Annotated in this window: 102 protein-coding genes, 1 tRNA gene, 3 rRNA genes, 3 pseudogenes and 1 riboswitch (2 of these 110 only partly in view); of the genes and pseudogenes, 54 read left to right on the top strand and 55 right to left on the bottom strand. The window is 69.3% G+C overall.

Annotated features, from left to right (window positions below; translation table 11 throughout):
• The 7 genes and pseudogenes from AC5DRG_RS25165 to AC5DRG_RS25135 all read right to left on the bottom strand — a co-directional run.
• Positions 1–297, bottom strand: the 5' portion of a protein-coding gene (locus AC5DRG_RS25165; protein WP_491812895.1) for an STAS domain-containing protein. Its footprint begins 48 nt before the window's first position; the window shows 297 of its 345 coding nt (coding positions 1–297); it begins with the start codon at positions 295–297; its stop codon lies beyond the left edge, outside the window.
• Between the two features lie 50 nt (positions 298–347).
• Positions 348–773, bottom strand: a complete 426-nt coding sequence (locus AC5DRG_RS25160) for an ATP-binding protein (protein WP_491812894.1) — start codon at positions 771–773, stop codon at positions 348–350.
• Positions 773–1,180 carry a pyridoxamine 5'-phosphate oxidase family protein gene (locus AC5DRG_RS25155; RefSeq protein ID WP_491812893.1) on the bottom strand — a complete coding sequence of 136 codons (408 nt, stop codon included), beginning with the start codon at positions 1,178–1,180 and terminating at the stop codon, positions 773–775. Before AC5DRG_RS25155 ends, AC5DRG_RS25160 begins: the two co-directional genes overlap by 1 nt.
• Positions 1,177–2,910, bottom strand: a complete 1,734-nt coding sequence (locus AC5DRG_RS25150; protein ID WP_491812892.1) for a SulP family inorganic anion transporter — start codon at positions 2,908–2,910, stop codon at positions 1,177–1,179. Before AC5DRG_RS25150 ends, AC5DRG_RS25155 begins: the two co-directional genes overlap by 4 nt.
• Complete coding sequence (locus AC5DRG_RS25145; protein ID WP_491812891.1) at positions 2,907–3,248, bottom strand: ArsR/SmtB family transcription factor; 342 nt, start codon at positions 3,246–3,248, stop codon at positions 2,907–2,909. Before AC5DRG_RS25145 ends, AC5DRG_RS25150 begins: the two co-directional genes overlap by 4 nt.
• Before the next feature lie 153 nt (positions 3,249–3,401).
• Positions 3,402–3,761, bottom strand: a complete 360-nt coding sequence (locus AC5DRG_RS25140) for a zinc ribbon domain-containing protein YjdM (protein ID WP_491813147.1) — start codon at positions 3,759–3,761, stop codon at positions 3,402–3,404.
• 102 nt (positions 3,762–3,863) lie between these two features.
• Positions 3,864–4,025 (bottom strand): annotated as a pseudogene (locus tag AC5DRG_RS25135) (barstar family protein); the annotation flags it as partial.
• A 223-nt stretch (positions 4,026–4,248) separates the two neighbouring features.
• Here AC5DRG_RS25135 and AC5DRG_RS25130 point away from each other — a divergent pair.
• Positions 4,249–4,668: pseudogene (locus AC5DRG_RS25130) on the top strand (M55 family metallopeptidase); the annotation flags it as partial.
• Between the two features lie 13 nt (positions 4,669–4,681).
• On the opposite strand, the gene AC5DRG_RS25125 reads toward AC5DRG_RS25130, so the two are convergent.
• Entirely contained in the window at positions 4,682–5,323 is a 642-nt protein-coding gene (locus AC5DRG_RS25125; RefSeq protein WP_491812890.1) for a GTP cyclohydrolase II, read from the bottom strand.
• A gap of 106 nt (positions 5,324–5,429) precedes the next feature.
• Complete coding sequence (locus tag AC5DRG_RS25120) at positions 5,430–5,945, bottom strand: MarR family winged helix-turn-helix transcriptional regulator (RefSeq protein WP_491812889.1); 516 nt, start codon at positions 5,943–5,945, stop codon at positions 5,430–5,432.
• A gap of 93 nt (positions 5,946–6,038) precedes the next feature.
• Here AC5DRG_RS25120 and AC5DRG_RS25115 point away from each other — a divergent pair, with 93 nt between their 5' ends.
• The 5 genes and pseudogenes from AC5DRG_RS25115 (at position 6,039) to AC5DRG_RS25095 (ending at position 10,211) form a co-directional block, all read left to right on the top strand.
• Positions 6,039–7,169, top strand: coding sequence for a dihydrofolate reductase family protein (locus AC5DRG_RS25115; protein WP_491812888.1), 1,131 nt, complete (start codon positions 6,039–6,041; stop codon positions 7,167–7,169).
• Positions 7,170–7,187: 18 nt separating this feature from the next.
• Positions 7,188–7,442 (top strand): annotated as a pseudogene (locus tag AC5DRG_RS25110) (hypothetical protein); the annotation flags it as partial.
• Between the two features lie 72 nt (positions 7,443–7,514).
• Positions 7,515–7,588: transfer RNA gene (locus AC5DRG_RS25105), tRNA-Met, on the top strand.
• Between the two features lie 340 nt (positions 7,589–7,928).
• Positions 7,929–8,086: riboswitch (cyclic di-AMP (ydaO/yuaA leader) on the top strand.
• Positions 8,087–8,097: 11 nt separating this feature from the next.
• Entirely contained in the window at positions 8,098–9,129 is a 1,032-nt protein-coding gene (locus AC5DRG_RS25100) for a M23 family metallopeptidase (protein WP_491812887.1), read from the top strand.
• A gap of 134 nt (positions 9,130–9,263) precedes the next feature.
• Positions 9,264–10,211 (top strand): aldo/keto reductase, encoded by a 948-nt coding sequence (locus AC5DRG_RS25095; protein WP_491812886.1) that lies wholly within the window; start codon positions 9,264–9,266, stop codon positions 10,209–10,211.
• A 7-nt stretch (positions 10,212–10,218) separates the two neighbouring features.
• On the opposite strand, the gene AC5DRG_RS25090 is transcribed toward AC5DRG_RS25095, so the two are convergent.
• From AC5DRG_RS25090 to AC5DRG_RS25075, 4 genes are all read right to left on the bottom strand, one after another.
• Positions 10,219–11,598 (bottom strand): PrsW family intramembrane metalloprotease, encoded by a 1,380-nt coding sequence (locus tag AC5DRG_RS25090; RefSeq protein WP_491812885.1) that lies wholly within the window; start codon positions 11,596–11,598, stop codon positions 10,219–10,221.
• A gap of 49 nt (positions 11,599–11,647) precedes the next feature.
• Positions 11,648–12,484 carry a tRNA (guanosine(46)-N7)-methyltransferase TrmB gene (gene trmB, locus AC5DRG_RS25085; protein WP_491812884.1) on the bottom strand — a complete coding sequence of 279 codons (837 nt, stop codon included), beginning with the start codon at positions 12,482–12,484 and terminating at the stop codon, positions 11,648–11,650.
• 56 nt (positions 12,485–12,540) lie between these two features.
• Complete coding sequence (lhgO, locus tag AC5DRG_RS25080; RefSeq protein WP_491812883.1) at positions 12,541–13,749, bottom strand: L-2-hydroxyglutarate oxidase; 1,209 nt, start codon at positions 13,747–13,749, stop codon at positions 12,541–12,543.
• A gap of 113 nt (positions 13,750–13,862) precedes the next feature.
• On the bottom strand, positions 13,863–15,287 hold the full coding sequence (locus AC5DRG_RS25075; RefSeq protein ID WP_491812882.1) for an NsdA family TPR-like regulatory protein: 1,425 nt from the start codon (positions 15,285–15,287) through the stop codon (positions 13,863–13,865).
• A 718-nt stretch (positions 15,288–16,005) separates the two neighbouring features.
• On the opposite strand from AC5DRG_RS25075, the gene AC5DRG_RS25070 reads away from it, so the two are divergent.
• Positions 16,006–18,105 (top strand): asparagine synthase-related protein, encoded by a 2,100-nt coding sequence (locus AC5DRG_RS25070; protein ID WP_491812881.1) that lies wholly within the window; start codon positions 16,006–16,008, stop codon positions 18,103–18,105.
• Between the two features lie 320 nt (positions 18,106–18,425).
• Positions 18,426–21,755 (top strand): ATP-binding protein, encoded by a 3,330-nt coding sequence (locus AC5DRG_RS25065; RefSeq protein WP_491812880.1) that lies wholly within the window; start codon positions 18,426–18,428, stop codon positions 21,753–21,755.
• Between the two features lie 3 nt (positions 21,756–21,758).
• On the opposite strand, the gene AC5DRG_RS25060 is transcribed toward AC5DRG_RS25065, so the two are convergent.
• Both AC5DRG_RS25060 and AC5DRG_RS25055 read right to left on the bottom strand, forming a co-directional pair.
• A complete protein-coding gene (locus tag AC5DRG_RS25060) occupies positions 21,759–23,705 on the bottom strand; it encodes a sigma-70 family RNA polymerase sigma factor (protein WP_491812879.1) in 1,947 nt (648 codons plus the stop codon).
• Between the two features lie 304 nt (positions 23,706–24,009).
• Entirely contained in the window at positions 24,010–24,786 is a 777-nt protein-coding gene (locus tag AC5DRG_RS25055) for a TetR/AcrR family transcriptional regulator (protein ID WP_491812878.1), read from the bottom strand.
• A 382-nt stretch (positions 24,787–25,168) separates the two neighbouring features.
• Between AC5DRG_RS25055 and AC5DRG_RS25050 the strand changes: the two genes are divergently transcribed.
• The gene (locus AC5DRG_RS25050; RefSeq protein WP_491813146.1) at positions 25,169–26,548 is read left to right on the top strand and encodes an NAD(P)/FAD-dependent oxidoreductase; all 1,380 of its coding nucleotides are present in this window, start codon (positions 25,169–25,171) and stop codon (positions 26,546–26,548) included.
• A 131-nt stretch (positions 26,549–26,679) separates the two neighbouring features.
• Positions 26,680–28,329 carry an ATP-binding SpoIIE family protein phosphatase gene (locus tag AC5DRG_RS25045; protein ID WP_491812877.1) on the top strand — a complete coding sequence of 550 codons (1,650 nt, stop codon included), beginning with the start codon at positions 26,680–26,682 and terminating at the stop codon, positions 28,327–28,329.
• Between the two features lie 103 nt (positions 28,330–28,432).
• Here the strand turns inward: AC5DRG_RS25045 and AC5DRG_RS25040 are convergent, their stop codons facing one another.
• Positions 28,433–29,710 carry an MFS transporter gene (locus AC5DRG_RS25040; RefSeq protein ID WP_491813145.1) on the bottom strand — a complete coding sequence of 426 codons (1,278 nt, stop codon included), beginning with the start codon at positions 29,708–29,710 and terminating at the stop codon, positions 28,433–28,435.
• Between the two features lie 135 nt (positions 29,711–29,845).
• Here AC5DRG_RS25040 and AC5DRG_RS25035 point away from each other — a divergent pair, with 135 nt between their 5' ends.
• The 5 genes from AC5DRG_RS25035 to AC5DRG_RS25015 all read left to right on the top strand — a co-directional run bounded on the left by AC5DRG_RS25035 (position 29,846) and on the right by AC5DRG_RS25015 (position 36,839).
• Positions 29,846–30,400, top strand: coding sequence for a MarR family winged helix-turn-helix transcriptional regulator (locus AC5DRG_RS25035; protein WP_491812876.1), 555 nt, complete (start codon positions 29,846–29,848; stop codon positions 30,398–30,400).
• Between the two features lie 649 nt (positions 30,401–31,049).
• A 16S ribosomal RNA gene (locus AC5DRG_RS25030) occupies positions 31,050–32,577 on the top strand.
• Between the two features lie 317 nt (positions 32,578–32,894).
• Positions 32,895–36,015 (top strand): 23S ribosomal RNA (locus AC5DRG_RS25025).
• Positions 36,016–36,108: 93 nt separating this feature from the next.
• Positions 36,109–36,225 (top strand): 5S ribosomal RNA (gene rrf, locus AC5DRG_RS25020).
• The 16S, 23S and 5S rRNA genes sit together here, the layout of an rRNA operon.
• 71 nt (positions 36,226–36,296) lie before the next feature.
• Positions 36,297–36,839, top strand: coding sequence for a GNAT family N-acetyltransferase (locus tag AC5DRG_RS25015; protein ID WP_491812875.1), 543 nt, complete (start codon positions 36,297–36,299; stop codon positions 36,837–36,839).
• A gap of 9 nt (positions 36,840–36,848) precedes the next feature.
• Here AC5DRG_RS25015 and AC5DRG_RS25010 read toward each other — a convergent pair whose 3' ends face one another.
• The 9 genes from AC5DRG_RS25010 to AC5DRG_RS24970 all read right to left on the bottom strand — a co-directional run bounded on the left by AC5DRG_RS25010 (position 36,849) and on the right by AC5DRG_RS24970 (position 48,316).
• Entirely contained in the window at positions 36,849–38,414 is a 1,566-nt protein-coding gene (locus AC5DRG_RS25010; RefSeq protein ID WP_491813144.1) for a type IV secretory system conjugative DNA transfer family protein, read from the bottom strand.
• A 23-nt stretch (positions 38,415–38,437) separates the two neighbouring features.
• Positions 38,438–39,865, bottom strand: coding sequence for an ATP-binding protein (locus AC5DRG_RS25005; protein WP_491812874.1), 1,428 nt, complete (start codon positions 39,863–39,865; stop codon positions 38,438–38,440).
• A gap of 13 nt (positions 39,866–39,878) precedes the next feature.
• On the bottom strand, positions 39,879–41,438 hold the full coding sequence (locus tag AC5DRG_RS25000) for an SCO6880 family protein (RefSeq protein WP_491812873.1): 1,560 nt from the start codon (positions 41,436–41,438) through the stop codon (positions 39,879–39,881).
• Complete coding sequence (locus AC5DRG_RS24995; RefSeq protein ID WP_491812872.1) at positions 41,435–42,754, bottom strand: hypothetical protein; 1,320 nt, start codon at positions 42,752–42,754, stop codon at positions 41,435–41,437. Before AC5DRG_RS24995 ends, AC5DRG_RS25000 begins: the two co-directional genes overlap by 4 nt.
• Positions 42,744–43,577 carry a DUF8175 domain-containg protein gene (locus tag AC5DRG_RS24990; RefSeq protein ID WP_491812871.1) on the bottom strand — a complete coding sequence of 278 codons (834 nt, stop codon included), beginning with the start codon at positions 43,575–43,577 and terminating at the stop codon, positions 42,744–42,746. The genes AC5DRG_RS24995 and AC5DRG_RS24990 overlap by 11 nt, the downstream gene beginning before the upstream one ends.
• Positions 43,578–43,766: 189 nt before the next feature.
• Entirely contained in the window at positions 43,767–44,075 is a 309-nt protein-coding gene (locus tag AC5DRG_RS24985; RefSeq protein WP_491812870.1) for a DUF8827 family protein, read from the bottom strand.
• A gap of 357 nt (positions 44,076–44,432) precedes the next feature.
• Entirely contained in the window at positions 44,433–45,743 is a 1,311-nt protein-coding gene (locus tag AC5DRG_RS24980; RefSeq protein WP_491812869.1) for a S53 family peptidase, read from the bottom strand.
• A gap of 327 nt (positions 45,744–46,070) precedes the next feature.
• Positions 46,071–47,417, bottom strand: coding sequence for a S53 family peptidase (locus tag AC5DRG_RS24975; protein ID WP_491812868.1), 1,347 nt, complete (start codon positions 47,415–47,417; stop codon positions 46,071–46,073).
• Positions 47,418–47,704: 287 nt separating this feature from the next.
• Entirely contained in the window at positions 47,705–48,316 is a 612-nt protein-coding gene (locus AC5DRG_RS24970) for a TetR/AcrR family transcriptional regulator (RefSeq protein ID WP_491812867.1), read from the bottom strand.
• An 80-nt stretch (positions 48,317–48,396) separates the two neighbouring features.
• Between AC5DRG_RS24970 and AC5DRG_RS24965 the strand changes: the two genes are divergently transcribed.
• Together AC5DRG_RS24965 and AC5DRG_RS24960 are read left to right on the top strand one after the other, a co-directional pair.
• A complete protein-coding gene (locus tag AC5DRG_RS24965; RefSeq protein WP_491812866.1) occupies positions 48,397–49,314 on the top strand; it encodes an oxidoreductase in 918 nt (305 codons plus the stop codon).
• A 194-nt stretch (positions 49,315–49,508) separates the two neighbouring features.
• Complete coding sequence (locus AC5DRG_RS24960) at positions 49,509–50,273, top strand: SDR family oxidoreductase (protein WP_491812865.1); 765 nt, start codon at positions 49,509–49,511, stop codon at positions 50,271–50,273.
• Here the strand turns inward: AC5DRG_RS24960 and AC5DRG_RS24955 are convergent.
• From AC5DRG_RS24955 to AC5DRG_RS24940, 4 genes are read right to left on the bottom strand one after another with little or no spacing between them, the layout of a single operon-like run.
• Positions 50,224–50,787: a HEAT repeat domain-containing protein gene (locus AC5DRG_RS24955; protein WP_491812864.1), complete on the bottom strand. Its 564-nt coding sequence runs from the start codon at positions 50,785–50,787 to the stop codon at positions 50,224–50,226. The genes AC5DRG_RS24960 and AC5DRG_RS24955 overlap by 50 nt on opposite strands.
• A 41-nt stretch (positions 50,788–50,828) precedes the next feature.
• A complete protein-coding gene (locus tag AC5DRG_RS24950; protein ID WP_491812863.1) occupies positions 50,829–51,080 on the bottom strand; it encodes a DUF397 domain-containing protein in 252 nt (83 codons plus the stop codon).
• Entirely contained in the window at positions 51,073–51,252 is a 180-nt protein-coding gene (locus AC5DRG_RS24945; protein WP_491812862.1) for a DUF397 domain-containing protein, read from the bottom strand. Before AC5DRG_RS24945 ends, AC5DRG_RS24950 begins: the two co-directional genes overlap by 8 nt.
• Before the next feature lie 11 nt (positions 51,253–51,263).
• A complete protein-coding gene (locus AC5DRG_RS24940) occupies positions 51,264–52,118 on the bottom strand; it encodes a helix-turn-helix domain-containing protein (protein WP_491812861.1) in 855 nt (284 codons plus the stop codon).
• Positions 52,119–52,255: 137 nt separating this feature from the next.
• Here AC5DRG_RS24940 and AC5DRG_RS24935 point away from each other — a divergent pair, with 137 nt between their 5' ends.
• The 4 genes from AC5DRG_RS24935 (at position 52,256) to AC5DRG_RS24920 (ending at position 55,484) form a co-directional block, all read left to right on the top strand.
• Positions 52,256–52,675, top strand: coding sequence for an ATP-binding protein (locus AC5DRG_RS24935; RefSeq protein WP_491812860.1), 420 nt, complete (start codon positions 52,256–52,258; stop codon positions 52,673–52,675).
• A gap of 36 nt (positions 52,676–52,711) precedes the next feature.
• Positions 52,712–53,449, top strand: coding sequence for a trypsin-like serine peptidase (locus AC5DRG_RS24930; protein WP_491812859.1), 738 nt, complete (start codon positions 52,712–52,714; stop codon positions 53,447–53,449).
• Between the two features lie 145 nt (positions 53,450–53,594).
• Positions 53,595–54,539, top strand: a complete 945-nt coding sequence (locus AC5DRG_RS24925) for a C40 family peptidase (protein ID WP_491813143.1) — start codon at positions 53,595–53,597, stop codon at positions 54,537–54,539.
• 228 nt (positions 54,540–54,767) lie between these two features.
• Complete coding sequence (locus tag AC5DRG_RS24920; protein ID WP_491812858.1) at positions 54,768–55,484, top strand: phosphatase PAP2 family protein; 717 nt, start codon at positions 54,768–54,770, stop codon at positions 55,482–55,484.
• Positions 55,485–55,605: 121 nt separating this feature from the next.
• Here the strand turns inward: AC5DRG_RS24920 and AC5DRG_RS24915 are convergent, their stop codons facing one another.
• Entirely contained in the window at positions 55,606–57,174 is a 1,569-nt protein-coding gene (locus AC5DRG_RS24915; protein ID WP_491812857.1) for an FAD-binding oxidoreductase, read from the bottom strand.
• A 379-nt stretch (positions 57,175–57,553) separates the two neighbouring features.
• Between AC5DRG_RS24915 and AC5DRG_RS24910 the strand changes: the two genes are divergently transcribed.
• On the top strand, positions 57,554–58,396 hold the full coding sequence (locus tag AC5DRG_RS24910; protein ID WP_491812856.1) for an SCO4651 family lipoprotein: 843 nt from the start codon (positions 57,554–57,556) through the stop codon (positions 58,394–58,396).
• Positions 58,397–58,525: 129 nt separating this feature from the next.
• Positions 58,526–58,717, top strand: coding sequence for a hypothetical protein (locus tag AC5DRG_RS24905; RefSeq protein WP_491812855.1), 192 nt, complete (start codon positions 58,526–58,528; stop codon positions 58,715–58,717).
• A 4-nt stretch (positions 58,718–58,721) separates the two neighbouring features.
• Here the strand turns inward: AC5DRG_RS24905 and AC5DRG_RS24900 are convergent, their stop codons facing one another.
• Positions 58,722–59,063, bottom strand: coding sequence for a metal-sensitive transcriptional regulator (locus tag AC5DRG_RS24900; protein ID WP_491812854.1), 342 nt, complete (start codon positions 59,061–59,063; stop codon positions 58,722–58,724).
• A gap of 230 nt (positions 59,064–59,293) precedes the next feature.
• Between AC5DRG_RS24900 and AC5DRG_RS24895 the strand changes: the two genes are divergently transcribed.
• Together AC5DRG_RS24895 and AC5DRG_RS24890 are read left to right on the top strand one after the other, a co-directional pair.
• Complete coding sequence (locus AC5DRG_RS24895) at positions 59,294–59,914, top strand: DUF47 domain-containing protein (RefSeq protein WP_491812853.1); 621 nt, start codon at positions 59,294–59,296, stop codon at positions 59,912–59,914.
• 8 nt (positions 59,915–59,922) lie between these two features.
• Entirely contained in the window at positions 59,923–60,921 is a 999-nt protein-coding gene (locus AC5DRG_RS24890; protein ID WP_491812852.1) for an inorganic phosphate transporter, read from the top strand.
• Positions 60,922–61,292: 371 nt separating this feature from the next.
• On the opposite strand, the gene pstB is transcribed toward AC5DRG_RS24890, so the two are convergent.
• The 11 genes from pstB to AC5DRG_RS24835 all read right to left on the bottom strand — a co-directional run bounded on the left by pstB (position 61,293) and on the right by AC5DRG_RS24835 (position 72,936).
• A complete protein-coding gene (gene pstB / locus AC5DRG_RS24885; RefSeq protein WP_491812851.1) occupies positions 61,293–62,069 on the bottom strand; it encodes a phosphate ABC transporter ATP-binding protein PstB in 777 nt (258 codons plus the stop codon).
• 51 nt (positions 62,070–62,120) lie between these two features.
• Positions 62,121–63,179, bottom strand: a complete 1,059-nt coding sequence (pstA, locus tag AC5DRG_RS24880; protein ID WP_491812850.1) for a phosphate ABC transporter permease PstA — start codon at positions 63,177–63,179, stop codon at positions 62,121–62,123.
• The gene (gene pstC / locus AC5DRG_RS24875; RefSeq protein WP_491813142.1) at positions 63,176–64,183 is read right to left on the bottom strand and encodes a phosphate ABC transporter permease subunit PstC; all 1,008 of its coding nucleotides are present in this window, start codon (positions 64,181–64,183) and stop codon (positions 63,176–63,178) included. The genes pstA and pstC overlap by 4 nt, the downstream gene beginning before the upstream one ends.
• A gap of 104 nt (positions 64,184–64,287) precedes the next feature.
• On the bottom strand, positions 64,288–65,415 hold the full coding sequence (gene pstS / locus AC5DRG_RS24870; RefSeq protein WP_491812849.1) for a phosphate ABC transporter substrate-binding protein PstS: 1,128 nt from the start codon (positions 65,413–65,415) through the stop codon (positions 64,288–64,290).
• 242 nt (positions 65,416–65,657) lie between these two features.
• Positions 65,658–66,083 (bottom strand): NUDIX hydrolase, encoded by a 426-nt coding sequence (locus AC5DRG_RS24865; protein WP_491812848.1) that lies wholly within the window; start codon positions 66,081–66,083, stop codon positions 65,658–65,660.
• Positions 66,080–67,189, bottom strand: a complete 1,110-nt coding sequence (locus AC5DRG_RS24860; RefSeq protein ID WP_491812847.1) for a CHAD domain-containing protein — start codon at positions 67,187–67,189, stop codon at positions 66,080–66,082. The genes AC5DRG_RS24865 and AC5DRG_RS24860 overlap by 4 nt, the downstream gene beginning before the upstream one ends.
• On the bottom strand, positions 67,170–69,401 hold the full coding sequence (locus AC5DRG_RS24855; protein ID WP_491812846.1) for an RNA degradosome polyphosphate kinase: 2,232 nt from the start codon (positions 69,399–69,401) through the stop codon (positions 67,170–67,172). Before AC5DRG_RS24855 ends, AC5DRG_RS24860 begins: the two co-directional genes overlap by 20 nt.
• A 424-nt stretch (positions 69,402–69,825) precedes the next feature.
• Positions 69,826–70,644 carry an ABC-2 membrane transporter-related protein gene (locus AC5DRG_RS24850; protein WP_491812845.1) on the bottom strand — a complete coding sequence of 273 codons (819 nt, stop codon included), beginning with the start codon at positions 70,642–70,644 and terminating at the stop codon, positions 69,826–69,828.
• The gene (locus AC5DRG_RS24845) at positions 70,641–71,645 is read right to left on the bottom strand and encodes an ABC-2 membrane transporter-related protein (RefSeq protein ID WP_491812844.1); all 1,005 of its coding nucleotides are present in this window, start codon (positions 71,643–71,645) and stop codon (positions 70,641–70,643) included. The genes AC5DRG_RS24850 and AC5DRG_RS24845 overlap by 4 nt, the downstream gene beginning before the upstream one ends.
• Positions 71,642–72,535 (bottom strand): ABC transporter ATP-binding protein, encoded by an 894-nt coding sequence (locus AC5DRG_RS24840; protein WP_491812843.1) that lies wholly within the window; start codon positions 72,533–72,535, stop codon positions 71,642–71,644. The genes AC5DRG_RS24845 and AC5DRG_RS24840 overlap by 4 nt, the downstream gene beginning before the upstream one ends.
• Positions 72,532–72,936 (bottom strand): GntR family transcriptional regulator, encoded by a 405-nt coding sequence (locus tag AC5DRG_RS24835; RefSeq protein WP_491812842.1) that lies wholly within the window; start codon positions 72,934–72,936, stop codon positions 72,532–72,534. Before AC5DRG_RS24835 ends, AC5DRG_RS24840 begins: the two co-directional genes overlap by 4 nt.
• 123 nt (positions 72,937–73,059) lie before the next feature.
• Between AC5DRG_RS24835 and AC5DRG_RS24830 the strand changes: the two genes are divergently transcribed.
• From AC5DRG_RS24830 to AC5DRG_RS24810, 5 genes are read left to right on the top strand one after another with little or no spacing between them, the layout of a single operon-like run.
• On the top strand, positions 73,060–73,602 hold the full coding sequence (locus AC5DRG_RS24830; protein WP_491812841.1) for an RNA polymerase sigma factor: 543 nt from the start codon (positions 73,060–73,062) through the stop codon (positions 73,600–73,602).
• The gene (locus AC5DRG_RS24825; protein WP_491812840.1) at positions 73,599–74,426 is read left to right on the top strand and encodes a cupin domain-containing protein; all 828 of its coding nucleotides are present in this window, start codon (positions 73,599–73,601) and stop codon (positions 74,424–74,426) included. The genes AC5DRG_RS24830 and AC5DRG_RS24825 overlap by 4 nt, the downstream gene beginning before the upstream one ends.
• Positions 74,423–75,283 (top strand): ABC transporter ATP-binding protein, encoded by an 861-nt coding sequence (locus tag AC5DRG_RS24820; RefSeq protein ID WP_491812839.1) that lies wholly within the window; start codon positions 74,423–74,425, stop codon positions 75,281–75,283. Before AC5DRG_RS24825 ends, AC5DRG_RS24820 begins: the two co-directional genes overlap by 4 nt.
• A complete protein-coding gene (locus AC5DRG_RS24815; protein WP_491812838.1) occupies positions 75,280–76,815 on the top strand; it encodes an ABC transporter permease in 1,536 nt (511 codons plus the stop codon). Before AC5DRG_RS24820 ends, AC5DRG_RS24815 begins: the two co-directional genes overlap by 4 nt.
• Positions 76,803–77,453 (top strand): ABC transporter, encoded by a 651-nt coding sequence (locus AC5DRG_RS24810; RefSeq protein ID WP_491812837.1) that lies wholly within the window; start codon positions 76,803–76,805, stop codon positions 77,451–77,453. Before AC5DRG_RS24815 ends, AC5DRG_RS24810 begins: the two co-directional genes overlap by 13 nt.
• 170 nt (positions 77,454–77,623) lie before the next feature.
• On the opposite strand, the gene mshD is transcribed toward AC5DRG_RS24810, so the two are convergent.
• Positions 77,624–78,550, bottom strand: coding sequence for a mycothiol synthase (gene mshD / locus AC5DRG_RS24805; protein ID WP_491812836.1), 927 nt, complete (start codon positions 78,548–78,550; stop codon positions 77,624–77,626).
• Between the two features lie 145 nt (positions 78,551–78,695).
• Between mshD and AC5DRG_RS24800 the strand changes: the two genes are divergently transcribed.
• The gene (locus AC5DRG_RS24800) at positions 78,696–80,498 is read left to right on the top strand and encodes a bifunctional metallophosphatase/5'-nucleotidase (protein WP_491812835.1); all 1,803 of its coding nucleotides are present in this window, start codon (positions 78,696–78,698) and stop codon (positions 80,496–80,498) included.
• Positions 80,499–81,160: 662 nt separating this feature from the next.
• A complete protein-coding gene (locus tag AC5DRG_RS24795) occupies positions 81,161–82,990 on the top strand; it encodes an ABC transporter ATP-binding protein (RefSeq protein WP_491812834.1) in 1,830 nt (609 codons plus the stop codon).
• A gap of 1 nt (position 82,991) precedes the next feature.
• On the opposite strand, the gene AC5DRG_RS24790 is transcribed toward AC5DRG_RS24795, so the two are convergent.
• Complete coding sequence (locus AC5DRG_RS24790; RefSeq protein WP_491812833.1) at positions 82,992–83,702, bottom strand: response regulator transcription factor; 711 nt, start codon at positions 83,700–83,702, stop codon at positions 82,992–82,994.
• Between the two features lie 131 nt (positions 83,703–83,833).
• Between AC5DRG_RS24790 and AC5DRG_RS24785 the strand changes: the two genes are divergently transcribed.
• Positions 83,834–84,121, top strand: a complete 288-nt coding sequence (locus AC5DRG_RS24785; protein WP_491812832.1) for a hypothetical protein — start codon at positions 83,834–83,836, stop codon at positions 84,119–84,121.
• Positions 84,118–84,516: a PIN domain-containing protein gene (locus tag AC5DRG_RS24780; protein WP_491812831.1), complete on the top strand. Its 399-nt coding sequence runs from the start codon at positions 84,118–84,120 to the stop codon at positions 84,514–84,516. The genes AC5DRG_RS24785 and AC5DRG_RS24780 overlap by 4 nt, the downstream gene beginning before the upstream one ends.
• 54 nt (positions 84,517–84,570) lie before the next feature.
• On the opposite strand, the gene AC5DRG_RS24775 is transcribed toward AC5DRG_RS24780, so the two are convergent.
• The 7 genes from AC5DRG_RS24775 to AC5DRG_RS24745 all read right to left on the bottom strand — a co-directional run bounded on the left by AC5DRG_RS24775 (position 84,571) and on the right by AC5DRG_RS24745 (position 92,617).
• Positions 84,571–86,652, bottom strand: a complete 2,082-nt coding sequence (locus AC5DRG_RS24775) for a pectinesterase family protein (protein WP_491812830.1) — start codon at positions 86,650–86,652, stop codon at positions 84,571–84,573.
• Positions 86,653–86,871: 219 nt separating this feature from the next.
• On the bottom strand, positions 86,872–88,266 hold the full coding sequence (locus tag AC5DRG_RS24770) for a HAMP domain-containing sensor histidine kinase (protein WP_491813141.1): 1,395 nt from the start codon (positions 88,264–88,266) through the stop codon (positions 86,872–86,874).
• A 53-nt stretch (positions 88,267–88,319) separates the two neighbouring features.
• Positions 88,320–89,054, bottom strand: coding sequence for a response regulator transcription factor (locus AC5DRG_RS24765; protein WP_491812829.1), 735 nt, complete (start codon positions 89,052–89,054; stop codon positions 88,320–88,322).
• A gap of 113 nt (positions 89,055–89,167) precedes the next feature.
• Positions 89,168–89,356, bottom strand: a complete 189-nt coding sequence (locus AC5DRG_RS24760) for a hypothetical protein (protein WP_491812828.1) — start codon at positions 89,354–89,356, stop codon at positions 89,168–89,170.
• A 39-nt stretch (positions 89,357–89,395) separates the two neighbouring features.
• The gene (locus AC5DRG_RS24755; RefSeq protein WP_491812827.1) at positions 89,396–90,583 is read right to left on the bottom strand and encodes a S1C family serine protease; all 1,188 of its coding nucleotides are present in this window, start codon (positions 90,581–90,583) and stop codon (positions 89,396–89,398) included.
• Positions 90,584–90,728: 145 nt separating this feature from the next.
• Positions 90,729–91,751: a LacI family DNA-binding transcriptional regulator gene (locus AC5DRG_RS24750; RefSeq protein ID WP_491812826.1), complete on the bottom strand. Its 1,023-nt coding sequence runs from the start codon at positions 91,749–91,751 to the stop codon at positions 90,729–90,731.
• A gap of 86 nt (positions 91,752–91,837) precedes the next feature.
• Positions 91,838–92,617 (bottom strand): winged helix-turn-helix transcriptional regulator, encoded by a 780-nt coding sequence (locus AC5DRG_RS24745; RefSeq protein ID WP_491812825.1) that lies wholly within the window; start codon positions 92,615–92,617, stop codon positions 91,838–91,840.
• 193 nt (positions 92,618–92,810) lie between these two features.
• Here AC5DRG_RS24745 and AC5DRG_RS24740 point away from each other — a divergent pair, with 193 nt between their 5' ends.
• The 9 genes from AC5DRG_RS24740 (at position 92,811) to AC5DRG_RS24700 (ending at position 98,510) form a co-directional block, all read left to right on the top strand.
• Positions 92,811–93,674 (top strand): alpha/beta hydrolase family protein, encoded by an 864-nt coding sequence (locus AC5DRG_RS24740; protein WP_491812824.1) that lies wholly within the window; start codon positions 92,811–92,813, stop codon positions 93,672–93,674.
• Positions 93,675–93,726: 52 nt separating this feature from the next.
• Positions 93,727–93,981, top strand: a complete 255-nt coding sequence (locus AC5DRG_RS24735; protein ID WP_491812823.1) for a MoaD/ThiS family protein — start codon at positions 93,727–93,729, stop codon at positions 93,979–93,981.
• A gap of 8 nt (positions 93,982–93,989) precedes the next feature.
• A complete protein-coding gene (locus AC5DRG_RS24730; protein WP_491812822.1) occupies positions 93,990–95,156 on the top strand; it encodes a hypothetical protein in 1,167 nt (388 codons plus the stop codon).
• Between the two features lie 90 nt (positions 95,157–95,246).
• A complete protein-coding gene (locus AC5DRG_RS24725) occupies positions 95,247–95,981 on the top strand; it encodes an LmeA family phospholipid-binding protein (RefSeq protein ID WP_491812821.1) in 735 nt (244 codons plus the stop codon).
• A gap of 231 nt (positions 95,982–96,212) precedes the next feature.
• Positions 96,213–96,293: a putative leader peptide gene (locus AC5DRG_RS24720; RefSeq protein ID WP_355172694.1), complete on the top strand. Its 81-nt coding sequence runs from the start codon at positions 96,213–96,215 to the stop codon at positions 96,291–96,293.
• Between the two features lie 124 nt (positions 96,294–96,417).
• Positions 96,418–97,257 carry a sulfurtransferase gene (locus AC5DRG_RS24715; protein ID WP_491812820.1) on the top strand — a complete coding sequence of 280 codons (840 nt, stop codon included), beginning with the start codon at positions 96,418–96,420 and terminating at the stop codon, positions 97,255–97,257.
• Between the two features lie 60 nt (positions 97,258–97,317).
• A complete protein-coding gene (locus AC5DRG_RS24710; protein ID WP_491812819.1) occupies positions 97,318–97,605 on the top strand; it encodes a DUF1416 domain-containing protein in 288 nt (95 codons plus the stop codon).
• Between the two features lie 253 nt (positions 97,606–97,858).
• Positions 97,859–98,119, top strand: a complete 261-nt coding sequence (locus AC5DRG_RS24705) for a DUF3099 domain-containing protein (protein ID WP_491812818.1) — start codon at positions 97,859–97,861, stop codon at positions 98,117–98,119.
• Between the two features lie 10 nt (positions 98,120–98,129).
• Positions 98,130–98,510, top strand: a complete 381-nt coding sequence (locus tag AC5DRG_RS24700) for a VOC family protein (protein ID WP_491812817.1) — start codon at positions 98,130–98,132, stop codon at positions 98,508–98,510.
• On the opposite strand, the gene AC5DRG_RS24695 is transcribed toward AC5DRG_RS24700, so the two are convergent.
• Positions 98,504–98,866: a DsrE family protein gene (locus AC5DRG_RS24695; protein ID WP_491812816.1), complete on the bottom strand. Its 363-nt coding sequence runs from the start codon at positions 98,864–98,866 to the stop codon at positions 98,504–98,506. The two genes, AC5DRG_RS24700 and AC5DRG_RS24695, sit on opposite strands and share 7 nt — an antisense overlap.
• A gap of 267 nt (positions 98,867–99,133) precedes the next feature.
• Between AC5DRG_RS24695 and AC5DRG_RS24690 the strand changes: the two genes are divergently transcribed.
• The 7 genes from AC5DRG_RS24690 to AC5DRG_RS24660 all read left to right on the top strand — a co-directional run bounded on the left by AC5DRG_RS24690 (position 99,134) and on the right by AC5DRG_RS24660 (position 106,134).
• The gene (locus AC5DRG_RS24690; protein ID WP_491812815.1) at positions 99,134–99,898 is read left to right on the top strand and encodes a hypothetical protein; all 765 of its coding nucleotides are present in this window, start codon (positions 99,134–99,136) and stop codon (positions 99,896–99,898) included.
• Complete coding sequence (locus AC5DRG_RS24685; RefSeq protein WP_491812814.1) at positions 99,895–100,758, top strand: hypothetical protein; 864 nt, start codon at positions 99,895–99,897, stop codon at positions 100,756–100,758. Before AC5DRG_RS24690 ends, AC5DRG_RS24685 begins: the two co-directional genes overlap by 4 nt.
• Complete coding sequence (locus tag AC5DRG_RS24680; protein ID WP_491812813.1) at positions 100,755–101,654, top strand: hypothetical protein; 900 nt, start codon at positions 100,755–100,757, stop codon at positions 101,652–101,654. Before AC5DRG_RS24685 ends, AC5DRG_RS24680 begins: the two co-directional genes overlap by 4 nt.
• A gap of 426 nt (positions 101,655–102,080) precedes the next feature.
• Positions 102,081–102,656 carry a heme-binding beta-barrel domain-containing protein gene (locus tag AC5DRG_RS24675; protein ID WP_491812812.1) on the top strand — a complete coding sequence of 192 codons (576 nt, stop codon included), beginning with the start codon at positions 102,081–102,083 and terminating at the stop codon, positions 102,654–102,656.
• A gap of 36 nt (positions 102,657–102,692) precedes the next feature.
• Positions 102,693–103,139 (top strand): Fur family transcriptional regulator, encoded by a 447-nt coding sequence (locus AC5DRG_RS24670; protein ID WP_491812811.1) that lies wholly within the window; start codon positions 102,693–102,695, stop codon positions 103,137–103,139.
• Positions 103,140–103,149: 10 nt separating this feature from the next.
• Entirely contained in the window at positions 103,150–104,115 is a 966-nt protein-coding gene (gene ygfZ, locus AC5DRG_RS24665; RefSeq protein WP_491812810.1) for a CAF17-like 4Fe-4S cluster assembly/insertion protein YgfZ, read from the top strand.
• A 231-nt stretch (positions 104,116–104,346) separates the two neighbouring features.
• A complete protein-coding gene (locus AC5DRG_RS24660) occupies positions 104,347–106,134 on the top strand; it encodes a helix-turn-helix domain-containing protein (protein ID WP_491812809.1) in 1,788 nt (595 codons plus the stop codon).
• Here the strand turns inward: AC5DRG_RS24660 and dtd are convergent.
• Positions 106,112–106,537: a D-aminoacyl-tRNA deacylase gene (gene dtd / locus AC5DRG_RS24655; protein ID WP_491812808.1), complete on the bottom strand. Its 426-nt coding sequence runs from the start codon at positions 106,535–106,537 to the stop codon at positions 106,112–106,114. The genes AC5DRG_RS24660 and dtd overlap by 23 nt on opposite strands.
• A 159-nt stretch (positions 106,538–106,696) precedes the next feature.
• Here dtd and AC5DRG_RS24650 point away from each other — a divergent pair, with 159 nt between their 5' ends.
• Together AC5DRG_RS24650 and AC5DRG_RS24645 are read left to right on the top strand one after the other, a co-directional pair.
• On the top strand, positions 106,697–107,296 hold the full coding sequence (locus AC5DRG_RS24650) for an RsiG family protein (RefSeq protein ID WP_491812807.1): 600 nt from the start codon (positions 106,697–106,699) through the stop codon (positions 107,294–107,296).
• Positions 107,297–107,348: 52 nt separating this feature from the next.
• On the top strand, positions 107,349–108,602 hold the full coding sequence (locus tag AC5DRG_RS24645; protein ID WP_491812806.1) for a GNAT family N-acetyltransferase: 1,254 nt from the start codon (positions 107,349–107,351) through the stop codon (positions 108,600–108,602).
• 153 nt (positions 108,603–108,755) lie between these two features.
• Here the strand turns inward: AC5DRG_RS24645 and AC5DRG_RS24640 are convergent, their stop codons facing one another.
• Positions 108,756–108,941 (bottom strand): hypothetical protein, encoded by a 186-nt coding sequence (locus AC5DRG_RS24640; protein ID WP_491812804.1) that lies wholly within the window; start codon positions 108,939–108,941, stop codon positions 108,756–108,758.
• Positions 108,942–109,145: 204 nt separating this feature from the next.
• Here AC5DRG_RS24640 and AC5DRG_RS24635 point away from each other — a divergent pair, with 204 nt between their 5' ends.
• Positions 109,146–110,039 carry a winged helix-turn-helix domain-containing protein gene (locus AC5DRG_RS24635; RefSeq protein WP_491812803.1) on the top strand — a complete coding sequence of 298 codons (894 nt, stop codon included), beginning with the start codon at positions 109,146–109,148 and terminating at the stop codon, positions 110,037–110,039.
• A gap of 11 nt (positions 110,040–110,050) precedes the next feature.
• Here AC5DRG_RS24635 and AC5DRG_RS24630 read toward each other — a convergent pair whose 3' ends face one another.
• Positions 110,051–110,239, bottom strand: coding sequence for a hypothetical protein (locus AC5DRG_RS24630; RefSeq protein WP_491812802.1), 189 nt, complete (start codon positions 110,237–110,239; stop codon positions 110,051–110,053).
• Between the two features lie 186 nt (positions 110,240–110,425).
• On the opposite strand from AC5DRG_RS24630, the gene AC5DRG_RS24625 reads away from it, so the two are divergent.
• Positions 110,426–111,241, top strand: the 5' portion of a protein-coding gene (locus AC5DRG_RS24625; RefSeq protein WP_491813140.1) for a winged helix-turn-helix domain-containing protein. 45 nt of this gene lie beyond the right edge of the window; the window shows 816 of its 861 coding nt (coding positions 1–816); its start codon is at positions 110,426–110,428; its stop codon lies beyond the right edge, outside the window.

Raw genomic sequence — 111,241 nt, 5'->3', positions numbered from 1 at the left:
TACGGGGATGGGCGGGCAGTCCCCGTCGGGGACGAGGGAGCCGTCGGCGGGGATCGCGGCCAGTTCCAGGCCGCGGCCCGCTTCGGCGAGGCGGCGCGCGGCCTCGGTGATCGCCAGCTGTCCCTCGGCCGACCAGCCGCGCAGTTCGGACAGGTTGACGATGACCGGACCGCTCCCGCGTCCCACCACCCAGCCGACGGCACCCGAGAAGCGGCGGACGGCGTCGGGGCCCAGGTATCCGGAGACGGACAGGACGCCGAGGTCCTGCTCGACGGTGTAGCGCCATTCGATGGTCATGGGCGTCAACTTCCTTGCGCGGTCGGCCTGTTTGGTCGTAGGAGAAGGGCTCAGAGGGGGAGGGTGATCCAGATGCTCTTGCCCTTGCCGTCGGCGTCGGCCCGGACGACCGCGGTGCCGCTCAGGCCGAGGGTGAGTTCCATGACGGTGGCCAGGCCGCCCGTCCCGGTGCCGGTGACCGACGCGTGCAGGGGTGGCTGGTAGGGGTGGCGGTCGTGCACGGCGAAGGCCAGGCAGTCCGCGCCCGCCGCGTAGATGACGGTCACCTGCGGGGAGAGCACCGCGGCGTGCCGGATGCTGTTGGTGACCAGCTCGCTGAGGATCAACAGGGCCGGATCCACGGTGGGATGGCGCGGGTTTATCCCCCACTCGGCCAAGGACTGCTCGGCTGTCTCCCGGGCCAGCCGGACCGCGGACGGAACGGCGGGCAACGTGAGCACATGCCGGTTGGGCAGCGCTTCGAGCCGGGTGCTCATCACGCCTCCGCGCGGGCGAGGCGGAATCCGGTCACCGTCTTGGGGTGGAGGCGCAGCAGGGTGTCGTGCGGGCCGTGGGTCCAGCCGGCGAGGGTGCGTTGGTAGTGGGCGGCTTCGTCAGGGTCGGTGATCACGTCGACCCGTCCGGCGACGGTGACGGACCAGCCGGTGGCGGTCACCGCGCGGACCTCGTCCACGTGGTAGGTGGCGGTGGCGGGGATCGCGGCGGCCGGGGCGGGTGTGCGCATCACCAGGCGGCCGTACTCCCAGGTGTGCCGGGCGGGCCGGATGACGGTCAGGTCCCGCTGTGGATACACCAGCCGCCCCAGTGCGCTGCCCTCCAGCAGCCACAGGGCCTCGGCACCGGAGACCTCGACCATGCGCAGCGATGCGGGCGGTGTGCTCATCCGACGTTTTCCTCTGTTTCCTCGCTGATGGGCCGGGACTTCTGGGAAGGAAGCGGCGGCAGGACCCCGGCGTACTCCAGGTGGGCCCGGGCGCCCTGGATCGCCTCGGGCGTGGTGGCGTACTCGCGCCCCTCCCGGCGCAGCAGCTCCAGCGCCCCGACGGAATCGAGAACCTGGCGCTGGCCGGTGCGTATGCCGGAGGTCATGACGGCGATGCCGCGCCGGTTGAGCTTCTCGACCACGTCCTTGAGGACGAGGGCGCCGGTGGCGTCGACGGTCGTCACCCGGGACATGCGCAGGATGACGACGCGTACGTCGGCGACCTCGGCCAGTTCCAGCAGGAAGCGGTGGGCGGCGGCGAAGAACAGCGGGCCGTCGATGCGGTACGCCACGATGTGCTCGGCCAGCAGCGCGTGCTCCTCGGCGCTGTGGTCGCCGCGGTCGAGCGGGACCGGCTCCAGGCGGGCCTGCTTGGCCACCGCCCGCAGCGCGAGCGCACCCGCGACGATCAGGCCGATGATCACGGCGTACACGAGGTCGAGCGCGAGGGTCGCGACGGCGGTGAGGACGAGGATCAGCGCGTCCGAGCGGGTGGCCTTGGCCATGGCCCGCAGCGAGCCGACCTCGACCATGCGGATCGCGGTGGCCAGCAGCACGCCCGCGAGTGCGGCGAGCGGGATCTTGGAGACAAGGGGTGCGGCCGCGAAGACGATCACCGCGAGGATCGCGGCGTGCGTGAGCGCGGCCAGCCGGGAACTCGCGCCGGTGCGGACGTTGACCGCGGTGCGGGCGATCGCGCCGGTCGCCGGCACGCCGCCGAAGAGTGGGGCCGCGATGTTGGCCAGGCCCTGCCCGAACAACTCCCGGTCCGGGTCGTGCTTCTGACCCACCGTCATGCCGTCGGCGACCGAGGCCGACAGGAGGGACTCCAGCGCGGCGAGGGCGGCGACCGCCACGGCCGGGGCGAGCAGGGTGCCGAGCGAGCCGAGGTCGAGGAAGGCGAGCGAGGGCGCCGGAAGCCCGGAGGGCAGGTCACCGATCGGCTTGGCCGCGTCCAGTCCGGCGAGCTGGGCCACGATCGTCGCCGCGATCACGGCGAGGATGGAGAAGGGGATCGTGGGCCGCCAGCGGGCGCCGGTCAGCATGACGGCGGCGACCGCCACGGCGAGGGCGACGGCGGTCCAGTTCGGGTGCTCCGCGAACTCCTCCAGGGCACGCCAAGTCACCACGAGGACGCGGTCGCCCTCCGGCTTGGGCACCCCGAGCGCGTTCGGGATCTGCTGGAGACCGATCACGCAGGCGATACCGAGGGTGAAGCCCTCCACGACGGGGGCGGGCACGTACTGCATGTACTTCCCGGCCCTGAGCAGGGCGAGCGCGACGAGCATCACGCCCGCCATCAGCCCCACCGTGAGCACCCCGGACGTCCCGTACTGGGCGACGATCGGCACCAGCACCACGGTCATCGCACCCGTCGGCCCGGACACCTGCAGATTCGAACCGCCGAACACCGCGGCGAGCGCACCGGCGATGACCGCGGTCGCCAGCCCCGCCTCCGCACCCAGGCCGGAGGAGACGCCGAAGCCGAGTGCCAGCGGCAGCGCGACGATCGCCACCGTGAGGCCGGCCAGCAGATCCCGGCGTGGGTCGCGACGCGTCTCCGCCAGATCCGTACGGCCGGGCAGCAGCGCGGCGATCCGGCCCCTGAGCCGGGTGAAGGCGGACGTCATCGCGCGGTGACCTCGGCTTCCCGCAGCTCGGCGAGCAGTTCGTTCCGCCCGGACAGCATCTCGGTCAGGATCCGGCGCGCGGCCTTCATCAGGTCCGCGACGTCCCCGCCGGCCAGCTCGTAGACGACCGTCGACCCCTCCCGCGTCGCGGTGACGATCCCGGAGCGGCGCAACACGGCCAGCTGCTGGGACAGGCTGGAGGGCTCCACCTCGATGGCGGCCAGCAGCTCCCGCACCGGCATCGGCCCGTCCTGCAGCAGCTCCAGCACCCGTATCCGTACGGGATGGCCCAGCATCCGGAAGAACTCGGCCTTGGCCTGGTACAGCGGAACGGACACGGTCCCTCGGCTTCCGGCAGCGCCCCACCCGGGGCAGTGAAGGCTGCGCCCGCGGCTACCTGCGAACACAGCCAACACAGCATCTAACCAATTGCGAAATTTTGCAATTCAGCATCAGACTGCTGCCGGGCCGCCCCGGCGGAGGGGGGAGGGTCAGCCCTTCTTGACCACGCTCGACTTGAGCTGCATCGCCCCGAAACCGTCGATCTTGCAGTCGATGTCGTGGCCGTCGACTCCGTCGACCAGCCGGATGTTGCGCACCTTGGTCCCGGCCTTGATCCCCGAAGGGCTCCCCTTCACCTTGAGCGCCTTCACCACGACCACGGAATCGCCGTCCTGCAGCACATTGCCGACGGAGTCCTTGATGACGCGCTCGCCGACGGGGTCACCACCCTCGGCACCGCTCACGTCAGGAACCCATTCATGGCCGCACTCAGGGCACACCACAAGGGCGTTCATCTCGTAGGTGTACTCGCAGGAGCACTTCGGACAGGGAGGAAGATTCTCGATCATCCCGTCAGGGTATCCGGCCCCAACCTGCCCCTGACGGAGGCCGGGTACCCGTTGGATCCAGGGCAGGCCGGGGGCGATGGGGTCGTCGCCGGCGGCTTCGCCCAGGACGGCGAGGAGGATCGCCAGCGCGTTGGGCGGCTCGTCGGCGAGCAGTTCCCCGGCCTCGCGGAGGAGGACCACCACGTCGTCGTCGGCGTTGTCCACCGCCTCGCGCAGACAGTCGCGGAAGGCGTCCCAGTCGTGGCCGAAGTAGCCCGGGAAACCGAGCTCGGCCGCTCATGCGGTGAACAAGCTCTGGGTGGTGCGGCAGTGGGAGCCGCGCACCTGCCTCGGTGTCGGGATGCCGGCCGTCGCCTCGGTGAGCGGACGGATCCAGGTCGTCGTCGCGCGGCAGCAGGCCGGGGCTGCCCTTGCCGCCGGCGTCGATCCTGCCTCGCCCGACGCCGATCCGGTCGTCGAGACGATCACGGCGCACTTCGCGGGTGTGCTCGCGCAGGCCACCGCCACCGCGATCGGCGTGCCCGTGGTGGCGCTCACCGGCGACGACGCCGCCTGCGCGGAGGCCACGGAGTGGGACGCGTCGATCGCGACCGTCGCCGTGAAGTACGCCCATGACCGGTTCGCCGCCCAACTGCGGCCCGACACCGAGGCCCGCCAGGCCATCGAGGAGACCGTCACCGCCGCGATCGCCCACCGCCCCACGGCCACGGTCCCGTCCGGCCCCTCCACCCTCACCGTCCGCTGGCAGTCCGCCTCGGCACCGGCCACCCTCCTCGGCATCCCCGGCGTCACCGCCACCGACAGCCGTACCGTCCGGGCGGAGGGCGAACTCCCGTTCCTTTACCGGCTCTTCGGCGTGTGGATGCGAGTGGCGGCCTCGCTCACCAACCAGCCCCCGTACTGCTGAAAGCCAAAGCAGGTCAGCCCGCGTTCAGCTCTGTAAACGTCAACTCCCCCAGCGGCAGCGTGTGCTGGGTCTGGAGGACCTTCGCGCGGAGGTAGCGGACGTTGTGGGCGGTGGTGAACACCCCCGTGGGGACACGGTCGTTGACGTCGATGCCCAGCGCGCGGAGCTGGTCGGCCTTGTCGGGGTTGTTGGAGAGCAGGTCCAGCCGGTCGATGCCCAGGGCGCGCAGCATCTGGGCCGCCGCCGTGTAGTCGCGGGCGTCCTCGGGGAGGCCGAGGGCCGCGTTCGCCGCGTAGGTGTCGAGGCCCTGGTCCTGGAGGGCGTACGCGTCGAGCTTGTTGTAGAGGCCGATGCCGCGACCCTCCTGGCGGAGGTAGAGGAGCACGCCGCCGCGGTCGGCGATCCGCTCCACCGCCTCGCGCAGCTGCGGGCCGCAGTCGCAGCGGGCCGAGCCGAAGACGTCGCCTGTCAGGCACTCGGAGTGCAGCCGCACCAGCGGGACGGGGCCGGGGTCGCCGAGGACGACGGCCACGTGTTCCTGGCCGTCGGCCAGGCCGTGGAAGGTGACCAGCTCGGCGTCGACGGAGTAGCCGTCGCCGAAGCGAAGGGGCACTCGGACGCGGGAGCGCGGGGTGGCGGTAGGTGTGTCGGGCATGCGGGTCTCCGAGTTCCGTACCTGGTTCTATCGGTCTCTGCTTCAGATTTGAAGCAGATCCTCGGTTCGGAACCCTACCTCATGCTTGAAATTTGAAGCAACTAGATTACGAGCAGGAAGATGACGACCGCCGAAGCCACGGCACCCCCTCCGGTGCCAACCGTGGATCCTCCCCCTGGATTCCCTTCGCGACGCTCGTGCAGATCTCCTCCAGCTGTCCCACCTGCTCCTCGGTCAGATGGTCGAAGAGGGACGCGCGGACCGTCTCGACGTGGCCCGGTGCCGTGTGCTCCAGGACCGTCGTGCCCTCGTCGGTCAGTACGGCGACGCTGCCCCGCTTGTCCGACGGGCACCCCTCACGCCGTACCAGACCGTCCTTCTCCAGGCGCGCCACCGCGTACGTCAGCCGGCTGCGCGTGATCTTCAGCTTTTCGGCGAGATCGGTCATGCGCAGGCTGCGGTCGGGCACCTCGGAGAGGTAGGCCAGGATGGTGTAGTAGAGGTGCGGCATGCCGGCGTCCTGTTGGAGCTGCCGGTCGAGCGCGTCCTCAAGGAGAAGCGAGGCGGCGACGTACGCGCGCCACGCGCGCTGCTCCTCGGGGCTGAGCCAGCGGGTCGTCATGCACCCAGTGTAGGTTTGTTTCAAACTTGAACCAAGACCGCAAGCTCAAGACCTCAAGCTCAAGACCGCAGGTTGCCGACAGGGAGCGCGCCGATGCCCCACCCCCACGTCCTGCTCTCCGCCGCCGTCTCCCTCGACGGCTACCTGGACGACACCGGCCCCGAGCGCCTGCTCCTGTCCGGCCCGGCCGACTTCGACCGCGTCGACGAGGTACGGGCCTCCGTGGACGCGATCCTCGTCGGCGCCGGCACCATCCGAGCCGACAACCCCCGCCTCCTGGTCAACTCGCCCGAGCGCCGCGCCGCCCGCGTCGCCGAGGGGAAGCCCGAGTACCCGCTCAAGGTCACCGTCAGCGGCTCCGGCGACCTCGACCCGACCGCCAACTTCTGGCACACGGGCGGCGAGAAGATCGTCTATACGACCGACAAGGGCGCCGTCCGCGCACAGGCACTGGAGCTCGCCGCCGACGTCGTGCCGCTCGGCCCCGAGCTCGACTGGCACGCCCTCCTCGACCACCTGCACGACGTCCGCGGCGTCCGGCGTCTCATGGTCGAGGGCGGCGGGACCGTCCACACCCAGCTGCTTCAGCAAGGGCTCGCCGACGAGCTGCAACTCGTCGTCGCACCACTCTTCGTCGGCGACCCGGACGCCCCCCGGCTCTTCGGCCCCGGCCCCTACCAGGGCGGACGCCTGCGGCTCATGGAGACGCGGGCCATCGAGGACGTCGTACTCATGCGCTACGAGCCCACCGCGCCCGGCACCGGAGACGTACCGGCGTCCGCCGACGGGCACTGGCTGGCGCTGGCCTGCGAGCTGGCGGTGCTGTGTCCGCCCTCGGGGACCGCGTTCAGCGTGGGGGCGGTGGTGGTGGCCGCCGACGGGACCGAGCTGGCCCGCGGGTACTCGCGAGAGGGCGACGATCCCGTGGTGCACGCGGAGGAGGCCGCCCTCGCCAAGCTGGACCCGGCGGATCCGCGGCTCGCCGACGCGACTGTGTACAGCAGCCTGGAGCCCTGCGCACACCGTGCCTCGCGGCCCCGGCCGTGTGCGCGGATCATCCTCGACGCGGGCGTACGACGGGTGGTCACGGCGTGGCGCGAGCCGAACACGTTCGTCGAGGCGGCCGACGGGAGCGGGCTGCTGACCAGCCAGGGGGTCGACGTGGTCGTACTGCCGGAGTACGAGTGGGCGGCCATGGTGCCGAATCGGCATCTGCTGGGCTGAGTTGCCCGCGCACGGGTCGGCAACTGGGACCTCGCGATGGCCGACGCCGCGATCGGCATCGCCGTCTTCCTCGACGACCACCAGACCTTCGACCACGCCCTGAAGCGCTTCCGCGAGCGCGTGCCCGCCTACTTCTACTTGGAGAAGGACGGCAAGGTGCCGCTCAGCCCGGTCGGCTCGACCATCGACACCGAGGAGACCCGGCCCGCCGGCACCGACGACCTCTTCGTTTCCTGGGAGACCCTCACCCACGCCGGAAATCCTGCGACGTGAGGTGCCCTGAGCGCTTCAAATCAACGCGTGTGCATGTGGTCCTCCGGATGACGTACACTGGAGTCACAACGGCGCGGGGTGGAGCAGCTCGGTAGCTCGCTGGGCTCATAACCCAGAGGTCGCAGGTTCAAATCCTGTCCCCGCTACTCACGGCCGAAGGCCCGGATCTCTTGAGATCCGGGCCTTCGGTGTATTCCGGGCCGCCGATGCCGAGCGTCGAAACCTGGACGGGCGCGCCGCCACTGGTTCTTGATCGTTGTCACGGGGGGTGTTCGCATGATCCCGCTCCGCATAACGACTGACACACCGTCAGAATTGGTGTGACTCCTGAATCGCGGTCAACTCGCCCGTTTTCTACCGGTCATGACGGCTACGTCCTGCGGAAAATCGTTAATGATCAAGCCGAACGGCTTGGAATCCAGGGCCCGCGTCTATTAACGTTCGATAACGCAGCGCGGTCGTCCCAGCCGTCACAAGAGTCGGCTCCGTGCGCACGTGCCGAATCCCGCAAGGGAACCGGGGAACCACCAACTTGGGGTGAATCACGCGGATAACGCCGTGGCAGCACGGCAGTTATACGCGCGTAGGAGACCTTCCTGCTCCGAACCCGTCAGCTAACCCGGTAGGCGAGAAGGAAGGAAAGGAGCACGCCTACGTGGCGTCCAACCCGCCCGCCCCAGAAGCCCCGTTCGTGCCGGAACAGCGCAGCCCCGAGACCTTCGTCTACGGCGGCGCCCGCACCGACGAGGGCCCGAAGGAGGAGTGGAACCCCACCGCGGAGTCCATTCTTCCCGTACGAGGCCGGCACCGCGTCAGCAAGCAGCGCGGCGGGGGACTCGCCCGCAGCTCCACCGTCCTGGGCGTCGGTGTCATAGCCGCCGTCGGCGGGGCCGGTATGGCCAGCGCCAACACCGGCAAGCCGCCCGTCTCCATCTCCATGCCCGACCTGCCGTCCGTCGGCTCGCTCATCTCGGACGACGAAGGCCCCAAGGGTTCCGCCACCGCGCTCAGCAGCGTGGGTGTCACGTCCGAGGACACCGCCGAGGGCACCACCGACGCCGGCGAGGCACTGCGCGCCCGGATCATCCTCCAGGCCGAGCAGCAGCAGGACCAGGCCGACACCGCGGCGCAGGAGGCTGCCCAGGCCGCCATCGAGAAGAAGGCCGCGGACGCCGCCGCAGCGGCGGAGAAGGCGGCCGACGCCAAGGCCGCCGCCGCGAAGAAGAAGGCCGCCGAGGAAGCCGCCGCGAAGGCGGAGGCCGAGCGCCTGGCCGAGCTGGCCAAGCAGTACACGCTGCCGACCTCCTCGTACACGATCACCAGCACCTTCGGCCAGGCCGGCTCCCTGTGGTCCTCCGGCTACCACACGGGCCTCGACTTCGCCGCGCCCACGGGCACGCTCATCAAGGCCATCCACAGCGGCACCATCACCGAGGCCGGCTGGGACGGGTCGTACGGCTACAAGACGGTGCTCACGCTCGACGACGGCACCGAGCTCTGGTTCGCCCACCAGTCGTCCATCAGCGTCAGCGTCGGCCAGAAGGTCAACACCGGCGATGTCATCGGACGCGTCGGCTCCACGGGCAACGTGACCGGGGCGCACCTCCACCTGGAGGTCCACCCCGGTGGAGCGGACACCGGGATCGACCCGATGGCCTGGCTGCAGAGCAAGGGGCTCACCCCCTGAGGCTTGTTCCTCTCCGACTTCCGGCAGTCCTGGCGACACCCCCCCGACGCCAGGGCTGCCGGTCTTTTGGGGTTTACGGAACTTTGCCATTGCCTCCGGAACAGGGCGCTCCGGTGCGGGTGTTGCTGTAGAGCATGACTTCTCTTCGCAAGCTCGGCTCCTCCGACCTGGAGGTCTTCCCGCTCGTCCTCGGCGGCAACGTCTTCGGCTTCTCCGCCGACGAGGCGCAGTCCTTCGCCGTCCTCGACGCGTACGCGGCCGCGGGCGGCAACTTCCTCGACACCGCCGACTCCTACTCGGCCTGGGTCGAGGGCAACAAGGGCGGCGAGTCCGAGACCATCATCGGCAACTGGGTCAAGGCGCGCGGCAACCGTTCCGACGTGGTCATCGCGACCAAGGTCAGCCAGCACCCCGAGTTCCCGGGCCTCACGGCCGCCAACATCAGGGCCGCCGCCGACGCGTCCCTGCGCCGCCTGGGCACCGACCACATCGACCTCTACTACACCCACTTCGACAAGCCCGAGGTGCCGGTCGAGGAGATCATCGGCGCGCTCGACGAGCTGGTGAAGGCGGGCAAGGTACGGCACATCGCCGCCTCGAACATCTCGGCGGAGCGCCTCCAGGCATCCCTCGACTTCTCCGACCGCGAGGGTCTCGCGCGGTACGTCGCCCTCCAGCCCCACTACAACCTGGTCTCCCGCGACACCTACGAGGGCGAGCTCCAGGACCTCGCCGAGCGCACCGGCCTGGCCGCCCTCCCGTACTTCGGGCTCGCGTCCGGCTTCCTCACGGGCAAGTACCGCCCCGGCGTTACGGTCGACAGCCGGCGCGCCGCGATGGGCGCCGGCAAGCATCTCGACACCGAACGCGGCCGCAAGGTCCTCACGGCCCTCGACGAGATCGCCGCATCACGCGGGGCGGAGGTCGCCACGGTCGCCCTGGCCTGGCTCGCGTCCCAGCCGACGGTCGCGGCCCCGATCGCGTCGGCCCGTACGGTGGACCAGCTCCCGGCACTGGTCGCGGTGGCGGAGCTGGAGCTTACGGAGGCGGAGGTGGAGAGGCTTACGGAGGCTTCGGCGTAGGGGGTCTCTACGTCCGGTACGGGTTGTAGGCGGGGTAGGGATAGGCCGTGTGGGGCGCGGGGTAAGGCGCCGGCCCGTAGGCATGTCCGTACGCCTGCCCGTACGTCTGCTGTCCGTACGCCTGCTGTCCGTACGTCGGCCAGGGCGGTGGCACGATCACCGGTGCCGTCGCCCTCGCCGCGTACTCCAGGGCGGGGCGGGCGACATCCCGGCGGCTCCACAGCTCGTGCAGCAGTTCGCGTTCCCGTACGACGAAGTCGGTGCTCGCCCGTCCGCCGTGTCCCCGGTGTCGTAGGAACGCCAGTGAGGTCGCGTAGGCCTCGTACTGGGCCACCGCCCGCCCCGCGGGTTTCCCGAAGTGGCGCCTGGCGTATTCGCGGGCCAGCCGCCGGGCCCGCATCGAGCCGAGCGCGTACGGCTCGGCCGGTCCGAGCCAGCCGGTGGCGACGTAGGCGGGCAGTTCGGTGCGGACCGTCCGCAGCTCGCGCTGCCGGGTCCAGATGACCAGCCAGGTCAGCAGCCCGAACGCGGGCACCATGAACGTCCCGTACACGGCGAAGAAGCCGTACTCCCCGAGCGTCGACGAGCCGTTCCAGAACGCGTGCATCCCCATCGCGAGCAGCAGCCCGGCCGGCGGGAGCAGGAAGCGCCGCAGGTGCTGGCGGTCCCCGGCGAGTGCGGCGATGCCGAAGCCGATGCCGGTGAGGACGGTGAAGAGGGGGTGCGCGAACGGCGACATGATGACGCGGACGAAGAAGGTCGCCGCGGTGACGGAGGCGATGCCGCGGTCGCCGGTGATCTGGTCGGCGCCGAAGGCGGTGCCGAGGTAGAGGATGTTCTCGGTGAACGCGAAGCCGGTGGCGGTGACCCCGGCGATGACGACCCCGTCGACGATCCCGGTGAAGTCGCGCCGCCGGAAGAGGAAGACGAGGAGTACGGCGGCGGCCTTGGCCGACTCCTCGACGATGGGCGCTATGACGGTGGCCCCGAGGGTGTCCGCGCTGGTCGGGTCGGCGGTCGCGGTCGCTATCCACCTGGTCGCGAAGCTGTTGGCGACGATCGCTATCAGTGCCGCGGCGCAGGCGCCCCAGGAGAAGGCGAAGAGCAGATTGCGCCAGGGGCCGGGTTCTACGCGGTCCAGCCAGCGGAAGGCGGCTATGAGAAGGGGTACGGGCAGCACGGCGAGGCCGAGTCCGACCAGGAAGCCCTCCGTGCCGGTCTGTTCGCGGACCAGGGCGAGGATGACCAGCCCCGAGAGCGCGAGCAGGGTGATCAGCGCTCCGTAACGCACCCACTTCCGCTGCCACCAGTGCGCGTGCCGCAGCGCTCCGCCGGGGGGACCGGGAGGACCTGGGGGATGCGTGGGGTACGGGGTGCTGGTGGCCACGGCATTGACCCTAACGAGGGAAGTTCAGTGGGGGGTCGTCGCGTTCGTGTCAGTCGGTGGGCTGCTCGTCGCGCTGGTCGTCGTGGGGTACGCGACGGAAGAGCAGATCGTTCACGACATGTCCCTTGTCCAGTCCCTGGCCCTCGAAACGGGTCCGCGGCCGGAAGTCGGGACGCGGCGCAAAACCGCCGTCGGTCTGGGTGTTCTCGAAGTCGGCGTGCGCGGTCAGCACTTCGAGCATCTGTTCGGCGTACGGCTCCCAGTCGGTCGCACAGTGCACGATCGCCCCGGGCCGCAGACGGGTCGCGGCGAGATCGAGGAACTCCGGCTGGATCAGCCGCCGCTTGTGATGCCGCTTCTTGGGCCAGGGGTCGGGGAAGTAGACGCGCAGCCCGTCGAGGGAGTCGGGGGTGAGCATCTCGCGCAGCAGGATGATGGCGTCCCCGTTGGCGACGCGGATGTTGGACAGCCCGTATTGGTCGGCGAGGTTGAGCAGATTGCCCTGCCCAGGTGTGTGCACATCGACGGCGAGGATGTTGCGGTCAGGACTCTCGGCGGCCATCTGCGCGGTGGCCTCGCCCATCCCGAACCCGATCTCCAGTACGACGGGGTGCGAGTTCCCGAACAACTCGTTCAGGTCCACGACCCGCTGCCCATCGATATCCAGCCCCCACTTGGCCCACAGCCGCTGCAACGCGTCCGCCTGCCCAGCGGTCACCCGACTCCGCCGCGGCTGAAAACTCCGAATCCGCCGCTCGAAGTGAGACCCGGCGGGGTCGGCCTTGGGCCCGTCGGGGAAACGGGGCGCACCCTTGGGGCGCGTGTGGCGGGTGGAGTCGCCGGGGGTGGGCTGGGGGGCTTCGGGGGTGTTGGGGAAGTCAGACACAGTGGGGCCGATTTTACGGGAGGAGGACCTGGGGGCTGCGTCGGCACCGGGCGCCCTCAAACCCCGCCCAGCACAGCCAGCGCCCGGCGAGCCACCTCCCGCCCGATCGGCAGCGAAGCGGTCGCCGCAGGAGACGGCGCGTTCAGCACATGCACAGCCCGATCCCCCTCCCGTATCAAGAAGTCATCCACAAGCGTCCCGTCCCGCAACACCGCCTGCGCCCGCACCCCCGCCGAGGCCGGCACAAGATCCCCCTCGGAAACCGCCGGCACCAACCTCCGCACCGCCTCCGTGAACGCCCCCTTGGACACCGACCGCCGCACCTCCCCCACCCCGTACCGCCAATGCCGCCGAGCCATCCGCCACGCCCCCGGCCAGGCAAGCGTCGCCCCCAACTCGCGCCCCCGCACGGTCCCCCACCCGTATCCCTCCCGAGCCAACGCCGGCACAGCGTTGGGCCCGACATGCACATCCCCGTCGATCCCGCGCGTGAGATGCACCCCGAGAAACGGAAACGCCGGATCCGGCACCGGATACACCAGCGCCCGCACCAGCCCGTCCCGCACCAGCGTGTAGTACTCCCCCCGGAACGGCACGATCCGCATCCCGGGCTCGTCCCCGGTCAGCAGGGCGATCTCATCGCAGTACAGCCCGGCACAGTTGACGAGCACCCGCCCCCGCACGACGCCGCCGTCCCGCGTCCGCACGGCCACCCCGAGCTCCGCCCGCCGATCGATCCGTACGACCTCGACGCCGTACCGAATGTCCGCCCCGGACGCCTCGCCCAGCTGGCGCGCGACCCCCACGAAGTCGCACACCCCGGTCGTCCCGACGTGTATCGCGGCGAGCCCCCGCACCTCCGGCTCGTACTCCGCGATCTGGGCCGCCCCCAGCTCACGCACCGGAATGCCGTTCTCCCGGCCACGCTGCACGAGCGCGTGCAGTCGCGGCAGCTCTGCCCGCTGGGTCGCGACGATCAGCTTGCCGGTGACGGCGTGGGCGATGCCGTACTCCGCGCAGAACTTGACCATCTCGGTGGCGCCCCGCACCGCGTACTGCGCCTTCAGCGACCCGGGCCGGTAGTAGATCCCGCTGTGGATCACGCCGCTGTTGCGCCCCGTCTGGTGCAGGGCAGGCCCCCGCTCCTTCTCCAGCACCGTCACCCGGGTGCCCGGCGCGGCACGCGTGATCGCGTACGCCGTCGACAGACCGACGATCCCGCCGCCGATCACCAGCACGTCACAGTCGTAGGCAATCTCCCGCACCTGCACCACCTCCCGGCTTCGATAGTGCACTGCGCCACTGACAATGCCCTCAAACCCAGGATGCGCCCGGCAACCGCACGTGTTTCGTCAAGCTCCGGTAAGGCCGGAGCCCATCAGGCCGGGGCCATCAGCAGCGGGCGTGCGCGCTCCCGCAGCTCGACCACCCGCGGCTCGTCGCCGTAGGGCTCAAGACGGTGGAGAAGATCCTTCACGTACTCGGTGGTGCGCGCCGACGAAATGCGCCCCGCGACCTCCACCGCCCGCACGCCCTGCTCGCACGCCGCGTCGAGATTGCCCGATTCGAGCTCGGCGACCGCCGAGACGACGAGCCTGAGGCCGTGCGAGCGCACGAACTCCTCCGTCGGCTTCGACAGCGCCTGCTCCGTGAAGCGGCGGACCTGGCGCGGTGCCTTGAGATCGCGGTAGCACTCGGCGGCGTCGGCGGCGAAGCGGTCCTCGCCGTAGAAGCCGAGCCAGGACGGGTCGTTGTCGCCCTCGCGGGAGCGCTCCAGCCAGCCCTCGGCGGCCTTGAGCGCGGCGCCGGCCGCCTGGGCGTCACTGGCGCGCGCGTGTGCGCGTGCCTCGACGAGGCGGAAGAAGCTCATGGTGCGGGCCGTGGCCAGGCCGCGGTTGCGCTCCAGGGCGGCCTGCGCGAGGTCGACGCCCTCGTCGCCGAAGCCGCGGTAGGTCGCCTGCAACGACATGGAGGCGAGGACGTACCCGCCGAGGGGGACGTCGGCCGCCGCGCGAGCGAGACGCAGCGCCTGGATGTAGTAGCGCTGCGCGGCCTCCTGCTGGCCGGTGTCGAACGCCATCCAGCCCGCGAGGCGGGTGAGCTCGGCACTGGCGCCGAACAGGGCTCTGCCGACCTCGTCGGAGTACGAGCCGAGCAGCAGCGGGGCCGCCTCGACCCTTAAGCACTCGGGCACCATGGACGAACGCCAGTCGCCGCCGCCGTACTTGGAGTCCCAGCGCCTGGCGTCCTCGGCGGCCTCCCGCAGCTTCTGCACATCACTGTGGCCGACTTTCTGCGGTGCCCCGGAGCCCTCGGCGGGGTTCGCGTCGCGCGCCACCGAACTGTCGGCCGGGGTTATCAGCCACCGTGAGGCAGGCGTTGCGTATGCGCTTACTGCGAACGATCCGGCCAGCGACTGCCAGATGCCGCCGGAGCCGGCCCGGCGTCCGGCAAGATCGAGACGGTACAGCTCGGTCGCCGAGCGCACCGCCTGTCCTACGTCCCTGGGGAAGGCGAGGCCCACTTCGGGCGCGGGATCCGCGTCCGCCAGTCCGATCTCGTGGAGCGGCACCGGGCGGCCGAGCTTTTGGCCGATGGCAGCCGCGATGAGGTGCGGCGCGGCGCCCTGGGGCACCATGCCCTTCGACACCCAGCGCGCCACCGACGTCTTGTCGTAGCGAAGAGTCAACCCGCGTTGAGCGCCAAGATCGTTGACACGACGCGCGAGTCCTGCGTTGCTGATTCCCGCGAGGGCGAGAACGGTGCCGAGTTTTTCGTTCGGCCCGCGTTGCTCCCTGGACATGCGCCACCCCTCGACACAGACGGCTGCCGCGCTGGCATAACCACGCGGCATTCGTAAACCCAGCGTAGTTCGCCGCATCCCAAGCGTTAAGGGGCATTGTTCCGGATGGCGGGATTGTGGTCCGTACTGAAGTGCGGGTCGAGTACGGGCTGTCGTGATGTGCTCCCGCTGTGTGGCCGTGCGCCCGTGTGTGCGCTCTTCTCCGGCCATCGGGGGAGCGGTTCCATGGATCGTGCGTGGGTCGGCCCGCTGTACTGGATCCAGCGGGCTGGGGGAACCCCGCCGCCTCCATCCCCGCGGGCGGCGGAACCGGTCCGGGAGGCGAACTCCGCCTCCCGGACTGTGCGCCTGCTGTGCGGTGCGCAAGGCCTGTACGGAGCGTGCGCGAGCCTGTCCCCACGCCGCCGATTTGGCTGAAAACCGACCCCGCCTTTCGCGGGCGATTAGCCCTCCGACCACGGAACTTGAGGGCGCGAAGGGTGTTTTGGGGGAGCGTATCGGGGGCGCATTCGCGTCGCAGCCGTTTCCTCGCACCTACCTCGTCCGTACCCCGATCGCCTTGCCCCGAGCGGGTGTTCGCTTCGCCGCGGGCGTGTTCGCAACGGCGCATTTCGTGGATCTCAAGGGGCCCCACCAGGCCTACAGGCAGGGTTCTTCATGGCAGCATGGTGCCGAGTTCGTACGGTGCCCTGGTTGTCCACAGCCTGTGGAGGCGACGATGCGGTGGTTGGTGGGATGGAGCAGCACCACCGCGGGAGCGCCTGAGATCGGCTCCGCGGGAGCGACCGGAAGCGACGGCGAGACCGTGCACCCGGTGGGCTCCCAACTCCTGTGGGGCGACCCCGATCCGCTGTGGGCGGTCGGCGACTGGCGCCCCGACGAGGTGCGCGTCGTCAAGGCCGACGCGCAGAACCGGATCGCCGTCCTGGGCACGTGCGGGGCGAGCGACGAGCAGCTGCGGGTCGGACTGTTCGCCGCGCGCGGAGGGGCACTTCGGCATCTGACGGCCTGGCCGGGCAGTTACACGGCCGTCGTCCAGGTCGGCCGCAGAGTCATGGTCTGCGGTGATCTCGCGGGCGCGCGCCCGGTGTTCTACACCCCCTGGGCCGGCGGCACGGCGTACGCCACGGCCGCGCTGCCACTGGCCGACCTCATCGAGGCCAACCTGGACTTCGGTCACCTGGCCGCGCTGCTCGCCGCCCCCGACGTACCGGCCGCGCTGCTCGACTCCACCCCCTACGACGGCGTACGGCGCATTCCGCCGGGGCATGCGCTGATCCTGCGCGCCGGGGCGCGTGAGGTCGCCGGGTACGAGCCGGTCGCCTCCCTCGCGGTGGCGGCGCCCTCGGCCGACCCCGACAGCGCGGTCGACGCCGTGCGCGACGCGCTCGTCGAGGCGGTACGCGCGCGTCTCTCCGCTCCCCGGCACGTGCCCGGTGCCGACATCGACCCCGGCCCGGTGCCGGGGATGGGGCCCGCCGAACGGCGTGCCGCGCGCGGGATGCCGGTTCCCGGGATCGGGTCGGACCTGTCCGGGGGGCCCGCCTCGGGGACCCTGGCGCTCCTGGCGGCCGGGCTGCCCGGCATGCCGGGTACGGTCCTGGGCCACGGCACGGGCGCGGGGGAGCGGCTGCTGGCCGTCACCTTCAACGACCTGGCCGTCGGCGGCCGGGAGGCCGAGCTGGAGCGGGCGGGGACGCTGGCGGAGAACCCGCGCCTGCACCACGTGGTCGTGGCCGGCGGGGAGGAGGTCCTGCCCTACGCGGATCTGGAAGGCCCCCTGACGGACGAACCGGGCCCGTCGCTCGTGACCGCAGCCCGGCACCGGGCACGGCTCGCCTCCGGCAGCGCGGACCACTTCACCGGGTACGGCGCCCGGCAGGTACTGGACGCCCATCCGGCGCGTCTGGCGGACCTGTTGATGGACCGCAAGCGACGCCACCTGGTGCGTCCGGTGGCGGCCCTTGCGAAGGCGGACGGCGGCTCGGTGCTCATCCCCGCGCGCGTGTACGGCGCGGCACGGCGACTGGCCCGTACGCCGTACCGGACGGGCGTGGAGGTCCTCGCCGACCGGCTGCTGCACCGCCGCTTCGACGAACCCGGCGGCGCGGTGGGGGCGTCCCTCGCCGCGCTCACGTGGGCAAGACCGGGACCGGCCGCGCGATGGCTGACCGGGGAGGCGCTGGCTGAAGTATCGGTTCGCCTGCAGGGCGCGACCAACCGCTCGGGGGTGGGTCCGGGCCAGCGTCCCGGCGACTACCGCGCGCGTGCGGCACTGGCCCGGCACGCCTCAGACCTACGCGTCCTGGAGCAGGCCGCCGAGATCCGCTTCCAGCGCCTGCACGCCCCGTTCCTCGACAACCAGGTCGTCCGGGCCTGCCGCGCCCTCCCGGAAGCGCTGCGGGTACGCCCGGGCGCGCGAGCGGCGATCCTGCGTACGGTCCTGGAGGGCGCTGGCGTGGCCGACCTCCCGCCCGGCTGGGGCACCCCCTCACACGCGTCGTCGGCGGCGGCCGCCCGTACGGGGCTACGGGTGGGCGCGGACTCCTTGATGGCGCTGTTCGGCACCCCCCTGCTGGCGGAGGCGGGCCTGGTCGAGGCCCGAGTCGTCCGCAAGGCCCTCCGAGCGGCAGCAGAGGGCGAACCACTCCCGCTGGACGGCTTGGCGGACCTGGTGTCCTTGGAACTGTGGCTGCGCCGGTTGTTGGCGCGAAGGGGAACGTGCTGGACCGGCACACCTGCACGCGCGCGTGCGGTACCGGCGGGGATCACTCCACAGCGGGGGGCGCTGGGGGCGGGGGCTGCGCGGCAGGCTTGATGGTTCAGTGGACGCTGGCGAGTTCCCGTTGGTGGTGGGTCGGGGCCGTGGTGGAAGCGGCACGCTGCTGAGCGGGACTGGTGAACGCCGCTGTGGTGCAGCGCCGTCAGGGGCGCGGGGCTGTATCGATATGCGGCTCCGCCGCGTGGGCGCGACCAGCCCCCACCGGCCCGTGGTGAACGACCCGCCTACCCATCGGAGCGCTTGACGCCGGGCTGCACATCCCACCCATCGACCCCGTCACCGCCAACCCCGCGCACCTACCCGCCGCCGAACCGAAACCCCGTGCCCCACACAGCGCCCCCGGCGACAATGACCCGATGCGGTACAAGATCCTGGGCGTCACCCAGGCGGAGGACGACCAGGGGACCCTCGTACCCCTCGGCGGCCCCCGTCTGCGCGCCCTGCTCACGGCGCTCGCCCTGCGCGCGCAGCGCATCGTGTCCCCCGAGGCCCTGATCGACGAGGTCTGGGAGGACGATCCGCCCCAGGACGCCCCGGCCGCCCTCCAGGCACTGGTCGGCCGTCTCCGTCGTACCGTCGGCAAGGACGCCATTGTCTCCGAGGCCGGCGGCTACCGGCTGGCGGCGGCCCGGGACGACGTGGACCTCTTCGTCTTCGAGCGCCTGGTGCAGGACGGCAGGGCGGCCCTGGAACAGGGAGACGTGTCCTCCGCCGCCCGTGAACTCACCGCCGCCCTCGCTCTGTGGCGCGGCCCCGCCCTCGCCGACCTGCCGGACCGTTCCGCCGCGACCCGCCCGGAGGCCCTGCGGCTGGACGCGGCCCGTGCCCGGGCCGAGGCGAACCTGCGGCTCGGCCGTGCGCGGGACCTCGTACCGGAGTTGAAGGAGTTGACGGCGGCCCATCCCTACGACGAGCCGCTGCACGCCCTCCTCATCCGCGCCCTGCGCGACACGGGCCGCGGCGCCGACGCCCTCGCCGCGTACGACGCCGTGCGCCACGCCCTCGCCGAGAGGCTCGGTGCGGATCCGGGGGCGGAACTTCGAGCACTGCACACGGAGTTGCTCACGTCGGAAGCCGCTCCACCCACCCCGTCCGCGGCGGCTCGGCACCCCGAGCGGAACGGCAACCTCCGTCCGCGGCTTACCTCTTTCGTGGGGCGGGAACCCGAACTCGACGCCATCCGTTTCGAATTGCACAGGGCCCGTCTCGTCACGCTCACCGGACCGGGCGGCTCTGGAAAGACCCGCCTCGCCGAGGAAGCCGCCGCCGGGCTCCCGCAGGCATGGCTGGTCGAGCTCGCCCCGCTCGACCAACCGGAGGCGGTGCCAGGCGCCGTGGTCAGCACCCTCGGTCTGCGTGACGCGCTCGGTCTGCGCGAGAGCGTGCTGATGGCGGGCGACCTGGTGCCCACCCAGGACGACCCGGTCGCCCTGCTCGTCGAGTACTGCGCCCCGCGCAGCCAACTCCTGATCCTTGACAACTGCGAACATGTCATCGGTGCGGCCGCCGAGCTCGCCGAGACGCTGCTGACCCGCTGCCCAGGGCTCACGATCCTCGCCACCAGCCGTGAACCCCTGGGCGTCCCCGGCGAGTCCGTGCGCCCGGTCGAGCCCCTGCCGCCCGACTCGGCGCACCGCCTCTTCACGGAGCGCGCGGCCGCGGTCCGCCCCGACGCGGACTGGGTGCTCCGTGACACGGAGGCGGTGGCGGAGATCTGCCGGCGCCTCGACGGGCTGCCGCTCGCCATCGAGCTGGCCGCCGCCCGGCTGCGGCTGCTCACACCCCGGCAGATCGCCGACCGCCTCGACGACCGCTTCCGCCTGCTCACCTCCGGAAGCCGTACGGTCCTGCCCCGCCAGCAGACCCTGCGCGCAGTCGTCGACTGGTCCTGGGAGCTGCTCGACGAGCGGGAGCGGACCGTGCTGCGCGAGGTGTCCGTGTTCGCGGGCGGCTGGGACCTCGCCGCTGCAGAGGCCGTGTGCACCGGGCCCGTGGCGGATCTCATCGGCGCGCTCGTGGACAAGTCCCTGATCGTCGCCGACCACTGCGAGCGGACCGGCTCCGACGGCATGCGGTACCGCATGCTGGAGACGATCCACGAGTACGCCACCGAGCGCGCCGCCGAGATCCCCGGACTGCGCGCCGCCGCCGAGCGACGCCACCGCGCGTGGGTGCGCGCGCTCGTCGAGGAGGCCGAGCCGCTGCTGCGTTCCGCCGGGCAACTCCCGTGGATCGCCCGCCTGGAGACCGAGCTGGACAACATCCGCGCGGCCCTCGACCGGGCGCTCACGGCACGCGAAGAGGAGGAGGCCGGCCGGCTCGCCCTCGCCATCGGCTGGTTCTGGTGGCTGCGCAACTACCGCCGGGAGGGCGTGCAGTGGCTGGAGCGTGTCCTGCGCCTGGGAGTCGCCCTGGACATGGCCGCGCTCTCTCGGAGGGGGCACACGTCCGGCGGTCACGGCGACCCGTTCTTTCAGCTGGACACCATCGACCCGATGGACGACTTCCTCCGTACCCCGGACGGGGAGGCACACCATCCGCTGCACGCCCTGCGGATGGAGCTGCGGATGCTGCAGCTGTTCCTGACGGCCGAGTCCGAGCCGTTGGACAGAGTGCTGGACGAGCGGTTCGCGCAGTACGTCGGCAGGCTGCGGTCCGCCTTCGAGGGCGGCGGTCCGGCGGCGGCCCGGATGCCGGGGCTGACCTGGCCGTTCACCGCCCTCCACCTGCGCAGTTCGGAGGACATCCGGCCCCTCACGGACAAGGTGGTCGCCAACTGCCGTGCGTACGGCGGCGACTGGGAGATCGGCGTCGCCCTGATGTTCCGTACGCACATGGTCGTCGACTCGCCCGGCAACCTGCGGGGCGTGGACGACGACCTGGCGGAGTTGCAGGTGCTCAGCCGTCGGGCCGGCGACCGCTGGATGCGGGCCCAGGTGTGCAGCGCGGCAGGCGAGGCGGCCATGGCGCGCAGCCGGTTCGAAGAGGCCAAGGAGCAGTACGGGGAGGCGCTGCGGCTCGCCTACGAGGTGGGCGCGTATACCGAGGCACCCTTCCTCATCGCACGGCTCGCCGAGATCGCCTACCGCTCGGGCGACCGCGACGCGGCCGGGGCCGCGCTGGACGAGGCGGCTGCCGAGGCCGACCGGCACGGGGTGGCGGACGCCCGGGCGTTCATCCTGGTGTTGCGGACATACATCGCGCTGGACGACGCGGACGTTCCCCACGCGCGCGAGCTGTGCGAGAAGGCCCGCGCGGAGGCCGCGCGGGGCACGCCACCGCCGCAGTTCACGGCGATGCTGAACGCGGTCGACGCACTCGTCACGGCAGGTGAGTCGGGCCCGGAACACGCCCTGCCGAAGATGGCCGACGCACTGCGCGAGGCCGTGGAGAGGCGGTGCGCCGAGGCGGTCACAGCGGCGCTGGTGGACATGGCGGCGGACCTGCTGGCCCGACTCGGCGACCTGCCGCGCGCGGTCCGCCTGCTCGCCGTCGGCATGCGCTGGCGCGACGGGCACCCACGCCCCATGCCGGAGCGCACGCGAGCCGAGAGCATCGAGACGGAGGCCCGCACCGCCCTGCCTGCCGACCTCTACGAGTCCGAGCGCACCCGGGGCGCGACCTTCACCGCCGACGACGTCCTGCGCGAACTCGCCGGGGCGGTGCAGCACCACGCCGCCGCGTAGACCCTAGGAACAGGTGAACTTCGACTCCGCCCAGTCCGCGAGCGCCAGGGTGTCGAAGCTGCTGTGCGGATCCACCGCGAGCCGTACTGTCTTGCGGCCGGTGAGGTTGACATGGACGGGGACCGCCGCGTTCCCGCCCTCGATCATCCCGGACTTCCAGAGCTGGACGCCGTCGGCGTAGACGGAGAAGTAGAGCTTGCCGAGCCCCAGGTTGAGGTCGTCGACGCCGACCATCGCGTCGTAGGCGGAGCACTCGCGGTTGAGGTCGATGGTGACGGAGGACTGGCCGTGGACGGTCACTCCGTGCGCGTACTGCTTGCCGGCGATCGACACTCCGTACCGCTGCCACACCCAGCTGCTCTCGGCGAGCCGCATCTCGGGGCCCGTGCCGTCGCCGTTGACGTTGTAGACCAGCTCGCTCCACTGGTAGACGGCCGGGGCGGGCGGCGGCGTGGGGGTCGGTGTGGGAGTGGGTGTCGGCTTCGGTGTCGGCTTCGGCGTCGGTTTCGGGGTGGGGGAAGGCGTCGGAGTCGGGGTCGGGGTGGGCGTCGGCCGGGGTGTCGGAGTGTGGGTGGGCGTCGGCGTCGGGGTCGTCGCGGGTGCGATCACCGGCGGCTTCGGCTCGGGTTCCTTCTTCGGGGGCGCCGGCGTGGGCGATTGCGGCTCGACGGCCGGCGCGGACGCGGGCGGCTCGGCCACCGGATCCTTGGGTGAGTTGTCGTCGCCCATCAGCGCGAGGGCCACCGCCGCCGCGGCCGCCGCGGCGACCACACCGGCCGCGATGCCGGCCTTCACCGGCGCTCCCAGCCCCTCGGAGGCAGCCGCACCGCCTCCCGCGCCCGCCCCGCCGGACGAGCCGCCGCTCGCCGCGGCGGCCGCCCCCGCGGCGCCCGCCGCTCCGGCTCCGGTGCCTCCCGCGATGAATGCCGCCACCTTGGCGTACCCGGCGGCGCCGAACCAGCCGATGACCGCGATCGGTACGACGGCGGGGATGCCGCTGGCGACTTCCTTGATCTGCCCGGCGACCAGCCGGCACTTGGCGCACTCCTCCAGGTGCTTGCGCAGGCCCCGTTCGGCGCGGGTGCGCAGGCCGCCGCGGGCGTAGGCGCCGAGCCGGTCGGCGTAGCGGGCGCACTCCTCGTCGGTGGCGAGGGTGGCGCTGACATGGGCCTGGAGGTAGGCCTGCTTGAGGCCCTCGCGGGCGCGGCTGGCGAGCACGCGCGTGCCGTTGGCGTCGAGCCCGAAGAGCGTGGCGACCTCGCTCGGCGACTCGTCCTCGACCTCGGTGTGCCACAGCACGGCCTGCCACCGCTCCGGCAGCGACCGGAAGGCCTGCATGGCCATGGACTGCTCGGCCTCGTGCATCGCGCGCACATCGGCGCCCAGGTCGAGTGCGTCGTCGTCGGACACCTCGGACACCCGGGCGGCCTGTGACGCGAACACCGCGAAGTCGTCGACCAGTTGCTCGCGCTTGGCGGACTTCGTCCAGTTGGCGGCGACGCGGCGGACGGTGGTGAGCAGATAGGCGCGTACGGCGTACTTGGGCCCGGAGCCGCCGCGTACCGCCTGAAGCATGCGGGCGAAGACCTCGGCGGTGAGGTCGTCCGCGGTGTGGGCGTCGCGGCAGCAGGTGCGTGCGTAGCGGCGCACGGCGTCCGCGTGGCGCCGGTACAGCTCCTCGTACGCCGTGTCGTCGCCCGCGCGCATCCGCTCGATCAGCGAGGCGTCGCCCGGTGGCAGCTCCACCGGCGGCGTCAGGACCCCGTCGTCGCGCCAGTCGCGCTGTGCCGGGACGCTGCCCTCGGCCGGAACACCGGCCGCCACCGGCTCTCCGGCCGGCGGGACCGGGACATCTGCCCGTCCCCCCTGACTCGGCACCTGTGGCGAGGCCAGCCCGCCGGCCTCCGCCTCACCGTCACCGAGTGACTCGTCCCGCCCGTCAACGCCCATCGCGGAAAGCCCCCGCCGCTGCCCAACCAGTCCCGAACACCGGGTCAGAGTGCCATATTGGCTTTTGGTCAGGACCCCGCAGTGCGGGCCTTCCACTCGTCCGTGGGGACTTGCCGCAACCGAGTACTAGCCGTCACCCATATGGGGAAGGCTCAACTGGCGCTCCTGGAGAGGGAGTTGGCCAGTGGGTCCGAAATGCCCGACATGTCGCGAGAGTTCGGGTAGTGCACGCGGGTGACGCAGCACCCACGCCCACCGTCACCTCTTCGAGCCACAGGTCACTCTTCGAGACACCGGTCGCGCCTCACACCGGCCGCGACCGCAGCCCCTCCAGCAGGATGTCCAGCAGTCGCGCCGACGCGGCCGCCTGCTGCGCCGCGTCCGGCAGCGAGGGCGCCGCCGTCGCGATCACCAGCAGTACGTCCGACACCGACACGTCCGGCCGCAGCTCGCCCGCCGCACGCGCCCGGTCCACGAGCTGTCCCACGACCTCAAGCAGTGCCGCCGCCCCCGTGCCGTCCCCGACGAGCGCCGACTCCTCGGACACCAGCCGCAGCTCACCCGAGCCCGGCTGCGTCCGCTGCTGCGGCACCCGCGCGTCGTCGAGCACGGAACCGTCGCCGTCGACCTCGTCCGCCACGCCGACCCGCAGCACCTGCGGCGGCAGCAGCCGCCCGGCGCCGGAGGCCACCGACGTCCGCAGGAAGCGCGACAGCGCCGACCACGGCTCGTCCTCCTGGCCGAGCGCCGAACGCGCCTGGTCGGTCAGCCGGGAGGTCTCCTCCTCGGCTATCCGCCGCACCAGGACGTCCTTGCTCGGGAAGCGCCGGTACACCGTGCCGACACCGACCCGCGCCCGCCGCGCCACGTCCTCCATCGGCGCGCCGTACCCCAGCTCGCCGAAGACCTCGCGCGCCGCACGCAGTACGTGCTCCAGATTGCGCTGTGCGTCCACGCGCAGCGGCGTCGTCCGCGACACATCCCCGCGTCCGTTGCCCGCCGCCGCGCTCACCGCTCCGCTCATCGGCCCGCCGGATGTGACGGCAGACGCGGAAGCCCAATGATGGTCCTGAATGTGCATACGTGTTCCCCCGGTAATGACGTCTCCCCCCGGAGACTCTCCCCGCCATCGGCAGCCGGGGCGCTGGGAACAAGCCCGGTTCACCGCCCGCCCGTCGCGGACCGTGGACCCGAAGAGCGCATCCCCCTACACCCCGTCGACACACGAACATAGTTGAGTGGGGGTCAATTCAGAAGGGGCACGTTCCGCACGGAGCGCCCCCCGATCGGAGTACGGGTCGTATACGTCCCGATTGCGCCCCCTCCAAGCCCCCGGCTCACACCAGCTGACCTGCAATCCTTCCGCGCACTCCGGCGATTCGGCCAACCCCGGACACCGCCGCCGACCGGTCACACAAATTGTCGGGGCTGTGGACAAACGCAAGCGCTGGGTGCGTCATGGGGTGGTGAAGGAACGTGCGCGCATTCTCGTTGTCGGCGGTGGCTACGTCGGGATGTACACGGCCCTGCGCCTCCAGAAGAGGCTGAAGCAGGAACTCCGCCGGGGCGAGGCCGAGATCACGGTGGTCACACCCGACCCGTACATGACGTACCAGCCGTTCCTCCCCGAAGCGGCGGCCGGCAACATCTCCCCCCGCCATGTCGTCGTACCGCTGCGCCGCGTCCTCGACCGGTGCCGGATCATCATCGGCGAGGCCACGGCCATCGACCACGCCAAGCGCACCGCGACCCTCACCACCATCGCCACCGAGGAGGAAGGCACGGGCGCCGAGCAGCTGTCGTACGACGAACTCGTCCTCGCCCCCGGCTCGATCGCGCGCACCCTCCCGATCCCCGGGCTCGCCGACTACGCCATCGGTTTCAAGACGGTCGAGGAAGCCATCGGCCTGCGCAACCACGTCATCGAGCAGATGGACATCGCCTCCTCCACCCGCGACCCCGCGATCCGCGACGCGGCCCTCACCTTCGTCTTCGTGGGCGGCGGCTACGCCGGCGTCGAAGCCCTCGGCGAGCTGGAGGACATGGCCCGCTACACCGCGCGGTACTACCACAACATCAAGCCCGACGACATGAAGTGGATCCTCGTCGAGGCCTCGGACCGCATCCTGCCCGAGGTCGGCGAGGAAATGGGCCGCTACACCGTCACCGAACTGCGCCGCCGCAACATCCACGTCCTCCTGCAAACCCGCCTCGAATCCTGCGCGGACCGCGTGGCCGTACTGTCCGACGGACAGCGCTTCCCGACCCGTACGGTCGTGTGGACGGCCGGTGTGAAACCCCACCCGATCCTTGCCGCCACCGACCTCCCGCTGAACGAGCGCGGACGGCTGAAATGCACCCCTCAGCTCACCGTAGAAGGCGCCACGCACGCGTGGGCGGCCGGAGACGCCGCCGCCGTCCCGGACGTCACCGCGCGGGAGCCCGGCAAGGAAACCGCGCCCAACGCCCAGCACGCCGTCCGCCAGGCCAAGGTCCTCGGCGACAACATCGCGCACTCACTGCGCGGCGAGCCGCTCGAAACGTATGCCCATAAGTACGTAGGTTCGGTCGCGTCCCTCGGCCTGCACAAAGGCGTCGCGCACGTCTACGGACGCAAGCTGAAGGGCTACCCTGCCTGGTTCATGCACCGCGTCTACCACCTCAGCAGGGTTCCCACCTTCAACCGCAAGGCCCGCGTGCTCGCCGAATGGACGCTGGCGGGACTGTTCAAGAGGGAGATCGTCTCCCTCGGTTCGCTCGAACATCCCCGAGCGGAGTTCGAACTCGCGGCCGGTGGAAAGCCTCCTCAAGAGCCGAATCAGGACCCGAAGGGGTCGACCTGACCGGACCGAGGAACTCCACCGACCGCACCGGCGTCTGACGGATGTCGGCCCGGTCGGCCACACTGCCAGACTGGTCCACGACCTTGGGCGGGCCACCACCCGCCCACAGAACCCACGAGGCTTCCCCCACTGTGAACTTCACGCGCTGGAGCGCCCGGCTCCCCGGAACGCAGCGCCGCGCCGCAGCGCGGACCGATCACGCGGTCACCCCGGACCGGCGGGGGGAAGGCTCCGTGCCCGCGGCCCGCGTCGAGCAGCTCACCGACGACCCGCCCTGCGTGCCCGCCGTCGACGAACTCCCGGTCCGCGACGTCCTCGACCGTGTCCCGGCCCTCGTCGCCCTCGTCCACGGCCCCGACCACCGTCTCGCCTACGTCAACGACGCCTACACGGCGGCCTTCGGCGTACGCCCGGTCGGCGAACCGGCCCGCGGGGCGCTCCCGGAGCTGGACGAACTCGGCCTGCTCCCCCTCCTCGACCAGGTCCTGCGCAGCGGCAAGCCCCGCACGGTCAAGTCCCGCAAGGCCCCCGGCGGCCGCTACTACACCTTCACCTGCACCCCGGTCACCGAAGGCGACGGCGGCGTGCTCGTCTTCGCCACCGACGTCACCGACCACGCCGAGGCCGCCGAACGCCTCCGCACCAGCGAACGCCGCCAGCGCGAAACAGCCGTCACCCTCCAGCGCTCCCTCCTCCCACAGGAGCTGGAGGAACCCGACGACCTGCGCATCGCCGCCACCTACCAGCCAGGCGGCACCGAGGCCGCCGTCGGCGGCGACTGGTACGACGTGATCACACTCGGCGGCGGCCGCACGGCCCTCGTCATCGGCGACGTCATGGGCAGAGGCGTAAGGGCGGCCGCGGTCATGGGCCAACTCCGCACGGCGGTCCGCGCGTACGCCCGCCTCGACCTCCCCCCGCACGAGATCCTCCAGCTCCTCGACGGCCTCGCCACCGAGATCGACGCCAACCAGATCGCCACCTGCGTGTACGCCATCCACGACCCCAACGAGGGCCGGCTGGTGTACGCCTCTGCGGGCCACCTCCCGATCCTCGTCCGCGACGAGAGCGGCACGGTCGTACGCGCCGACGAACCGACCGGCCCCCCGCTGGGCACGGGCGGCTGGATCCACACCTCGGGCTCGGTCCCGCTCAGCCCCGGCTCCACGGCGGTCCTCTACACGGACGGCCTGGTGGAACGCCGCAACGAGGACCTGGACGAGGGCATCGCCTCCCTGGAGCGGGCCCTGTCCGGCGCCACGGGCACGCCCCAGGTCGTCTGCGACCGCCTGGTCCGCTCGGCGGGCGTCACGGCCGACCACGACGACGACGTGGCCGTCCTGGTCCTGCAACACCCGGCCCGCACGGGCCCCGACAGCGACCTGTTCCGCAACGCCGCCCTGGAACTCCTCGGCGGAGTGGAAGCGGCCCCACGCGCGCGTGCCTTCGCCTCCGGCGTGCTGACCAGCTGGCGGTTCCCTGCGGACCTGCACGACCTGGGCGTCCTGGCGGCCAGCGAACTGGTCGCGAACTCCCTCCAGCACGGCACACCCCCCATGCGCCTCCGCCTCCGCCGCACCAACCGCCGCCTGATCATCGAGGTCACCGACGGCGACGACCACCTCCCCCGCCGCCGCCGAGCGGAACCGGGCGACGAATCAGGCCGAGGCATCGCCATCGTCGCCACGATCGCCACGGCCTGGGGTTCGCGACGGACACCGGGTGGCGGCAAGGCGGTGTGGTGCGAGTTCGCGCTGCCGAAGGGCGGAGGGGCTGACTAGCCCGTCCGGCGTTTGAGGACGAGGCCCGTTCAGGGCCGATAGTGGGGTCTGGGGGCGCAGCCCCCAGGGATGGGACGGGTAGGGGCGGCGGGGGCGAAAAAACTCAGGCGTGCGCACGAGCCGACCCGGTAGCCGAAGGCCTGCCCTGCGCAACCACCCGACTCTTCGCAAGCCAAGGCCGATCCTGCACATCCGTGAGCTGCCGCCCCAGCCGCAACGCGAGGCAAGTGATCCCCAGCGAGAACAGCAGGAACGTCACGACGTACGGCGCATGCAGCGAGGCCCCCATAGGCCCACCCACAGCCGGCCCCACGGCCAGCGCAAGCTGCTTCACGAGGGCGAAAGCGGAGTTGTACTGCCCCGCCATCCCACCCGGCGCAAGATCGGCGACCAGCGGAGCCACGGTCGGCGACAACATCGCCTCCCCCAGCCCGAACAGCGCATACGTCGACACGAACGCCGCCGTAGCCATGGCCTGACTGCCATGCCCGAGCCCCGCATACCCGGCGACAACCCACGCGAACGCCCAGATGAGCCCCACGGCCGCGATCACCCGCGACCGCTTCCGCCGCTCGACGAACCGCAACACGGCGAACTGCGCGACGACGATCACCGCGGTGTTGGCGGCAAGAGCGGTCCCCAACGCGGACGTCGAAATCCCGGCGGCCTCGACCCCGTACGCGGCCAGCCCCGACTCGAACTGCCCGTAGCAGGCGAAGAACAGCACAAAACCCAGCACGCACAACTGCACCATCGCCCGATTCCCGAGCAGCCGCTTCCAGGACCCCTTGGCGGACTGCGCCGGAGCGTCCCCGATACGCGGCGAGTGCGGCATCCGCACCGTCGACATCACCACGGCCAGCAGCAGAAACATCGCCGCCTCGATCGAGAACAGCACTGTGAACGAGGAGGCGCTGGTCGTGTCGACGAGGTGACCACCGATCAGCCCGCCGACACCGAGCCCCAGGTTCTGCAGAAAGAACTGCGTGGCGAACGCCCGCGAGCGAGTGTCGGCCGTAGAGCAGTCCACGATCATGGTCGCGAGCGCCGGCTGCATCACGGCCTGCCCGGCCCCGAGCGCGGCGGCGGACAACAGCACGGTGGTCCCGTTGCCGGCGAGCCCAAGGCTCAGCGCTCCCAGAGCGGCGGTGACCAGGGCGGCAAGCAGAACCGGCAGCGGGCCACGCCGGACGATGGCCCGCCCGGCGAACGGCAGCACGATCAACGCGGCCACGGCGAAGACGGCGAGCACCAGACCCGCCGTCGCAGAGCCAAGGCCCCTGACCTGCGCCACATAGACGTACAGGTAGGGGACTGTGAAGCCGAGCCCGAAGGTGCTGAGTGCGTTGCCCACATGGATCCGGCGCATCGCTGCGCCCATCGCCCTGGTCACGTTCACCTCAATCAGTAGTCAGAGTCAGTAGTTAGGACTGAAGACTTCGAAACTAAAGTTCGAAGCTAAAGAGTACACAGAGAAGGACTTCAACACCAAGCACGCCCGTGCCATACTTCGCCCATGGCCGACACAACAGGCGCCGGCGTCAGCGAACCGACACTCGAAGAGCAGATCGCCGCCTATCGGCGCGAGTTCCAGGACCTCGACCCCCAGGTCGAGAAGATCGTCTCGGCGCTCTCCCGCCTGAACCGCCGCATGAACGTCGCGTACGGCCGTCAGACCGCCGCCCTTGGCATCAGCAGCGCCGACTGGGAGGTCCTCAAGGCCCTCGTCGTTTCCGGCGCCCCCTACCGCATGGGCCCCAGCGACCTGGCCAAGCGCCTCGGCCTGACGCCGGCCGCGATGACCCACCGGATCGACCGGATGGTCGCCGAGAGCCTGGTCACCAGGGAGCGCGACGAGTCCAACCGCGTTCGCGTGATCGTGGAGCTGACGCCGGAGGGCCGCGAGAAGTGGCTGGAGGTCATGCGGCTGGCCTCGGGCTTCGAGGAGGACCTGCTCCAGGACCTCTCGGACCAGGAGCGCGCGGTCCTCGGCGAGGTCCTCACTCGCCTGCTCCGCAGGGTGGAAGACGCCCAGCCCGACGCCGGCGGGCGTCTCAGCGACCTGGACTGAACAAAAAGATCTTGACAGGTGAGGTTGACGTCCACCTCCTGGATGCGTAGAGTTCTTCGGGTTGCCACGGAGCCGGAACGGTTCTGCGAAGACACTCAGCCGCATCAGCGGCAACCCAAACCATCAGCACGATCTCCCAACGGGACTGAATTCGGCGTGCCCGAATTCAATTCGATTTGGGGCTCGTCGGCCCCGGTCCACTCGATTGGGAATCTCCGAGCGGATCCGCTAAGGTTTGAAACGTCGGAACGGCCCAACGGCCGGGAAGACAAGCCCCCTCTGACTGGGAATCAGGCCCGAAAGGATCTGATAGAGTCGGACGCGCCGGAAAGGGAAACGCGAGAGCGGGAACCTGGAAAGCACCGAGGAAATCGGATCGGAAAACGGTCTGATAGAGTCGGAAACGCAAGACCGAAGGGAAGCGCCCGGAGGAAAGCCCGAGAGGGTGAGTACAAAGGAAGCGTCCGTTCCTTGAGAACTCAACAGCGTGCCAAAAATCAACGCCAGATATGTTGATACCCCGTCCATCGGATTCTTCCGGTGGCGAGGTTCCTTTGAAGAAAACACAGCGAGGACGCTGTGAACGGCCGGGCTTATTCCGCCTGGCTGTTCCGCTCTCGTGATGTGTGCACCGGATTACCGGTAAACATTCACGGAGAGTTTGATCCTGGCTCAGGACGAACGCTGGCGGCGTGCTTAACACATGCAAGTCGAACGATGAACCGCTTCGGTGGGGATTAGTGGCGAACGGGTGAGTAACACGTGGGCAATCTGCCCTGCACTCTGGGACAAGCCCTGGAAACGGGGTCTAATACCGGATAACACCGTCTCGGGCATCTGGGATGGTTGAAAGCTCCGGCGGTGCAGGATGAGCCCGCGGCCTATCAGCTTGTTGGTGAGGTAGTGGCTCACCAAGGCGACGACGGGTAGCCGGCCTGAGAGGGCGACCGGCCACACTGGGACTGAGACACGGCCCAGACTCCTACGGGAGGCAGCAGTGGGGAATATTGCACAATGGGCGAAAGCCTGATGCAGCGACGCCGCGTGAGGGATGACGGCCTTCGGGTTGTAAACCTCTTTCAGCAGGGAAGAAGCGCAAGTGACGGTACCTGCAGAAGAAGCGCCGGCTAACTACGTGCCAGCAGCCGCGGTAATACGTAGGGCGCAAGCGTTGTCCGGAATTATTGGGCGTAAAGAGCTCGTAGGCGGTCTGTCGCGTCGGATGTGAAAGCCCGGGGCTTAACCCCGGGTCTGCATTCGATACGGGCAGACTAGAGTGTGGTAGGGGAGATCGGAATTCCTGGTGTAGCGGTGAAATGCGCAGATATCAGGAGGAACACCGGTGGCGAAGGCGGATCTCTGGGCCATTACTGACGCTGAGGAGCGAAAGCGTGGGGAGCGAACAGGATTAGATACCCTGGTAGTCCACGCCGTAAACGGTGGGAACTAGGTGTTGGCGACATTCCACGTCGTCGGTGCCGCAGCTAACGCATTAAGTTCCCCGCCTGGGGAGTACGGCCGCAAGGCTAAAACTCAAAGGAATTGACGGGGGCCCGCACAAGCAGCGGAGCATGTGGCTTAATTCGACGCAACGCGAAGAACCTTACCAAGGCTTGACATACGCCGGAAAGCATCAGAGATGGTGCCCCCCTTGTGGTCGGTGTACAGGTGGTGCATGGCTGTCGTCAGCTCGTGTCGTGAGATGTTGGGTTAAGTCCCGCAACGAGCGCAACCCTTGTTCTGTGTTGCCAGCATGCCCTTCGGGGTGATGGGGACTCACAGGAGACCGCCGGGGTCAACTCGGAGGAAGGTGGGGACGACGTCAAGTCATCATGCCCCTTATGTCTTGGGCTGCACACGTGCTACAATGGCAGGTACAATGAGCTGCGATGCCGTGAGGCGGAGCGAATCTCAAAAAGCCTGTCTCAGTTCGGATTGGGGTCTGCAACTCGACCCCATGAAGTCGGAGTTGCTAGTAATCGCAGATCAGCATTGCTGCGGTGAATACGTTCCCGGGCCTTGTACACACCGCCCGTCACGTCACGAAAGTCGGTAACACCCGAAGCCGGTGGCCCAACCCCCTTGCGGGGAGGGAGCTGTCGAAGGTGGGACTGGCGATTGGGACGAAGTCGTAACAAGGTAGCCGTACCGGAAGGTGCGGCTGGATCACCTCCTTTCTAAGGAGCACTTCTCACTCGGACTTGTCCGGGTCAGAGGCCACTACGCAGGCAAACGTTCTGCGGTGGTTGCTCATGGGTGGAACGTTGATTATTCGGTCTGGTTCACGGGTCGGAGGCTGCAAGTACTGCCCTCGCAAGAGGGCGTGGAAAGCATGATCTTCGGGCGGGACCGGGTCGGGCACGCTGTTGGGTGTCTGAGGGTACGGCCGATGAGGCTGCCTTCAGTGCCGACCCCGGTAAAGCACCACGCTAGGTGGTGTGTGACGGGTGGTTGGTCGTTGTTTGAGAACTGCACAGTGGACGCGAGCATCTGTGGCCAAGTTTTTAAGGGCGCACGGTGGATGCCTTGGCACCAGGAACCGATGAAGGACGTGGGAGGCCACGATAGTCCCCGGGGAGTCGTCAACCAGGCTTTGATCCGGGGGTTTCCGAATGGGGAAACCCGGCAGTCGTCATGGGCTGTCACCCATACCTGAACACATAGGGTATGTGGAGGGAACGCGGGGAAGTGAAACATCTCAGTACCCGCAGGAAGAGAAAACAACCGTGATTCCGGGAGTAGTGGCGAGCGAAACCGGATGAGGCCAAACCGTATACGTGTGAGACCCGGCAGGGGTTGCGTGTGCGGGGTTGTGGGATCTCTCTTTCACAGTCTGCCGGCTGTGAGACGAGTCAGAAACCGTTGATGTAGGCGAAGGACATGCGAAAGGTCCGGCGTAGAGGGTAAGACCCCCGTAGTCGAAACGTCAGCGGCTCGTTTGAGAGACACCCAAGTAGCACGGGGCCCGAGAAATCCCGTGTGAATCTGGCGGGACCACCCGTTAAGCCTAAATATTCCCTGGTGACCGATAGCGGATAGTACCGTGAGGGAATGGTGAAAAGTACCGCGGGAGCGGAGTGAAATAGTACCTGAAACCGTGTGCCTACAAGCCGTGGGAGCGTCGGGATGGAGCTTGCTCCGTCCTCGTGACTGCGTGCCTTTTGAAGAATGAGCCTGCGAGTTTGCGGTGTGTTGCGAGGTTAACCCGTGTGGGGAAGCCGTAGCGAAAGCGAGTCCGAACAGGGCGGTACAGTAGCGCGCTCAAGACCCGAAGCGGAGTGATCTAGCCATGGGCAGGTTGAAGCGGAGGTAAGACTTCGTGGAGGACCGAACCCACCAGGGTTGAAAACCTGGGGGATGACCTGTGGTTAGGGGTGAAAGGCCAATCAAACTCCGTGATAGCTGGTTCTCCCCGAAATGCATTTAGGTGCAGCGTCGTGTGTTTCTTGCCGGAGGTAGAGCACTGGATAGGCGATGGGCCCTACCGGGTTACTGACCTTAGCCAAACTCCGAATGCCGGTAAGTGAGAGCGCGGCAGTGAGACTGTGGGGGATAAGCTCCATGGTCGAGAGGGAAACAGCCCAGAGCATCGACTAAGGCCCCTAAGCGTACGCTAAGTGGGAAAGGATGTGGAGTCGCAGAGACAACCAGGAGGTTGGCTTAGAAGCAGCCACCCTTGAAAGAGTGCGTAATAGCTCACTGGTCTAGTGATTCCGCGCCGACAATGTAGCGGGGCTCAAGCGTACCGCCGAAGTCGTGTCATTCCAGCAATACGCCCAACGGCGGCTGGGATGGGTAGGGGAGCGTCGTGTGCCGGGTGAAGCCGCAGCGGAAGCTAGTGGTGGACGGTTCACGAGTGAGAATGCAGGCATGAGTAGCGATACACACGTGGGAAACGTGTGCGCCGATTGACTAAGGGTTCCTGGGTCAAGCTGATCTGCCCAGGGTAAGTCGGGACCTAAGGCGAGGCCGACAGGCGTAGTCGATGGATAACCGGTTGATATTCCGGTACCCGCTGTGAAGCGTCAAACATTGAACCAGGCGATGCTAAGTCCGTGAAGCCGCCCCGGAGCCTTCGGGCAAGGGGGAGTGGTGGAGCCGACGGACCAGACCTGCAGTAGGTGAGTGATGGGGTGACGCAGGAAGGTAGTCCAGCCCGGGCGGTGGTTGTCCCGGGGTAAGGGTGTAGGACGTCAGGTAGGTAAATCCGCCTGGCACATAGTCTGAGACCTGATGCCGAGCCGATTGTGGTGAAGTGGATGATCCTATGCTGTCGAGAAAAGCCTCTAGCGAGTTTCATGGCGGCCCGTACCCTAAACCGACTCAGGTGGTCAGGTAGAGAATACCGAGGCGTTCGGGTGAACTATGGTTAAGGAACTCGGCAAAATGCCCCCGTAACTTCGGGAGAAGGGGGGCCATCACTGGTGAGGGGACTTGCTCTCCGAGCTGGGGGTGGCCGCAGAGACCAGCGAGAAGCGACTGTTTACTAAAAACACAGGTCCGTGCGAAGCCGTAAGGCGATGTATACGGACTGACGCCTGCCCGGTGCTGGAACGTTAAGGGGACCGGTTAGTCAAGATTCGTCTTGGCGAAGCTGAGAACTTAAGCGCCAGTAAACGGCGGTGGTAACTATAACCATCCTAAGGTAGCGAAATTCCTTGTCGGGTAAGTTCCGACCTGCACGAATGGCGTAACGACTTCTCGACTGTCTCAACCATAGGCCCGGTGAAATTGCACTACGAGTAAAGATGCTCGTTTCGCGCAGCAGGACGGAAAGACCCCGGGACCTTTACTACAGTTTGATATTGGTGTTCGGTTCGGCTTGTGTAGGATAGCTGGGAGACTTTGAGCTCTGGACGCCAGTTCAGGGGGAGTCGTCGTTGAAATACCAGTCTGGTCGTGCTGGATGTCTAACCTGGGTCCGTGATCCGGATCAGGGACAGTGTCTGATGGGTAGTTTAACTGGGGCGGTTGCCTCCTAAAGAGTAACGGAGGCGCCCAAAGGTTCCCTCAGCCTGGTTGGCAATCAGGTGTTGAGTGTAAGTGCACAAGGGAGCTTGACTGTGAGACCGACGGGTCGAGCAGGGACGAAAGTCGGGACTAGTGATCCGGCGGTGGCTTGTGGAAGCGCCGTCGCTCAACGGATAAAAGGTACCCCGGGGATAACAGGCTGATCTTCCCCAAGAGTCCATATCGACGGGATGGTTTGGCACCTCGATGTCGGCTCGTCGCATCCTGGGGCTGGAGTCGGTCCCAAGGGTTGGGCTGTTCGCCCATTAAAGCGGTACGCGAGCTGGGTTTAGAACGTCGTGAGACAGTTCGGTCCCTATCCGCTGCGCGCGCAGGAATATTGAGAAGGGCTGTCCCTAGTACGAGAGGACCGGGACGGACGAACCTCTGGTGTGCCAGTTGTTCTGCCAAGGGCATGGCTGGTTGGCTACGTTCGGGAGGGATAACCGCTGAAAGCATCTAAGCGGGAAGCCTGCTTCGAGATGAGTATTCCCACCCCCATGAGGGGTTAAGGCTCCCAGTAGACGACTGGGTTGATAGGCCAGATCTGGAAGCCCGGTAACGGGTGGAGGTGACTGGTACTAATAGGCCGAGGGCTTGTCCTCAGTTGCTCGCGTCCACTGTGTTGGTTCTGAAACCACGAACAACCCCGTTGTCACGGTCACGGCAGCGGTGCGGTATTCACAGTTTCATAGTGTTTCGGTGGTCATAGCGTGAGGGAAACGCCCGGTTACATTCCGAACCCGGAAGCTAAGCCTTACAGCGCCGATGGTACTGCAGGGGGGACCCTGTGGGAGAGTAGGACACCGCCGAACAAATATTGCGAAAACCCCCGTACCGTTTATTCGGTACGGGGGTTTTCTGCGTTTCGGATACGGTGGCCTGCATGAACTACAAGATCCGTTCCATACGCGCGAACGAGTGGGCGGTGGCGAAGGAGCTGCGGCTCGTTGCACTGCAGGACCCCGTCGCGCATCTTGCTTTCCTTGAGACGTACGAGGCGGCGGCCGCCCAGCCGGACTCCTTCTACCAGGAGCGGGCCGCAGGGGCCGCAGAGAGCGCCGAAGGGGCTCAGCAGATCATTGCCGAGGGTCCGAACGGTGAGTGGGTCGGGACGGTGACCGTGCTTCTTGAGGAGGCCGGGACGATCGACTGGGCCGGCTTTCCGGTCGAGCGGAAGCAGGGACACCTCGTCGGTGTGTTCGTGCGTCCTGAGTCCCGGGGGATCGGGCTGACCGAGGTGCTCTTCGACGCGGCCCTGGAGTGGGCCTGGGGGCGTGGGGCCGAGCGTGTGCGGCTCATCGTCCACGAGGACAACGAACGGGCCCGGCGGTTCTACGGCAAGGTCGGCTTCGCGCCCACTGGGGTCGTCGTGCCGCTCGGTGATTCCGCGGAGCGCGAGCTGGAGATGGTGATCGAGCCGTCGTAGGCCCGATTGCTACACCGGCAGGTCATGGTTCGGCCAGCGGGCGCGGCCCTGTTCCTGGGACCGGAGCAGGGCCAGGGTCGGTAGGCCCCGGTCCGCTCCGGTGGCCAGTAGCTCCGGGAGCTGGGGAAGCGGAGCCACGGCCGCGACGTCGTCCAGGACGAGCGTCAGTGGTGGGTCGAGGCGACCGGAGGATGACCGTTCGGCCATGTGCCGGCCGCGCTCGACCACGCTTGATGCGAGGGCGGTCAGGAGAGGCATCGCGCCGGGATTGGTCCGGGGGTCCTCGATGGATTCGCCGACCACATAGAGCGTGCCCCCTTCGTCGAGGAAGGAATCCAGCGCGAGGGCGTCGGATCGGTTGGGTGTGCAGGCCTCGCGGACGTTGACGGTGAAGAGGGACGACAGGGCTCGTGTCGTCAACTCCTGGGCGATGTCCCGGCGTTCGGGGTGGCCCGTGAGGGCTGCTTCCAGTTCGCCCGCGGAGCCGGGGGCGGCCTTCGGGTTGGTGCGGAGGGTGCGTACAGCGTCCTGGATCTGGGTTCCCTGGGACCAGCGGTGGACGTGGCGGATGGTTCGGCCGTCTATGGCAGCGGCGTGCAAGTAGCTCCGCAGGAGCGTTTCCGCTACGTCGGCCACCGCCTGGTCGATCTTGGCGGTGGGGCGGATCGGGGTCAGGAGGGCGGCTGCTCTTGCCTGGGCCGTCTGCTTGCTCTCGCAGCCTGTCGTGGGGGGCCAGTGGAGGCGGGCCGGCGTGTCGCAGAGGTGGGTGGGGTCGTAGAGGAGGACCGGGCCCAGTTTTGCTTTGGCGTCCTTTGTGTCCTGCCACAGGGCTGGATTCGACGTGACTACGAGGGTGGGGCCTTCCGCGTCTCGCACTGCCTGGGTTGCGGTGGCTTGGCGGCTTTCCCTTGTGGCTACGAGGATTTTTTCCCACCCGCCCGCCCGTTCGCCGACAAACGGGGATGTGAGGGCGTGGGCCTGGAGCGGAGTCGCGCTGAGTGGTTCCGTCGGGTGAGGCGACGAGATGGGGTGCATCGCCGTCGGCGGCTGCGGCGAGTCGGCATCGGTATGGGGGTAGCCGCCTCGCGGCCCGCTCTCCCGCTGAGCCGCCTCGACGTACGTCCCCTGCTCCGGAGTCTCCCTCGGCATCGGCACCTCGTGCCGGCGGCCCCGGCCCGCCCTCTCCTCCCGTCGTCTCTCCCGCACCGCCCGCCACCTCGCCAGCGTGCCCATCACGAACACGCTCAGGACGAGCAGGATCATCAGCTGGCCGATGAACAGGCCCCAGAACAGGCCCCAGCCTGAGAGCTGGGCCTCCGGTGTCGTCGGCCAGGCGCCGGGTAGGTCGCGGGGTTGGCCGATGAGGTGGCGCATGGCCAGGGGGGTGCGGGTGAAGGTGACCGCGTCCGGCCAGGTGCCCTTGGCGAAGAGGCCGGCCAGGCCTGTCGCCGACCAGACCAGCAGCGTCATGCCCAGGAGGAAGGCGAGTATGCCTACCAACAGGCCGTCGGGGACGCCCCCTTGGCCTCCGTGGGCCTCGCGTTCACGCCGCCGGTCATGGTCGTTCGGTCTCATTGCCATGCCACCGCCACCGCCGTTCACGCCACCGTGGACTCGGAGGAACCGTCGAGGTCGTTCAGGTGCTGTTCCATGAAGGCCGCCGCCCGTTCCTCCGCCTCCAACTCGGCGGCGCGCAGGGCGTCGTGCTCGGCCGTGTGATCGAGGGACGACTCCGTCATCGCGCGGTCGGTGAAGACCAGGGGGCGTTCCGTCTCGGTGACCAGGTGTTTGACCACCTGGACGTTGCCGTTGACGTCCCAGACCGCGATGCCGGGGGTCAGGGTCGGGATGATCTCAACCGCCCAGCGGGGCAGGCCGATGACCCGGCCCGTGGCCCGTGCCTCATCCGTCTTCTGGGCGTAAATCGTCCTGGTCGACGCCATCTTGAGGATCGCCGCGGCCTCCTTCGCGGCGGCCCCGTCCACCACGTCGCTCAGGTGGTGCACCACCGCCACGAACGACAGACCCAGCCGCCGCCCGAACTTCAGCAGCCGCTGGAAGAGTTGGGCCACGAACGGGCTGCTGATGATGTGCCAGGCCTCCTCGACCAGGAAGATGCGCTTCTTCCGGTCGGGGCGGATCCAGGTGTGCTCCAGCCACACGCCGACGATCGCCATCAGGATCGGCATGGCGATGGAGTTGCGGTCGATGTGGGAGAGGTCGAAGACGATGAGGGGAGCGTCCAGGTCGATGCCGACCGTCGTCGGGCCGTCGAACATGCCCCTCAGGTCACCGTCGACGAGACGGTCCAGGACCAGCGCCACGTCCAGGCCCCACGCCCGTACGTCGTCTATGGCGACGTTCATCGCCTCGGCCGACTCCGGCTCGGGGTGTCGTAGCTGCTCGACGATGTCCATCAGGACCGGCTGGCGGTCGACGATCGTCTCGTTGACGTAGGCGTGGGCCACCTTCAGGGCGAAGCCGGAGCGCTCGTCCAGGCCGTGCCCCATCGCGACCTCGATGATGGTGCGGAGCAGGGCGAGTTGGCCCGTCGTCGTGATCGTCGGGTCCAGGGGGTTCAGGCGGATTCCGTGGTCCAGGGCCGCCATCGGGTCAAGGCGGACTGGAGTTATCCCCAACTCCTGTGCGATCAGGTTCCATTCGCCGACGCCGTCCTCGCCCTGGGCGTCGAGGACGACGACCTGGCGGTCGCGGAAGCGGAGTTGGCGCAGGACGTACGTCTTCTCCAGGGCCGACTTGCCGTTGCCGGACTCGCCGAGCACCAGCCAGTGGGGGGCGGGGAGTTGCTGGCCGTACAGCTGGAAGGGGTCGTAGATGTAGCCCTTCCCCGAATACACCTCGCGGCCGATGATGACGCCCGAGTCGCCGAGGCCGGGGGCCGCGGTGGGGAGGTAGACCGCCTGGGCCTGGCCCGTGGAGGTGCGCACCGGGAGGCGGGTCGTCTCGACCTTTCCGAAGAGGAAGGACGTGAAAGCGTCGGTGAGGACAGACAGCGGATCCCGCATCAGCGCATCAGCCCTACCTTCGGATTCCGGTGGCGAACGGGAGTGTGTTCACGAAGGCGCGGTGATGCTCTCGGTCGCACCACTCCAGCTTCAGATACGACTTTCCGGCCGAGGCCCTTATGGTCCGCTTGTCGCGGGCGAGGGCCTCCGCGTTGCGGGAGGAGACCGTGATGTAGCCGACCAGGTTGACGCCCGCCGCGCCGCTCGCGAGGTCCTCGCCGCGCTGGTCGAGGCGGTTGTGGGCGGCGATGTCGCGGGGGTCGACGGTGCGGTTCATCTTGGCGGCGCGGGAGGCGTCGGCGTCGTCGTTCGTCTTCTCGGTCAGCATGCGTTCGATGGCGACCTCGGTGGGTTCGAGGTCCATCGTGACGGCGACCGTGCGGATGACGTCCGGGGTGTGGACCAGGAGCGGGGCCAGGAAGTTGACGCCGACCGGCGTCATCGGCCACTCCTTCACCCAGGCCGTGGCGTGGCACCAAGGCGCGCGTGTGGACGACTCGCGGGTCTTCGCCTGGAGGTAGGTGGCCTCCATGGCGTCCAGTTCGGCCGGCCAGGCGTTGCGCTTCGTCATCGCCTGGATGTGGTCGATCGGGTGGTCCGGGTCGTACATGGAGTGGACGAGGGAGGCGAGGCGGCCCTGGCCCAGCGGCTGCCGTACGCGGATGTCCGCCTCCTGGAGACGGGAGCAGATGTCCGTCAACTCGCGTGCCATCACCACCGCGAGGCCCGCGTCACGGTCCAGCTTGCGGCCCGCCTGCGGGCGCGCCGCGCGGGCCATCGCGTGGGCCTCGGCGGAGAGTTCGCGGGTGAAGTGCATGCAGGCGACGAGGTAGGCGCGGTGCTGCTCGCTGCTCGTCGACACCATCGACTGCAGCTGCTCGTACGACTGTTGCAGCCACGGCGGTGACTTCTCGTCGCCGCGTACGGACACGTCCTTGGCGTGGGCGTCCGGGTCGGCCGGGAGGGTGCGGGCGAGCATCTGGATGCGGGTGACGAAGCCGTCGCCGTTCGCCACGTGCTTGAGGAGCGTGCCGAAGCGGTCGACGAGGGCCTCCTGGTCCTCGCTGTCGCGCAGGCCGACGCCCGGGCCCTCGATCTCGATCGCGGCCGTGACGGTCCGGCGGTCCGCGTGCAGGAGTACGGCGATCTCGTCCGGGCCGAACGGGGCGGCGAGCCAGGTGATCCGGCCGATGCCGGGCGGCGGACCGACCTCGATCTCACGGCCGTCGAGGTTGGTGCCCGCCTCCATGACGGAGGAACGGTACGTCGTGCCGCGGCGGAGGCTGCGCTTGTAACTGCGGTTGATCTCGAACCACTTGTAGAACGTGCGGTGCTTGTACGGCACGTACACGGCCGCCAGCGCGATGAGCGGGAAGCCCATCAGCAGCACGATGCGCAGGGAGAGGACCGGGACGATGAGCCCGCACATCATGCCGAGGAACGCGCCCACGATGATCAGCGCGATCTCGCCGGACTCGCGGTTCCGGCCGACGATCGCGTTCGGCCGGGCGCGGCCGATCAGATAAGTACGGCGGGGCGTGACCGCATGGGACACGTGGGACTCGGTCGTCAACGCCCTTCACCTCCCGTGCGGTTGGTACTGCTGTTGCGGGTGTTCGACGCGCCGGGGGCGCGGGGCGGGGGTGCGGCGGAGGGGACAGATCCGCCGCCTCCGTTCGAGGCGCGCGTGCTGTGCGCGGAGACGCCGCCGGAGACCTGGTTGGCGGGGCGGGGCGCCGCGGACTGACCCCCTCCGCCCCCTCCGCCGCCGTTGTTGTCGGCCCGGCTGCTGTGCGTCTTGATGCCCTGGGCGACCAGGGTCGCCGGGGAGCTGATGACCGCCGCCGCCTTGCCCTCCGCGCCCTGCATGATGCGGTTGTTGCGGGAGTTGGCGATCTCGTCGCCGAAGCCGGGGACGAAGCGATAGATCATCGCACTCGCGAAGATGGCGAGCAGGATGATCGCGAGGCCTGAGACGACCGCGGAGAAGGCGTCCGGGCCGTCGTCGGCCGACAGCGCGCCCGCGAGGCCCAGCACGATCACGATCACCGGCTTCACCAGGATCACCGCGATCATGATGCCCGCCCAGCGGCGGACGTGGCCCCACAGGTTCTTGTCGACCAGGCCGGCGTAGACGACCGTGCCGAGCAGCGCGCCCACGTAGAGCAGGGCGGCCCGGATGACCAGCTCCAGCCACAGCACGCCGGCCGCGAGGATGCTGACCAGGGAGACGACGATCAGCATGATCGGGCCTCCGCCGATGTCCTCGCCCTTGGCGAGCGCGCCGGAGAACGTGCCGAAGAAGGTGTTCGTCTGGTCGCCCGTCGTCTTCGCCAGGACGTCCGTGACGCCGTCCGCCGCCGATACGACCGTGTAGAGGATCAGGGGCGTGAACGCCGACGCCAGTACCGTCAGCCACAGGAAGCCGACCGCTTCCGAGATGGCGGTGGTGAGGGGGACGCCTCGCACCGCCCTCTTGGCGACCGCGAGCAGCCACAGCAGGAGGGTCAGGATCGTCGACGCCGCGAAGACGACGGCGTACTGCTGGAGGAACTTCTCGTTCGTGAAGTCGACGGTCGCGGTCTCTTCGACGGCATCGCTGAGCTTGTCGATGGTCCAGGATGCGGCGTCGGCACAGCCCTGGGCGAGGGAGGAGAGGGGGTCGAGGGTGGAGGTGGGGTCGAGCGTGGAGGAGCCGCCGCTGCTGGAGCTGCCGTCGCGTTCGCAGTACTTCTTGGCGGGGCCGGCGATGAGTGAGCAGGGGTCATCGCTCGGCGTCGGCGTCGGAGTGGGCGCCGCGAAGGCACGGGTGGCCAGCAGTACCGCGCTTACTTGAGCGGCGGCCACCAAGCCGGTGAGCTTGAGTGCGCGATACGGGCTACCGGGCATAAGTGAACCCTCCGAACTCCTCGACCGCCTTGCCGATGTCGTCGGCCCCCGACACGGGGTCGTCCCCGGTGACGGGTGTAGGGCCGGTCTTCTGGCTGGTCTCCAGGACCTTCCAGTCGCCGCCGCTCCAGTTCAGCTTCAACGTCACGGTGAACCAGTTGCTCGTCACGGGGTTGGTGGAACTCTCCCCGGTGAGTCCGAAGAGGCCGTTGCACCAGACCTCGACGGTGGCCGCATCCGTGCTGAGGGACGTGGTCTTGGTGCCGGCAGGCAGTGTGCGGTTGACGAACGTGCTGCCCTGTGGGGCGGTGCCGTCGTTGTTGAGCCCGATCTTCTGCAGGAATGCCGCTGAGTAGTCGGCGTCGAAGCTGGACTGGAGCTGGTCGACGGAGCTGGGGTCAGCGATGGTCTGCACGATCAGGTGCCGCCTGGTCGTGTTGAACATGCCGTCCGAGCCGAGTGCGGACGCGTAGTTCGCGGCCGCGCTCTGCGCACCCTGCCCGTCGTGGGCGTACCCCGTAGGGATCCCGCCCGTCCCCGTCTCCACCGGCTTCGTTCCGCTCGCCGCCGTAGTCGACGTCTCCGGCTTGTCGCCGCCGCCCGTGCTGTCGCTGGCGGAATCGTCTCCTCCGCGGTTGGCGAATGCGATCGCGGCGATCAGGAGGACCACCACGCCGACCACCGTGACCAGGCTGCGCGACGACGACCGGCCGCCTCGCCGTGCGCCTCCGTACACATCGCCGCCTCCGTCGGGCAGCCGGGTCCGGGTCTGGCCCGTGCCGCCGTAACCGCCGGAGGACTCGTGTTCGTCCCCGAGACTCATGCCGTGTACGCCCCCTCGACGTCGTACCGGAACCGGAACGCGTAGATGTACGACGGTAGCCGCGCTGGCTCCCGCGCGGGTGCGGTGTGGTGACTCGACATCAGGGAACGCAACCTCAGCCGGTGGGCACGACGGGCGGGTGGGGTAGAGGGGGACCGGGCGTGCCCGGAGGGGACGACGGTGTGCCGGCTACACGGCCATGCCGTACACGATGGTGAAGAGCGTGCCGAGCGAACCGATGATGAAGACGCCCGTGAGGCCGGCGATGATGAGGCCCTTGCCCTGTTCCGCGCTGAAGGTGTCGCGTAGCGCGGTGGCGCCGATGCGCTGTTTGGCGGCGCCCCAGATCGCGATGCCGAGGCACATGAGGATGGCCACGGCCATGACCACCTGGATCATCGTCTTCGCCTCGTTGCCCAGGCTGCCGAAGGGGCCCCAGTCCGGAGCGATCCCGCCGATGATGGTGGTGATGTCTCCCTTGTCGGCTGCGAGAAGCATGTAAGTCACCGCCCCTGTTGGGTAGTTCTAGGTCCCCTGCCACAGTGCAGAGGTCAGGCCTCATTGTCGCCGACAAATGCGCTGTCGTATGTCGACTTGGCGTCATCGGTTGGCGGGTTTCGTACGAATACCGCGTACGGTCACTCTGTGTATCACGGCAGGTCACGCCGGGCAATGAGGCCTGAGCGGAACCTGTTGTGCGGTTCCGTCGTTGAACCCCCTCACGACCTGGTCCGACGGTTGGCGGCCGGTCGAGTGAGCCATCGAGACGATGTTCTCATGATGAACGGGCCGCGGCGGAATGCCGCGGCCCGTTGTCGATGTGACGGAGGGTCAGGGGGAGGGTCGGAGGGGGAGTCAGCCGGTGAAGGCGGTCACTCCTTCCGGGGTGCCCCAGCCCGTCGGGCCGTCGTAGCCCGTGGTGGCTGTGCAGAGGTAGCTGGTGGAGCAGGTGCCGTTGTTGCCGCTGGTCACGTCGTTGAGGGCGGAGGTGCCGGCCGACGCGTAGGGGAAGCTCGCCGGGTAGGAGCTGGTGGACGGGGTGCCGGCGAGGGCGTAGACGCCCGCGATGATGGGGGCGGAGGCGCTGGTGCCGCCGAAGGTGTACCAGCCGGCCGTGATGCCGTAGGAGTCGTAGACGGAGACGCCGGTCGCCGGGTCGGCGACGGCCGCCACGTCGGAGATGGTGCGCTTCGAGCAGCCCGTGTCCGTCTGCCAGCTCGGCTTGGTGTCGTACGAGGAGCAGCCGGAGCCGGTGCCTTCGGTGCTGCTGGTCTTCCAGACCGTCTCCGTCCAGCCGCGGGTGGTGGAGGACGTGGACAGGGCCGTGCCGCCCACCGCGGTCACGTACTGGGATGCCGCCGGGTACTCGGCGCCGTAGCCGCTGTCGCCCGCGCTGACGGTGATGGCGACGCCCGGGTGCTTGAAGTACGAGGTGTCGTACGTCGAATCGGAGGACGACTCGCTGCCTCCGTAGCTGTTCGAGACGTACTTCGCGCCCAGGGCGACCGCCTCGTTGACCGCCTTGCCGAGGTTGGCCATCGTGGCGGACTTGGCCTCTACGAGGAGAATGCTGCAGTTCGGGCAGATCGCGCTCGCCATGTCGACGTCGAGCGAGATCTCCTCCGCCCAGCCGGTGTTGGCGGAGGGGAGGGAGGTCGTGGAGCCGGTCTGGCTGACCTTCTTGAAGCAGCCGTTGGCGGTGGTGCAGGCGGAGAGGCCGTAGTACGAGCGGTACGTGGCGAGGTCGGCCTCGGCGTTGGGGTCGTCGTAGGCGTCGATGATGGCGATGGTCTCGCCGGAGCCGTTGGAGGCGGCGGCGTCCGTCAGGCCGTAGGCGTCCTGGAGGTCGGAGGGGCCGTATCCGGAGGGAGTTGTGGCTTCGGCGGCCTTGGGGGTGATGCCCTCCGCCTTTGCCTGGGCCTTCTGGAAGGCCGTGGTGCCGCCGGTGACGCGCAGGGCCTTGCAGGCCATCTCTCCGGCCTTGCTCGGGGTGGAACAGGCCCGGGACCAGGTCACCGTCGACGAACTCGCCGCGTCCGCCTGGGCGGTGGTGCCGAAGCCGGCGAGGGCGAGTGCGGCGGTGGCGAGGGCGGCGGAGCCGATACGGCGCCATCTGCCGTGTACGCGGGGGGTGTTGGACGGTCTGCTGGGGGGAGTCGAGCGCATCGTGCAGCCTCCTGAAACCTGATGGTGGTGGAACAGGGCGGTGCGGGTGCGATGCCGTCGGTACGGAGTCCCCGGCGGCGGGCGGCGGCCCGGAGAGACGATCTCCTTGTTGAGTACGCAACAAAAGGGGGTGGGCGGAATCCTGACTTCCGCCATACCGAACCCTGTCCGAACGCTGTCCAAAGCCTCCTCGCGCCTTACTTCCCGATGGCCCGCCGATGGAGTGCGGGTGGCGGATGCTTGACCCGACTCGCGGGCTCGGAGGCTCAGTTGGCGAGGGGCGGGCCACGACCGGATGTCTTGGCCCGCCCCTGTCTCCCTGGTCGGTCAGCCGGTGAAGGCGTCGATCCCCGCCGGGGTGCCCAGGCCGGTCGGGCCGTCGTAGCCGGACTTGGCGGTGCAGTAGTAACTCGTGCTGCACGTGCCGTTGTTGCCGCTGGTCACGTCATTGAGGTCCGAGGTGTCGGCGTACGGGAAGCTCGCCGGGCTCGAACCGCTCGACGGGGTGCCGGCGAGGGCGTAGACGCCCGCGATGATCGGGGCCGAGGCGCTGGTGCCGCCGTAGGTGACCCAGCCGGTGCCGTCGCCGTAGGTGTCGTAGACCGAGACGCCGGTGGCGGGGTCGGCGACGGCGGAGACGTCCGAGATCATGCGCTTGGTGCAGGTGGTGTCGGTCTGCCAGGTGGGCTTCGCGTCGTACGAGGAGCAGCCGGAGCCGGTTCCCTCGGTGCTGCTGGTCTTCCAGACCGTTTCCGTCCAGCCGCGGGTGGCGGAGGAGGTGGACAGCTTGGTGCCGCCGACCGAGGTCACGTACTTGGAGGCCGCCGGGTACTCGGCGCCGTAGCCGGAATCGCCCGCGCTGACGGTGATGGCGACGCCCGGGTGGTTGAAGTAGGAGGAGTCGTAGGTCGTGTCGGCCGACTCCTCGTCGCCGCCGTAGCTGTTGGAGACGAACTTGGCGCCCAGTTTGACGGCCTCGTTGACCGCCGTGCCGAGGTCTTCCATCGAGGACGAACTGGCCTCGACCAGCAGGATGTTGCAGTTCGGGCAGGTCGCGCTGGCCATGTCGACGTCGAGCGAGATCTCACCGGCCCAGCCGCTGTCGGCGGTGGGGAGCGAGGTGGTGGAGCCGGTCTGGGAGACCTTGCTGAAGCAGCCGTTGGCGGTGGTGCACGCCGAGAGGCCGTAGTAGTCGCGGTAAGTGGCCAGGTCGGCCTCGGCGTTGGGGCCGTCGTACGCGTCGACGATGGCGATGGTCTCGCCGGAGCCGTTGGAGGAGGCGGCGGAGGTCAGGCCGTAGGCGGACTGGAGGTCGCTCGGGCCGTAGCCGGTCGGGGTGGCGGAGGAGGCGTTCGGCTTGAGGGTCTTGGGCGCTACGCCCTTCAGGGCGGCCTGCTTCTCCATGAACGCCGTGGTGCCGCTGGTGACACGGAGGGCGTTGCAGGACGCGAAGCCCTTCTTCGGGGTCGCGTCACACTGCGAGGTGTACTTCACATGGGCCTTGGCGACCTGGGCGGCGACGGTCTTGGCGCCGGCCTTGTGCGGCGTGGGGGTGGCCGCGTCGGCGTGCGCCGCGACGCCGAGTCCGGCGAGGAGGAGGGCGGCGGTGGCCGTGGCGGCCGAGCCGATCCGGCGCCATCTGCCGGATATGTGGGGGGTGTTGGGTGTACGCAACGTACAGCCTCCTGAGAGTGGTTGCAGAGGCCTGCGGTGGGGGGACCACCGGTGGTTCCCGGTGGGGGCGGCGACCCGCGTAGACCATCCCCTTGTTGAGTACGTGACAACAAGACGGGTGACGGAACCCTGACTTCCGCTTTAGGCAAGGAGGTTGCGTGCTTACTGATCAATGGCGGGGCAATGGGCGGCGAATGGCCGCGACTTGACCATCTACACGCGTTGCGCACAAGTTCGGGAGGGGGTCCGACAGCTGAATGACAGTGTGCTCGGTCTGCTCGGTCTGCTCAGCGGGGCTTGAGGCCGTGGAGCAGCAGATGCACCAGGTTGGGGATGCTCTCCAGGACCGCCTGTCGGTCGATCATGTCGTTGGCGGTGTACGAGGCAGTGCCCTGCAGAGTGGCGCCCAGGGCGAGGGTGAGCTGTGCGGGGTCCCCCTCGATGATCTCTCCGCGCTCCTGGGCGTCCGCGATCACCCGCTCCAGTGAACCCACCGTGCGGTCGACCGCGTCCGCCATCTGCTCCGCCGCGTCCGGGTCGTGCTTGCGGGTGTACATGAGCTCCAGGAGCTCGGCGTTGTCGATGGAGAAGCCGAGGTAGGTCCGGGCGAGGGCGGTGAGGCGGGGCTCGATCGGAAGGGCGGGGTCGTCGGTGGCGGCGAGGGCCTGGCTGAGCCGTTCGTATCCGCTGAGTGCCAGGGCGTTGAGCAGGGCCTGCTTGTCCTTGAAGTGCCGGCCGGGGGCCGCGTGACTGACGCCGACGTCCCGGGCCAGTTCGCGGAGCGAGAGTGAGCCGACACCCTTCTCCCGCAGGGTGCGCTCGGCGCTCGCGAGCAGGGCGGCGCGGAGGTCTCCGTGGTGATAGGGGCGGTTTTCGGGTGTCGGTGTCGGCGTGCGCATGGAGTCATCGTATCCGGATGTTGGCGTCGTCAGCATTGTTGTCATTGACAGCATTGTTGGCGGCGCCTACATTGAAGGGCATGGCAGCTGACAAGAACGCGAAATGGAACGCAAGCAACCTCCCGGACCTCACCGGCCGCACGGCCGTGGTCACGGGAGCCAACAGCGGCATCGGCCTGACGGCCGCGACCGCGCTGGCCGGCGCCGGCGCGCACGTCGTCTTCGCGGTACGGGACCTGGAGCGGGGCCGAGCGGCTTCGGCTTCCGTGAGCGGCAGTACGGAGGTCCGTCGCCTGGACCTGGCCGACCTGTCCTCGGTACGGGAGTTCGCGGCGTCCTGGCAGGGCGAGCTGGCGCTGCTGATCAACAACGCGGGCGTGATGATGCTCCCGCAGCAGCGGACGGCGGACGGCTTCGAGATGCAGTTCGGCACGAACCACCTGGGCCACTTCGCCCTGACGAACCTCCTGCTCCCGCACATCACCGACCGGGTCGTGACGGTGTCGTCGGGCGCCCACCGCTGGGGCGACGAGACGATCCACTTCGACGACCTGAATCTCACCGGCGGCTACACCCCCCGGGGCGCCTACGGCCAGTCCAAGCTGGCGAACCTGCTCTTCACCCTGGAACTCCAGCGCCGCCTGACAGAGTCCGGCTCCCGGGTCCGAGCCCTGGCGGCCCACCCCGGCTACGCGGCCACCAACCTCCAGAGCCACGCGGCGAGTCCACTGGCCCGCGTGTTCATGCGCGTAGGCAACAGGTTCTTCGCCCAGGACGACAAGGCAGGCGCCCTCCCCACGCTCTACGCCGCGACCCAGGACCTCCCCGGCGCGAGCTACGTCGGCCCGAGCGGGTTCGGTGAGGGACGGGGGGCTCCGACGCTGGTCGGGCGTAGTACGGCGGCTAGTGATACGGGGGTGGCTCGGCGGCTGTGGACGACTTCGGAGGAACTCACGGGGACGAAGTACCCGCTGGCGGTGGCAGGGGCGGTCAAGTAGGAGAAGCGGGGGAGCGCATCGGCAAGGTGATTGGCCCCGTTGGACCACCCTCGCCTTCGCCGACCTGGGCTTTTTCTCTTGCCAGTTGGCCCGAACCGGCCAATCGCTCTCACCGTGCCGACGTACGCCCGCGCTACCTTGTTGGTGGATGCATCCGGATCCGAGTCGGTAGGGGCTTCGGGGGAGGTGGCGTGATGGGGGACGACCATACGGGCTTCACGCTCGTCGGCCGTACGGCGCTGGTGACCGGGTCGGTGCGTGGGCTGGGGCTGGAGATGGCGCGGGGGCTGGCGCAGGCCGGTGCGCGTGTGGTGCTCAACGGGCGTGATTCCGTCACCCTCGACGCCGCCGTCAGCCGTCTTCGTGACGACGGGCTGGATGTCGTGTCCGCCGCCTTCGATGTCACCGACCGCGACATGGCCCGCGAGGCGGTGATCGGGCTCGGCGACATCGACGTGCTCGTCAACAACGTCGGCCATCGGGACCGTCGTGGCGTCGAGGAGATGACGCCCGATGAGCTGGCCGGGATGCTCAACGTCCATCTGACGTCGGCGTATGCGCTCAGTCAGACCGTTGCGCGCGGGCTGGCCGAGCGCCGCACCCCGGGTCGCATCATCAACGTCTCCTCCGTGATGGGGCTTCTCGGACGTGCCGGTGACGTCGCCTACGCCACCGCCAAGGCCGGCCTCGACGGGCTCACCCGGGCCCTCGCGGCCGACCTCGGCCCCACCGGCACGACCGTCAACTCCGTGGCGCCGGGCCCCTTTGCCACCGAGGTCAACGCTCGGCTCGCCGAGGATCCCGAGTGGTCGGAGTGGCTGCGTACCCGTACGGCGCTGGGGCGTTGGGGGCGGCCTGTGGAGATCGCGGGTGTCGTTGTCTTTCTGGCCAGTGAGGCTGCCTCGTTCATCACGGGGCAGACGATCGCTGTGGATGGCGGGATGACGGTGAAGTTTTGAGGTAGATCGTGCCGCCGGGGGCGTACCAGCCGGCCTTCTTGCGGACGGTTGGGTTGGGGTCGTTGCGGTGGGCCGCTTCCAGTGCGGCCGCCGCGGTCGGCTCCGCGTGGGCGAACTTGCCCACCAGCTCCGCCGCCATCGCGCGGACCCTGGGGTCCGGGTCGCCTGTCAGCAGGCGGAGGCCTGGCTCCAGGACCAGTCCCGCGCCCGGTGCGCACACGTCGCCCTTGCACCGGTCGCAGGCCAGCGCGTGCAGCGCCATGACCCTGACCCCGGCGTCGGGGTCTTCGGCCATGGCGATGAGCAGCTCCATCGACTCGGTGTCGACCAGGTGGTCGAGGAGCCGGCAACATCCCTCACGCACACGTGCGTTGTCGTGCCGCAGGCCGTCCCGTATGGCGTCGATCGCGTCCTGCCCGCGCCGCAGCAGCTCGTGGTAGGCACCTACGGTTCGCTGCGGATCTCCCAGCGCTGCGACGAGCGCCGCGTTGTCTGTTCGGATAAATCCCAGCATGTATCGAGCGTCGCGAGTGTGCCGGTTGGCGGCAACCGGATTTACTCCGGGGCGTCGTCCTCCAGGCCGTCCACGAAGTGGTCGAACTCGCCTGCCTGTACGCCTAGTACGAAGGCGTCCCACTTGCGGCGGTTGGTCGTGACCACGTTCTCCGGGTCACTGGTTTCGCGGATGTAGACCGGGGCTTCTCCGTCGTCGCCCTTCCCGAAGGCGATCTCGATCCAGGGGCCTGGGCCGGTTGCCTCCGGCGGGGCGGCGCGTTCCCAGGTGAGGTCGGTGGGGATGTCAGACACGGGGAGTTTCCTTCTTCAGTGCGGTGAGGAGGGTGGCGAATGTCCGTGGGCGGGCGTCGAGTATCACCCCGTCGGGGTCGCCGCTTTCGGTGAGGTGGATCGTTTCGGTGGTTGCGGCGACGTGCACGCAGGAGGCGCCTTCGGAGCAGTACGACGACTTCTGCCAGTTCATGGGTATGTCCATCACAGCTCTCGCATCACGTTGTGGATGAGGTCTCGGGTCTTGTCCGGGGCGAGCGCGACAGTCCCGATCCGGTCGAACAGTGTGCGGTATTTGTGCAACTGGGCTTCGGCATCGAGGAATGCGAGGCCGTGGGCCTGGTCGAGGTAGACGGTGTCCAGCTGCGGTACCGGGCCGTACGCGTAGTGGATCGACTGCCCGGATCCCGGGTAGGCCCCGGCGTCGAAGGTGACAGCGCGCAGGGTGATGTGGTCTCGGTCGCTCATGTCGAGCAGGTGCTGCAACTGCTGCCGCGCGACCGTGGGGCCGCCGACCTTCATGCGCAGGGCTGCCTCGTGGATGATCGCCTCGTACGGGGTCGGGCTGTCCTCGTGGAAGAGGATCGTCTGGCGCTTGATGCGGAACGAGAGGCGGTGCTCGATGTCGGGCGGTGAGAGTTCGGAGACTGCCTGACGGAAGATCTCAAGTGCGTACTCGCGGGTCTGGAGCAGGCCCGGGATGCGGGCCGTGGTGGAGTCGCGCAACGACTGGGCGTGGTGCTCCAGTTCGGCCAGGTCGAGGAGCGGGCGGGCGAGCGGCTCGCGGTACTGCTCCCACCAACCTCGGTTCCGGTCCCCGGTCATGCCGGCGATCGCCTCGACGAGGGCCTTGTCCGGGCAGTCGTAGTGGCAGGCCAGCGTGCGCACGCGTTCGGCGCTCACCCCCAGGCGTCCGGTCTCCATGTTGCTGACCTGCGCCTGCTTCATGCCGAGCAACTGCGCGGCTGCTGTCGACGTCAGGCCTGCGCGCTCGCGCAGTTTGCGCAGCTCGGCGCCAAGCCGGAGTTGACGTCCCGTCGGGTTGTTCCTCACGGGCATTTCCGTCTCTCCTGCGAACGGCTTGTCACCCACATGGGTGAATGCTCTTAGTATCCCCGAGTTTAGGTGAAGAATATATCCGTAGCTCGCTACCTTGAGTCGGGTAACCCAACTCCCCTCAGTGATCGGAGACTTCCATGACCACGGTATCCCCGCCCTGGGCCTACACCCTTCACCTCCCGCACGATCCACACGCACCGGGGATCGCTCGCGCCACCCTCCGTACCGTCCTCGCCGCCCACGGCCTCGCCCAGCTCACCCCCACCGCCGAACTCCTCGCCTCCGAACTCCTCACCAACGCCCACCTCCACACCGACGGCCCCTACGCCCTCCGCCTCCGCGCGATGGAACCCGGTCGTCTCCGCGTCGCCGTCTGGGACACCGACCCCCGTGTCCCGCCCGGGTTCAACACGGACCTCCCCGCACCCCCGGACGACGCCGAAAGCGGACGCGGACTGCACCTCGTGCGGGCCTGTGCCGATGCGTGCGGCGTCTCCGTGTTGCGGGAGCTCGGTGCGTCGAAGGGTGGGAAGTTGCTGTGGGCCGAGTGCAGGTAGGAGTGGCTCTCACCTTCGTGGGACACAGTGAGCCACATGAAACGCACCAGGCAGGCACGCGCCCTTCTCGGGGCGTTCGTGTTGCTGGCGGCCGGTGTCTCCTCCTCCGTCGCTGCCGCCGATGACGGGGCCGGGCCCCTCGGGGTGACCGTCGTGGCGGGTGTGAGCGCCCGGACGGCCAGGGTTGGGGCCCTCTTCAGGTCCGGCGGACGCTTCTGTACCGCCTCCGTCGTGCACAGCCCGCACCACAATCTGATCGTCACCGCCGCGCACTGCCTCGACGAGCCCGGAGACCTCTTGTTCGTGCCCGGCTATCGCGACGGCAAGGCGCCTTACGGGGTGTGGAAGGTCGGGCGGCGTTTCCTGCCCGGAGGGTGGGCCGGCGAGCAGGACGAGGACAGTGACGTCTCCTTCGCTGTCCTCCGCGAGAACAGCAGCGGTCAGCGCATCGAAGATGTCGTCGGCGCCAATCGGTTCGTCACCAGTGTCGCCACCGGGGCCACCGCCGTCACCGTCACCGGGTATCCCAACTCCCGTGAGACGCCCGTGAGCTGCACCAACAAGCCGCGTGCTCATAGCCGTACCCAGCAACGCATTGACTGCCCCGACTTCACCGGCGGTACCAGCGGGAGTCCGTGGGTCAACGGGGACGGGCAGGTCGTCGGGGTTCTCGGTGGGCATGAGCAGGGTGGGGCCACGGCCGACATCTCTTACAGCGTCGTCTTCGGGCGCGAGGCCCAGCGGCTGTATTCGGACGCCGCCGGCGACCCCTGACTTCTTCTCGTGCGTGATCACTCCCACTCCGCTGGGCAGTCTCTACACTGACCGGGGCGGACTCCCGGGCGGCGAGGGGCGGTTGACGTTGCGTAAGGCATGGGTCGTGGCGGGCGCCGGGGTTGGTGCGGCGCTCAGCTTCGTGATGCTGCTCGTCGTCGGGGTCTATGTCGTCGCCGGGAATCTCGCCAACGGGGTCGGCGGTGGCAGCGTCGCGCTCGCCAAGGGGGCCGTGCCCGCCGCCTATCAGCCGCTGGTGCAGAAGTGGGGCAATCTGTGCACCGCCATCAATCCGGCGCTGCTCGCCGCGCAGCTCTACCAGGAGAGCGGGTTCAATCCCAACGCCAAGAGCGCGGCCGCCGCACAGGGGATAGCGCAATTCATCCCGGGCACCTGGGCCACGCACGGAATCGACGGTGACGGCGACGGCGACCGCGACGTATGGGATCCGAATGACGCGATTCCGTCGGCCGCCAAGTACGACTGCACGCTCGCCTCGTACGTGAAGGACGTGCCGGGCAACGCCACCGAGAACATGCTCGCCTCCTATAACGCCGGGGCCTACGCCGTCATCAAGTACGGGGGCGTGCCGCCGTATCAAGAGACCCAGAACTACGTGAAGACGATCACGACCCTGCAGGAGTCCTTCGCCGCGCCCGTCACTCGGGTCGATCCGTCCAAGCAGGCCGCCGGGGCCATCTACTACGCCCAGAAGAAGCTCGGCACGCCCTATCTCTGGGGTGGGAACGGTACCGCTGACCAGGGCGGACGGTTCGACTGTTCGGGGCTGACCAAGGCCGCGTACGAGAGTGTGGGGATCACGCTTCCGCGCGTCGCCAATGATCAGTACAACGCCGGTCCGCACCCGGACCGCAGCGAGCTGCTGCCCGGCGATCTCGTCTTCTTCTCGGACGACCTCACCAACTCCCGGGCCATCCGGCATGTGGGTATTTATGTCGGCGGCGGGTACATGATCGACGCCCCGAGAACAGGTGCTGTGATCCGGTTCGACCCGATCGACACCCCCGACTACTTCGGGGCCACCCGGGTCACCGAAGATGGCGCGAAAGCGCTCCCCACGACCGTGTGACCGAGGGTGGAACCTACCCCCTGAGCTGCAGTGATGTGTCTCTCTTCGATAACGTCTGCGTGATCATTCGGTGGAGTGTGGAACGTACTAAGTGGGGCCGTGCGTTCCTGTTGACGTAGCCGAGCGGACGTCGAACAGGCTCACGTGTCAGTTGTGTGTGCACGTGTACATACGGGCGTACGTATGCGGCTGCACCTCCACAGACGACGACGAAGGGGCCACAGCACCATGGCTGGACTCGCCGAATCCGGGTCGAACCCCGACGTCGACCTGCTCTACGACATCAACGGACTGGCCAAGGACGCGCCCCGCTGGTTCGACCGGGGCATGGAATTCCTCGGCGAGTACGGGCTGATCGTCGTCATGGTGCTGCTCTTGGTGTGGTGCTGGTGGTCCGTGCGGCGGCGCAGTGGCTGCGCCGACGAAGCGGCCTCTTCTGTCGCCGGCCTTGTGTGGGCGCCCCTGGCCGCTGCCATCGCCGTGCTGGTCAACGTGCCCATACGGGGGTTTGTGGAGCGGCCTCGGCCCTTTGTCACCCATCAAGGGATCGATGTTCTGGTCAGCGGGAAGACCGACTACTCCTTCGTGAGTGATCACGCGACCATCACCATGGCCATGGGTGTCGCGTTGTTCGTCGCCCATCGGCGGTTCGGGCTGGTCGGGATTGGGCTTGCGCTGGTTGAAGGGTTCTGCCGGGTTTACATGGGTGTGCACTATCCGACGGACGTCGTTGGTGGGTTCGCGCTCGGGACGGCTGTCGCGTTGCTCCTGTCGCCGCTTGCCATGGCGATGTTGACGCCGGTGATGAAGGCGGTTGAGCGGTCGCCTCGGGGTGGGTGGCTGATTCGTGCCGGTCGGGTTCGGGCCGGGGATGGTGCGGCGGTTCCTGGGGCGCGGAGTAGTGAGGAGTCGGCTGGGGCGGAGGAGCGGGATCTGGCGGCGTAAGCGGTCCGCTGGTTGCGCGGTGACTAATCCGCGGGCCGGTGGGGGCTTGTCGCGCCCCGCGGCGGAGCCGCTAGTAGACACAGCCCCGCGCCCCTAAAGGGGCGTTGCCGCACCCGAGTTCTTACAGTGCCTGTGGGTACGTGAAGAAGCCAGTCGGGTCGTACTGGTTCTTGATCTTTGTCAGGCGGGTTGCCGCGTCGCCGTAGTACGCCTTTCGCCAGTTCGTCAGGCTTGCGTCCGTGTAGTTCTGGTAGGCCGCGCCCGAGGCGTATGGCTTCATCGCGGTGTGGGCCTGCGTCAGCCAGGACTGGGCTTCCGTGCCTGTCGTGCCCGCTCGCCAGGACGCGATGTACTGGGCCAGCATGCGGGAGCGGCGGTGGACGAACGACGTTGCCGTGGGGGAGACGCGGTTGACCGCGCCGCCCAAAGCCGTGAGGGCGATGCTGCCCGAGCCGCCGCGTACCGACTCCATCTGCCTGAGCAGCGACTGGATGCCGGTCGTGCTGATCGAGCGGTCGAAGAAGTCCGACTTCGCCGCGTAGGTCTCGCGGTTCAGCGCGCCCTGCGGGGAGCGGCCGGGGGTCGGGCCCGGTAGGTGGCACTGGGCGTCCGTCGAGAAGGAGGAGCAGCCGGCGTAGAGCTCCATCGACTCCTCGTAGGATCGGCGCTTCAGGGAGACGCTGCTGGCCGACGAGCCGATCATCGCGTCGGCCAAGTGGTCCACCGCGTTCTGGAGTTCGCCGTAGGTGCCCAGGGAGAACGCCGCGATCGAGACGGTCGGGGTGCCGCCGGCCGAGTTCGCCAGGTGGAGGGAGGACCAGATCTCGTCCGGCTGGGTCGGGCCCCACTCCTGCCAGGCCTCCATCACCGCGGCCGCCTTCGACCACGGCCAGGTCATGTACGCCGTTACGGCCTGGGGGGCGGGATGCGTCTTGAAGCGCAGTTCCGTTACGACACCGAAGTTGCCGTTGCCCGCGCCGCGCAGGGCCCAGAACAGGTCCTTGTTCTCGCTCGCGTTCGCCGTCAGTTGCTTGCCGTCCGCCGTGATCAGCGTCGCCTGCGTGAGGCTGTCGCAGGTCAGGCCGTAGGCGCGGGAGACCACGCCGTGGCCGCCGCCGAGGGTGAGGCCCGAGACGCCGACCGTCGGGCAGGAGCCCGCGGGGATGGTCACGCCCTTGGCCGCCAGCGCGCGGTACACGTCGATCAGCTTGGCGCCGGCACCGACGACCGCCTCGGAGCCGCTCGCCCTGATGGCCTTGAGTTTCGAGACGTCGATGATCAGGCGGTTGTTGCCGGAGGACCAGCCCGCGTAGGAGTGGCCGCCGTTGCGGATGGCGACCTGGAGGTTGTGGGCGCGGGCGTAGGAGAGGGTCGTACGGATGTCGGCGGCGTGGGCGACGTAGGCGACGGCTGTCGGCTTGAGGCTGTCGAAACGGGTGTTGTAGAGCTGGCGGGCCGCGTTCCAGTCGGCGTCGCCCGGGCGGATCAGGCGGCCGTCCAGGTCCTGGGCGAGAGCCGTCCAGTTCGCGGGGGCGGTGGCGCCGGCGGACTTGATCGGCGTACGGGAGGTCGTCGTGGACGTCCGTGTCGCGGTCGCCGTGGTGCGGCCGCTCTCGCCGGTGGTGCACGCGGCTGTCGCGACCGCCGCGATCGAGGCCGCGCCGCCTGCGATGAACGTACGCCGTTCCATGTCTGCGCCTTCCGTCGGCTTACGTGGAACGAGACGAGGGGGCGGACGTTCGGGTTCCATGAGGTACGGCAGTCATGTCAGCCGGCCGTGTGGCCATCCGCGTCCGTCCTGGCCTGGCTTCTGGCTCTTCGCGCCGGGCCGCGCCAGCCGCAGGTGCAGCGGGCTAGACAGAAGCGGCCCTGGTCGACCGTCGACGTGCGGTGTTCCGGATGGTCATGGGGGGAGTTGAGCCTGTCCTGCTGAGCCACGCCGACAACGTTACCCAGGCCCGGTAAAGGGCTGGTATGGGCCCGGCGTGCGTGACGAGGGCCACCTACTCGTCGTTAACCGGATCGACAGGGGGCCCGTGACGGACGTACCGGCTGGGAGTGGGCAGGCGATGGCGGAGTGGCAGCGGCAGCGGTGGCGGTCGGGTGGGGCGGCCGTCGCGGTGGGGCTCCTCGTCTGTGTGGGCGCCACCGGGTGTTCCGGCACCGGTGCCGCCGCCGAGGACGCGCGCGGGGGCGAGGATCCGGTCGCGGTGGTGCGGCGCGCCGCCGACGCGCTCGTCGGGGCGGGGAGTTCCAAGGCGCGTACGTCCATGGAGATGGCCACCGGCGGGACGCGGGTGACCATTCGGGGCGAGGGTGTCTACGACTACAAGCGGCAGCTCGGGCAGCTGAAGGTGCTGCTGCCGCAGAATCCCGCCGGGACCGTCGAGCACCGGCCGATCACCGAACTCCTCGCGCCGGGCGCCCTGTTCATGAAGAACCGGGGGGCCGGGGTGCCCGCCGACAAGTGGGTCAGGGTCGACACCGCCACCCTCTCCGACGGGAACCTCGTCACCGGCGGGGCCACCGATCCCTTCGCCGCCGCCGAGTTGCTGCGGGGGACGCGGACGGCGACGTATGTCGGGGAGACCGAGGTCGCGGGCACCGAGGTGCGGCACTATCGCGGGACCGCCGATCTCGGGGTGGCCGCGAAGGGTGCCTCGGACGGGAACAAGCAGTCCCTCGGCGCGGCGGCGAAAGGGTTTGCCACGGCTCGGGTGCCGTTCGACGTCTACCTCGACGAGCAGGGGCGGATCCGCAAGGTCAGGCACCGGTTCAGCTTCGTCAACGGGCAGCAGAAGGGCACCGTCGCGGTCGCCTCGACGACGCTGCTCTACGACTTCGGGGCCCCCGTGGACGTACGACTGCCGCGGGCCGCGGACATCTACGCCGGCAAGATCGCCGAAAAATGACCGGGTGATCCGGTCCCTGTGCCGGTCTCTGTGTCAGTCCTTGGACTAGCCCATGAACTAGCCCGTCCGTGCCATGCGCGGGGTGTAGACCGCTGCCTACTCTAGGAAGTCGGTGACGGCAGAGAAGAGGTGACGCACGTGGCTCCGGTTGGCGGTACGGCAGTTCAGGACCACGTGGCACTCGCCGAGATCGAGCTGTGCGGGGACCTGATCATCGCGGCGTCGGCCGCCCGCGAGGACCGGCTCAGCCTGGCGAGCATCGACGAGGTGCTGAAAGTGGCCGATGAGCGGGCTGCCGACGCCGGCGGATCAGGTTCGTAGCGGATCAGGTCCGTAGCAGCCGGGCGATCGCCTTCGTCGCCTCGTCCACCTTCGCGTCGATCTCGTCGCCGCCCCTGACAGCCGCGTCCGCGACGCAGTGGCGCAGGTGCTCCTCCAGGAGCTGGAGCGCGAAGGCCTGCAGGGCTTTGGTGGAGGCGGACACCTGGGTGAGTATGTCGATGCAGTAGACGTCCTCGTCGACCATGCGCTGCAGGCCCCGGATCTGGCCCTCGATACGGCGCAGGCGCTTGAGGTGCTCGTCCTTCTGCTTGTGGTAGCCGTGTGTGGCCGGGTGTGCGGTCGGTTCGGAGGGCGCCGTCGCCGCGCCGGCCTCGGTGGTCGTCATCGCGTCCTCCAACTCCAGGCATATACCCCTAGTGGGTATATCGTAACGAACTTTGCTGGGTATAGGGCCCTTGGCCAATGCCGCTGGCAGCGGCCGGACCGGAGCCCCGTACCGCCCCCGTGCACTTCACTTTGCCCGATGGGCGACACTGGAGGACGGCCCATTAGCCGTGGCCGGATGATGCACCTAGCATCAGCCTGACCGAAACCGATGCATCCTGAGGACCCCTTGTGCGCTTTCGTCTGACCCCCAGGGAGACGAGCTTCTACGACATGTTCGCCGCATCCGCGGACAACATCGTCACGGGCTCGAAACTCCTGATGGAACTGCTCGGGGCGGACGCCTCCGGCCGGGCCGAGATCGCAGAGCGTATGCGGGCCGCGGAACACGCCGGTGACGACGCCACCCACGCCATCTTCCACCAGTTGAACTCCTCGTTCATCACGCCCTTCGACCGTGAGGACATCTACAACCTCGCCTCCTCCCTCGACGACATCATGGACTTCATGGAGGAGGCCGTCGACCTGGTCGTCCTCTACAACGTGGAGGAACTGCCCAAGGGCGTCGAGCAGCAGATCGAGGTGCTGGCGCGGGCGGCCGAGCTGACCGCCGAGGCCATGCCGAACCTGCGGACCATGGACAACCTCACCGAGTACTGGATCGAGGTCAACCGACTGGAGAACCAGGCGGACCAGATCCACCGGAAGCTGCTGGCCATGCTCTTCAACGGCAAGTACGAGGCCATCGAGGTGCTCAAGCTCAAGCAGATCGTGGATGTGCTGGAGGAGGCCGCCGACGCCTTCGAGCATGTGGCGAACACGGTGGAGACCATTGCGGTCAAGGAGTCCTGAACCCGGTCATGGACACCTTCGCTCTGGTCGTGACCATTCTGGTCGCGCTCTTCTTCACGTACACCAACGGCTTCCATGATTCGGCCAACGCGATCGCCACGTCGGTCTCGACGCGGGCGCTTACGCCTCGGGCCGCGCTCGCCATGGCCGCTGTGATGAATCTCGCCGGCGCGTTTCTCGGCAGCGGGGTCGCCACTACCGTCAGTCAAGGGCTGATTCAGACACCCGAGGGGTCGAAGGGGATGGGGATCCTCTTCGCGGCTCTTGTCGGGGCGATCACCTGGAACCTCGTCACCTGGTACTTCGGGCTGCCTTCCTCGTCTTCGCACGCGTTGTTCGGGGGCATGGTGGGGGCCGCGCTGGCGGGCGGGACGACCGTCTACTGGCACGGGGTGCTGGACAAGGTCGTCATTCCGATGTTCGTGTCGCCGGTGGTGGGTCTGCTCGCCGGGTATCTGGTGATGACGGCGATCATGTGGATATTTCGGCGGGCCAATCCGCACAAGGCCAAGCGGGGGTTCCGGATCGCTCAGACGGTTTCCGCGGCGGGGATGGCTCTCGGGCATGGTCTGCAGGACGCGCAGAAGACCATGGGCATCGTGGTGATGGCGCTGGTCATCGCCGATGTCGAGGACTACGGGGATCCGATTCCGGTCTGGGTGAAGATCGTCTGTGCTGTGATGCTGTCGGCCGGTACGTATGCGGGTGGGTGGCGGATCATGCGGACGCTCGGGCGGAAGATCATTGAGTTGGATCCGCCGCAGGGGTTCGCCGCGGAGGCCACGGGGGCGTCGATCATGTTCGCCACGGCGTATCTGTTCAAGGCGCCGGTTTCCACGACGCATGTCATCACGTCGGCGATCATGGGTGTCGGGGCCACGAAGCGGGTGAACGCCGTGCGGTGGGGGGTCGCCAAGAACATCGTGCTGGGGTGGTTCATCACGATGCCGGCTGCGGGGGTTGTGGCTGCGGGCAGCTTCTGGGTTGTGAATCTGGCGTTTCTGTAAGGGGCGTTTCCTCGCCCCCGCCGCCCCTACCCGTCCCATCCCCAGGGGCTGCCGCCCCTTCGACCCCGCCCCCAGGGGGCTCTGCCCCCTGGACCCCCGCTCCTCAAACGCCGGAGGGGCTGAAATTGTACGGACCGGGCTGAAATTGTGCGGACCGGGGTGAAATCATCGGGACTTTTGAGGCGCAGGTCCAGGTACCTCAGCCCGTCCGGCGTTTGAGGACGAGGCCCCTTCAGGGCCGATAGCGGGGGTCTGGGGGCGCAGCCCCCAGTGGCTGGACGCGAGCGGGCCCGCCCCCTGGGAGCCAGGGGGCGGGCCCTTATCGTCCTCGCGGTGGCACCGCCATGCAGCACCGCGAGGGGTCTTTCGGTTTAGCCGAAGCGGCCGGAGATGTAGTCCTCCGTCGCCTGGACCGACGGGTTGGAGAAGATGCGCTCCGTGTCGTCGATCTCGATCAGTTTGCCGGGCTGGCCTACCGCCGCGAGGTTGAAGAAGGCCGTGCGGTCGGAGACGCGCGCCGCCTGCTGCATGTTGTGCGTCACGATGACGATGGTGAAGCGTTCCTTCAGCTCGCCGATCAGGTCCTCGATCGCCAGGGTGGAGATGGGGTCGAGCGCTGAGCACGGCTCGTCCATCAACAGCACCTTCGGCTCCACCGCGATCGCCCGCGCGATGCACAGGCGCTGCTGCTGGCCGCCGGAGAGGCCGGAACCCGGCTTGTTCAGGCGGTCCTTGACCTCGTTCCAGAGGTTCGCGCCCTTGAGGGACTTCTCGACGACGTCGTTCAGCTCGGACTTCTTGTAGGAGCCGTTGAGCCTGAGGCCGGCCGCCACGTTGTCGTACACCGACATCGTGGGGAACGGGTTGGGACGCTGGAAGACCATGCCGACCTCGCGCCGCACCGCCACCGGGTCGACCCCGGCGCCGTACAGGTTCTCGTCGTCGAGCATGACCTTGCCGTCGACGCGGCCGCCCGGGGTGACCTCGTGCATACGGTTGAGGGTGCGCAGGAAGGTCGACTTGCCGCAGCCGGAGGGGCCGATGAAGGCCGTCACGGAGCGGGGCTCGACGGTCATGGAGATGTCTTCGATCGCGCGGAAGGCGCCGTAGTAGGCGCTGAGGCCGCTTACGTCGATTCGCTTGGCCATGGGGATCACTGCTTCTTTCGGGAAGGAAAAGTCTGGTCGCTGTTGGCCGCGTCAGCGACCGGTCTTGGGAGCCTTCCAGCGGGCGATGCCGCGGGCCGCCAGGTTCAGGATCATCACGAAGGCGATCAGCGTGAGGGCAGCAGCCCAGGCACGGTCGTACGCCGCCTCCGAGCCGCCGCTGTTCTGGTACTGCTGGTAGATGTACAGCGGCAGCGACGCCTGCGCACCCTCGAAGGGGTTGTTGTTGATGAACGGGTTGCCGAACACCAGCAGCAGCACGGGTGCGGTCTCGCCGGCGATACGGGCGACCGACAGCATGATGCCGGTCATGATGCCGCCGATCGCGGTCGGTACGACGATCTTCAGGATCGTGCGCCACTTCGGCACGCCGAGCGCGAGGGACGCCTCACGCAACTCGTTCGGGACGAGCTTGAGCATCTCCTCGGTGGAGCGGACGACGACCGGCATCATCAGGATCGCCAGGGCCAGCGAGCCGGCGAACCCGAAGGGCTGCATCTCGAACTGGAGCATCAGGGCGAGGATGAACAGACCGGCGACGATCGACGGGATACCGGTCATCACGTCGACGAAGAAGGTGACGGCCCGGGCGAGGTTGCCGCGCCCGTACTCCACGAGGTAGATCGCGGTCAGCACGCCGATCGGCGCGGCGATGATCGTGGCCAGGCCGACCTGCTCCAGGGTGCCGATGATGGCGTGGTAGATACCGCCGCCCGGCTCGGAGTCGGCGACCACGCCCATCGAGTGGGTCAGGAAGTAGCCGTCCAGGACCTTCGTGCCGCGCTTCACGGTCGCCCAGACCAGGGAGGCCAGCGGCACCACGGCGAGCAGGAAGGCGACCCAGACGAGAGAGGTCGCGATGCGGTCCTTGGCCTGGCGGCGGCCCTCGACGCGGGAGGCGATGACGTACGTACCGAGGATGTAGAGGATCGCGGCGATCAGGCCCCACTGGACCTTGCTGTCGAGGCCGGCGGCGAGGCCGATGCCGATCGCGACGACGACGGAGCCCGCGACGATCGCGTACGGGCCCCACTTCGGCAGTCGGCCGCCCTGCAGGGAGTTGGGGCGCTTGTCCATGACGACGGTGCTCATGCGTTGGCCCCCGAGTACTCCTTGCGGCGGGCGATGATCATGCGTGCCGCGCCGTTGACCAGCAGGGTGATGACGAACAGGACCAGACCGGAGGCGATGAGCGCGTCCCGGCCGTAGGTGCCCGCCTCGCCGAACTTGGCGGCGATGTTCTGGGCGAAGGTGCCGCCGCCCGGGTTGAGCAGGCTGCCGTGGATCAGGAAGTCCGGCGACAGGACGGTCGCGACGGCCATCGTCTCGCCGAGCGCGCGGCCGAGGCCGAGCATCGAGGCGGAGATCACACCGGAGCGGCCGAAGGGCAGCACGGCCATGCGGATGACCTCCCAGCGCGTGGCGCCGAGGGCCAGGGCGGCCTCCTCGATCATCAGCGGGGCCTGCCGGAAGACCTCACGGCTCACGTTGGTGATGATCGGGAGGATCATGATCGCGAGCAGGACGCCGACGGTGAGCATCGAGCGGGGGGCGCCCTTGTCCCACGAGAAGATGCCGGTCCAGCCGAAGAAGTCGTTCAGCCAGCCGAAGAGGCCGTTCATGTGCGGGACGAGGATCAGGGCGCCCCACAGGCCGTAGACGATGGAGGGCACGGCGGCGAGCAGGTCGATCACGTAGGCGATCGGGCCGCTCAGCTTGCGCGGGGCGTAGTGGGTGAGGAACAGCGCGATGGCGACGGCGATCGGGACCGCGATGACCATGGCGATGACCGAGGAGATCACCGTGCCGTAGGCCAGGACGGCGATGCCGAAGACCGGCGGGTTCGCGGTGGCGTTCCACTCGAACGTGGTGAGGAAGTTGCCCTCGTCGTCGCTGATCGCGAGGACCGCTCGATAGGTGAGGAAGACCGCGATGGCGGCCATGATCACCAGCAGGAAGATGCCCGACCCTCGGGTGAGAGCGAGGAAGATCCGGTCTCCGGGTCGGGTGGCGCCGCGGGCGGCGCGCTTGCGCTCGGCCTCGGTCGGCCGGGGAGTGGGGGGAGGTGCTTCGGTGTTCTGTGTCGTTATGTCCATCGAGGTCTCCGGTCTGCGGAGCAGCACGGAGTGTGCGGCTCCTGGCGGCGGTGCACCGGACGGTGCGGCCCGGTCCCGAACCGGGACCGGGCCGCACACTCGGATTAGCTAAGGCCGGCGATGGTGGTGCGGACCTTGGCGATGATCGCGTCGGGGATCGGGGCGTAGCCGTTGTCGGCGAGGATGCCCTGACCCTCTTCGCTGGCGATGTAGGTCAGGAACGCCTTGGTGGAGGCCAGGGTGTCCGCCTTGTTGCCCTTGTCACAGACGATCTCGTAGGTGACCAGGGTGATCGGGTAGGCGCCTTCGGCCTTGGTCTTGTAGTCCAGCTGGAGCGCGAGGTCCGAGCCGGTGCCGATGACCTGGGCGGCCGCGATGTCCTTCGTGGCGCTCTCGGAGCTGGGCACGACCGGGGCGCTGGCGCCCGTGTCGATGGAGACCGGGCTGATGCCGTCCGTGGCGTACGACAGCTCCATGTAGCTGATGGCGCCGGACGTCTGCTTCACCTGGGCCGCGACACCGGAGGAGCCGGACGCCGACTGGCCGCCCTTGGCCTGCCAGGCCTTGCCGCCCTCGTAGTTCCAGTTGTCGGGCGTGGTGGCGATCAGGTACTTGGTGAAGTTGTCCGTGGTGCCGGACTCGTCCGAGCGGTGGAAGGCCTGGATCTTGAGGTCCGGGAGCTCCGCGTCGGGGTTCAGCTTCTTGATCGCTTCGTCGTTCCAGTTGGTGATCTTGCTGTCGAAGATCTTCGCGAGGGTCGGCGCGTCCAGGACCAGGCTGTCGACACCCGGGACGTTGTAACCCACCGCGATCGGGCCGCCGACCATCGGGAGGTCGATGCCCTGGCCGCCGGTGCAGACCTCCTTGGAGGCCGTGACCTCTTCGGGCTTCAGGGCGGAGTCGGAACCGGCGAAGGCCACCTGGCCCTGGTTGAACGCGGTGATACCGGCGCCGGAGCCGGAACCCTTGTAGTTGAGCTGCACGCCCGAGCACTGGGCGGTGAAGGCCTTGACCCAGGCGTCGATCGCGTTCTTCTGCGCGGAGGAGCCGTCGGCGAGGATCTGGCCCTTGGCGTCGCCACAGTCGATCGAGCCGGCGCTGGCGGCGCTGGAGGACGAGTCACTGCTGGTGTCGCCGGTGTCGTCCGAGCCGCACGCCGTGAGGGCCAGGGCGCCGGAGACGGCGAGAGCACCGAGGGTGAGGGCCCGCCGGTTCATGCGCTGAAGCTTCACTTGAGGGAATTCCTTCCAGGAGCCGCCGTCCTGAAATCCGGCGGCGTGCGAAGACTGGGTGATGCGGGCGCGTGATCGGACGTCGCGCCCGGCATCGGGTAAGGCCGAAATTAGGCAGAACAGGTGAAGGCGCCTATGGCCGAAAGTGAACGGAGGGTGAACCCCTGAGGGCGGTGTGGTTAGGTCACGGAACGCTTACGTCGAGGACACGAGCCGATCCCGTCGGGCTCTGCGCCCGTCGACTATGTCAGGTGCAGGGCGGCGAGCAGAGCGTCCACGAGGAGGCGGTCCCTCGGTTGGGTGAGGCGGTCGCGCGCCGCGACGGGCGGCAGCCACAGGATGCGGTCCACCTCGTTGTTCGGGGCGAAAGTGCCGGATGTGACCTCGGCCGCCCAGTAGCGAACCTGCTTGGGTCTTCCATTCGCCAGATAGTGCGAGGTGGGCAGACCGGCGCCGAGCTCGGCGTCGTAGCCCGTCTCCTCCCGCACCTCGCGCACGGCTCCCGCGAGGGGTTCCTCGGCGCGCTTCAATTTGCCCTTGGGGTGCGACCAGTCGTCGTACTTCGGCCGGTGGACGAGGCAGACCTCCACCTCGCCGTCGATCGGGGAACGGCGCCACAGGACGCAGCCGGCCGCCTGGACAGTGGTGTCGGTGGTGTCGTTCGTCATCGCGAATTCACGGCCTCCTTCTGCCACGCCTGCTGGAAGGCGAACCTCGCCGCCTCGACCTCGTGCCGCTGGTCGGCGTGGAGCACGCCGAGGGCGTACGCCGTCGCCGGGGCGATGCGCGGGGTGCGGGCCGCGGAGGCCGCGGCGGCGGCCGCCTCCGAGGCGTCACGGTGCCGGTTGAGTGCCTGACCCGCCGACAGCAGGCGTACGTCCACGGGTGCGTCGACTCCGTAGAGGACCTCACGGGCGTAGCGGTGCAGGCGCAGGAGCAGGCGGACCTGGTGCCAGGGGGCGTCCTGGGGGTGCGGGGCCGGGTCGGGGGAGAGGCCGTGGATCAGGGCCTCGGCGTTGTAGGGGTGGCCGGCCGTGAGGAGGGGCAGCGCGGCGATCGCGACCGTGAGGCGCTCCTCGGCGGCGGTGGCCAGCGGGCGCAGGTCGGCGCTCGGCGCGGTCGGGGTGAGGGGGACCTCGCTGGCCAGTACGGCGACCTTGTCGGCGACGGCGTGGAAGCGGGAGGAACCCAGGGCCTGGAGGGCGGTGGAGTGGGCGCGGGTCCTGGCCAGGGTCAGCTGGCGTTCGAGGAGGGCGCCCGCTTTGGCCGCGCCCACCGTCAGGTTGCCGCGTTCCGGTGTGGACGGGGGGCTGCCCGGGCCGGTGGCGGAGGTGGCCGTAGAGCTGCCCGTGCCCGCTGTCTGCGCGGGGAACACCGTCGCCCCCGACAGGCGGTGCAGGGCCAGCAGCAGGCGCTCCAGGCGGGCGCCGCAGGCGTGTTCCAGGGCCAACGTGCCCGAGAGCCACGCCAGTTCGGGGCGCATCGCCTCCGACCAGTCCGCGTCGAGCAGCGGGCGGAAGGTGTGCAGGCTGCCGCTGACGCGGCGGGCCGAGCGGCGCAGGGCGCGTGCCGCGTCGACGGACTCCTCCGAGCCGTTGTCCCCCACGCTCGAACAACCTCGCGCGGGGGCGCCCCCACCGCCGCCGGTCTCCCGGTGCAGCCGCAGGGCGCGGAGGAACTCCGTGGCCTGGGCCCGCAGGTAGCCCGCCAGGGCGTCCCCGGTCGCGGGCCCCGCCGTGGGGTGGTCCGTCGGGTCAAGGTGTTGCTGTGCCACGCCGGCGCCTCCGGGCGTCTATGAGCATCTCCTGGATGTTCCGCAGGGGGTGGCCCTCGGCGTCCGTCGCGTGCCGGTTCCACTCGCCGTCCGGACCCAGGTGCCAGGAGGCGGTGGTGTCGGACATGCCGGTCTCCAGGAGCCGGCTGAGCGCGGCACGGTGGGCCGGGTCGGTGACCCGGACGAGGGCCTCGATGCGGCGGTCGAGGTTGCGGTGCATCATGTCGGCGCTGCCTATCCACACCTCGGGTTCGCCGCCGTTGCCGAAGGCGAAGATCCGGGAGTGTTCCAGGAAGCGGCCGAGGATCGAGCGGACCCGGATGTTCTCCGACAGGCCCGGGACGCCCGGACGTACCGCGCAGATTCCGCGGACCCACACGTCGACCGGCACGCCGGCCTGGGACGCGCGGTACAGGGCGTCGATGATGGCCTCGTCGACCATCGAGTTGACCTTGATGCGGACGTAGGCGGGACGTCCGGCACGGTGGTGCTGGACTTCCTTGTTGATCCGCGAGATCAGCCCGTCCCGAAGGGACTTGGGGGCGACGAGGAGACGGCGGTAGGTCTCGCGGCGCGAGTAGCCCGACAGCCGGTTGAACAGGTCGGACAGGTCGGCGCCCACCTGCGGGTCCGCCGTCAGCAGGCCCAGGTCCTCGTAGAGGCGGGCCGTCTTCGGGTGGTAGTTCCCGGTGCCGACGTGGCTGTACCGCCGTAGCGTGTCGCCTTCCTGACGCACCACCAGGGACAGCTTGCAGTGGGTCTTGAGGCCCACCAGGCCGTAGACGACGTGGCAGCCGGCCTCCTCCAGCTTGCGCGCCCACTTGATGTTGGCGTGCTCGTCGAAGCGGGCCTTGATCTCGACCAGGACGAGGACCTGCTTGCCGGCCTCGGCGGCGTCGATGAGCGCGTTGACGATTGGGGAGTCACCGGAGGTGCGGTACAGGGTCTGCTTGATCGCGAGGACGTCGTCGTCCTCCGCCGCCTGCTCCAGGAAGGCCTGGACGGAGGTGGAGAAGGAGTCGTACGGGTGGTGCAGCAGCACGTCCCGGTTGCGCAGGGCGGCGAAGATGTCGGGCGCGGACGCCGACTCGACCTCGGCCAGGTCGCGGTGGACACCGGCGACGAACTTCTTGTACTTCAGCTCGGGCCGGTCGATGGAGCCGATGCGGAAGAGGCCCGTGAGGTCCAGGGGACCCGGCAGCGGGTACACCTCGGCCTCGCTGATCTTCAGCTCGCGGACGAGGAGGTCGAGGACCTCGCGGTCGATGGACTCCTCCACCTCCAGGCGGACCGGCGGGCCGAAGCGACGCCGCATGAGCTCCTTCTCCAGGGCCTGGAGCAGGTTCTCGGCGTCGTCCTCCTCGACCTCCAGGTCCTCGTTCCTGGTGAGGCGGAAGGCGTGGTGCTCCAGCACCTCCATGCCGGGGAACAGCTCCTCCAGATGGGCGGCGATGACGTCCTCGATGGGGACGTGGCGGCCCGGGGAGCTCTCCAGGAAGCGGGTCAGCAGCGGCGGCACCTTCACGCGCGCGAAGTGCCGGTGGCCGGTGACCGGGTTGCGTACGACGACGGCCAGGTTCAGCGACAGACCGGAGATGTACGGGAAGGGGTGCGCCGGGTCCACGGCCAGCGGGGTGAGGACCGGGAAGATCTGGTGGCGGAAGAGGGTGAACAGGCGGGCCTGCTCCTTCTCCGTCAGCTCGCCCCAGCGGACCAGGTGTATGCCCTCCTCCGCGAGGGCGGGGGCGACGTCCTCGTGGTAGCAGGCGGCGTGCCGGGCCATCAGCTCGCGGGAGCGGGCCCAGATCATCTCCAGCACCTCGCGCGGCTGGAGACCGGAGGCGGAGCGCGTCGCGACACCGGTCGCGATACGGCGCTTCAATCCGGCCACCCGGACCATGAAGAACTCGTCCAGGTTGCTGGCGAAGATCGCGAGGAAGTTCGCCCGCTCAAGCAGGGGCGTGTTCGGGTCCTCGGCGAGTTCGAGGACCCGCTCGTTGAACGCCAGCCAGCTGCGCTCCCGGTCCAGGAAGCGGCCCTGCGGCAGCTGGGGCCCGTCGTACGGCGACTCCTCGTACGCGTCCTGGTCGGCGTCGATGTCGGGCTCAAGGTCGGACACCACGGCGGACACGGAGTGCGGGCGGTGCGCGGTGAGGGAACCCACGGAGGGCTGGGCGTGCTGTATCTGCGCCTGGGCGTCTGGCTGGTTCATGGACCCATTCTTCCGCGCCTGGGGCGTAACGGGCGCGTCGGACAGCGCGGGCGTGAGCGTCAGAGCGAGGTTGACGACCTCCCCGTTCCTCGCGGCACCCTCGGAGGGCTGCGCGGGCTCCGGCACGGCTGGCTTCATTCCGTGAGCGTCGCAAGCCCGTCTGAACCAATGGTTACGGCGACATGGCGTGCGGGATATCGGAGGGCGGCCCCCGGGCGTCCAGGGCCTGTTCTGAGTTCCCCGTCGTCCGCGCGGAGAGCGTGCGTGCCGGGCGTCGGGGCGCAGGCGGGGAACTCAGAACAGGCCCTTAGGGCACCGGCGACTTCGTAGGAGACAGCAGATCCCCGCGTACGAAGAGTACGTACGCGGGGAAGAGCGCCTACGCCCCTTCCCCCCGTGGAGGGACGTAAGCGGATCCTGGGGCTCAGGCGGTACGGCGCCTGAGCAGGCGGAACGCGATCAAGGTGGCCAGGGCGGCGATCGCGAGGAGGATGCCGGTCTCCACGAGGTTCATGGGCCAGAAATGGGACGGGGGGTGGTAGATCGTGTAGCGGCCGCCGGAGTCGGTGCCCTTCCCGACCTGCCACCAGCTGTTGGAGTGCCCGGAGCTCCGCCGGGTGGGCCAGAGGTCGGTGCGGTGCTTCTCCAGGTATTGGTTGAGCAGCACCATCACGGCGACCGAGACTCCCAGCGCGGGCAGCGGGCGGCGCAGGACGATCGCGGTCAGTGCGCCGATCGCGAGGGCGCACAGGCCGTACGCCACGACCGCCGGGCCACGGGCCGCGAACACGTCGGCGAAGGTCCAGTCGTCGCCCATCAGGTCCCGGTTCGCCGACCAGGCCCAGCGGAAGACGGGAACGAAGAGCGCACCGCCGAGGACGATCGCCAGTGCGGGCAGGGTGAGCTTGGCGGTCAGCCAGCGGGTCGGGGTGACGGTCTGGGTCCAGGCGAGCTGTGCGGTGCCGGACTCCAGCTCGCGGCCGATGAGCGCGGCGCCCGTCCAGGCGGCGACGGCCCAGAAGCTGTAGTACATGAAGGTGCTGATCCAGCCCATGGGTTCGTAGTAGTGGCTACCGACGGGCAGGTAGCACAGGCCCGGGGCGTCCTCGCAGGCGGCGACGGCTTCGCGGACGGAGCCCGCTGTGACCTCGGTCAGCCACACCAGGCCGCCGACGCAGCCCAGGACGAAGGCACCCCACACGATCAGCGCCGTCCGGTGCAGCCGCAGCACGGTCCGGGTCATGGCGTGGCTCCGGTGGTCCGGCGCTTGAGCAGGCGGAACGCGACCAGGACCAGCAGCGCGGCGACCGCGAGGAGGAGGGCCGACGCGGTGAGCTGGAGGGGCCAGTAGTGGGAGGCCGGGTGGTAGTCGCGGTAGAAGCTGACGGCGTCGAGCTTGGCGTAGAGGGTGTCGCACCCCGTGGAGACGGTGCTGCCGCACCACGGGTTGGGGATGCGGGCGCCCGTGGAGGTGAGCATGCCGTCCGAGACGTCGAGGCCCACGCCCGGCGCCCCGTTGGCGCGGAGGCCGCCGACGCTGGTGACGGGGGGCCACAGATGGGGCAGCGTCAGCACGAGCGCGGTCCACAGCCCGGCGAGGGCGGCGACCGCGGTGCCGAGCGCGGCGAGCGAGCGGCGCCAGAGCAGGCCCACGAGGGTGCCGAGGGCGAGGCCGGCCAGGGCCAGGGCGATGGTGGTGGGGCCGTTGGCGTGAAAGGTCGGGGCGTCGTACCAGCTCTTGGCGGAGCCGATCCTGCCCTCGCCCGCCGTCCAGGCCAGGCGGTGCAGCAGGACCAGCAGACCGGTGCCTACGGTGATCAGCGCGGCCGGGAGCGTGAGTTTGGCGGCGAGCCAGCGGACCGGGGATATGGACTGGGTCCAGGCCAACTGCGCGGTGCCGGACTCCAGTTCGCGCCCGATGAGCGCGGCGCCCGTCCAGGCGGCGACCAGGAACGGGATCGCGAGGACGGCGTAGGTCGTGTACTCGTAGATGTCCTTGTAGAGCAGGATCGAGTCCTGGTCGTACGTGCAGACCTCCGCCTGGCAGGCGTCCCACTGCCGCCACGCCGCCGCCGAGGCGTCGGTGAGCGGACCCCGCAGCCACAGCAGCGCGCCGGCGACCACGACCACGAACCCGGTCCAGACGTACAGCGCCGGACGGTGCAGGCGCAGCATCCAGTGGGTCAGGGCGGGCCGGGCGGACGGCTGCCCCTTTGTCGTGCGGGCGGTGATCACGGCGGTCACGCGGCGTTCTCCTGGGTCTTGGCCGGGGTGGTCTGGGCGGGGGCCTGGGGATTGCGGAGATAGGAGAGGACGAGCTCCTCCAGGGAGGGGGCGCCGGTCTGCCAGTCGCTGGTCAGCGGGCCGGTCGGGCGGATGAGCGCGGTGAGCTGGCGGCCGGTGGTGCGGGACTCGACGACGGTGTGCGGGGCGAGATCGGCCTCCGCCGGTGCGCTCACGCGCGCGTGGGCGGCCAGCAGGTCGTCGAGGTCGCCGGAGAGGCGGACCCGGCCGTCGCCGATCAGGAGCAGGTGGTCGCAGGAGTCCTCCAGTTCGGCGACCACGTGCGAGGACAGCACGATCGTGGTGCCGCGCTCGGCCGCCTCCACCATCAGCAGGCCCATCAGCTCGTGCCGGGCCAGCGGGTCGAGGTCGGCCATCGGCTCGTCCAGGAGCAGCAGTTCGGGCCGCTTGGCGAGGGCCAGGGCGAGGGCGACGCGGGTGCGCTGGCCGCCGGAGAGCGAGCGGATCCGCTTCTTCGGGTCGAGGTCGCCGGCGGCCACGATGCGCTCGGCGACGGCGGCGACCCAGTGGTCAGGGTTGAGGTCGGCGCCCACGCGCAGCGTCTCGGCGACCGTGAGCTGCGGGTACAGCGGCTTGTCCTGGGCGACGAAACCGACGCGGGGGCGGGCGGCGGCCGGGTGCGTGCCGAGGACGGTGACCGTTCCCTCGGTGGGGGCCAGCAGCCCCGCGGTGAGGGCGAGGAGCGTGGACTTGCCCGCCCCGTTGTGGCCGACGACGGCACAGACGCGCCCGGCGGGCAGCTTGAACGTGCAGTCGCGCAGCGCCCAGGCCTTGCCGCGCATGCTGAAGCGCTTGCCGAGGCCGGCGGCCTCTATGGCCGTGTCGGTCATGACGGGTCTCCCTGAAGGTGCTCATCGAGTGCGAAGTGCGTGTCGAGTACGGCGGTGAAGAACGCGGCCACGTCCTCGCGCCCCAGCCCCGCCGCACGCGCCTTCTCCGCCCACGCGTCCAGCTCGGCGCGCAGGGGGGAGTCGGCGGGGGCGGTGCTCAGGCCGCGGCGGACGAAGGTGCCGAGGCCACGCCGTGCCTCGACCAGGCCCTCCCGCTCCAGCTCGCGGTAGGCCTTGAGGACGGTGTTGGGGTTGATGGCGGTGGCTTCGACGACCTCGCGGGCCGTGGGCAGCTTGTCGCCCGGCTCAAGGAGCCCGAGGCGCAGCGCCTGCTTCGTCTGCTGGACGATCTGGACGTAGGTGGCCACGCCGCTGTGTCGGTCGATGCGGTACTCGACCATCGGACAACCACCCTTTCACTAATTGAGTAGTGAAAGGGTGGTGGAAGAGTGATCCGAAAGTCAAGCCGGAAATTCGCGTGCGAACGTGTGAACCGATCGGCGGGGCCCGTGCGATGAGGTGACGTGAGCGAAACGAGAAGCGACGGGGAGCTGCTGCGGGCCATCGCGGCGGACGGGGACCGGCGCGCCTTCGAGGAGCTGTACCGGCGGTTCGCGCCGTGGCTCGCCGCCCGGCTGCGCGGCCGCTGCGCCGACCCCGGGCTCGTCGACGACGTCGTACAGGAGACGTTCCTCGCGGTGTGGCGGGGCAAGGCCCGCTATCGCGAGGACGGCGATGTGGCCGGGTGGCTGTGGCGCATCGGGTCGCGACGCCTTGTCGACGCGCTGCGCGGCGACGGGGCGCGGGGGCGCATGCGGCAGGCGCTGGCGCGGCTGCGGCACCGGGACGAGGCGTCCGCGGAGGAGCGCGTGCTCGCGGGGGTTGAGCACGGGGACCTCGCGGGCGCCCTGGTCCGGCTCTCACCCGAGCTGCGCGCGGTACTCCAGGCGACGGTCATCGACGGGCTGACCACCCGCGAGGCGGCCGTTCTGCTCGGCATACCGCCCGGCACGGTCAAGACGCGGGCCATGCGCGCCCGCAAGCAACTGCGGGAGGCGCTGGCATGACCTGGCACGTACCTGAAGAGGACCTACGGGCCTACGCGCACGGCGAGTTGACCGCCCCCGCCCTCTGGTCCGCCGACACCCACCTCACCGCCTGCGCGCGGTGCCGGGCGACCCTCGCCGAGGTGGGCGACCCGGTCGCCCTCGACGTCGGCTGGGAGCGGCTGGACGCCGAACTCGACGCGCCCCGACCGGGGTTGTTCGAGTCGCTGCTGCTGCGGCTCGGGGTCGCCGACCACACGGCACGGCTGCTCGCGGCCACGCCGGTCCTGCGCCGCTCGTGGCTCGGCGCGGTCGTCGGCGTGCTCGTCCTGACCGTCCTGGTGACGAACTCGGCCCCGGTCACCGAATCGCCCACCCTCTTCCTCGCCCTCGCACCGCTCCTGCCGCTGGCGGGCGTCGCGCTGTCGTACGGGCCCGCGCTGGACCCGACGTACGAGATGGCCGTCGTCTCGCCGGTGCACGGGTTCAGGCTGCTGATGATCCGTACGGTCGCCGTGCTCTCCACCGGGCTCGGCCTCAACGTCCTGGCGAGCCTCGCCATGCCGGCGTACGGCCTGCGCGCCCTTGCCTGGCTGCTGCCCGCGCTCGCCCTGACCGCGACCGGGCTCGCGCTGACGCCCCGGCTCGGGCCGGTGGTCGCGCCGTCCGTCGTCGGCGGGGCGTGGGTCGCGCTGCTGTTCGCCACGCACGCGGCGAGCGAGGGCACGCTGGCACCCTTCACCGCCGCCGGACAGGGCGCGGCCGGGGCCGTGGCCGCACTCGCCGCAGGCCTGCTCTACCTCATCCGTGACCGCTTCGACCTCTTCAACGGGAGCCCCGCATGACCCCCACCGTCTCCGCCTCCGGGCTGAGCCTCCGCTACGGCGGTACACGCGCCCTCGACGACGTGTCGCTGAGCCTGACGCCGGGCGTCACGGGCCTGCTGGGCCCCAACGGGGCGGGAAAGACAACCCTGTTGCGGGTGCTCGCCACCGCGGTCCCCGCCGACCAGGGCACGTTCACCGTCCTGGACCACAACCCGCAGACGGTGTCGGGCCGCCAGGAGGTACGCCGCCACCTCGGCTATCTGCCCCAAACCCCCGGATTCCACCCGGACTTCACGTCCTTCGAGTTCGTCGACTACGTGGCGATCCTCAAGGAGCTGACCAACCGGACCGACCGCCACCGCGAGGTGCGGCGGGTGCTGGACGCCGTCGACCTGGGCGACGTACGCGGCAAGCGCATCAAGAAGCTCTCCGGCGGTATGCGGCAGCGGGTCGCGCTGGCCGCGGCGCTCGTCGGCGACCCCGGTTTCCTGGTCATGGACGAGCCGACCGTCGGCCTGGACCCCGAACAGCGCATGCGCTTCAGGGAGTTGATCGCACAGGCGGGAGAGGGCCGTACGGTGTTGCTCTCCACCCACCAGACGGAGGACGTGGCGATGCTCTGCCACCGCGTCCTGGTCATGGCAAGCGGCCGCATCCGCTTCGAGGGCACCCCCGCCGAACTCACCGCACGGGCGGCCGGCCGGGTGTGGACCAGCACCGAGCGCGCCCCCGGCGCGAAGGCGGGCTGGCGCACCGGCACCGGGTCCTTCCGCAACGTAGGGGATCCCCCGCCCGGGGCCGAACTCCTCGAACCCACCCTGGAGGACGGCTACTTGCTCACCCTCGACGGCGAGAATGCGGAGGTGGCGGCATGAGCACGCTCACGATCGCGACCCAGGCCGCCGTACAGACGTCGGAGCCGCGCCGCACGACGCGGGCCGTGCTCGCCCTCGCCCGCTTCGAGACGCGCAGACTGCTGCTGAGCATCCCCGTCGTCCTCGCCTTCCTCGTCCACGCCGCCTGGATCGTCTACACCACGGGCAAGTCCACCGACGACTTCCCGGCCCTCCAGGACGCCGACCGCGCCACCCAGAGCGTGCCGCTCCTGGTCGGCATCGCGGTCCTGCTGTCCGTGAACCTGGCGGTGCTGCGCTCCAAGCGCCATGACACGGAACGCCACTTCGCCGTGCTGGTCCTGAGCCCCTGGCAGCGCACAGCGGCCCATGCCCTGTCGGTGGTCCCGGCCGCCGTGCTGTCCGCACTGCTGGTGTACGCCCAGATAGGACGGGAGGCCATGAAGGCCGGCGCCGTCGGGCACGCCTCCCCGGGCGAACTGCTCGTGGGCCCGCTGACGGTCCTGCTGTGCGGGATGTTCGGCGTACTGATGGGCCGGCTGATCAAGTCGGCGATCGCGGCACCGCTACTGGCCGTCTTCTGCCTCTTCTTCTTCGTGGGCGTGAGCGCCGGGGTGAGCGAGGGCTGGACGAAGTGGCTGACGCCGGCGGTCGGCGTGGCCAGCTCCAACACTTACCCCTCGGACCTCCTGGGCCGCCCCGCCGCCGCGCACGCGCTGTACCTCACGGGCCTCGCGCTGTTCCTGGCGCTCGCCGCGGTGCTGGTCAGCGGCGGCCGTACGAGGACGGCCACGGCGACCATCACGGGCGCGCTGGCCGGTGCGCTGGCCCTCACCCTCACGGGCGCGGTCGCTCAATCGGCAGGCGATTCAAAGGAGTTGATCGCGGCCCGCGAACTGGCGTCGGTGAACCCGGCGAAGGTGCAGAAGTGCGCCACGCACGGCGGCTCGACGTACTGCGCCTTCCCCGAGTGGATGTCCCGCACCCCCACCTGGGCGGCGACCGTGGACTCCGTGCAGTCCCTGGCGGGCGGCAGCGCGAGCGGCCAGAAGCTGCTCATACGGCAGCGGATCGACGCCCGCTACGGCCTGGACAGCGACTCCGCGCTGGAACCGTCCAGCACGCCGAACGAGGTGACCGTGGGCACGTCGTGGGACGGCAACCGCGTCCCCGAGTTCTCGGCGGCGGTCGCCGCGGTGCTGGTCACGGGGAGCGAGAAGGCGGGCGGCGACCTGGAGTGCGACGGCCGGATGGTCACGATCATGTGGCTGGGCATGGCCGGCCGGCCCGACCCGCTGACCTCCCTGAGCAACGTCCGCCTCGACGACAGCCTCAGCGGCTCCGCGATCGTCCTGTCGCAGACCAACCCCTTGTCCATGACGGCGGGGCAGACGGATGTGGTGGTCGAGCTCCTGAAGCAGCCGCGTGACACCGTCGCGGCGAAGGTCAAGCAGAACTGGGCCGAGCTGACGTCGGCGAAGGTGAAGACGAGTCGTGCGGCTGAGCTGCTGGGTGTGGCTGTGCCGGAGGGGGCGGACAAGTGCGAGGGGTGACGGCGCTGGTGGTGCCGGTCAGCCGGACGTTGCCGTGGCGGGTGCTGAGCGCGGCCGGTGCGGTGGGGCTGCTGCTCGCGGGGGCCCAGCGGCTGGCCGGGGGTGAGCCGAACCCCTGGTGGGCGCTGACCTTCCTACGGGCCGCGATGCTCGCCTTCGCCCTCGGCCTGGCCTTCCTCCTGGACGACCCGGCCCGGCACACGACCACCCCCGTACCGACCCCCCGCTGGACCCGCAACGCCCTCCGCGCGGCCCTCGTCACCCCGGTGGCCGCCCTGTGGTGGACGGCGGCGGTCCTCCTGATCCCGGCGGAGGTACGCCCCCCGGTCGGCGACGTCACCTTGGAAGCGGCGGCCACTTTCACGGTCGCCCTGGCCGCCGCGGCGACCGCCGTCCGCCTCACCGGCGAACCGGAACCGGGCCCACTGGTCGCGACGGCGGTGCTGGCGGGGGCGGTACTTACTCCGCTGCTACTCCCGGACGACTGGGCGTTGTTCGTGCCGGTGCTGGACGAGCGGTGGGGGGCGGCGCATGAGCGGTGGGTGGTGGTGCTGGTGGGGGCAGCGGTGGTGTGGGGGGTTTGCGGGGCGGAGAGGGTGCGGAAGGGGGCGGCGAGGCTGAGCTTGTCGGGCGGTTGAGCGCGAGGGCGGCCGTCCCTAGCCCCCACCCACCCGGTGGGGGCGCGCCTCGTGGCTCCGGTCGGGGTCCCGAGGCGAGGTTCACTCTTGGGCGGACCGAGACGGGTGGTGGGTGGGCATACGTTGGGGGTCTGGGGGGGGGGAGCCCCCAGGTCTGGCTGCAGCGCCGGTCACGCCTCCGTGCGGTACATCAGGTCCGTCTCGTAGGTCGAGAAACCCAGCCGTTCATACACCGACACGGCCGCCTTGTTGTCGGCGTCGACGTAGAGCATCACGTTGGGCAGCCCCAGCCCAGCCAAGTGCCGCAGGCCAATCGTGGTGAGCGCCTTGCCCAAGCCGCCCCCCTGAACCCCCGGCCGCACACCGACGACGTACACCTCGCCGAGGTTCTCCGCCGAGTGCACCTTCGTCCAGTGGAACCCGACGAGTTCGCCACCCCGCTCGGCGAGAAAGAAGCCGGCGGGGTCGAACCATGCCTCGGCCTTACGGTCGTCGAGGTCACGCTGGGTCAGAGAGCCCTGCTCGGGATGGTGGGCGAACGCCTCGGCGTTGAGGGCGAGCCACGCCGCGTCGTCCGCTCCGGGGACGAAGGTCCGTACACTCGCCCCTTCCGGCAGTACCGGCTCGGGCAGGTCGATGTCGGTCAACGGCCGCCGCATCTGCCGCAGTTCACGGAAGAGCGAGAGCCCGAGCACCTGGGCGAGATGCCGCGCGGCGGAGTGCCCTCCGTGGGCCCACACCCGCAGCCGCTTCCCGGACGCGGCAAGCAGCGCGGCGCCGAGCGCACGCCCGTGCCCGTGCCCCCGATGGTCGGGGTGGACGACGAGTTCGGCGGCCGGCGCCTCCACCGGATCGGTGTCCTCCAGCTGGCCGTAGCCGACGAGTTCGCCGTCGACGTGCAGGAGGAGATGGGAGACCCCCGGCCGTTCTCCGCCACGGAGTTGCAGGCGCCCCTGTTCGGAGACCGCCTGCTGTCCGTCCACGTCGGCGGCGTCCGCGAGCAGTCCGAGGACGGCCGCGGCCTGCTCGGGGGAGAGCGAGGTGAGGGTGTCGATGGAGCGGGAGTGGGCCGCCCGTGCCGTGTCGTCGCTGGTCATGTCTATGAGGGTAAGCCGAGGATCAGGCAAAGCGGCTGCAAAGGGAAACCAGGATGTAACCAAGAACCCCCTGTCGCGCTACGCGCGTTGACTCTAGGCTGCGGCCGGACGGGGCCACTTCATCAGCAGACACTCAGGGGGGCGTATGCCAGCCACGACCCAGCCGCAGCACCGCCGTAGACGCCGGACTCACCTTCTCCTCGCCGGCGCGGCCGGCCTCGTCACCGTGGGCGCCCTCGCCGCCGCGATACCGGCGACGGCCAGCGCGAGCGGCAAGCCCGGCGGTCACACGCCGAGCCGCTACCAGGACGTACAGCTGCTGTCGTTCAACGACCTGCACGGCAACCTGGAGCCGCCGTCCGGCTCCTCCGGCCGGGTCACCGAACTCCAGGCGGACGGTACGACGAAGACGATCGACGCGGGCGGTGTCGAGTACCTCGCGACCCACCTGCGCGAGGCCCGTAAGGGCAACGCGTACTCCATCACGGCGGCCGGCGGCGACATGGTCGGCGCGTCCCCGCTGATCTCGGGCCTCTTCCACGACGAGCCCACCATCGAGGCGCTGAACGGCCTCGACCTGGACGTCACCTCGGTCGGCAACCACGAGTTCGACGAGGGCGCCAAGGAGCTGGCCCGTCTGCAGAACGGCGGCTGCCACCCGGTCGACGGCTGCTACAACGACGGCGAGACCTTCGAGGGCGCCAACTTCCCCTACCTCGCGGCGAACGTCCTCGACGAGAAGACCGGCAAGCCGATCCTCAAGCCCTACTGGGTGTGGAAGAAGAACGGCGTCAAGGTCGGCTTCATCGGCGTGACCCTGGAGGACACCCCGGGCGTCGTCTCCGCCGAGGGCGTCGCGGGCCTCGACTTCAAGGACGAGGTCGAGACGATCAACAAGTACGCCAAGGTGCTGGAGCGCCAGGGCGTGAAGTCGGTCGTCGCGCTGATCCACGAGGGCGGCCTGCCGGCCTCGTCGGCCTACAACTACGACTGCGGCACCGGCGGCACCGGCATCTCCGGCCCGATCGTCGACATCGCCAAGAACATCACGCCGAAGGTCGACGCGCTGGTCACCGGCCACACGCACGCGGCGTACGCTTGCACGATCCCCGACCCGTCGGGCAAGCCGCGCACGGTCACTTCGGCCGCGTCCTTCGGCCGCCTGTACACGGACACGACGCTGACGTACGACCGCTGGACCGGCGACATCGCCCGTACGTCCGTCGCGTCGGCGAACCACGTGGTCACCCGGACCGTCGCCAAGGCGACGGACATGACCGAGCTGATCGCCAAGTGGAACACCCTCGCGGCCCCGGTCGGCAACCGCGCCATCGGCTACATCTCCGCCGACATCGCCAACTCCGGCACCGAGTCCCCGATGGGCGACTTGATCGCGGACGCGCAACTGGCGTACGGCAAGGAGCTGGACCCGGAGACCGACCTCGCGCTGATGAACCCCGGCGGGGTGAGAGCGGGTCTGACGTACGCGGCCAAGGGCAGTGAGGGCGACGGCGTGGTGACCTACGCCGAGGGCTTCACGGTGCAGCCGTTCTCCAACACGGTGAACCTGCAGGACTTCACGGGCACCCAGCTCATCCAGGTGCTCAAGGAGCAGGTGAGCGGCACCAACCTGGCCTCGCCGAAGATCCTGCAGCCGTCCTCCGGTCTGACGTACACGCTGGACCTGACGAAGACGGGCGCCGACCGTGTCGTGACCGACTCCATCAAGCTGAACGGTGTCGCGATCGACGAGAGCGCCACCTACCGCGTCGCGACGAACAGCTTCCTCGCGGGCGGCGGCGACGGCTTCACCACGCTGGGCACGGGCACGAACGACCTGGTCGGCACGGACGACCTGGCCGCGCTCGCGGACTACCTGACGGCCAACTCCACGGCCACGACCCCGATCACGCCGCCTGCGGCGAACCGGATCACGGTCGTGCAGTAACAGCGGCTTTTCCCTGCTCAGGGGCCCGGTGCCAGTCGGCACCGGGCCCTTTTTGTGCTTTTAAATTCTGTGTAAGCGGTGTTTCGGTTCCGCGAATTGAATATGAATCTCCCACAGCATCAACTCAGGAACCTCTAAGCGGAATTGGCTTTTTCTTCTGCGCGAATGTCGTAGTGTTTTCCATGTCGGAAGCGAGCAGCGCGAACGACACGAAGGCAAAGGAGACAGCCATGAGCTTCAAGAAGATCGCCCCGGTGAAGAAGGCCGCCAAGCCCGCTCCGGCCAAGAAGAAGCCGGCGAAGAAGGTCACCCCGAAGCGCCGCCCGGTAGGCCATAAGTAAAACGCGCCGGCAAACAATTAACAGTCGTAATTCATAGGCAATTGCAGCAGATCGGTAGAGGGACTGTTGCAGAACCGCAGCAGAAAGGGACACAGACATGAGCTTCAAGAAGATCGCCCCCGTGAAGAAGGCCGCCAAGCCCGCTCCGGCCAAGAAGAAGGCCGCGAAGAAGGTCACCCCGAAGCGCCGCCCGGTCGCCCACAAGGGCTGACGCAGAACACCGCGAGGCGGGGTCACCGGTTAGCGAGCACGACTCGCCCGGTGGCCCCGCCTCGGCCACGTCCGTAGAGAGCTGTTGACCATGGAAGGGAGTTGTTGACCATGAGGGAAGCCCGCGAGGCCTTCCGCCGCTTCTGGCCGCTGACCCGCGGCGACCGCAAGTGGCTCGCGACGATCGTCGCGTGCGTCGTGCTGTCCGCGCTCGCCGAGACCGCCGCGATCCTGCTGTTCGCGTACCTCACCGACAACGCCCTGGAGGCCGGCTCACTCTCCGAGTTCTGGGGCCCGGCCGCCGCCTGGCTGGGCGTCGCCGCACTCGGCGCGCTCGTCGGCTACCTGGGCAACTCGCTCGCCACCTGGACCGCCGAGAGATTCGTCCTGCGGCTGCGGGCGAAGGTCTTCGGACACGTCCAGGACCTGCCACCCCACTTCTTCCAGAAGCACCGCCAGGGCGACCTGGTCGAACGCCTCACCGGTGACGTCGAGGCCATCGAGCAGATGGTCGTGTCCGGCGTGGTCGGCACCGTCTCGGCCGCCTTCGCTGCCGTGTTCTACTCGTGCGCCGCCCTGTACCTCCGCTGGGACCTGGCCCTGGCCACCTTCGTCCTGGCGCCCTTGTTCCTGTTGGCAGCCCGCCGCTTCTCCGGCCGTATCAGGGAGGCCTCGCGGGACGAGCGGGTCGCGGACGGCGCGATCACCTCGGTGGTCGAGGAGTCCCTGGGCAACGTGGTGCTGACCCAGGCGTACAACCGCCGCCGCGACGAGGAGAAGCGCCTGGACCGCGAGGCCCGCGCGTGGATGAAGGCGTCGGTCCGAGGTGCCCGCCTGAGCGAGATGTACGAGCAGTTCGTGGAGGTGGTGGAAACCCTCTGCGTCCTGGCCGTGATCGGCCTCGGCGTGTGGGAGATCTCCGCCGACCGCATGACCCTGGGCGCGCTGCTCGCCTTCGCCGCCTTCATCGGCTACCTCTACCCGCCGGTCCGCAACCTCGGCCAGCTCGGCCTCACCCTCACCGCCGCCACCGCCGGCGCCCAGCGCATCAACGAGATCCTGGACGCCACCCCGGCCGTCGGCGACCCCGCCGAACCCGTCAACGCCTGGCCCGTCCACGGCTGGGTCAGCTTCCACGGCGTGACGTTCCGCTACCCGGGCGCACCTCGCGACTCGGTCCAGGACGTCACCTTCCGCGCAAGCCCCGGCGAGCTGGTCATCGTCACGGGCGCGAGCGGAGCAGGAAAGTCGACCCTCTCGAAACTCCTGACCCGCTTCTACGACCCCTCAGCGGGCGTGATCTGCCTGGACGGCGTCCCCCTCCGCGACGTACCGCTGGAATTCCTGCGCGAGAACGTGGCCCTGCTCCCGCAGCAGACGCTGATCCTCAACGGCACGATCCGCGAGAACATCGAGTGCGGCCGCCCGGGCGCGACGGACTCCGACATCGAGCGAGCCGCGCGGTCAGCGGCGGCGCACGACTTCATCGCCGCCCTCCCCGAGGCCTACGACACCGAGATCGCCCCCGGCACGGCGGCACTCTCCGGCGGCCAGCTGCAACGGATCGCGATCGCCCGGGCGATGCTGCGCGAGGCCCCGGTCCTGGTCCTGGACGAACCGACGGCAGGACTCGACTCGGTAGCGGCCCGCCAGGTGATCCAACCTCTCCGCCGCCTGATGTCCGGCCGTACGACCATCATGATCACCCACGACCTGAGCCTCGCCCCCGACGCCGACCGCATCCTGGTCGTCGACGGCGGCCGCCTGGTCGAGACGGGCACGCACGCGGAACTGGTGGCGAGGGGAGGCGCGTACGCCCGCCTGGCGGGCCCGCTTCCCGAGACGGCGGCGCTGACCGCACAACCGTCGGACGCCACCATGATCCTCCGCACGGTCCCGGCACCGGACGAGACGATGATCCTGAGGCTGCCCACCAGGTAAATCACGCAGGAGCGCGGAGGCTGTATCCGAGTCCCCGCACGGTGTGGATGAGCCGCGGTTCGCCGCGGCTCTCCAGTTTCCGGCGCAGGTACATCACGTACACGTCCAGCGTGTTGGACGTCGGCTCGAAGTCGAAGCCCCAGACGTCCTTGAGGATCTGCGAGCGGCTGAGCACCTTGCCCGGGTTCTGCAGAAGGTACTCAAGGAGCGAGTGCTCGGTCTTGGTGAGGTCGACCGGATGACCGCCACGGGTGACGGTCCGGGTCCGCAGGTCCATGGCGACGTCCTGGAAGGCGAGCCCGTCACCGGGGGAGGAGAGACCGGGGGCGGGGGCCCGCTCAGGGCTGCGCCTCAGCAGCGCCCGCACCCGGGCGAGTAGTTCCTCCGTCGCGAAGGGCTTCATCAGGTAGTCGTCGGCGCCGTTGTCGAGGGCGACGATCCGGTCGCCCACCGCGGCCCTCCCGGTGATCATCAGGATCGGCACGCGGGAACCGGAGGCCCGGATCCGCCGCGTCGCGGCCAGCCCGTCCAGCAACGGCATGGTGACGTCCATCAGCACCAGATCGGGCTCGCTCTCCGGCACCCCGATCAGATCGAGGGCGGTGCGGCCGTCCCCGGCGAGCACGGTCTCGTACCCCTCGAACCTGAGCAGCCGCCCGAGCCCTTCCCTCACGGCCTCGTCGTCGTCGGCCAGCAGAATCTTCCGCGCCATCCCTGCAATGTGTGACGGGGCGCTGTGCTGGACCTGGCAGAAGGATGTGGCTGAGCAAGGAGACTGCACGTTCGGGTGAAGCGGGTGCCTTCGGCGACGCCAGGGGGCCGTAATCGGATTATGGTGGAACCATGGCAGAGAACACGACCATCCAGGTGTCCCGGCAGGCCCGCGATCATCTCGCCCAGGTCGCCAAGGAGCGGGGGATGACGCTGGGGCAGCTCGTCGAGCAGCTGGCCTCGGAGCAGCCGACGGCGGAGCAGATCGCGGAGCGGGTGGCGGCGACCCGCAAAATACTGCGAGAGCGCATGGGCTGCACGCTCACCGACGAGGAGTTCGACAACGGCCCCGATGTGCGGGCCAACATCTACGCGATGGCCGCGGAGAAGGCGCGCGCCCTCCGGGAGCGCGCTGCGTGATCATCCTCGACACGAGCGCGGCTCTCGCGCTCGCTCAGGGCCATCAGGCCCTGCACCGACTGGCGGACAACGTCGCGCACACTCCCGGCGACCGGCTGCACGTCCCAGCGCTCTGCCTCATGAAGGCCGAGGAGAAGGACGCAGGCGTCGGAGCTGCTCTGCTCGCATTGCAGGGAATCCACATCGACCCGCTCGGGCAGACCGCCGCCGTTACGGTGGGCGGGATGGTGCGTGACGGGTGGGGCGGGGCTGACACCTGCCAGGTCGTCTACGTGGCCACGCCGCATCTGGAGACCGGGGGAATGTCCATCATCCTCACAGGGCGCGAGGGCGACTATCCGCCGGGCTTCCTCACCGTCGACATCGACTCGCCCGGAATGCTCGGCTTCCACTGAGCCGGGAGGTGGGACGGCCCTCGCGCACGACCGTCCCACCTCCGATACGCGAGGTCAGGCAGCCGACGGCGTCCAGTCGCCCAGCCAGTCCGCGACCTCCTGGTCGGCGGCCTGGGCGTCGGTCAGCTGGGGGCGGTCGCCGCTCGCGGCACCCGCACCCGCGCCGGTGTTCTTGTACTCGGCGAACCGGTCGTCCTTCCAGGAGAAGCCGCCCATGTCGGACCAGGGGGTGGTGGCCTTGACGGCGGCGCTCAGCGTGGAGTTGCGGACGGTGGTCTGCGGGTCGAGGGCCGCGTCGCCGCCGGCGTGCCAGTTGCGGCCGAGGAAGAAGCTGTTCGCACTCACGTCGCCGCTGATGGTGGTGCGGTTGATCAGGATGCCTTTGCGGTTCGCGGGGGTGCTCGGGGCGGTGACGTAGCCGGCCGAGGTGCCGTTCCAGCGCTTCTTCAGGGTGATGACGGACTTGTCCACGACCACTGTCGCGCGGCCGAAGACGAAGTCGACGTTGCCGACGATGTAGGAGTTGGTGATGTAGACGCGGCCGAGGGCGTCCTTCGCGGCGGTCTCCAACTCCAGGGTGTCCTGGTCGCCGTTGACGATGACACCGTCGAGGACGATCTTGTCGGCGGACGTCAGCAGGGCGACCGCCTGGTTGGCGATGTCCTGGTGGGCGGCCTCGTCGAAGTCGTTGGTGACGGTGAGGTTGCGCAGCTGGGAGTCGTCGGACTGGACGGAGACGGTGGCGCTGCCCGGGGTGCCGTAGGTGCCCGAACCGTCGGGCTTGGTGGTACCGGCGGCGTTGTTGTAGACGATCACCGTGTCCTTACGACTGCTGCCGCTGCCCTGGATGGTGACGTGGGGCTTGTTGGAGGGCACCTTGACCAGCTCGCGGTACGTGCCCGGCTTGACGGAGATGAGGACGCGGGAGGGGTTGTTCACCGGTACGGCGTTCACGGCGGCCTGCACCGTGGAGTACTGCCCGCTGCCGTCCTTGGCGACGGTGAGCGTGGTCGCGGCGGCAGCGGTCGTGGTGGCCGTCGTACCGATCGAACTCCGGGGCCCCACACCGGACTTGAGTAGCGCCGGTACATCCGCCGTCTTGTCGAGCGTGTAGCTGTAGTACGTCTTCGGATCGAAGGCGGTCCCTCCGCTCTCGTTGCGCCCGCTCGTGCCGACGAAGGTGTTGCCCTTCTGGACGATGCTCGCGGTGCTGTCCTTGATGACGGGGTTGTTGACGCCCTGGAAGTAACTGTTCTCCAGGACCATCTTGGTCGCGCCGCGGGAGTAGTTGCCGTAGGAGGACTTGATAGTGGTCCCCGCCTCGTCCTCCAGGTAGTTGTTGTAGAGGTGGGCGTGGGCCACGTTGTCGGTGGACGGGTTGCGCTGCTCGGTCTCGCGGATCCAGTTGTGGTGGATGGTGATGTCCGCGGTGACGTTCTCGGTCCACCCGATGCCGAAGGCCTTGTTCTCCTGGCTCAGCTTGTTCCAGGACACGGTGAGGTAGGTGGTGTCCTTGCGACTGTCGATGAGCCCGTCGGCCATGTGCCGAAGATCGTTGTGATCGATCCAGACGTGATGGGCACCGTCCATCTGGATGGCGTCGAAGTCATGTTCCTTGTCGTTCCAGACGCCTTGGTAGGCGTCCCGGATGGTCAGATTCCGGATGATGACGTTGTGAACGCCGGCGCCGAGAAAGAACCCACCACCGACGATGTGCCCGGCCGTCCCGGCCCCGACGATGGTCTTGTTGGACTGGACCTTGATCTCTTTCCCGACCGGGTCCATGTTGATGGCAGCGGCGACGACGATGACGTAGGGCTCGGAGGCCGTAGCGTATTTCTCGAGCTCGGCGAGAGTCTTCACGGTGACGGTCGCGCCGTCCCGTCCGCCGTAAGTCCCGTTCTGTCCAAGGGCGTTGACGGAGGCGAACCCGTCCGCGGTGGCCGTGGCCCAGGCGGGCGCGGTGGCCGCGGACGCCGTCGGCTGAGCATCGTCCCCGAAAACCCCGAATACCGCGCCATAGGCCATGGCCCCGGCGGAGGTCAGGGCGAGGGGAACACCGACGACGAGGGCGGTCTTCCGTCTCCGGTGCCGGGCGGGAGCCTTGGCGCTGCTGCGGGTGTCGGTGTCGTTCACGGGTACGTCCGTTTCAAGTGAGGGGGGTCTCAAGTCACTTGCTTGTCGTAGCCCGTGGGGAAAAGGTTGCCGCTGTGTGGCGCAAGTCGAGCTACAGCCATGGGGAAGCTGAGCTGATCGCGGGTTGGTGGCGTGGCCCCAACTGCCACGCCACCAGTACCGACGCGTAAGCCCACCCGGCCACTCCTACCCCCCGGGCGCCTACCCGCTGACCTCCGGCTACGCCGCCTCCGGCGGCGGCGTAGACGCCCCCGGCAACCGCACCGTCGCCACCGTGCCGCCGCCCTCCGCGCGGGCCAGCGTCACCTCGCCGCCGGCCTGCTGGACCGTACGCGCGACGATCGACAGGCCCAGGCCCGAGCCGGGTAGCGCCCGTGCGCTCGGCGAACGCCAGAAGCGGTCGAAGACGTGGGGGAGTTCCTCGGTGGGGATGCCGGGGCCGTGGTCGCGGACCGTCAGGATGCCGTGGTTGAGCTGGACCTCGATGGTGCCGCCCTCGGGGCTGAACTTCACCGCGTTGTCGAGGATGTTGACCACCGCGCGTTCCAGGGCGGACGGTTCCGACCGTACGTACCACGGCTGTACGTCCGCCGTGATGGTCAGCTCGGGTCCCCGCAGCCGCGCGCGGCGCAGGGCCGCCTCGACGGTGTCCTGCAACGAGACCACCTGGACGCGCTCGCCCCGCTGGCCTTCCGAACGGGACAGTTCCTGCAAGTCGCCGATCAGTGACGCCAGTTCCGTCATCTGTGCCTTCACCGACGCCAGCAGTGCCTTGCGGTCGGCGGCCGGGATCGGTCGGCCCGTTTCCTCGCTGCGGGTGAGGAGTTCGATGTTCGTACGGAGCGAGGTGAGCGGCGTACGGAGTTCGTGGCCCGCGTCCGCGATCAACTGCTGCTGCAGCTCACGGGAGTTGGCCAGCGACGACGTCATCGAGTTGAAGGAACGGGAGAGGCGGGCGATCTCGTCCTCGCTGTCCTCCTCCACGGGGATGCGGACACTCAAGTCCTCGGTGCGGGCCACGTGTTCGACGGCCTCGGTGAGCTTGTCGACGGGGCGCAGACCCGCGCGGGCCACGGCCAGGCCTGCGGCTCCGGCGCCGATGACTCCGATGCCGGAGACGAGGAGCAGGATCAGGGCAAGGTCGTTGAGCGTGGACTGGGTGTTCTTCAGCGGGAGGGCGAAGAGAATCGCGGCGTTGGTGGTGGTCGACGTCGTCTTGTTGGTGATCGTGAATCCCGGCAGCACGAGGACCCGCACGTCGTCGCCGTCCGAGTCGGTGCCGTTGCGGAAGAAGCCCTGATCGCCGTCCCCCTTCTTGATCAGGTCCTTGTCGCTCTGGGTGGCCTTGATCGTGCCGACGGAGTACGACAGGACGCAGGTCTTTCCGTCCTCCGTGACCACCTGGGCGTAGGAGTCCCGGAATCCGTTGCGGGGATCCTGCGAGGTCTGCTGGGTGCAGTTGTTGACCGCCTGCGTGGCCTGGTCCTCAAGCCGTGGCATGACCGACTTCTGCAGGTCGTTGTTCACCTGCTCATACAACTTCCCCTGCACAATGAACCAACAGGTAACCGAAACCGCCGCCACCGCGAACGCCACCGCCGCAGCGACAAGCATCGCCAGTCGCGACCGGATCGGTAGCGCCCGGAACCGGCGGGCCGGGGACTTCTTCACTCCGCCCCACCCTGTCGCAACACATACCCCACCCCACGCACCGTGTGCACAAGCCGAGGCTCGCCGCCCGCCTCGGTCTTGCGGCGGAGGTACATCACATACACATCCAGCGAATTCGACGACGGCTCGAAGTCGAACCCCCACACCGCCTTCAGAATCTGTTCCCTCGTCAACACCTGCCTCGGATGCGCCAGGAACATCTCCAGCAGCGTGAACTCCGTGCGGGTCAGCTCCACCGGCCGTCCGGCCCGCGTCACCTCCCGCGTCGCCAGATCCATGCGGAGGTCGGCGAAAGTCAGAGCCTCGTCCTCCTGGGCGGTGCCGCCGACGGCTGCCGCGTATGAGCTGCGGCGCAGCAACGCGCGGATACGGGCGAACAGCTCGTCCAGCTCGAACGGCTTGACCAGGTAGTCGTCCGCCCCCGCGTCCAGGCCGGTCACGCGGTCGCCGACCGTGTCGCGGGCCGTCAGCATCAGGATGGGGGTGGTCGTGCCGGCCCCACGCATGCGGCGCGCGGCGGTCATGCCGTCCATGCGCGGCATCTGGATGTCGAGGACGATCAGATCGGGCTGGTACGCGGTCGCCTTCTCCAACGCGTCCGCGCCGTCGACGGCGACCTCCGTGTCGTACCCCTCGAAGGCGAGGCTGCGCTGGAGTGCTTCGCGCACGGCCGGCTCGTCGTCGACGATCAGGATGCGCTGGGGGTCACGGTCGCCATCGGCGGGGCTCATGGGCTTCGGATCCTCGGGTGCGGTGGGACAACAGGGGGCTGAACGTAGTGAACGCTTTCAGCCTCGCATGGTTCCCGGCTGGGGCGTGAAGAAGGGGCGTCCCTGGGGCTGGATCAGCCTCGTGCCACGCTACGGCGGCGGCTGCGGGCCTTGGCGGTCGTGCCGCGCCGGGTCACCGCCGCGGGCGCCGCCACCTCGGGCGCCCGCGTCATCGGCGGGTGCAGTTCGTACGCCACCTCAAGGGCCAGGGCGAACCCGGCCGCGTCGGTACCGGCCACCGTGTGCGAAACCTGCTTGATCATGACGTACTCCCTCGTGCTCTTGCTCTTGGTCGAAAGGACTCAGCTGTCCGAGCCGCCCGCCCGCAGCGTGGCCAGGTCGGACTTGACGGTGTTGATCGGGATGGCGAAGCCGAGGCCGACGCTGCCCGCGCTGGACGAGGACGTGGAGTCGGCGGCGGAGTACATCGCGGAGTTGATGCCGATGATGTTGCCGGCCATGTCGATCAACGCGCCGCCGGAGTTGCCGGGGTTGAGGGACGCGTCCGTCTGGAGCGCCTTGTACGTCGTCGTCGAGGAACCGGTGTCGCCGTTGAACTCCTGGCCGCCGAACTCGAACGGCCACTGGCCGCTGCCGCCGCTCTGCCCCTGGCTCTGACTCTGGCTCTCGTCCGTCGAGACGGTCACGTCGCGGTTCAGGGCCGAGACGATGCCGCTGGTGACGGTGCCGGTCAGGCCCTCGGGGGAGCCGATCGCCACGACCTCGTCGCCGACCTGCACACCGTCGGAGTTGCCGAGGGTGGCCACGGTCAGGCCTGAGGCGTTCTCCAGCTTGATCAGCGCGAGGTCCTTCTTGGCGTCGGTGCCGACGACCTGCGCGGTGTAGCTCTTGCCGTCGCTCGTCGAGACCTTGATCTCGGAGGCGCCGGAGATGACGTGGTTGTTGGTGATGATCTCGCCGTCGCTGGTGATGATCACGCCGGAACCGGTGGACTCGCCCGCGTTCGAGGTCGCGCTGATCTCGACGATGGCCGGGCTGACCGCCTCGGCGACCCCGGCGACCGTGCCCTTCTTGCTCGACGCCACCACGGTGGTGCTGGTCGAGCTGGAGGAGACCGAGTCGTTGCCGGTCAGCTCCTGTATGCCGTAGGCGGTGCCGCCCCCCACGGCCGCGGCGACGATCGCCACGGCGGCGAGGAGGGCGAGCGGGCCCCGGGTGCGCTTCTTCTTCGCCGAGGGCTCCGCCGGTTCCGCGGGCTCAGCGGGGAGCGCGGTGAGCACAGCGGTACCGCCGCCGTGGCCGTCACCACCGTCGCCGCTGTAACCAGCCTGCGCCGCCTGCCCCGGCCATACGGTCGTGCCCGGCTCGACGGTCACCGGCTGGGCCGGCTGGTGCGCCGGCGGGGGCGGCCACTCGGGGTTCACGGGGGAGGAGGCGTGCTGCTGCTGGGGGTACGCGTGCTGCTGGTCGCCCTGGTAGGCGTTCTCGGGGTGCTCGTACTCGCCGCTGCGGCGGAAGCTCTCGGTCATGGAAATGAGCTTGTCGCCCGGGGATGAGAGCTGGCTGAGTGCTCCCTGAGAACGCCGCCAGAACCTCGTTTGCCCGATATAAAGGCGCTTCTGGCCCCACGTCGGGCCCTCTCAGCAAAGCCTCATACAGGCAGACGGCGCGGCCTCACTCGCAGCCGCAGGACCGTCGTACCACCAACCGCGACGGGAACACCTTCAGCCGCTCGCGGCGCGAACCCGGCACGCGCAGGCCGTCGTCGAGGACGAGGTCGACCGCGGCGCGGGCCATGGCGGGGCGGTCCGATGCGATCGTTGTCAGAGGCGGGTCGCACAGCGCCGCCTCCTTGATGTCGTCGAAGCCGATCACCGCGAGCTGGCCCGGCACGTCGATGCGCAGCTCGCGCGCCGCCCGCAGCACGCCGACCGCCTGGTCGTCGGTGGAGCAGAAGATGGCCGGGGGGCGGTTCGGGCCGCCGAGGATGTCGAGCGCGACGCGGTAGGCGTCGTAGCGGTTGTACGGGGCTTCGAAGAGCCGGCCCTCGATGGGGACGTCGGCCTCGGCCATCGCGCGCCGCCAGCCCTCGACGTGGTCGGAGACGGGGTCGCCGACCGACGGGGTCTCGGCGGTGCCGCCCATACAGGCGACGTAGTCGTAGCCGTGCTCCAGGAGGTGGCGGACGGCGAGCTGGGCGCCGCCCAGGTCGTCCGTGACGACGGCGACGTCGTCGATGGCCTCGGGGCGTTCGTGCAGCAGCACGACCCGGGCGTCCCAGGCGTCGATCTCGGCGGCCGCGTTGTCGTTCAGCGCGTGGCTGACGAGGATCAGGCCGGAGACGCGCATTCCCAGGAAGGCCCGCAGATAGTGGACCTCGCGTTCGGCGATGTAGTCGGAGTTGCCGACCAGCACCATTTTTCCGCGCTCGGAGGCGGCCTGTTCGACCGCGTGCGCCATTTCCCCGAAGAAGGGCTGGCGTGCGTCCGGCACGATCAGGCCTATGAGGTCCGTGCGCCGCGATGCCATCGCCTGGGCGACACGGTCTGGCCGGTACCCCAGCTCTTTGATCGCGGCGAGGACACGCTCGCGCGTGGCCGGAGCGACCGGCCGGGGTCCATTGTTGATGACATAACTGACCACGGCAGTGGACGTACCTGCCAGTCGCGCCACATCATCCCGAGTCACCTTTGCCACGCGCGGAGTCTACGCGGATGGACCCGCTCTGGGCAGGGCGAGAAGGAAGCTCCCTGTGCGGAAGCAATGCCCTGCCCGAGCGTTCCCTAAGCGTCTGCGGGGATCTCCGTGGCGTCCAAAGAGGCCGTCTCGTCCGCATCCTCCGGATTTGCCAGGGCCGCCTTGGCCTTCGCCTCGTCCGAGGTACGGTCGCCCTTCTCCGGCGTAACGAATCGATAACCGACGTTCCGCACGGTTCCGATCAGCGACTCGTGCTCGGGTCCGAGCTTCGCGCGCAGCCGTCGTACGTGGACGTCGACGGTCCGCGTGCCACCGAAGTAGTCGTAGCCCCAGACCTCCTGGAGCAGCTGCGCGCGCGTGAAGACCCGGCCCGGGTGCTGCGCCAGGTACTTCAGGAGCTCGAACTCCTTGAAGGTGAGGTCGAGGACCCGGCCCTTGAGCTTGGCGGAGTAGGTCGCCTCGTCGACCGACAGGTCGCCGTTGCGGATCTCCATGGGGGAGTCGTCGTTGACGATCTGCTGCCGGCCCATGGCCAGGCGGAGACGGGCCTCCACCTCTGCCGGACCGGCGGTGTCGAGCAGGACGTCGTCGATGCCCCAGTCGGCGGTGACGGCCGCGAGGCCGCCCTCGGTGACGACGAGGATGAGGGGGCAGCCGGGACCCGTGGAGCGCAGCAGCTGACACAGGCTGCGCACCTGCGGAAGGTCACGGCGGCCGTCGATCAGGATGACGTCGGCACCTGGGGTGTCGACGAGGGCGGGGCCCTCCGCCGGAGCCACTCGCACGTTGTGCAGGAGCAGGCCGAGAGCGGGGAGCACCTCCGTCGACGGCTGGAGGGCGTTGGTCAGGAGCAGCAGAGAACTCATACGTCTGGTTCCTCCTCGGTCCCTGCGAGGACGTTTGCGGCACTGCGGCACTGCACTGTGCTCAGAAAGAGTCGTACACCAGCGGCCACCTGGTGTTTCCCGGAGTTTCCCACTTCGTATACAACGCTTTCGAAAGCACAAAAGGACCCGGGGGCTACGCTGCCCGAGTCCTCTGCCCAGCAGAATAGCCCACATGAGTACTGATGCGGCAGGTCATGTGGCGCGTTCCACCGTAAGTCCGCACTCTGAGACGATCACAAGTACCCCTTTGCGGACGTTTCTGCACACGGTCGACGGGGTGACGATCGACGCCGTATACGAGCGGGGACCCGTCGTATACGACTCCTCGACGCCACCTTCCAGTGATCTGGCGTTCGTCGTCGCACATGGTTTCACCGGCGATGTGGACAAGCCACACGTGCGGCGGGTGGCGAACGCCTTCGCGCAGTACGGCGCCGTGGTCACGTTCTCCTTCAGAGGTCACGGACGCTCGGGCGGCAGCTCGACCGTCGGCGACCGCGAGGTGGACGATCTGGCCGCCGCGATCGCCTGGGCACGCGAACTCGGGCACGCGCGCGTGGCCACCGTCGGCTTCTCCATGGGCGGTTCGGTGGTCCTGCGGCACGCGGCGCTCTACGGAAAGGGGCGCGAGGGGCGCACGGAGGCGGATACGGACGCGGTGGTTTCGGTGAGTGCCCCGGCTCGCTGGTACTACCGGGGTACGGCCCCTATGCGGCGCGTCCACTGGCTGGTAACCCGGCGCGAGGGCCGCCTGGTGAGCCGCTACGGGCTCCGGACCCGCATCCACCACCGGGACTGGGACCCGGTCCCTCTCTCCCCGGTCGAGGCGGTCCCGCGCATCGCCCCCACCCCTCTCCTCATCGTCCACGGCGAGATCGACGGCTACTTCCCGGTCGACCACCCCCGGATGCTGGCCGAGGCCGCCGGCGACCACGGCGAACTCTGGCTGGAGCCAGGCATGGGCCACGCGGAACACGCGGCCGACGACGAGTTGCTCCGCCGCATCGGGGACTGGGCTGTCACACAGGCGGGCTAGCCTGGCGGTGTCACCGACGTATTGATTGAGGAACCAGCAGAGGAAGCAGCACATGCCAAAGGTCACGGTGCGCTACTGGGCGGCCGCGAAGGCCGCGGCCGGGATCCCGGAGGAGCCGTTCGACGCGGCCACCCTCGCGGAGGCGCTCGACGCGGTACGCGAGCGACACCCCGGTGAACTCGCCCGCGTGCTGCGGCGATGCTCGTTCCTCATCGACGGTGACCCCGTGGGCACCCGCGACCATGAGACGGTACGGCTGGCCGAGGGCGGCACGGTCGAGGTGCTCCCGCCGTTCGCAGGAGGGTGACCACACCGATGAGCGACCAGCCGTACGAGGGAGCGCCCTACGAGGGCTACGACCCGTATCAGCAGCAGAACCAGCAGCAGAACCAGCAGTATCAGCAACAGCAGGCGTGGCCCGGGCATCAGCAGCCGTACGACGATCCGCACGCCGCCCAGCAGTACCCGCAGCAGTGGCAGGGGCAGACCTGGGAGAGCCAGGTGCAGTCGATGCCGGTGGCGCCGTCCGACACGGCGTACCTGCCGCCGCAGGGTCAGGCACAGGGATACCAGGAGACGCAGTCGGCTTACGGCGTCGCCGGTCACCCGCTGCCGCCGGAGACCTCCCAGGCCTATCGCCCGGAGGCTCCGGCGGCTCCGGCCGCCCCCGAGCCCCCGGCGGCCGCGGAGGGGTACGGCCCCGCCACCGTCGCCGGCAACGCCCGCGTCACCGACGCCCAGCGCGCCCGCCTCGAAGGCCGCTCCCCGATCATCGAACCCGGCATGCAGCCGGCGGCGCTCACCGCCCTCCTCGGCCTCCTGCTTTCCGCTACGGCGGCCATCGGCTCGTACGCCCTCGTCGTCCCCCTCGTTCTCCTCCAGGCCGTCACCGCGGCGGGCTGGTTCCGGCTGAACGGGATGTGGCCCGCCCGCCAGGGCATCGCGCTGGCCTTCGCGGGCGCGCTGACCGCGGACGTCGCCCTGCTCGCCGCCGGCCGGGGGAACGCGCCCGCCGCGATCCTCGGCACCCTCGGCGTCTGGGTGCTGCTGACCCTCGTACTCCAGCTCCGCTCGCACGCCGACCCGGACACGCGGATGTACGGCCTGATGGCCACCGTCGCCTCGGCGGCCCTGGCCATCGTCGCGGCCGGGCATCTCGCGGCCGAGCCGGACGCGGTCACGGTCGGCGCCGCCGCTGTGGCGGTGGCCGTCCTGGCCCGCGCGCTGCCGCTGCCCACCCCGGCGTCGGTGGTGGTGTCCCTGCTCGCCGCGGCGGGCGCGGGTATCGCGGTCGGCGGGATGACGGGGATGGGCGCGAGTGGGGCGCTGCTGGGTGCGGGCGCGGGCGCCTGTGCGCTGATCGGCCACCGCGTCGCGAGCTACGACTACCCGTCCCGCTTCGTGCACTTCACGGCGGGTGTGGCCCTGCCGCTGGCCGCGGCGGCGCCGGCGGTGTATCTGCTGGGGCGGGCGCTGGTCTAGTCACTCTCGGCCCAGGCGTTTGCGGGAACCGTTAGCGTGAGCGCTTCGTGACTTGTTCTCGAAGGCCGTCGACGTGGGGGAAGACCGAGCATGCGCGCACTGCGAATACTTCTGATCGTCGTCGTGGTCCTCGGTGGTCTCTTCGTGATCGCGGACCGGGTCGCCGTGCACTTCGCGGAGGGCGAGGCGGCGGACCGGCTGCAGGCCAACGAGGGCCTCGCCGACACCCCCGACGTGTCCATAAAGGGCTTCCCGTTCCTCACCCAGGTCGTCGGCGGTGAGCTGGACGACGTGGAGGTCGGGATCAAGGACTACGAGGCCGCCACGGGCACCGACTCCGAGACGATCCGTATCGACGACCTCAAGGCGGACATGAAGGGCGTCGAGTTCTCCGGCGACTTCAGCTCCGCCACCGCCGCCACCGCCACCGGCAGCGCGACCATCGCCTACGACCAGCTGCTCAAGGCGGCCAAGTCCGAGCCGACGCAGCTCGCCCAGGGCGTCACCGCGCAGGTCGTCGGACTCTCGGACGGCGGCGACGGCAAGATCAAGGTGTCGCTCAAGGCGACGGTCCTGGGCCAGGAGCTGGATCCGGTCGACGTGCTCAGCACGGTCACGGTCAAGGGCGACACCGTAAAGGTGACCGCGGACACCCTGCCCGAGCTGGGCGGCGTGCGGCTCGCCGAGACCGAGCTCCGGGGCGTCACCGACTTCCAGCAGGGGATCGACCAGCTGCCCGGCGGCATCAAGCTCGACAAGGTCGAGGGTGCGGCGAACGGCGTCGAGATCACGGTGAAGGGTTCGAACGTCAGCCTGGCCGGGTAGGACGGCGAGCGGAGCGATCCGGTGGCGATCTGACGGGCACACAGGTGGACAGCAGGTGTCCGAAGAGCGAGACGGACCGGTCCGTACGGCAGATGTGACGACCGATACAGACGGCCCGAGGCCTGGTTCCGCCACCCCTGACAGTCATCTTGTCTCACATCCCGGACGATCGCGTCTCAAAATACGACACACCGGTGACATGTCCGCCCGTCCGTCCCTAAGCTCGACGCCATGAAGCGACAGGCGGACCTCACGAAGCGGCGGGCAGTAGACCTGTGCCGCGTCGCCGCCATGCTCTGTCGCGCCTTCTGAGCGGAAGCACCGACTTCCGCATCCCCCGCCGCCCTGCTCAGGGCATCAGTGCGCCGCCCTCACCGGAACCGCGCACCACTCGCACTCGCACGCCCCGCCGCAACTGCCCCGGAGGAGAAAGAGCATGAGCCGCAGCGACGTCCTGGTAGACGCCGACTGGGTCGAGGCCAACCTCGACAACGCCGACATCGCGATCGTCGAGGTGGACGAGGACACGTCCGCCTACGAGAAGAACCACATCCGCAACGCGATTCGGATCGACTGGACGAAGGACCTCCAGGACCCCGTCCGCCGTGACTTCATCGACCAGGAGGGCTTCGAGAAGCTCCTCTCGGCGAAGGGCATCGGCAACGACACCCTGGTGATCCTGTACGGCGGCAACAACAACTGGTTCGCGTCCTACGCCTACTGGTACTTCAAGCTCTACGGCCACGACAGCGTCAAGCTGCTCGACGGCGGCCGCAAGAAGTGGGAGCTGGACGCCCGCGAGCTGGTCGAGGAGGTCCCGGAGCGGGCCACCACCGACTACAAGGCCAAGCCGCAGAACAAGGCGATCCGCGCCTTCCGCGACGACGTCGTGGCGGCCATCGGTTCGCAGAACCTCGTCGACGTCCGTTCGCCCGACGAGTTCAGCGGCAAGCTGCTCGCGCCGGCGCACCTGCCGCAGGAGCAGTCGCAGCGTCCGGGCCACATCCCGAGCGCCCGCAACATCCCGTGGTCGAAGAACGCCAACGACGACGGCACCTTCAAGTCGGACGACGAGCTCAAGGAGCTCTACGCCGAGGAGCAGGTGGACCTGGCCAAGGACACCATCGCCTACTGCCGCATCGGTGAGCGTTCCGCGCTCACCTGGTTCGTGCTGCACGAGCTGCTCGGTGTCGAGAACGTCAAGAACTACGACGGTTCCTGGACCGAGTACGGCTCCCTGGTCGGCGTTCCGATCGAGCTCGGCGCCAACAAGTAAGCAATCCAGTCAGACCCCGACCGGCCTTCCTTCCGGTCAGACCCCTCTTTGGAGAAAGACATGTGTGGAGCGAAGGCCGGCGGCCCCGACGCCTCGACGATCAAGCCCGGTGAGACCACGATCCAGGGCCAGGTGACCCGTAACGGCGAGCCGGTGACGGGTTACGTCCGCCTCCTGGACTCGACCGGCGAGTTCACGGCGGAGGTCCCCACCTCCGCCACGGGCCAGTTCCGCTTCTACGCGGCCGAAGGCACCTGGACCGTCCGCGCCCTGGTGCCCGGCGGCACCGCCGACCGCACGGTCGTCGCCCAGACGGGCGGCCTCTCGGAGGTCGCGATCGCGGTCTGACAAAGACCCCGGCCAACCGAAGCAACTGAAGGGCCGCACCCCCGCTCGGGGGTGCGGCCCTTTCGGCATGTACGGGCCTACGCTGGACGTATGTACGCACGGCGCCCGCACAGCCTCTCCTTGACGGGCCCCTCGCACTGCTGCGCAGGCTTCGGGCCCCTGCGCCGGACTCCGTCCGTCGGCCTTCGGTGTGGGCCTGTGTCCCGGGTTCCCGGGCCGCCCGCAATCGCTGTCGCAGATCTACGCTGAAGTCATGTACGCACGGCGCCGCCACATCTACTTCGCCATGATGGGGACCTGCATCGGGCTCTTCGTCCTGGCCTGGGGAGTCGTGCGGATCTGGTCGATTCCGGTGGCCGTCGGGATGTGTGTGGTCGCGATGCTGATTCCGCCGGTCGCCGCCATGGTCGCCAACCGCCGGGGTCCCGAGGACCGCTGGTGGGACGACCCGTCCGGTGACCCCAAGTCCGACGAGTGGTGGGACGAGCTGGACGGGAAGCGGCGACGACAGTAGGAAGGCGGGCATGTCGCCTACGAGGCTTTCCACCGTGGTGCTGGACGCGCATGACGCGCATACGCTGGCCGACTTCTACATGCGTCTGCTCGGGTACGTGGTGCGCGCCCAGGAGCGTGACTGGGTGCTCATCGGACCGCCCGGCGGCGGGACGGGCCTGTCCTTCCAGACCGAGCCGGAATACGTCCCCCCGGTGTGGCCCACCCGCAAACCCGGCGAGCAGCAGATGATGCTGCACCTCGACATCGAGGTCGACGACCTGGAGAGCGAGACCGCCCGGGCCCTCGCGGAGGGAGCCAGGCTCGCCGCCTATCAGCCGCAGGAAGACGTACGCGTGTTCCTCGACCCGGCGGGCCACCCGTTCTGCCTGTGGACGCAGGCGTCTCAGTAGACCAGAGCCTGCGTCTCGTCCCCGAGGGCCTCCTGGACGAAGACCTGGGCCCCCGCGATCCGTACGCCCTCGATGACGTCCTTCTCCGTGATGTCCCGGCGTGCGGCGCACTGCGTGCACAGGGTGAGGCGGCCGGCGGCCAGGATCGAGTCGATCAGGTCCGGGAGCGGGGCCGCGTGGGGCAGCTCGAACTCGGCGGCCCGGCCCGGCAGCGCGAACCACGCGGACTCCCCGGTCAGCCACAGAGACACCTCGACACCGCTGGCCACGGCCACCGCCGCCACCGTGAACGCCTGTGAGCAGCGCTCGGGGGCATCGGCCCCGGCCGTCACCTTGATCACGAGCTTCTTCTTCATGCGGCGAAGCGTAATCCCGTCGCCGCGAGCGCCACCGCCGGCAGGACAAAGGCCGGGGGCACCTGGATCAGAAGGACCCTGCTCGTACCCCGCTTGTCTTCGGGGCCGCCTGGGCCGGGTTCGTCGGGTCGTTTCAGCGTGGCTGAATCGTAATCAAGATCCCTGCAACCCAAGGCGTTGACCATGGGTCACCTGTGAAGCGCGGAGACGGAATCCGCGTTTCACGTTGCTGTGGGGGACGTCTTGGAAGTACCCGAAATACCCGAAATGCCTGACGAAGTACCAGCAGAAATACCTGAAACGCCCGAAGCGGCAGCGCCCTCGCGCCGCCCCCGTGGCCGCACCGCGCTGCTCATCGCCGGTGCCGTCGTGCTCGGGCTCGTCGCCGGTACCTGCACCGGCTACCTCATCCAGGCCGATCGCGACCCGACGAAGCTGCCCTCCCTCTCGCAGCCGACGCTCGTACAGGCCAAGGGCGAGGGGCCCGAGCCGCTGTCGGCAGAGCAGGACCCGAAGGTGAAGACCGACGGTGACCTGCGCAAGCTGCTGCTGAAGAAGCCGGCCGGAGCGAAAGAGGGCGACTGGGTCGAGGGCAGCGACGGCTGGGTGGACCTCGCCGGTTACGCCGACGCCTTCACGGAGCCGGACGAGATTTTCGGCAACCTCATCGGCGGGGAGTTCCGCCGCTTGGCCACCACCGGCTGGGAGGTCACCAGCACGTACGGCGTGCAGATCCGGCTGATCCAGTTCCGGCAGGAGGAGGATCTCGGCGCCATCGACCGCAACGACAGCCAGCGGTACTGGGCGGAGGACGAGGAAGACACCGACAGCTGGGCGATCCCGGGTACCGGGGACGGCTGGGTGTACGTCCACAACAAGCCCGACACCGAGCCCGGCTATCTGCCGCAGTACACGGCGGAGGCGTCCGCCTGGCGCGGTGACATCGCCGTCGAGATCTACGTGTGGGACTCCAAGCCGATCCCCAAGGCGAAGATCATGGACCTGGCCAAGCGGCAGATGGGGCGGCTATGAGCGAGAACGAGAACCAGAGCGCGCCGGCCGAGATCGTGGCGCCCGCCGGGCCGGTCGAGATCCTGGAGTCCGCCGAGCAGCCGTCGCCGCAGCCCGCCCCGCCCGTCAAGAAGCCCGTCCGCCGTGGCCGTATCGCCGCCGTGGCCGGGTCCGTGCTGCTGGCCGGGGCCGTCGTCGCAGGTGTCGGCTACACCGTCGTGACCGTGGACGAGGCCGACCGGGATGCCGGTGCCCCCGTGTGGAAGTTCCCGAAGGAGGCCGCCGACACCAAGAAGGCGGCGACCGCGACCGGGCTCGCCGGGATGCTCGTGCCGTACGGGCAGGGCGGCTGGTACCGCGGGCCCGACATCGGAGAGTTCGGCTACGACGCCCAGCTCAGCGGCGCCCAGGCCACGGCCCTGCGCAAGGAGTCGGTGAGCGACCTTCCCCGCTCTCAGCGCAAGCAGCTGGAGAAGGAGATCGACAAGCAGCGCGTCAAGGGCATGGCGATGCGCAGCTACATCAGCGCGGAGGCCAGCTCCCTCGAAGAGAACGAGGGGATCTACACGGTGAGCGTCACGCTGTCCCAGATGGACAACAAGACGGCCGTCCGGGAGATCGCGACGTTCCAGAACGAGTTCCTCGACGCGCTGGACATCTTCCGCAAGGGGCCGGCGATCAAGGGCTACAAGAACGCCAAGTGCTTCCTGCCGCCCAAGGACGCCGACGAGGACCTCGACTCCATGTACTGCTCGGCCTACGTGGGAGAGGTCCTGGTCAGCCTCACGGCGGACGGGGCCAAGCCACTCGACACCAAGGGGGTCGCGATGCTGCTGAGCGAGCAGCTCGACCGCATCGCCGAGCCGGGGGAGGCGGTATGAGCGAGCAGCAGGCAACCGAGCAGCCGCAGGTCGTGGCCGAGCAGGAGACCGCCGGGCCGGTCGAGTCACCGGTGGCTCCCCTGCCTCCCATGCCCGACGTACCGCCCCTCACCCCACCCCCGGTGAAGAAGGACCGCCGTGTCCTGCGTGCCGCCCTGCGCTGGACCGCCGCCGTCGTCGTGTTCGCGGCGGTCGGGGCGGGCACGGCGTACGGGATCGCGGGGATGGAGCGGACGGACGTACCGGGTCTGGCGACGGAGTCGGACGGACGCTGGGAGTACCCGACGCTCGTCAAGCCGCCGCTGCCCTCCGGCAGTCCCGCGCCCTTCGACAAGGCGAACACGGCCGGTGCCCACTTCGCCGATCTGCGGGCCCTCGTCCTGCCCGCGCCCAAGGGCGCCACGGAGGACAAGGCGCTGCGCGGCGAGGACGGCTGGCTGGCGACGAAGGACTTCCTGGCGGAGTTCGTGGACAAGGAGTCCCGCGAGGAACTCGGGCAGAAGTTCACCGACTACGGCCTGCGGAACATCGCGGCCCGCGGCTGGACCACCAAGGACGGCACGCACACCCGGGTCTACCTGCTCCACTTCAACACCGCGGCCGTCGTGGACGAGCTGTTCAGCGAGGACATGGCCCCGTACAGCAGCCCGGGCTACGAGGTGCGCGACGCCGGGACGTCCGCCGCCGACGAGAAGTTCCCGCAGCAGTCCGCCAGGACCGAGGACATCTGGCCCGTCGTCTACGTCGAGAACAAGCCGTACGGCCCCGTACAGGTCCGCCAGGCCTACCTCTCCGCCGGTGACGTCCTCGCGGTGGTCATCCAGTCCCGGAAGGGCGCCGCGGCGGCGGTTCCCTTCCAACAGACGGTGAGCCTGCAGAGCCAGTTGCTCGGCTAGGGCCTGTCCGGCGGATCAGGTCGCAGGAAAGCGACGGCGCTCCGTCATCGCCGGTGAGCGGGGTCTGGTGCGTCGAGCTGCAAGACGGAGGAGGGCGTCGACGCGGAGCGTCGGCAACCGACGACAACGCCGCAGATCGGCGTGCCAGACCCCGCGTCTGCGACAGGATCCGCCGGACAGGCCCTAGGCCGTGACATTGGCGAGGTGTACCTCGCGGAGAGCACCAGGTCCCGGCCGGATAAGCTGGGGCCCGGCTCTTGTGTACGACCGCCCATCCACGCTCAACCGAGGAGCACCCCGTGCTTGAGGCATTCTTCGAAGCCCTGCTGGCCCTGGTCTGCGTCGGCGTTCTCGCCTTCGCCGGGCTGACCGTGAAGAAGCTGTACCAGGGCCAGCGCTGATCCCCACCAAGGAACTTCCGACCTCATGATCGAGATCCCGTCCGACCTCCACAAGGACCTGGTCCCCCTGGTCTTCCTGCTCGGGAACTGGGCCGGTGCCGGTGTGCACGACTTCCCCGGCTCCGAGAAGTGCAACTTCGGGCAGGAGGTCAGCTTCACCCACGACGGCCGGGACTTCCTGGAGTACCACTCCCACACCTGGGTCCTGGACAACGACGGGAACAAGGTCCGCCCGCTGGAGTCCGAGTCCGGCTTCTGGCGGATCGACGCCGACCGCAAGGTCGAGGTGACGATGGTCCGCGACGACGGCGTCGTCGAGATCTGGTACGGCGAGCTGGGCAAGCAGAAGCCGCAGATCGACCTGGTCACGGACGCGGTGGCCCGTACGGCCGCCTCGGGCCCGTACACCGGCGGCAAGCGCCTCTACGGCTATGTCAAGAGCGACCTCATGTGGGTCGGCGAGAAGCAGACCCCCGAGGTCGAGCTGCGCCCCTACATGTCGGCCCACCTGAAGAAGGTCGTCACCCCGGAGGACGTCGAGCGCTGGGCGAAGGCCCTCCCCGACGACATGCCGGACGACGGGATCGCCTTCTTCAAGTAGGAATCGTGTTCGTCAAGTGGTCATAGACTCTGTGGTGTGGTGAGCACCCAAGGCACTGACTGGAAGAGCGACCTGCGGCAGCGCGGCTACCGGCTGACGCCGCAGCGGCAACTCGTGCTCGAAGCCGTGGACACCCTGGAGCACGCGACCCCCGACGACATCCTCGTGGAAGTGAGGAAGACCGCGTCGGGGGTCAACATTTCCACGGTCTACCGGACCCTGGAGCTCCTGGAGGAGCTCCAGCTGGTCAGCCACGCGCATCTGGGGCACGGTGCGCCGACCTACCATCTCGCCGACCGGCACCACCACATCCACCTAGTCTGCCGTGACTGCAAGAACGTCATCGAGGCCGATGTCCAGGTGGCCGCCGAGTTCCGGGCCAAGCTGAAGGACACCTTCGGTTTCGAGACGGACATGAAGCACTTCGCCATCTTCGGCCGGTGCAAGGACTGTTCGCTGAAGCGTTCAACTACCGAGTCGTAGGCTTAGGCATATGAAGAGCCCCCTGCTGTCCCTGCCCGGCGCCGTCCCCGCCGAGGGCGTGGACGAAGGCGTCGCCGCCCACTACGGCGATCTGTTCCGTGAGCAGCGCGCCCTCGCCGACGGCACCGGTTTCGTCGACCTCTCCCACCGCGGCGTCGTCGCCGTCACCGGTGAGGACCGGCTGAGCTGGCTGCACCTGCTGCTCACCCAGCACGTCAGCGACCTGCCCGTCGGCGAGTCCACCGAGGCGCTGATCCTCTCCGCGCACGGTCACATCGAGCACGCCCTGTATCTGGTCGACGACGGCACGACGACGTGGATGCACACCGAACCGGACACCCAGGACGCGCTGATCGCGTATCTGGAGTCGATGAAGTTCTTCTACCGCGTCGAAGTCGCCGACCGGACGGGCGACTTCGCGGTCGTCCACCTCCCCGCGGGTTCGATCGCGGAGGTGCCGGAGGGCGTCGTCGTACGCGAGACGGCGTACGGCCGTGATCTGTTCCTGCCGCGCGCCGACCTGGAGTCGTACGCCGAGAAGGCGGGCCCGCCGGCCGGGATCCTGGCATACGAGGCGCTGCGGGTCGAGCACCACCGTCCGCGCCTCGGTTTCGAGACCGACCACCGCACCATCCCGCACGAGCTGGGCTGGATCGGCACGGCGGTGCATCTGCAGAAGGGGTGCTACCGGGGGCAGGAGACGGTCGCCCGGGTGCAGAACCTCGGGAAGCCGCCCCGTCGACTCGTCTTCCTCCACCTCGACGGCAGCGAGGTCTATCTGCCCGTCGCCGGTACGGAGATCCGGCTGGCCGACGACGGCCCCGACGGCCGCAAGATCGGCTTCATCACCACGTCCGTACGCCATCACGAGCTGGGCCCGGTCGCCCTGGCCCTGGTGAAGCGCAACGTTCCGTTGGACGCGCGGCTGGTGGCGGGGGACACGGCGGCGGCTCAGGAGACCGTGGTCGAGCCCTAGTCGAGCCGTAGTCAATTCGTGGGTATTCCCTGGGCATTTGTCGCGGTTCCCCGAGAGCGCCCCTCCCCCCGTCCGGGGCGCTCTCGTTGTTGTCCAGGATGAGTCCGGCTGAGAAACGCGGGGCGCTATATGCCGTTGACAACCCATAATTTGGCAACGGGCAGCGACTGATCGGACACATGGAGCAAGTGTTCGACGAACGAGTGTTGAGGCTGCCCGGGGGAGGCCGTTTTGACACCGGAAGAGGAATTCGCCGAGGCACTGCGCATGCGCAGGAAAGCCGCCAGGATGTCCCTCGGCGAACTCGCGCTGCTCGTCAATTACAGCAAGAGCTATCTCAGCCGGGTGGAGAACGGCACCCGCATGCCCGGTCCCGCACTGGCCCGGGAGTGCGACACGGCCCTGCACGCGGAAGGCGAGCTGGTCGCTCTGCTGCCCGTGCGTCCCGATCCGCCCGCGCGGCCCGAGCCACCTGGGAGGCGGGGGCGACGGAGGCCACAGGGGTCACCGGAACGGGGCCCGGACGCGGTCGGCGGCTACGGCGGTTTCGGCGCCGAGTTCGACCAGCTGATCCGGCGCGGTGACAGCCGCCATCTCCTCGGCGACATGTACGAGGCGGGCCGGCTCTACCTGGCCGCATACCGGGCCGCCGAGGGCGACGACCTCGCGCGGGCCTACGCGGTCGTCCGCTGTGCCCGCCGCTGGTCGGATCCCGGCCAGGTCGACCGGGAGCTCCTCACCCGCATCGACGAGTGCCTGAAGGCGCTGGAGGGCCGCGAGGACCTGCCCGCGGTGGAGCTGCGGCTGCGCCTCACCGCCCACCGCGTCAAAAAGCTGACCTTCGGCGTCGGCGACGACACGGCGGTACCCGGCGCGGAACCCGGCACCAGCGTGGACCGGGCCCGCGGCGTGCTGCGCGAGCTGCGGGAACGCCTGCCGGGCATCGGGGCCGACACTCACTGCGAGGTGTTGACCGAGTGCCGTTGGGCGCTCTACGACTTCGTCCCGGCCGCCGAGCTGCTCGCGCTGTCGACCGAACTCCGGGACGTCGCCACGCGTTCGCGCTCGATGTACTTCATCGGCGAGGCGCTGGTCGCCCTCGCCATCGACCAGTTACGCGTGGGCCGCGTCGCCGCCGCGGACGCGACCATCCGACGCCACCGCGAGCACGCCGCACACCGGCACAGCACGCTCGCCCGCTGGCAGCAGCACACACTGGACGCGCTGATCAACCTGTGGCACGGCGAGTTCCCCGCCGCCGAGGAGTGGATCTTCGGCGAGTCGAGGACGATCGCCGACACCATGGAGGCGGACCTGGCCGTGCCCGCCGACACCCTCAGCCAGACCTGCCTGGGCCAGGCCTACTGGCTCCGCTACGAACAGGGCAGGATGGCCGACCTGTTCGGCTCCCCGCTCATGTCCGGGGTACGGCGCCGCGACTACTTCCCGGTGTGGCGGGCGGGCCTGGCCCTCGCCCTGTGCGAGACCGGCCGGCATGAACAGGCCGTGGACCAGGTGCTGGCCTTCGCGGCGGACACGGAGGGCTTCACACGGTTCCCGCCGAGCGGCTGGGGGGTGCCCACCGCGGCCGTACTCGCCCAGACGTGCGCCGAGTTGGCGGAGCGGGACCTGCTCGGCGCCGAGCTGTCGGCCTGCCTCCCGCCCCTGCGCGCGCTGCTCGACGCGCACCCCGGCGAACTGGTCCTCGCGGGCTGGCCGACCGTCCTGCTGGGTCCCGCCGCGCGCTTCAGCGGACTGCTGGCCCTGGCCGCGGGCGAGCCGGAGACCGCGCTCGGGCACCTGCGCCGCGCGGTACGGGTGGCACAGCACTCGTCGGCGCAGATGGCCCGGCTCCGCCTCGACGAGGCGCGCGCCCGGCTGCGTACGGACTCTCCCGCGGTACGGGCCGCGGCCTACGATCTCGCCCGCACCGCGCTGCGTACGGCGGAGGAACTCGGTATGGCCGCCGTGGCCCGGGACTGCCGCGAGCTCCTGCTCACATCTCCAGCAGGACCGTGAAGGGGCCGTCGTTCGTCAGGGACACCCGCATCCGGGCGCCGAAGCGGCCCGTGGCCACGGTCGCGCCCAGGGCGCGGAGCTGTGCGACGACCTCGTCGACGAGGGGCTCGGCGACATCGCCGGGGGCCGCCGCGTTCCACGTCGGCCGGCGGCCCTTGCGGGCATCGCCGTACAGCGTGAACTGGCTGATGACGAGCAGCGGGGCGTCGATGTCGCTGCACGACTTCTCGTCGCCCAGCATGCGGATCGACCAGAGTTTGCGGGCGAGTTGGGCCGCCTTCTCCTTGGTGTCCTCGTGGGTGACCCCGACCAGGACGCACAGCCCCTCGCCGATGATCTCCCCGACCGTCTCTCCGCCGACGACGACGCTCGCACCGTCCACCCTCTGCACCACTGCACGCATGTGATCCATGATGCCGTGCCGGCGAGGGCAGTCCACGGGGGGCTGCATTTTTGATCCTTAACCCCCCATCTGGGGCCGATCGGGGGCACTCGGTCACATAGCGGCCAGTTGGGGTGGCACGATGCATTCATTCGCCGGTCGAGGGGACGGTAGAGGCACATGAGCACACCGAGTACCAGGCAGCCCCATGCGACGGCTGCCCGGCCGCCCGTGCAGCGGGTCGACAGCCCGTTGCTGGCGCAGGATCCGCCCGAGCTCGACCTGGCGCTTCTGCGCCTGCCCGAGCTGCGCGCCCTGCGCCGGGACGCGCAGCGGGACGAGGCCGATCTCAGTTACGTACGACGGCTGTTGCAGGGGCGCATCGACATCCTGCGGGCCGAACTGGCGCGGCGCGGGCCTGCGTCCATGGCGAGGGCCGGGGCGGTGTCCGTGGAGGCGTCCGTGGTCGACCGGCTGCCGGAGATCCTGACGGACGCGCCGGCCCGCCAGCGTTCCTCGGCCCGGCACGTGACGCTGGGCACTCCGCACAGCGAGGAGTACCGGCTGCTGGCCGCCGAGATGCTCGCGGAGGTGGAGCTGTCGGATCTTCAGGCCCGTACGGACCTGGAGCTGAACACCGCGATGGCCCGGCTCGTGCGGTACGAGCAGCAGGTCTCCCGGCGGCGACAGCGGCTGCAGCGCACGGCCGACGACTGCAGCGCGGAGATCGCCCGCCGGTACCGCGAGGGGGAGGCGCAGGTGGACGACCTGCTGATCTGACGGCGCCGAAATCCCCGCGACACTCCCGTCCCCGCATGCCTACCGTGAGTCCATGACGAGCCGTGTCGACATCGACGTACGCCCGATTATCGAAGCCGAGTTTCCGGCGTGGCAGCGGGCTATGGCCACCGGGTTTCTGCGACCGCCTGTCCTGTCGGAGGAGGTGCTCGCGGCTCGGCGGAACCAGTTCGTGGACGGGCGGCTGCTCGGGGCGTTCGACGGGGAGCGGTGTGTGGCGACGTTCCGGTCGTTCGCGCAGGAGGTCACGGCCGTCGGGGGTGCGGCCGTGCCCGCCGACGCCATCTCGAACGTCACCGTCACCTCCACCCATCGCCGCCGCGGGCTGCTGACCCGCATGATGGGCCGGGATCTCGCGGACGCGAAGGAACGCGGGGATGTCGTCGCGACGCTGATCGCCGCCGAGTACCGGATCTACGGGCGGTACGGCTTCGGGCCCGCGACCTGGATGTCGGAGTGGACGATCGACGTTCCGCGGGCCGGGCTCGACCCCCGTTGGGCGGGGCCACAGGACGGTGGCCGGATCGACCTCGTGGACGCGGAGGACGTACGCAAGCTCGGTCCCGAACTGCATGAGCGGGTGCGGCGGGCCCAGCCGGGTGCCGTCAGCCGCGACGAGCTGTGGTGGCGGGTCAACACGGGTGCCGTGCGGTTCGGGGAGGACTGGACGGAGCCCTTCTACGCCGTCTACCGGGCCGCTGACGGCGAGGTCGAGGGGATCGCGTCGTACGAGGCGGACGAGACCTGGGACGCCAAGCAGCCGGGCCAGACGGCCGACGTGAACTGGCTGCTCGCGGCGACGCCGGCCGCCGAGCGGGCCCTGTGGCTGCACCTCTGCTCGATCGACTGGATCACCAAGGTGAAGACGGGCTGGCGGGCCCCCGACGACCTGCTCCCCTTCTTCCTGCCGGACCCGCGGGCCGCCCGGCTCACCACTCACGCGGACTGGCTGTGGGTGCGGATCCTGGATGTCGTACGGGCTCTGGAGGCGCGTACGTACGCGGGAGCGGGCTCGCTGGTCCTTGAGGTCGTCGACGGGGCCGGTTTCGTGGGCGGGCGGTATCGGCTGGAGGCGTCGGCGGACGGGGTGGGGTCGTGCGTGCGGACCCGTGAGGATGCCGAACTCGTGCTTGATGTGGGGGAGTTGGCGGCGCTGTGGCTCGGTGACGAGTCGGCGGTGCGGCTGGCGGCGCTGGGCCGGGTCCGGGAAGCACGAGCGGGCGCCGCCAAGGTGGCCGACGCCCTGCTGCGTATGTCCAGGCGGGCTTGGTGCCCGGACATGTTCTGAGACCTCCTTTCGGGCGGCGATGGTGCATTGGGTAGCTCATCCGTAGCTGTTCAGTTGTGGTTGTTGTGCGGTGGTGCGGTGGTGCGGACTGACCGGGCTCCCGGCTCCCCTCCAGGGGGGAGCCCGGCCAGCCGTCTGGAGGCCGGCGGGTGGTCAGCCGGACGGGGCGAGCAGCATGACGAGGATGATCGCGCCGATGCCGCTGATCACGTTGTTCTTGGCTTTGATGCCGACGGTCAGGGCGACGAAGGCGATGATTCCCATCGGCCCGTACTTCCACTGGATCAGTTGCTCGAATCCGATGGCGAGGGCGGCGAGGGCGAGGGCGATGTAGGGCATGAGGTCCGTACCTTCCGGGGAGGGCGGAGCGGACCCCGCCGACAGGGCTGTGCTGATCGCGTCAGTGAGACCAACCGTCGGAAGTAGCAACCATGTTGAGAAAGTTGGTTGCCAACTTAGCTTGGATGGCGCCTTCTTGGAAGTGTCTGGGAACCATCTGTGGGTAAGCTGCCCAAAGATGGCGCAAAGTTGTAATGTTCCGCTGTGACTTCGGAACGTGCCTCCGTCAACGGGCAGGACAGCGGCCCCCCGACGCATCGCGATGTGGCGGACAGGCTGCGCGACCGGATCAAGTCCGGCCAGCTGCAGCCGGGCGAGCGCATGCCCACCCAGGCCAAGCTGGCGGAGGAGTTCGGGGTGGAGCGGGGCGCGGTCCGGCAGGCGCTGCGCATCCTGCAGTCGGAGCACCTGCTCACCAACGTGTCCAAGGGGAGCCCGGCGACCGTCGCACCCGACCTCGGCAAGGCGGTGACCGGGCCGGGAGCCGAGCCGCAGGCCACCAGGGTGGCTCTCGGGTCCCGTATCGCGGAGGCTTTCGAGGCCTCGCACGTCACCATCGACGCCCTGTGCCTGGCCTCGCGCTCCCTCACGCTCGCCATGGGCGTACCGCTGCACCGGATCCACTCCGAACAGGTCAAACCGGCCAAGATCGACGTCCGCGTCCTGATGCCCAGCGGCGACATCGACCTCGCCTTCCCGGCGCCGGTGGCCGCCGCGTCCGACGACCGGTTCCAGCGCCGCTGGCTGACCCAGCGCAACGCCCAGGCGCAGGTCCTCCAGCACAACCTGCTGTCGCTGCGGGCCACGCACGGCATCGACGTGAACGTCTCCTTCCGCGCGCTGCCCTTCACGCCGCCCGTGAAGCTCTACCTGCTGAATGGGGCGGAGGCGCTCTTCGCCTACTACACACTCACCGAGCGCGAGGAGGAGATCGACCACGAGCCCCTGCAGATGTACGCGGCCGGAGGCACCAAGTCCCCTCTCTTCACCTTCGCCCGGGGCGGCGGAGTCCGGGACGCGATGTTCGTGGAGCAGTCCCAACTGTGGTTCAGCGCGCTGTGGGAGACCATCAGCACGGAGCTGAATCTGACGTCCTGACCGCCGCCGGTTCACAGCGCCGGCCTGGAGACCATGAGGGCGAGCGCCACGGCGCCGATGGTGCTGCAGGTGTGGTTGCGGAACCTGACACCCACGGCCAGCAGGATGAGGGCGGCGATACCGACGGCGCCGTACTTCCACTGGGTGAGCTGTTCGACGGCGACAACGAAGCCCGCGGTGACGAAGGCGATGACGGGCATGGCCGGGGATCCTTTCCTGGCACCGAAGTGGCGTGAGATCTTACCAACTTGGGTAAGTTGGCAACCAACTCTAGCTATGTTGTTCCAACTTGGCGGGGCTGGATAAACAACTTTCGAACAACTCCCTCTAAGTGGAGGGTGGTTGTACCGTTTGTCGTGAGCGAGGGGGAAACGGCAGTGGGCGTCATGAACGGCTCGCACGGCAGCAGAAGACGCACGCCACAGCAGATCGCCGACGCACTGCGGCAACGGATCCACGCCGGAGAGCTCAGGGCGGGCGACCGTCTGCCGACCCAGGCCGAACTCGCCGACGAGTTCGGGGTGGAGCGGGGTGCGGTCCGCCAGGCCCTGCGCGAGCTCCAGGAGGAGGGTCTGCTCGGCGCCATCAGCAAGGGGAGCCCGCCGAGGGTCGCCGAGCCGGTTCAGGACCGGGACGAACCCCGGCCGACGGCAGTGGGGTTGGCGCCACGTCTGATGGCGGCGTTCTCGGCGCCGCAGGTGCGGATCGACGTGACGTGCCTGACCGCCGTGTCCCTGCTGATGGCTCTGGGGGAACCGCTCCGCGAGATCCACGCCGGCCTCATCCGCCCCGAGTCGATCGACCTGCGGATCCTGCTGCCGTCCCGCGACATCAGCCTCGCCTTCCCGGTCCCGGTCGAGGGGCGCGGCGACGACGACCCGCTCCAGCAGCGGTGGCTGGCCCAGCGCAACGCCCAGGGCCAGGTCCTCAAGCACAACCTGCTGGCCCTGCGCTCCACGCACGGCATCGACGTACACGTCACCTTCCGCGCACTGCCGCTCACCCCGCCCGTGAAGCTCTACCTCTTCAACAGGGAGGAGGCGCTGATCGGTTACTACATGCTCACGCGCCGGGAGGAGCGCATGGAGGGCGGCACGATGGAGATGTACGACGCCCTCGGCTCCCAGTCCCTCCTCTTCTCCTTCGAGAAGAACGCCGGGCAACGGGACACCGCCTTCGTGGAGCAGTCCCAGATGTGGTTC

This window comes from Streptomyces sp. JLBG701 (assembly GCF_058544905.1).
This window is presented reverse-complemented; position numbering and strand designations above follow the sequence as displayed.

What these genes read in the sequence shown, in the direction of transcription:
- AC5DRG_RS24945 (WP_491812862.1), bottom strand. Translation starts at nt 51,252, where the DNA reads ATGAACTGGCAGAAGTCGTCGTACTGCTCCGAAGGCGCCTCCTGCGTG.
- AC5DRG_RS25095 (WP_491812886.1), top strand. Translation starts at nt 9,264, where the DNA reads ATGACTTCTCTTCGCAAGCTCGGCTCCTCCGACCTGGAGGTCTTCCCG.
- AC5DRG_RS24715 (WP_491812820.1), top strand. Translation starts at nt 96,418, where the DNA reads ATGAGCCGCAGCGACGTCCTGGTAGACGCCGACTGGGTCGAGGCCAAC.
- AC5DRG_RS25070 (WP_491812881.1), top strand. Translation starts at nt 16,006, where the DNA reads ATGCGGTGGTTGGTGGGATGGAGCAGCACCACCGCGGGAGCGCCTGAG.
- AC5DRG_RS24935 (WP_491812860.1), top strand. Translation starts at nt 52,256, where the DNA reads ATGACCACGGTATCCCCGCCCTGGGCCTACACCCTTCACCTCCCGCAC.
- AC5DRG_RS24695 (WP_491812816.1), bottom strand. Translation starts at nt 98,866, where the DNA reads ATGAAGAAGAAGCTCGTGATCAAGGTGACGGCCGGGGCCGATGCCCCC.
- pstA (WP_491812850.1), bottom strand. Translation starts at nt 63,179, where the DNA reads ATGAGCACCGTCGTCATGGACAAGCGCCCCAACTCCCTGCAGGGCGGC.
- AC5DRG_RS24785 (WP_491812832.1), top strand. Translation starts at nt 83,834, where the DNA reads ATGGCAGAGAACACGACCATCCAGGTGTCCCGGCAGGCCCGCGATCAT.
- AC5DRG_RS25115 (WP_491812888.1), top strand. Translation starts at nt 6,039, where the DNA reads ATGCCCCACCCCCACGTCCTGCTCTCCGCCGCCGTCTCCCTCGACGGC.
- AC5DRG_RS24735 (WP_491812823.1), top strand. Translation starts at nt 93,727, where the DNA reads ATGCCAAAGGTCACGGTGCGCTACTGGGCGGCCGCGAAGGCCGCGGCC.
- AC5DRG_RS24825 (WP_491812840.1), top strand. Translation starts at nt 73,599, where the DNA reads ATGACCTGGCACGTACCTGAAGAGGACCTACGGGCCTACGCGCACGGC.
- AC5DRG_RS24720 (WP_355172694.1), top strand. Translation starts at nt 96,213, where the DNA reads ATGAAGCGACAGGCGGACCTCACGAAGCGGCGGGCAGTAGACCTGTGC.
- AC5DRG_RS24710 (WP_491812819.1), top strand. Translation starts at nt 97,318, where the DNA reads ATGTGTGGAGCGAAGGCCGGCGGCCCCGACGCCTCGACGATCAAGCCC.
- AC5DRG_RS24840 (WP_491812843.1), bottom strand. Translation starts at nt 72,535, where the DNA reads ATGACCGACACGGCCATAGAGGCCGCCGGCCTCGGCAAGCGCTTCAGC.
- AC5DRG_RS24970 (WP_491812867.1), bottom strand. Translation starts at nt 48,316, where the DNA reads ATGCGCACGCCGACACCGACACCCGAAAACCGCCCCTATCACCACGGA.
- AC5DRG_RS24865 (WP_491812848.1), bottom strand. Translation starts at nt 66,083, where the DNA reads ATGACGAACGACACCACCGACACCACTGTCCAGGCGGCCGGCTGCGTC.
- AC5DRG_RS25125 (WP_491812890.1), bottom strand. Translation starts at nt 5,323, where the DNA reads ATGCCCGACACACCTACCGCCACCCCGCGCTCCCGCGTCCGAGTGCCC.
- AC5DRG_RS25150 (WP_491812892.1), bottom strand. Translation starts at nt 2,910, where the DNA reads ATGACGTCCGCCTTCACCCGGCTCAGGGGCCGGATCGCCGCGCTGCTG.
- AC5DRG_RS24645 (WP_491812806.1), top strand. Translation starts at nt 107,349, where the DNA reads ATGACGAGCCGTGTCGACATCGACGTACGCCCGATTATCGAAGCCGAG.
- AC5DRG_RS24685 (WP_491812814.1), top strand. Translation starts at nt 99,895, where the DNA reads ATGAGCGAGAACGAGAACCAGAGCGCGCCGGCCGAGATCGTGGCGCCC.
- AC5DRG_RS24630 (WP_491812802.1), bottom strand. Translation starts at nt 110,239, where the DNA reads ATGCCCGTCATCGCCTTCGTCACCGCGGGCTTCGTTGTCGCCGTCGAA.
- dtd (WP_491812808.1), bottom strand. Translation starts at nt 106,537, where the DNA reads ATGCGTGCAGTGGTGCAGAGGGTGGACGGTGCGAGCGTCGTCGTCGGC.
- AC5DRG_RS24980 (WP_491812869.1), bottom strand. Translation starts at nt 45,743, where the DNA reads ATGCGCTCGACTCCCCCCAGCAGACCGTCCAACACCCCCCGCGTACAC.
- AC5DRG_RS24740 (WP_491812824.1), top strand. Translation starts at nt 92,811, where the DNA reads ATGAGTACTGATGCGGCAGGTCATGTGGCGCGTTCCACCGTAAGTCCG.
- AC5DRG_RS25060 (WP_491812879.1), bottom strand. Translation starts at nt 23,705, where the DNA reads ATGGGCGTTGACGGGCGGGACGAGTCACTCGGTGACGGTGAGGCGGAG.
- AC5DRG_RS24910 (WP_491812856.1), top strand. Translation starts at nt 57,554, where the DNA reads ATGGCGGAGTGGCAGCGGCAGCGGTGGCGGTCGGGTGGGGCGGCCGTC.
- pstB (WP_491812851.1), bottom strand. Translation starts at nt 62,069, where the DNA reads ATGGCCAAGCGAATCGACGTAAGCGGCCTCAGCGCCTACTACGGCGCC.
- AC5DRG_RS24990 (WP_491812871.1), bottom strand. Translation starts at nt 43,577, where the DNA reads ATGAGTCTCGGGGACGAACACGAGTCCTCCGGCGGTTACGGCGGCACG.
- AC5DRG_RS25160 (WP_491812894.1), bottom strand. Translation starts at nt 773, where the DNA reads ATGAGCACCCGGCTCGAAGCGCTGCCCAACCGGCATGTGCTCACGTTG.
- AC5DRG_RS24965 (WP_491812866.1), top strand. Translation starts at nt 48,397, where the DNA reads ATGGCAGCTGACAAGAACGCGAAATGGAACGCAAGCAACCTCCCGGAC.
- AC5DRG_RS24800 (WP_491812835.1), top strand. Translation starts at nt 78,696, where the DNA reads ATGCCAGCCACGACCCAGCCGCAGCACCGCCGTAGACGCCGGACTCAC.
- AC5DRG_RS25065 (WP_491812880.1), top strand. Translation starts at nt 18,426, where the DNA reads ATGCGGTACAAGATCCTGGGCGTCACCCAGGCGGAGGACGACCAGGGG.
- AC5DRG_RS25155 (WP_491812893.1), bottom strand. Translation starts at nt 1,180, where the DNA reads ATGAGCACACCGCCCGCATCGCTGCGCATGGTCGAGGTCTCCGGTGCC.
- AC5DRG_RS24835 (WP_491812842.1), bottom strand. Translation starts at nt 72,936, where the DNA reads ATGGTCGAGTACCGCATCGACCGACACAGCGGCGTGGCCACCTACGTC.
- AC5DRG_RS24755 (WP_491812827.1), bottom strand. Translation starts at nt 90,583, where the DNA reads ATGACCGAGAGCTTCCGCCGCAGCGGCGAGTACGAGCACCCCGAGAAC.
- AC5DRG_RS25005 (WP_491812874.1), bottom strand. Translation starts at nt 39,865, where the DNA reads ATGCGGGATCCGCTGTCTGTCCTCACCGACGCTTTCACGTCCTTCCTC.
- AC5DRG_RS24760 (WP_491812828.1), bottom strand. Translation starts at nt 89,356, where the DNA reads ATGATCAAGCAGGTTTCGCACACGGTGGCCGGTACCGACGCGGCCGGG.
- ygfZ (WP_491812810.1), top strand. Translation starts at nt 103,150, where the DNA reads ATGAAGAGCCCCCTGCTGTCCCTGCCCGGCGCCGTCCCCGCCGAGGGC.
- AC5DRG_RS24730 (WP_491812822.1), top strand. Translation starts at nt 93,990, where the DNA reads ATGAGCGACCAGCCGTACGAGGGAGCGCCCTACGAGGGCTACGACCCG.
- AC5DRG_RS25075 (WP_491812882.1), bottom strand. Translation starts at nt 15,287, where the DNA reads ATGTCCAGGGAGCAACGCGGGCCGAACGAAAAACTCGGCACCGTTCTC.
- AC5DRG_RS24690 (WP_491812815.1), top strand. Translation starts at nt 99,134, where the DNA reads ATGCCTGACGAAGTACCAGCAGAAATACCTGAAACGCCCGAAGCGGCA.
- AC5DRG_RS25040 (WP_491813145.1), bottom strand. Translation starts at nt 29,710, where the DNA reads ATGGGCGCAGCGATGCGCCGGATCCATGTGGGCAACGCACTCAGCACC.
- AC5DRG_RS25015 (WP_491812875.1), top strand. Translation starts at nt 36,297, where the DNA reads ATGAACTACAAGATCCGTTCCATACGCGCGAACGAGTGGGCGGTGGCG.
- AC5DRG_RS25010 (WP_491813144.1), bottom strand. Translation starts at nt 38,414, where the DNA reads ATGAGACCGAACGACCATGACCGGCGGCGTGAACGCGAGGCCCACGGA.
- AC5DRG_RS24890 (WP_491812852.1), top strand. Translation starts at nt 59,923, where the DNA reads ATGGACACCTTCGCTCTGGTCGTGACCATTCTGGTCGCGCTCTTCTTC.
- AC5DRG_RS24820 (WP_491812839.1), top strand. Translation starts at nt 74,423, where the DNA reads ATGACCCCCACCGTCTCCGCCTCCGGGCTGAGCCTCCGCTACGGCGGT.
- AC5DRG_RS24675 (WP_491812812.1), top strand. Translation starts at nt 102,081, where the DNA reads ATGATCGAGATCCCGTCCGACCTCCACAAGGACCTGGTCCCCCTGGTC.
- AC5DRG_RS24705 (WP_491812818.1), top strand. Translation starts at nt 97,859, where the DNA reads ATGTACGCACGGCGCCGCCACATCTACTTCGCCATGATGGGGACCTGC.
- AC5DRG_RS25035 (WP_491812876.1), top strand. Translation starts at nt 29,846, where the DNA reads ATGGCCGACACAACAGGCGCCGGCGTCAGCGAACCGACACTCGAAGAG.
- AC5DRG_RS24815 (WP_491812838.1), top strand. Translation starts at nt 75,280, where the DNA reads ATGAGCACGCTCACGATCGCGACCCAGGCCGCCGTACAGACGTCGGAG.
- AC5DRG_RS25120 (WP_491812889.1), bottom strand. Translation starts at nt 5,945, where the DNA reads ATGACGACCCGCTGGCTCAGCCCCGAGGAGCAGCGCGCGTGGCGCGCG.
- mshD (WP_491812836.1), bottom strand. Translation starts at nt 78,550, where the DNA reads ATGACCAGCGACGACACGGCACGGGCGGCCCACTCCCGCTCCATCGAC.
- AC5DRG_RS24915 (WP_491812857.1), bottom strand. Translation starts at nt 57,174, where the DNA reads ATGGAACGGCGTACGTTCATCGCAGGCGGCGCGGCCTCGATCGCGGCG.
- AC5DRG_RS25055 (WP_491812878.1), bottom strand. Translation starts at nt 24,786, where the DNA reads ATGCACATTCAGGACCATCATTGGGCTTCCGCGTCTGCCGTCACATCC.
- AC5DRG_RS24850 (WP_491812845.1), bottom strand. Translation starts at nt 70,644, where the DNA reads ATGACCCGGACCGTGCTGCGGCTGCACCGGACGGCGCTGATCGTGTGG.
- AC5DRG_RS24765 (WP_491812829.1), bottom strand. Translation starts at nt 89,054, where the DNA reads ATGAGCCCCGCCGATGGCGACCGTGACCCCCAGCGCATCCTGATCGTC.
- AC5DRG_RS25140 (WP_491813147.1), bottom strand. Translation starts at nt 3,761, where the DNA reads ATGATCGAGAATCTTCCTCCCTGTCCGAAGTGCTCCTGCGAGTACACC.
- AC5DRG_RS24925 (WP_491813143.1), top strand. Translation starts at nt 53,595, where the DNA reads ATGCTGCTCGTCGTCGGGGTCTATGTCGTCGCCGGGAATCTCGCCAAC.
- AC5DRG_RS24900 (WP_491812854.1), bottom strand. Translation starts at nt 59,063, where the DNA reads ATGACGACCACCGAGGCCGGCGCGGCGACGGCGCCCTCCGAACCGACC.
- AC5DRG_RS24790 (WP_491812833.1), bottom strand. Translation starts at nt 83,702, where the DNA reads ATGGCGCGGAAGATTCTGCTGGCCGACGACGACGAGGCCGTGAGGGAA.
- AC5DRG_RS24955 (WP_491812864.1), bottom strand. Translation starts at nt 50,787, where the DNA reads ATGCTGGGATTTATCCGAACAGACAACGCGGCGCTCGTCGCAGCGCTG.
- AC5DRG_RS24985 (WP_491812870.1), bottom strand. Translation starts at nt 44,075, where the DNA reads ATGCTTCTCGCAGCCGACAAGGGAGACATCACCACCATCATCGGCGGG.
- AC5DRG_RS24650 (WP_491812807.1), top strand. Translation starts at nt 106,697, where the DNA reads ATGAGCACACCGAGTACCAGGCAGCCCCATGCGACGGCTGCCCGGCCG.
- AC5DRG_RS24855 (WP_491812846.1), bottom strand. Translation starts at nt 69,401, where the DNA reads ATGAACCAGCCAGACGCCCAGGCGCAGATACAGCACGCCCAGCCCTCC.
- AC5DRG_RS24960 (WP_491812865.1), top strand. Translation starts at nt 49,509, where the DNA reads ATGGGGGACGACCATACGGGCTTCACGCTCGTCGGCCGTACGGCGCTG.
- AC5DRG_RS24940 (WP_491812861.1), bottom strand. Translation starts at nt 52,118, where the DNA reads ATGCCCGTGAGGAACAACCCGACGGGACGTCAACTCCGGCTTGGCGCC.
- AC5DRG_RS24930 (WP_491812859.1), top strand. Translation starts at nt 52,712, where the DNA reads ATGAAACGCACCAGGCAGGCACGCGCCCTTCTCGGGGCGTTCGTGTTG.
- AC5DRG_RS24640 (WP_491812804.1), bottom strand. Translation starts at nt 108,941, where the DNA reads ATGCCCTACATCGCCCTCGCCCTCGCCGCCCTCGCCATCGGATTCGAG.
- AC5DRG_RS24680 (WP_491812813.1), top strand. Translation starts at nt 100,755, where the DNA reads ATGAGCGAGCAGCAGGCAACCGAGCAGCCGCAGGTCGTGGCCGAGCAG.
- AC5DRG_RS24700 (WP_491812817.1), top strand. Translation starts at nt 98,130, where the DNA reads ATGTCGCCTACGAGGCTTTCCACCGTGGTGCTGGACGCGCATGACGCG.
- AC5DRG_RS24770 (WP_491813141.1), bottom strand. Translation starts at nt 88,266, where the DNA reads ATGCTTGTCGCTGCGGCGGTGGCGTTCGCGGTGGCGGCGGTTTCGGTT.
- AC5DRG_RS24920 (WP_491812858.1), top strand. Translation starts at nt 54,768, where the DNA reads ATGGCTGGACTCGCCGAATCCGGGTCGAACCCCGACGTCGACCTGCTC.
- pstC (WP_491813142.1), bottom strand. Translation starts at nt 64,183, where the DNA reads ATGGACATAACGACACAGAACACCGAAGCACCTCCCCCCACTCCCCGG.
- AC5DRG_RS24995 (WP_491812872.1), bottom strand. Translation starts at nt 42,754, where the DNA reads ATGCCCGGTAGCCCGTATCGCGCACTCAAGCTCACCGGCTTGGTGGCC.
- AC5DRG_RS24725 (WP_491812821.1), top strand. Translation starts at nt 95,247, where the DNA reads ATGCGCGCACTGCGAATACTTCTGATCGTCGTCGTGGTCCTCGGTGGT.
- AC5DRG_RS24745 (WP_491812825.1), bottom strand. Translation starts at nt 92,617, where the DNA reads ATGAGTTCTCTGCTGCTCCTGACCAACGCCCTCCAGCCGTCGACGGAG.
- AC5DRG_RS24795 (WP_491812834.1), top strand. Translation starts at nt 81,161, where the DNA reads ATGAGGGAAGCCCGCGAGGCCTTCCGCCGCTTCTGGCCGCTGACCCGC.